Source organism: Enterobacter adelaidei (assembly GCF_041937165.1).
GTDB lineage: Bacteria > Pseudomonadota > Gammaproteobacteria > Enterobacterales > Enterobacteriaceae > Enterobacter > Enterobacter adelaidei.
In genome coordinates this window covers 1,833,469-1,945,601 of sequence record NZ_CP154353.1, presented here as the reverse complement: position 1 = coordinate 1,945,601, position 112,133 = coordinate 1,833,469, and the positions used below count along the sequence as shown (strand labels likewise).

General features: G+C 54.4%; 112 protein-coding genes, 2 tRNA genes, 1 other RNA gene and 1 other annotated feature (2 of these 116 only partly in view). Of the genes, 53 read left to right on the top strand and 62 right to left on the bottom strand.

Features of this window, described 5'->3' with window-relative positions; genetic code table 11:
- The 4 genes from mdtK to AAHF05_RS09530 form a co-directional block, all read left to right on the top strand.
- Window positions 1-1,245 carry the 3' portion of an MdtK family multidrug efflux MATE transporter gene (mdtK, locus tag AAHF05_RS09545; RefSeq protein WP_028017280.1) on the top strand. The gene continues 129 nt to the left of window position 1, outside the view, so 1,245 of the gene's 1,374 nt are visible here — the last part of the coding sequence; its start codon lies beyond the left edge, outside the window; it ends in the stop codon at window positions 1,243-1,245.
- Window positions 1,246-1,398: 153 nt separating this feature from the next.
- Window positions 1,399-1,475: transfer RNA gene (locus AAHF05_RS09540), tRNA-Val, on the top strand.
- A gap of 4 nt (window positions 1,476-1,479) precedes the next feature.
- Window positions 1,480-1,556 (top strand) — tRNA-Val (locus AAHF05_RS09535).
- A 117-nt stretch (window positions 1,557-1,673) separates the two neighbouring features.
- A complete protein-coding gene (locus AAHF05_RS09530; RefSeq protein WP_129324547.1) occupies window positions 1,674-3,269 on the top strand; it encodes an FAD-NAD(P)-binding protein in 1,596 nt (531 codons plus the stop codon).
- A gap of 28 nt (window positions 3,270-3,297) precedes the next feature.
- On the opposite strand, the gene AAHF05_RS09525 is transcribed toward AAHF05_RS09530, so the two are convergent.
- Window positions 3,298-3,933: a carbonic anhydrase gene (locus AAHF05_RS09525; RefSeq protein WP_028017278.1), complete on the bottom strand. Its 636-nt coding sequence runs from the start codon at window positions 3,931-3,933 to the stop codon at window positions 3,298-3,300.
- Between the two features lie 72 nt (window positions 3,934-4,005).
- Window positions 4,006-4,788 (bottom strand): MBL fold metallo-hydrolase, encoded by a 783-nt coding sequence (locus tag AAHF05_RS09520; protein ID WP_129324546.1) that lies wholly within the window; start codon window positions 4,786-4,788, stop codon window positions 4,006-4,008.
- A 125-nt stretch (window positions 4,789-4,913) separates the two neighbouring features.
- Here AAHF05_RS09520 and AAHF05_RS09515 point away from each other — a divergent pair, with 125 nt between their 5' ends.
- Window positions 4,914-5,054 carry a hypothetical protein gene (locus tag AAHF05_RS09515; protein ID WP_003857665.1) on the top strand — a complete coding sequence of 47 codons (141 nt, stop codon included), beginning with the start codon at window positions 4,914-4,916 and terminating at the stop codon, window positions 5,052-5,054.
- A gap of 92 nt (window positions 5,055-5,146) precedes the next feature.
- Here AAHF05_RS09515 and AAHF05_RS09510 read toward each other — a convergent pair whose 3' ends face one another.
- Complete coding sequence (locus AAHF05_RS09510) at window positions 5,147-5,314, bottom strand: hypothetical protein (protein ID WP_164989106.1); 168 nt, start codon at window positions 5,312-5,314, stop codon at window positions 5,147-5,149.
- Between the two features lie 245 nt (window positions 5,315-5,559).
- Here AAHF05_RS09510 and AAHF05_RS09505 point away from each other — a divergent pair, with 245 nt between their 5' ends.
- The 4 genes from AAHF05_RS09505 to AAHF05_RS09490 are packed head-to-tail and all read left to right on the top strand — an operon-like array spanning window position 5,560 to window position 8,653.
- Window positions 5,560-6,390: an ABC transporter substrate-binding protein gene (locus AAHF05_RS09505; RefSeq protein WP_028017276.1), complete on the top strand. Its 831-nt coding sequence runs from the start codon at window positions 5,560-5,562 to the stop codon at window positions 6,388-6,390.
- 1 nt (window position 6,391) lies between these two features.
- Window positions 6,392-7,207, top strand: coding sequence for an amino acid ABC transporter ATP-binding protein (locus tag AAHF05_RS09500; protein WP_108090116.1), 816 nt, complete (start codon window positions 6,392-6,394; stop codon window positions 7,205-7,207).
- Window positions 7,207-7,983: an amino acid ABC transporter permease gene (locus AAHF05_RS09495; protein ID WP_129324545.1), complete on the top strand. Its 777-nt coding sequence runs from the start codon at window positions 7,207-7,209 to the stop codon at window positions 7,981-7,983. The genes AAHF05_RS09500 and AAHF05_RS09495 overlap by 1 nt, the downstream gene beginning before the upstream one ends.
- Window positions 7,967-8,653: an amino acid ABC transporter permease gene (locus AAHF05_RS09490; protein ID WP_129324544.1), complete on the top strand. Its 687-nt coding sequence runs from the start codon at window positions 7,967-7,969 to the stop codon at window positions 8,651-8,653. The genes AAHF05_RS09495 and AAHF05_RS09490 overlap by 17 nt, the downstream gene beginning before the upstream one ends.
- Here AAHF05_RS09490 and fumD read toward each other — a convergent pair.
- The 4 genes from fumD to AAHF05_RS09470 all read right to left on the bottom strand — a co-directional run bounded on the left by fumD (window position 8,634) and on the right by AAHF05_RS09470 (window position 11,473).
- Window positions 8,634-8,843 carry a fumarate hydratase FumD gene (gene fumD / locus AAHF05_RS09485; RefSeq protein ID WP_008500615.1) on the bottom strand — a complete coding sequence of 70 codons (210 nt, stop codon included), beginning with the start codon at window positions 8,841-8,843 and terminating at the stop codon, window positions 8,634-8,636. The two genes, AAHF05_RS09490 and fumD, sit on opposite strands and share 20 nt — an antisense overlap.
- 110 nt (window positions 8,844-8,953) lie before the next feature.
- On the bottom strand, window positions 8,954-9,766 hold the full coding sequence (locus AAHF05_RS09480; RefSeq protein ID WP_008500616.1) for a MetQ/NlpA family ABC transporter substrate-binding protein: 813 nt from the start codon (window positions 9,764-9,766) through the stop codon (window positions 8,954-8,956).
- 23 nt (window positions 9,767-9,789) lie between these two features.
- The gene (locus AAHF05_RS09475; RefSeq protein ID WP_049006353.1) at window positions 9,790-10,458 is read right to left on the bottom strand and encodes a methionine ABC transporter permease; all 669 of its coding nucleotides are present in this window, start codon (window positions 10,456-10,458) and stop codon (window positions 9,790-9,792) included.
- Entirely contained in the window at window positions 10,451-11,473 is a 1,023-nt protein-coding gene (locus AAHF05_RS09470; RefSeq protein ID WP_028017270.1) for a methionine ABC transporter ATP-binding protein, read from the bottom strand. The genes AAHF05_RS09475 and AAHF05_RS09470 overlap by 8 nt, the downstream gene beginning before the upstream one ends.
- 400 nt (window positions 11,474-11,873) lie before the next feature.
- Here AAHF05_RS09470 and AAHF05_RS09465 point away from each other — a divergent pair, with 400 nt between their 5' ends.
- From AAHF05_RS09465 to lpp, 4 genes are all read left to right on the top strand, one after another.
- On the top strand, window positions 11,874-13,244 hold the full coding sequence (locus AAHF05_RS09465) for a pyridoxal-phosphate dependent enzyme (RefSeq protein ID WP_129324543.1): 1,371 nt from the start codon (window positions 11,874-11,876) through the stop codon (window positions 13,242-13,244).
- Window positions 13,245-13,255: 11 nt separating this feature from the next.
- On the top strand, window positions 13,256-14,401 hold the full coding sequence (locus tag AAHF05_RS09460) for a PLP-dependent aspartate aminotransferase family protein (RefSeq protein WP_129324557.1): 1,146 nt from the start codon (window positions 13,256-13,258) through the stop codon (window positions 14,399-14,401).
- A 377-nt stretch (window positions 14,402-14,778) separates the two neighbouring features.
- On the top strand, window positions 14,779-16,200 hold the full coding sequence (gene pykF, locus AAHF05_RS09455; RefSeq protein WP_028017267.1) for a pyruvate kinase PykF: 1,422 nt from the start codon (window positions 14,779-14,781) through the stop codon (window positions 16,198-16,200).
- A gap of 310 nt (window positions 16,201-16,510) precedes the next feature.
- Window positions 16,511-16,747, top strand: a complete 237-nt coding sequence (gene lpp / locus AAHF05_RS09450) for a murein lipoprotein Lpp (protein ID WP_001082307.1) — start codon at window positions 16,511-16,513, stop codon at window positions 16,745-16,747.
- A gap of 60 nt (window positions 16,748-16,807) precedes the next feature.
- Here lpp and AAHF05_RS09445 read toward each other — a convergent pair whose 3' ends face one another.
- The 9 genes from AAHF05_RS09445 to AAHF05_RS09405 form a co-directional block, all read right to left on the bottom strand.
- A complete protein-coding gene (locus AAHF05_RS09445) occupies window positions 16,808-17,821 on the bottom strand; it encodes a L,D-transpeptidase family protein (protein WP_129324542.1) in 1,014 nt (337 codons plus the stop codon).
- A 97-nt stretch (window positions 17,822-17,918) separates the two neighbouring features.
- Entirely contained in the window at window positions 17,919-18,335 is a 417-nt protein-coding gene (gene sufE / locus AAHF05_RS09440; protein ID WP_028017265.1) for a cysteine desulfuration protein SufE, read from the bottom strand.
- Between the two features lie 14 nt (window positions 18,336-18,349).
- Window positions 18,350-19,570, bottom strand: a complete 1,221-nt coding sequence (gene sufS / locus AAHF05_RS09435; RefSeq protein WP_028017264.1) for a cysteine desulfurase SufS — start codon at window positions 19,568-19,570, stop codon at window positions 18,350-18,352.
- Entirely contained in the window at window positions 19,567-20,838 is a 1,272-nt protein-coding gene (sufD, locus tag AAHF05_RS09430) for a Fe-S cluster assembly protein SufD (protein ID WP_049006365.1), read from the bottom strand. The genes sufS and sufD overlap by 4 nt, the downstream gene beginning before the upstream one ends.
- Entirely contained in the window at window positions 20,813-21,559 is a 747-nt protein-coding gene (sufC, locus tag AAHF05_RS09425) for a Fe-S cluster assembly ATPase SufC (RefSeq protein WP_028017262.1), read from the bottom strand. The genes sufD and sufC overlap by 26 nt, the downstream gene beginning before the upstream one ends.
- 9 nt (window positions 21,560-21,568) lie before the next feature.
- A complete protein-coding gene (gene sufB, locus AAHF05_RS09420) occupies window positions 21,569-23,059 on the bottom strand; it encodes a Fe-S cluster assembly protein SufB (RefSeq protein WP_114979423.1) in 1,491 nt (496 codons plus the stop codon).
- 8 nt (window positions 23,060-23,067) lie between these two features.
- The gene (gene sufA, locus AAHF05_RS09415; protein WP_129324541.1) at window positions 23,068-23,436 is read right to left on the bottom strand and encodes a Fe-S cluster assembly scaffold SufA; all 369 of its coding nucleotides are present in this window, start codon (window positions 23,434-23,436) and stop codon (window positions 23,068-23,070) included.
- 313 nt (window positions 23,437-23,749) lie between these two features.
- Window positions 23,750-24,478 (bottom strand): MerR family transcriptional regulator, encoded by a 729-nt coding sequence (locus tag AAHF05_RS09410; RefSeq protein WP_028017259.1) that lies wholly within the window; start codon window positions 24,476-24,478, stop codon window positions 23,750-23,752.
- Window positions 24,479-24,665: 187 nt separating this feature from the next.
- Window positions 24,666-25,886, bottom strand: a complete 1,221-nt coding sequence (locus AAHF05_RS09405) for a diguanylate phosphodiesterase (RefSeq protein WP_129324540.1) — start codon at window positions 25,884-25,886, stop codon at window positions 24,666-24,668.
- Between the two features lie 340 nt (window positions 25,887-26,226).
- Between AAHF05_RS09405 and ycgZ the strand changes: the two genes are divergently transcribed.
- The 4 genes from ycgZ (at window position 26,227) to fdhF (ending at window position 29,441) form a co-directional block, all read left to right on the top strand.
- The gene (gene ycgZ / locus AAHF05_RS09400) at window positions 26,227-26,466 is read left to right on the top strand and encodes a regulatory protein YcgZ (RefSeq protein ID WP_129324539.1); all 240 of its coding nucleotides are present in this window, start codon (window positions 26,227-26,229) and stop codon (window positions 26,464-26,466) included.
- A 4-nt stretch (window positions 26,467-26,470) separates the two neighbouring features.
- Window positions 26,471-26,791 carry a hypothetical protein gene (locus AAHF05_RS09395; RefSeq protein WP_129324538.1) on the top strand — a complete coding sequence of 107 codons (321 nt, stop codon included), beginning with the start codon at window positions 26,471-26,473 and terminating at the stop codon, window positions 26,789-26,791.
- A gap of 29 nt (window positions 26,792-26,820) precedes the next feature.
- Complete coding sequence (locus AAHF05_RS09390) at window positions 26,821-27,099, top strand: biofilm development regulator YmgB/AriR family protein (protein WP_129324537.1); 279 nt, start codon at window positions 26,821-26,823, stop codon at window positions 27,097-27,099.
- 191 nt (window positions 27,100-27,290) lie between these two features.
- Window positions 27,291-29,441: a formate dehydrogenase subunit alpha gene (gene fdhF / locus AAHF05_RS09385; RefSeq protein WP_129324536.1), complete on the top strand. Its 2,151-nt coding sequence runs from the start codon at window positions 27,291-27,293 to the stop codon at window positions 29,439-29,441.
- Window positions 29,442-29,859: 418 nt separating this feature from the next.
- Here fdhF and AAHF05_RS09380 read toward each other — a convergent pair whose 3' ends face one another.
- The 3 genes from AAHF05_RS09380 to AAHF05_RS09370 all read right to left on the bottom strand — a co-directional run bounded on the left by AAHF05_RS09380 (window position 29,860) and on the right by AAHF05_RS09370 (window position 33,603).
- Window positions 29,860-30,054, bottom strand: coding sequence for a YdiH family protein (locus AAHF05_RS09380; protein ID WP_010430192.1), 195 nt, complete (start codon window positions 30,052-30,054; stop codon window positions 29,860-29,862).
- A gap of 85 nt (window positions 30,055-30,139) precedes the next feature.
- The gene (gene menI, locus AAHF05_RS09375) at window positions 30,140-30,550 is read right to left on the bottom strand and encodes a 1,4-dihydroxy-2-naphthoyl-CoA hydrolase (RefSeq protein ID WP_129324535.1); all 411 of its coding nucleotides are present in this window, start codon (window positions 30,548-30,550) and stop codon (window positions 30,140-30,142) included.
- Window positions 30,547-33,603 (bottom strand): FAD-binding and (Fe-S)-binding domain-containing protein, encoded by a 3,057-nt coding sequence (locus AAHF05_RS09370; RefSeq protein WP_129324534.1) that lies wholly within the window; start codon window positions 33,601-33,603, stop codon window positions 30,547-30,549. Before AAHF05_RS09370 ends, menI begins: the two co-directional genes overlap by 4 nt.
- A gap of 199 nt (window positions 33,604-33,802) precedes the next feature.
- On the opposite strand from AAHF05_RS09370, the gene ydiK reads away from it, so the two are divergent.
- Together ydiK and rprA are read left to right on the top strand one after the other, a co-directional pair.
- Window positions 33,803-34,918: an AI-2E family transporter YdiK gene (gene ydiK / locus AAHF05_RS09365; RefSeq protein ID WP_049006386.1), complete on the top strand. Its 1,116-nt coding sequence runs from the start codon at window positions 33,803-33,805 to the stop codon at window positions 34,916-34,918.
- Window positions 34,919-35,112: 194 nt separating this feature from the next.
- Window positions 35,113-35,220, top strand: an RNA gene (gene rprA, locus AAHF05_RS09360) — antisense sRNA RprA.
- A 191-nt stretch (window positions 35,221-35,411) separates the two neighbouring features.
- On the opposite strand, the gene AAHF05_RS09355 is transcribed toward rprA, so the two are convergent.
- From AAHF05_RS09355 to ppsA, 5 genes are all read right to left on the bottom strand, one after another.
- Complete coding sequence (locus AAHF05_RS09355; RefSeq protein ID WP_129324533.1) at window positions 35,412-35,723, bottom strand: hypothetical protein; 312 nt, start codon at window positions 35,721-35,723, stop codon at window positions 35,412-35,414.
- A 466-nt stretch (window positions 35,724-36,189) separates the two neighbouring features.
- Window positions 36,190-36,414, bottom strand: a complete 225-nt coding sequence (locus AAHF05_RS09350; RefSeq protein ID WP_129324532.1) for a hypothetical protein — start codon at window positions 36,412-36,414, stop codon at window positions 36,190-36,192.
- A 255-nt stretch (window positions 36,415-36,669) separates the two neighbouring features.
- Window positions 36,670-39,045, bottom strand: coding sequence for a glycoside hydrolase family 3 N-terminal domain-containing protein (locus AAHF05_RS09345; RefSeq protein WP_129324531.1), 2,376 nt, complete (start codon window positions 39,043-39,045; stop codon window positions 36,670-36,672).
- Between the two features lie 3 nt (window positions 39,046-39,048).
- Window positions 39,049-40,449: an MFS transporter gene (locus tag AAHF05_RS09340; protein WP_129324530.1), complete on the bottom strand. Its 1,401-nt coding sequence runs from the start codon at window positions 40,447-40,449 to the stop codon at window positions 39,049-39,051.
- A 233-nt stretch (window positions 40,450-40,682) separates the two neighbouring features.
- Entirely contained in the window at window positions 40,683-43,061 is a 2,379-nt protein-coding gene (ppsA, locus tag AAHF05_RS09335) for a phosphoenolpyruvate synthase (protein WP_028017245.1), read from the bottom strand.
- A 335-nt stretch (window positions 43,062-43,396) separates the two neighbouring features.
- Between ppsA and ppsR the strand changes: the two genes are divergently transcribed.
- From ppsR to AAHF05_RS09295, 8 genes are all read left to right on the top strand, one after another.
- Window positions 43,397-44,230 (top strand): posphoenolpyruvate synthetase regulatory kinase/phosphorylase PpsR, encoded by an 834-nt coding sequence (ppsR, locus tag AAHF05_RS09330; protein ID WP_028017244.1) that lies wholly within the window; start codon window positions 43,397-43,399, stop codon window positions 44,228-44,230.
- A 152-nt stretch (window positions 44,231-44,382) separates the two neighbouring features.
- The gene (aroH, locus tag AAHF05_RS09325; protein ID WP_129324529.1) at window positions 44,383-45,429 is read left to right on the top strand and encodes a 3-deoxy-7-phosphoheptulonate synthase AroH; all 1,047 of its coding nucleotides are present in this window, start codon (window positions 44,383-44,385) and stop codon (window positions 45,427-45,429) included.
- A 178-nt stretch (window positions 45,430-45,607) separates the two neighbouring features.
- On the top strand, window positions 45,608-45,790 hold the full coding sequence (gene hemP / locus AAHF05_RS09320; RefSeq protein WP_028017242.1) for a hemin uptake protein HemP: 183 nt from the start codon (window positions 45,608-45,610) through the stop codon (window positions 45,788-45,790).
- 76 nt (window positions 45,791-45,866) lie between these two features.
- Entirely contained in the window at window positions 45,867-47,852 is a 1,986-nt protein-coding gene (locus AAHF05_RS09315; RefSeq protein WP_129324528.1) for a TonB-dependent hemoglobin/transferrin/lactoferrin family receptor, read from the top strand.
- Window positions 47,853-47,899: 47 nt separating this feature from the next.
- On the top strand, window positions 47,900-48,928 hold the full coding sequence (gene chuS, locus AAHF05_RS09310; RefSeq protein ID WP_129324527.1) for a hematinate-forming heme oxygenase ChuS: 1,029 nt from the start codon (window positions 47,900-47,902) through the stop codon (window positions 48,926-48,928).
- The gene (locus tag AAHF05_RS09305; RefSeq protein WP_129324526.1) at window positions 48,925-49,746 is read left to right on the top strand and encodes a hemin ABC transporter substrate-binding protein; all 822 of its coding nucleotides are present in this window, start codon (window positions 48,925-48,927) and stop codon (window positions 49,744-49,746) included. Before chuS ends, AAHF05_RS09305 begins: the two co-directional genes overlap by 4 nt.
- Entirely contained in the window at window positions 49,746-50,738 is a 993-nt protein-coding gene (locus AAHF05_RS09300) for an iron ABC transporter permease (protein WP_129324525.1), read from the top strand. The genes AAHF05_RS09305 and AAHF05_RS09300 overlap by 1 nt, the downstream gene beginning before the upstream one ends.
- The gene (locus AAHF05_RS09295; protein WP_129324524.1) at window positions 50,731-51,510 is read left to right on the top strand and encodes a heme ABC transporter ATP-binding protein; all 780 of its coding nucleotides are present in this window, start codon (window positions 50,731-50,733) and stop codon (window positions 51,508-51,510) included. The genes AAHF05_RS09300 and AAHF05_RS09295 overlap by 8 nt, the downstream gene beginning before the upstream one ends.
- Here AAHF05_RS09295 and AAHF05_RS09290 read toward each other — a convergent pair.
- The gene (locus AAHF05_RS09290) at window positions 51,477-52,400 is read right to left on the bottom strand and encodes a LysR family transcriptional regulator (protein WP_032666815.1); all 924 of its coding nucleotides are present in this window, start codon (window positions 52,398-52,400) and stop codon (window positions 51,477-51,479) included. The two genes, AAHF05_RS09295 and AAHF05_RS09290, sit on opposite strands and share 34 nt — an antisense overlap.
- A 140-nt stretch (window positions 52,401-52,540) precedes the next feature.
- Between AAHF05_RS09290 and AAHF05_RS09285 the strand changes: the two genes are divergently transcribed.
- Genes AAHF05_RS09285 through AAHF05_RS09265 form a run of 5 tightly spaced genes read left to right on the top strand, consistent with a single transcriptional unit; the run spans window position 52,541 to window position 57,317 of the window.
- Window positions 52,541-53,248 (top strand): CoA transferase subunit A, encoded by a 708-nt coding sequence (locus AAHF05_RS09285; protein WP_129324523.1) that lies wholly within the window; start codon window positions 52,541-52,543, stop codon window positions 53,246-53,248.
- 2 nt (window positions 53,249-53,250) lie between these two features.
- On the top strand, window positions 53,251-53,907 hold the full coding sequence (locus AAHF05_RS09280; protein WP_129324522.1) for a CoA transferase subunit B: 657 nt from the start codon (window positions 53,251-53,253) through the stop codon (window positions 53,905-53,907).
- A gap of 9 nt (window positions 53,908-53,916) precedes the next feature.
- A complete protein-coding gene (locus AAHF05_RS09275) occupies window positions 53,917-55,098 on the top strand; it encodes an acetyl-CoA C-acetyltransferase (RefSeq protein WP_129324521.1) in 1,182 nt (393 codons plus the stop codon).
- Window positions 55,099-55,144: 46 nt separating this feature from the next.
- A complete protein-coding gene (locus AAHF05_RS09270) occupies window positions 55,145-56,536 on the top strand; it encodes a GntP family permease (protein WP_129324520.1) in 1,392 nt (463 codons plus the stop codon).
- A gap of 10 nt (window positions 56,537-56,546) precedes the next feature.
- The gene (locus tag AAHF05_RS09265) at window positions 56,547-57,317 is read left to right on the top strand and encodes a 3-hydroxybutyrate dehydrogenase (RefSeq protein WP_129324519.1); all 771 of its coding nucleotides are present in this window, start codon (window positions 56,547-56,549) and stop codon (window positions 57,315-57,317) included.
- Window positions 57,318-57,357: 40 nt separating this feature from the next.
- Here AAHF05_RS09265 and selO read toward each other — a convergent pair whose 3' ends face one another.
- The 14 genes from selO to thrS form a co-directional block, all read right to left on the bottom strand.
- The gene (gene selO / locus AAHF05_RS09260; protein ID WP_028017231.1) at window positions 57,358-58,800 is read right to left on the bottom strand and encodes a protein adenylyltransferase SelO; all 1,443 of its coding nucleotides are present in this window, start codon (window positions 58,798-58,800) and stop codon (window positions 57,358-57,360) included.
- Between the two features lie 61 nt (window positions 58,801-58,861).
- A complete protein-coding gene (locus AAHF05_RS09255) occupies window positions 58,862-59,575 on the bottom strand; it encodes an EAL domain-containing protein (RefSeq protein ID WP_028017230.1) in 714 nt (237 codons plus the stop codon).
- Window positions 59,576-59,868: 293 nt separating this feature from the next.
- Window positions 59,869-60,333: an NlpC/P60 family protein gene (locus AAHF05_RS09250; protein WP_028017229.1), complete on the bottom strand. Its 465-nt coding sequence runs from the start codon at window positions 60,331-60,333 to the stop codon at window positions 59,869-59,871.
- Between the two features lie 74 nt (window positions 60,334-60,407).
- Entirely contained in the window at window positions 60,408-61,163 is a 756-nt protein-coding gene (gene btuD / locus AAHF05_RS09245; RefSeq protein ID WP_108090153.1) for a vitamin B12 ABC transporter ATP-binding protein BtuD, read from the bottom strand.
- The gene (locus AAHF05_RS09240; RefSeq protein ID WP_028017227.1) at window positions 61,163-61,714 is read right to left on the bottom strand and encodes a glutathione peroxidase; all 552 of its coding nucleotides are present in this window, start codon (window positions 61,712-61,714) and stop codon (window positions 61,163-61,165) included. The genes btuD and AAHF05_RS09240 overlap by 1 nt, the downstream gene beginning before the upstream one ends.
- A 33-nt stretch (window positions 61,715-61,747) precedes the next feature.
- The gene (btuC, locus tag AAHF05_RS09235; protein WP_028017226.1) at window positions 61,748-62,728 is read right to left on the bottom strand and encodes a vitamin B12 ABC transporter permease BtuC; all 981 of its coding nucleotides are present in this window, start codon (window positions 62,726-62,728) and stop codon (window positions 61,748-61,750) included.
- Window positions 62,729-62,831: 103 nt separating this feature from the next.
- Window positions 62,832-63,131, bottom strand: coding sequence for an integration host factor subunit alpha (ihfA, locus tag AAHF05_RS09230; protein ID WP_003857805.1), 300 nt, complete (start codon window positions 63,129-63,131; stop codon window positions 62,832-62,834).
- A 4-nt stretch (window positions 63,132-63,135) separates the two neighbouring features.
- Window positions 63,136-65,523, bottom strand: coding sequence for a phenylalanine--tRNA ligase subunit beta (gene pheT / locus AAHF05_RS09225; RefSeq protein WP_129324518.1), 2,388 nt, complete (start codon window positions 65,521-65,523; stop codon window positions 63,136-63,138).
- Between the two features lie 15 nt (window positions 65,524-65,538).
- Window positions 65,539-66,522, bottom strand: a complete 984-nt coding sequence (pheS, locus tag AAHF05_RS09220; protein WP_010426091.1) for a phenylalanine--tRNA ligase subunit alpha — start codon at window positions 66,520-66,522, stop codon at window positions 65,539-65,541.
- Between the two features lie 62 nt (window positions 66,523-66,584).
- Window positions 66,585-66,709: a sequence feature (Phe leader region), on the bottom strand.
- Window positions 66,660-66,704: a pheST operon leader peptide PheM gene (gene pheM, locus AAHF05_RS09215; protein ID WP_001386830.1), complete on the bottom strand. Its 45-nt coding sequence runs from the start codon at window positions 66,702-66,704 to the stop codon at window positions 66,660-66,662. Its footprint overlaps the feature before it by 45 nt.
- Window positions 66,710-66,826: 117 nt before the next feature.
- A complete protein-coding gene (gene rplT, locus AAHF05_RS09210; protein WP_000124850.1) occupies window positions 66,827-67,183 on the bottom strand; it encodes a 50S ribosomal protein L20 in 357 nt (118 codons plus the stop codon).
- Window positions 67,184-67,233: 50 nt separating this feature from the next.
- The gene (gene rpmI, locus AAHF05_RS09205; RefSeq protein WP_001124225.1) at window positions 67,234-67,431 is read right to left on the bottom strand and encodes a 50S ribosomal protein L35; all 198 of its coding nucleotides are present in this window, start codon (window positions 67,429-67,431) and stop codon (window positions 67,234-67,236) included.
- A 97-nt stretch (window positions 67,432-67,528) separates the two neighbouring features.
- Entirely contained in the window at window positions 67,529-68,071 is a 543-nt protein-coding gene (gene infC, locus AAHF05_RS09200) for a translation initiation factor IF-3 (RefSeq protein ID WP_023616141.1), read from the bottom strand.
- A 3-nt stretch (window positions 68,072-68,074) separates the two neighbouring features.
- A complete protein-coding gene (gene thrS, locus AAHF05_RS09195; protein WP_129324517.1) occupies window positions 68,075-70,003 on the bottom strand; it encodes a threonine--tRNA ligase in 1,929 nt (642 codons plus the stop codon).
- Window positions 70,004-70,219: 216 nt separating this feature from the next.
- Here thrS and yncL point away from each other — a divergent pair, with 216 nt between their 5' ends.
- Window positions 70,220-70,420 carry a stress response membrane protein YncL gene (gene yncL / locus AAHF05_RS09190; protein ID WP_317615653.1) on the top strand — a complete coding sequence of 67 codons (201 nt, stop codon included), beginning with the start codon at window positions 70,220-70,222 and terminating at the stop codon, window positions 70,418-70,420.
- Between the two features lie 98 nt (window positions 70,421-70,518).
- Window positions 70,519-70,626 carry a small membrane protein YniD gene (gene yniD, locus AAHF05_RS09185; protein WP_008500658.1) on the top strand — a complete coding sequence of 36 codons (108 nt, stop codon included), beginning with the start codon at window positions 70,519-70,521 and terminating at the stop codon, window positions 70,624-70,626.
- 80 nt (window positions 70,627-70,706) lie between these two features.
- Here yniD and AAHF05_RS09180 read toward each other — a convergent pair whose 3' ends face one another.
- Window positions 70,707-71,465, bottom strand: coding sequence for a YdiY family protein (locus AAHF05_RS09180; protein WP_028017222.1), 759 nt, complete (start codon window positions 71,463-71,465; stop codon window positions 70,707-70,709).
- Window positions 71,466-71,760: 295 nt separating this feature from the next.
- Between AAHF05_RS09180 and pfkB the strand changes: the two genes are divergently transcribed.
- The 3 genes from pfkB to AAHF05_RS09165 all read left to right on the top strand — a co-directional run bounded on the left by pfkB (window position 71,761) and on the right by AAHF05_RS09165 (window position 74,053).
- Window positions 71,761-72,693 carry a 6-phosphofructokinase II gene (pfkB, locus tag AAHF05_RS09175; protein WP_374936469.1) on the top strand — a complete coding sequence of 311 codons (933 nt, stop codon included), beginning with the start codon at window positions 71,761-71,763 and terminating at the stop codon, window positions 72,691-72,693.
- Between the two features lie 103 nt (window positions 72,694-72,796).
- Complete coding sequence (gene ghoS, locus AAHF05_RS09170) at window positions 72,797-73,087, top strand: type V toxin-antitoxin system endoribonuclease antitoxin GhoS (protein ID WP_129324516.1); 291 nt, start codon at window positions 72,797-72,799, stop codon at window positions 73,085-73,087.
- Between the two features lie 105 nt (window positions 73,088-73,192).
- Window positions 73,193-74,053: a fructosamine kinase family protein gene (locus AAHF05_RS09165; RefSeq protein WP_129324515.1), complete on the top strand. Its 861-nt coding sequence runs from the start codon at window positions 73,193-73,195 to the stop codon at window positions 74,051-74,053.
- 37 nt (window positions 74,054-74,090) lie between these two features.
- Here the strand turns inward: AAHF05_RS09165 and AAHF05_RS09160 are convergent, their stop codons facing one another.
- Entirely contained in the window at window positions 74,091-74,627 is a 537-nt protein-coding gene (locus AAHF05_RS09160; protein WP_129324514.1) for a YniB family protein, read from the bottom strand.
- Window positions 74,628-74,775: 148 nt separating this feature from the next.
- Here AAHF05_RS09160 and hxpB point away from each other — a divergent pair, with 148 nt between their 5' ends.
- The 3 genes from hxpB (at window position 74,776) to AAHF05_RS09145 (ending at window position 77,658) form a co-directional block, all read left to right on the top strand.
- Window positions 74,776-75,447, top strand: coding sequence for a hexitol phosphatase HxpB (gene hxpB / locus AAHF05_RS09155; protein WP_129324513.1), 672 nt, complete (start codon window positions 74,776-74,778; stop codon window positions 75,445-75,447).
- A gap of 101 nt (window positions 75,448-75,548) precedes the next feature.
- Window positions 75,549-76,139, top strand: a complete 591-nt coding sequence (locus tag AAHF05_RS09150; protein ID WP_129324512.1) for a metal-dependent hydrolase — start codon at window positions 75,549-75,551, stop codon at window positions 76,137-76,139.
- Between the two features lie 127 nt (window positions 76,140-76,266).
- On the top strand, window positions 76,267-77,658 hold the full coding sequence (locus AAHF05_RS09145) for an L-cystine transporter (RefSeq protein WP_028017216.1): 1,392 nt from the start codon (window positions 76,267-76,269) through the stop codon (window positions 77,656-77,658).
- Window positions 77,659-77,705: 47 nt separating this feature from the next.
- On the opposite strand, the gene cedA is transcribed toward AAHF05_RS09145, so the two are convergent.
- Complete coding sequence (gene cedA / locus AAHF05_RS09140) at window positions 77,706-77,945, bottom strand: cell division activator CedA (protein ID WP_024909438.1); 240 nt, start codon at window positions 77,943-77,945, stop codon at window positions 77,706-77,708.
- A gap of 203 nt (window positions 77,946-78,148) precedes the next feature.
- Between cedA and katE the strand changes: the two genes are divergently transcribed.
- Window positions 78,149-80,398, top strand: a complete 2,250-nt coding sequence (gene katE, locus AAHF05_RS09135) for a catalase HPII (protein ID WP_129324511.1) — start codon at window positions 78,149-78,151, stop codon at window positions 80,396-80,398.
- Between the two features lie 39 nt (window positions 80,399-80,437).
- Here katE and chbG read toward each other — a convergent pair whose 3' ends face one another.
- The 7 genes from chbG to osmE form a co-directional block, all read right to left on the bottom strand.
- Window positions 80,438-81,196, bottom strand: coding sequence for a chitin disaccharide deacetylase (gene chbG / locus AAHF05_RS09130; protein ID WP_129324510.1), 759 nt, complete (start codon window positions 81,194-81,196; stop codon window positions 80,438-80,440).
- An 11-nt stretch (window positions 81,197-81,207) separates the two neighbouring features.
- Entirely contained in the window at window positions 81,208-82,563 is a 1,356-nt protein-coding gene (locus AAHF05_RS09125; protein WP_028017213.1) for a 6-phospho-beta-glucosidase, read from the bottom strand.
- Between the two features lie 110 nt (window positions 82,564-82,673).
- Complete coding sequence (chbR, locus tag AAHF05_RS09120; RefSeq protein WP_028017212.1) at window positions 82,674-83,492, bottom strand: transcriptional regulator ChbR; 819 nt, start codon at window positions 83,490-83,492, stop codon at window positions 82,674-82,676.
- 29 nt (window positions 83,493-83,521) lie between these two features.
- A complete protein-coding gene (gene chbA / locus AAHF05_RS09115; protein WP_028017211.1) occupies window positions 83,522-83,869 on the bottom strand; it encodes a PTS N,N'-diacetylchitobiose transporter subunit IIA in 348 nt (115 codons plus the stop codon).
- Window positions 83,870-83,915: 46 nt separating this feature from the next.
- Window positions 83,916-85,274 (bottom strand): PTS N,N'-diacetylchitobiose transporter subunit IIC, encoded by a 1,359-nt coding sequence (gene chbC / locus AAHF05_RS09110; protein WP_028017210.1) that lies wholly within the window; start codon window positions 85,272-85,274, stop codon window positions 83,916-83,918.
- Window positions 85,275-85,353: 79 nt separating this feature from the next.
- A complete protein-coding gene (chbB, locus tag AAHF05_RS09105) occupies window positions 85,354-85,671 on the bottom strand; it encodes a PTS N,N'-diacetylchitobiose transporter subunit IIB (RefSeq protein WP_014883474.1) in 318 nt (105 codons plus the stop codon).
- A gap of 284 nt (window positions 85,672-85,955) precedes the next feature.
- Window positions 85,956-86,297 (bottom strand): osmotically-inducible lipoprotein OsmE, encoded by a 342-nt coding sequence (gene osmE / locus AAHF05_RS09100; protein WP_008500677.1) that lies wholly within the window; start codon window positions 86,295-86,297, stop codon window positions 85,956-85,958.
- A 232-nt stretch (window positions 86,298-86,529) separates the two neighbouring features.
- On the opposite strand from osmE, the gene nadE reads away from it, so the two are divergent.
- Window positions 86,530-87,354, top strand: coding sequence for an ammonia-dependent NAD(+) synthetase (gene nadE, locus AAHF05_RS09095; protein ID WP_129324556.1), 825 nt, complete (start codon window positions 86,530-86,532; stop codon window positions 87,352-87,354).
- Window positions 87,355-87,523: 169 nt separating this feature from the next.
- Complete coding sequence (gene cho / locus AAHF05_RS09090; RefSeq protein ID WP_374936454.1) at window positions 87,524-88,414, top strand: excinuclease Cho; 891 nt, start codon at window positions 87,524-87,526, stop codon at window positions 88,412-88,414.
- Here cho and ves read toward each other — a convergent pair.
- The 7 genes from ves to AAHF05_RS09055 all read right to left on the bottom strand — a co-directional run bounded on the left by ves (window position 88,383) and on the right by AAHF05_RS09055 (window position 96,102).
- Window positions 88,383-88,949 (bottom strand): environmental stress-induced protein Ves, encoded by a 567-nt coding sequence (gene ves, locus AAHF05_RS09085; protein WP_028017207.1) that lies wholly within the window; start codon window positions 88,947-88,949, stop codon window positions 88,383-88,385. The genes cho and ves overlap by 32 nt on opposite strands.
- A 297-nt stretch (window positions 88,950-89,246) precedes the next feature.
- The gene (spy, locus tag AAHF05_RS09080; RefSeq protein WP_028017206.1) at window positions 89,247-89,741 is read right to left on the bottom strand and encodes an ATP-independent periplasmic protein-refolding chaperone Spy; all 495 of its coding nucleotides are present in this window, start codon (window positions 89,739-89,741) and stop codon (window positions 89,247-89,249) included.
- A 337-nt stretch (window positions 89,742-90,078) separates the two neighbouring features.
- On the bottom strand, window positions 90,079-91,044 hold the full coding sequence (astE, locus tag AAHF05_RS09075) for a succinylglutamate desuccinylase (RefSeq protein WP_129324508.1): 966 nt from the start codon (window positions 91,042-91,044) through the stop codon (window positions 90,079-90,081).
- Window positions 91,045-91,054: 10 nt separating this feature from the next.
- On the bottom strand, window positions 91,055-92,380 hold the full coding sequence (gene astB, locus AAHF05_RS09070; RefSeq protein ID WP_129324507.1) for an N-succinylarginine dihydrolase: 1,326 nt from the start codon (window positions 92,378-92,380) through the stop codon (window positions 91,055-91,057).
- The gene (gene astD / locus AAHF05_RS09065) at window positions 92,367-93,854 is read right to left on the bottom strand and encodes a succinylglutamate-semialdehyde dehydrogenase (RefSeq protein WP_129324506.1); all 1,488 of its coding nucleotides are present in this window, start codon (window positions 93,852-93,854) and stop codon (window positions 92,367-92,369) included. Before astD ends, astB begins: the two co-directional genes overlap by 14 nt.
- Window positions 93,851-94,885, bottom strand: a complete 1,035-nt coding sequence (gene astA / locus AAHF05_RS09060) for an arginine N-succinyltransferase (protein ID WP_028017202.1) — start codon at window positions 94,883-94,885, stop codon at window positions 93,851-93,853. Before astA ends, astD begins: the two co-directional genes overlap by 4 nt.
- The gene (locus AAHF05_RS09055) at window positions 94,882-96,102 is read right to left on the bottom strand and encodes an aspartate aminotransferase family protein (protein ID WP_049007831.1); all 1,221 of its coding nucleotides are present in this window, start codon (window positions 96,100-96,102) and stop codon (window positions 94,882-94,884) included. Before AAHF05_RS09055 ends, astA begins: the two co-directional genes overlap by 4 nt.
- A 433-nt stretch (window positions 96,103-96,535) precedes the next feature.
- Here AAHF05_RS09055 and xthA point away from each other — a divergent pair, with 433 nt between their 5' ends.
- From xthA to AAHF05_RS09025, 6 genes are all read left to right on the top strand, one after another.
- On the top strand, window positions 96,536-97,342 hold the full coding sequence (gene xthA / locus AAHF05_RS09050) for an exodeoxyribonuclease III (protein ID WP_129324505.1): 807 nt from the start codon (window positions 96,536-96,538) through the stop codon (window positions 97,340-97,342).
- A gap of 6 nt (window positions 97,343-97,348) precedes the next feature.
- Window positions 97,349-98,032, top strand: coding sequence for a TVP38/TMEM64 family protein (locus AAHF05_RS09045; protein ID WP_129324504.1), 684 nt, complete (start codon window positions 97,349-97,351; stop codon window positions 98,030-98,032).
- Between the two features lie 6 nt (window positions 98,033-98,038).
- Window positions 98,039-99,208, top strand: coding sequence for an ABC transporter substrate-binding protein (locus tag AAHF05_RS09040; RefSeq protein WP_129324503.1), 1,170 nt, complete (start codon window positions 98,039-98,041; stop codon window positions 99,206-99,208).
- Window positions 99,181-100,710 carry a thiamine ABC transporter permease gene (locus tag AAHF05_RS09035; protein ID WP_129324502.1) on the top strand — a complete coding sequence of 510 codons (1,530 nt, stop codon included), beginning with the start codon at window positions 99,181-99,183 and terminating at the stop codon, window positions 100,708-100,710. The genes AAHF05_RS09040 and AAHF05_RS09035 overlap by 28 nt, the downstream gene beginning before the upstream one ends.
- Window positions 100,710-101,330: an ATP-binding cassette domain-containing protein gene (locus tag AAHF05_RS09030; RefSeq protein WP_129324501.1), complete on the top strand. Its 621-nt coding sequence runs from the start codon at window positions 100,710-100,712 to the stop codon at window positions 101,328-101,330. Before AAHF05_RS09035 ends, AAHF05_RS09030 begins: the two co-directional genes overlap by 1 nt.
- Before the next feature lie 73 nt (window positions 101,331-101,403).
- The gene (locus AAHF05_RS09025) at window positions 101,404-102,711 is read left to right on the top strand and encodes a sulfurtransferase (RefSeq protein ID WP_129324500.1); all 1,308 of its coding nucleotides are present in this window, start codon (window positions 101,404-101,406) and stop codon (window positions 102,709-102,711) included.
- Here the strand turns inward: AAHF05_RS09025 and AAHF05_RS09020 are convergent.
- Both AAHF05_RS09020 and AAHF05_RS09015 read right to left on the bottom strand, forming a co-directional pair.
- Entirely contained in the window at window positions 102,708-103,325 is a 618-nt protein-coding gene (locus AAHF05_RS09020) for a CDP-alcohol phosphatidyltransferase family protein (protein WP_129324499.1), read from the bottom strand. The genes AAHF05_RS09025 and AAHF05_RS09020 overlap by 4 nt on opposite strands.
- A complete protein-coding gene (locus AAHF05_RS09015) occupies window positions 103,318-103,887 on the bottom strand; it encodes a carboxymuconolactone decarboxylase family protein (protein WP_028017193.1) in 570 nt (189 codons plus the stop codon). Before AAHF05_RS09015 ends, AAHF05_RS09020 begins: the two co-directional genes overlap by 8 nt.
- Before the next feature lie 75 nt (window positions 103,888-103,962).
- Here AAHF05_RS09015 and AAHF05_RS09010 point away from each other — a divergent pair, with 75 nt between their 5' ends.
- The gene (locus AAHF05_RS09010; RefSeq protein ID WP_129324498.1) at window positions 103,963-104,379 is read left to right on the top strand and encodes a pyrimidine (deoxy)nucleoside triphosphate diphosphatase; all 417 of its coding nucleotides are present in this window, start codon (window positions 103,963-103,965) and stop codon (window positions 104,377-104,379) included.
- Here the strand turns inward: AAHF05_RS09010 and AAHF05_RS09005 are convergent.
- Entirely contained in the window at window positions 104,339-104,611 is a 273-nt protein-coding gene (locus AAHF05_RS09005; RefSeq protein WP_129324497.1) for a YnjH family protein, read from the bottom strand. The two genes, AAHF05_RS09010 and AAHF05_RS09005, sit on opposite strands and share 41 nt — an antisense overlap.
- 228 nt (window positions 104,612-104,839) lie before the next feature.
- Between AAHF05_RS09005 and gdhA the strand changes: the two genes are divergently transcribed.
- Window positions 104,840-106,183 carry an NADP-specific glutamate dehydrogenase gene (gdhA, locus tag AAHF05_RS09000; protein WP_028017190.1) on the top strand — a complete coding sequence of 448 codons (1,344 nt, stop codon included), beginning with the start codon at window positions 104,840-104,842 and terminating at the stop codon, window positions 106,181-106,183.
- Window positions 106,184-106,226: 43 nt separating this feature from the next.
- Here gdhA and AAHF05_RS08995 read toward each other — a convergent pair whose 3' ends face one another.
- The 3 genes from AAHF05_RS08995 to AAHF05_RS08985 all read right to left on the bottom strand — a co-directional run bounded on the left by AAHF05_RS08995 (window position 106,227) and on the right by AAHF05_RS08985 (window position 109,850).
- Window positions 106,227-108,134 carry a DNA topoisomerase III gene (locus AAHF05_RS08995; protein ID WP_129324496.1) on the bottom strand — a complete coding sequence of 636 codons (1,908 nt, stop codon included), beginning with the start codon at window positions 108,132-108,134 and terminating at the stop codon, window positions 106,227-106,229.
- Between the two features lie 4 nt (window positions 108,135-108,138).
- Window positions 108,139-109,182, bottom strand: a complete 1,044-nt coding sequence (gene selD, locus AAHF05_RS08990) for a selenide, water dikinase SelD (RefSeq protein WP_028017188.1) — start codon at window positions 109,180-109,182, stop codon at window positions 108,139-108,141.
- Between the two features lie 116 nt (window positions 109,183-109,298).
- Window positions 109,299-109,850 carry an NAD(P)H nitroreductase gene (locus AAHF05_RS08985; RefSeq protein ID WP_129324495.1) on the bottom strand — a complete coding sequence of 184 codons (552 nt, stop codon included), beginning with the start codon at window positions 109,848-109,850 and terminating at the stop codon, window positions 109,299-109,301.
- 167 nt (window positions 109,851-110,017) lie between these two features.
- Between AAHF05_RS08985 and sppA the strand changes: the two genes are divergently transcribed.
- Together sppA and ansA are read left to right on the top strand one after the other, a co-directional pair.
- Window positions 110,018-111,874 carry a signal peptide peptidase SppA gene (sppA, locus tag AAHF05_RS08980; RefSeq protein WP_129324494.1) on the top strand — a complete coding sequence of 619 codons (1,857 nt, stop codon included), beginning with the start codon at window positions 110,018-110,020 and terminating at the stop codon, window positions 111,872-111,874.
- 63 nt (window positions 111,875-111,937) lie between these two features.
- Window positions 111,938-112,133, top strand: partial view of an asparaginase gene (gene ansA / locus AAHF05_RS08975; protein WP_008500705.1) — the start only. 821 nt of this gene lie beyond the right edge of the window; only the first 196 of its 1,017 coding nucleotides appear in the window; its start codon is at window positions 111,938-111,940; its stop codon lies beyond the right edge, outside the window.

Below are 112,133 nucleotides of genomic sequence, written 5' to 3'. Positions count from 1 at the left end.
ATGGCGGCCGTTGCTATCGGCACGTCAATCTGGCTTCCGGCCATCCTGTTCGGCCACGGTCTGCTGCTCGCGCTCACGCCTGTTATCGCCCAGCTCAATGGCTCGGGTCGTCGCGAGCGCATTGCCCATCAGGTCCGTCAGGGTTTCTGGCTGGCGGGGTTTGTCTCCGTGCTGATTATGGTGGTGCTCTGGAACGCGGGCCATATTATTCGCGCCATGCATAACATTGACCCGGCACTGGCTGACAAAGCCGTGGGTTATCTGCGCGCCCTGCTCTGGGGGACTCCAGGCTACCTCTTTTTCCAGGTGGCGCGTAACCAGTGTGAAGGTCTGGCGAAAACGAAACCTGGGATGGTGATGGGCTTTATTGGTTTGCTGGTCAATATTCCGGTGAACTATGTCTTTATTTACGGTCATTTCGGAATGCCGGAACTGGGTGGCGTCGGCTGCGGCGTGGCGACGGCGGCCGTTTACTGGGTGATGTTCTTCTCGATGATCGCCTTTGTAAAACGCGCCCGTTCCATGCGCGATATCCGCAACGAGAACAGATTTAGCACGCCAGACTGGAGCATCATGACGCGTCTGGTGCAGCTAGGTTTGCCGATTGCCCTCGCGCTGTTCTTCGAGGTGACGCTTTTCGCCGTGGTCGCCCTGCTGGTCTCCCCGTTGGGCATTGTGAACGTAGCCGGGCACCAGATTGCGCTGAACTTCAGCTCGCTGATGTTCGTCCTGCCGTTGTCGCTGGCGGCGTCGGTGACTATCCGTGTCGGCTTCCGTTTGGGGCAAGGTTCGACGATAGACGCGCAAACCGCCGCGCGAACCGGGCTGGGTGTCGGTGTCTGCATGGCTGTCTGTACGGCGCTCTTTACCGTCACGCTACGCGAACAAATCGCCCTGCTCTACAATGACAACCCCGAAGTCGTGGCTCTGGCGTCACATCTGATGCTGCTGGCAGCGGTCTACCAGATATCTGATTCCATTCAGGTGATTGGCAGCGGTGTGCTGCGTGGATATAAAGACACGCGTTCCATCTTCTTTATCACCTTCATCGCCTACTGGGTATTGGGTCTGCCGTGTGGTTACATTCTGGCCCTGACCGACCTGGTGGTTGACCGCATGGGTCCGGCCGGATTCTGGATGGGCTTTATCATCGGTCTTACCTCTGCGGCAATTATGATGATGATGCGAATGCGCTTCCTGCAACGTCAGCCATCAACGGTCATTTTGCAACGCGCAGCACGTTAATTACGCAGTAGCCGCCAGCTGGCGGCTACTTTATCTTCACTTTGCGCGGTAATACAGCAATCGCGTGAAATCAGAGAGAAAAATGCATTTTCCCTCTTGCCTCATTGGTGCTGTGCCGCTAATATTCGTCCCCGTTGTCACCGACAACACGTTGCGTTCATAGCTCAGTTGGTTAGAGCACCACCTTGACATGGTGGGGGTCGTTGGTTCGAGTCCAATTGAACGCACCATTCTGCGTCCGTAGCTCAGTTGGTTAGAGCACCACCTTGACATGGTGGGGGTCGGTGGTTCGAGTCCACTCGGACGCACCATTTCAGTCCTGAAATGGTGCAAATTCTCCTCTGATTTCCTGAATTATCCTAATCCCTTATTTTCATCACTGTTCTCCTGCTACGCTTTCCTCATGGAAAAAAAGAGGAATACCGTCGATGAAGAAAATCGCCATTATCGGTTCCGGCCCTACAGGGATTTATACCTTTTACGCACTTCTTAATAATCCGCAGCCGCTTTCGGTTTACGTCTTTGAGCAAGCTGATAACGCGGGCGTGGGTATGCCCTATAACGACGACGATAATTCTCGTCTGATGCTGGCGAACATTGCGAGCATTGAAATCCCGCCACTGTTCATGTCCTACCTCGACTGGCTTAAGGGCCAGAGCGAAACCCATCTGGCACGCTTTAAGGTGGATAAATCCCGTTTGCATGACCGGCAGTTCCTGCCCCGACTCCTGCTTGGTGAGTATTTCCGCGACAGCTTTTGGTCAATCGTAAAAGAGGCGAAAAAACGCGGGTTCCATGTTGAAATCCATGAGTCTGCCCGGGTCACCGACATCGTGCCCACGAATGACGGCGTCACGCTTTCCGTCAACGACAGCAGTTTTCCTGAACGCTTTGACCTTGCGGTTATCGCCACCGGCCACGTCTGGCCTGCAGACGACGAAGCCTCTCGCACGTACTTCCCAAGCCCGTGGTCCGGTCTGATGGATGCCAAAATTCCGCCCTGCCGTGTTGGTGTTATGGGAACATCGTTAAGCGGTCTTGACGCGGCAATGGCGGTAGTGATGCAGCACGGCGCGTTTCGCGACGATACATTCGTTCTGGATACAGGCAGCGAGGCGTTAAAGATTGTCCTGATGTCCCGAACAGGCATTCTCCCGGAAGCCGATTTTTACTGCCCTATTCCCTACGAGCCGTTATCAGTGTTGACCGAGCTTGCGGCTGAACGCGAAATAGCTAAAGGGCCGGATGGCCTGCTCGATCGCATTTTTGCCCTGATGGTCAAAGAGCTTGAACACGATGACCCGGCGTGGTGCGCGAAAGTTTCGTTACGTAAGCAGACAGCGGACAGCCTTCGTGAGGCCTGGTTTGAAGATCGTAAACGACACGACCCGTTCACCTGGGCCGAAGAAAACCTCGACGAGGTTGAGAGAAACAAACAGGAACACCGCACCGTGGCCTGGCGCTACACCGTGCTTCGGCTGCATGAAGTGGTTCAGACGATCGTACCGCATCTCGACGATCGCGACAGTAAGCGCTTCAAACAAGGGCTGGCCCGGGTCTTTATCGACAACTATGCGGCCATCCCTCCACAGTCTATTCGCAGGCTGCTCGCGCTTCGCGAAGCCGGCATTATTAGCGTGGCTGCTCTCGGTGATAATTACACGCTGGATATTGGCAGCGATAGCGCAGCAATCGCCATAAAAGAGACCGTCTACCGTTTCGACGTTTTTATTGATGCGCGCGGGCAAAAGCCGCTCAAAACGAAAGATCTGCCCTTCCCGACGCTGCGCAAGCAGCTGGAAGCAACGGGTGAAGAGATACCCGACATCGGCGAAGATTACACCTTAAAAGCGCCTGACACCGTTCGCGGACGCATCGCCTTCGGCGCGATACCGTGGCTAATGCACGATCGTCCCTTCGTTCAGGGGCTGGCGGAGTGTGCAGAGATTGCAGAGGCGATGGCGAAAGCGGCAGAAAAAACCGCGTCTGGGTTACGGCGGAAATTACCGTATAGTGAGGACTGACAGGGCATCCATGCCCAGCTGTAATGGATTACTCGAAATACACTTCCGGGTTTTCAGACAGCGAAACGAAGGTTTTCGTTGCTTTATCCAGCGCGCGAATTTCGCCGCTTTCAATGTCATACACCCAGCCGTGCAGTCGGATAGAGTTGTTACGAAGGCCCACCGCCACGGACGGATGGGTCTTAATGTTGCTCAGCTGCGCAAATACGTTTTCCTGCACCATCGCGTTGACTTTATCGATCGGCTTATCCCAGGTTTTCTTCTCAACCACCGCTTTTGCCGCATCGGAATAGCGCAGCCAGTGCGACACAGCAGGCATCGGCTCCAGGTTCGCGTTATCTGCGATCGCCTTCATCGCACCACAGTTGGAGTGACCGCAAATCACGATATCCGTCACACCCAGCGCCACAACAGCGTATTCGATGGTTGCGGACACACCGCCAGGCTCAGGTCCGAACGGCGGCACGATGTTGCCAGCATTACGAATGACAAAGAGTTGTCCTGGCTCCTGCTGGGTGACCAGTTCCGGGACCAGACGGCTGTCGGAGCATGAGATGAACAGCGCTTTGGGATTCTGGCTGGACGCTAAACTGCGGAAGAGTTCTTTACGTTGCGGGAAAATCTCTTTTTGAAAGCTGAGAAAACCTTCAATGATATGTTGCATAGCAATGTCTCTTTTATCTGTTTTAGTTTAGGTATGATCGAGATCACACTCGTAAAGTTTACCCATCGTGGTTTACTTCAGACAAGCAATATATTTCTGGCCCGACCGCCGCACGATCTCGTCAGCAAAGGCAAGAATGTTCTGCCCTTCGAATGCGCCGTACAGCCGTGCAAACGTTCTGCCTTTCAGATGACTCACTACCGATGCTACGGTCCGGGCCGGCAGCGGAAGATAATTTGGGTAACTCCACATAAACGAGACAGCGTCTTTCCCCGGCGTGACCTGCAGAATATCGCCCACCAGCAATACCCCCGCACCTTCCTGCCAGTGCAGCACTGTCCCGCCAGCAAAATGGCCGCCGAGGCGCAGCAATGTGACCGACGGGAAAATTTCCAGCGCATCGTCCTGCCAGAAGTGGATTGCCGGGCTATCGCGCATGACCCATTCTCTGTCGCTGGCGTGCAGATACAATGGTGCATCAAACGCCGCAGCCCATTCCTGCATCGTGGTGTAATAGTGCGGGTGTGAAATCGCAATTGCGCTGATGCCGCCGAGCGCAGTGATGAGTGTTTTAGTTGCCAGGTCGAGATTAGCGATACAGTCCCAGAGAATATTGCCGTGCGGGGTACGCAGGAGCAGTGCCCGCTGATTGATAGCAAATGCGGGCACCGTTTTGATACTAAACAATTGCGGCTCCAGCTGCTGCCATTTGTTGCTGTGTGTGGCGGTTACGGTATCGAAATCTGTCCACACCTGGCCCGTGACGGGCACATACTGACGGTCATCCTCGCAGATCGGGCATCTGTCAGGCTGTGCATCATAGGCGGTTCCGCAGGTTTTACAGAGGGTAATCATGTGTTCTCCTCAGCGATAAAGCACTGAGTATGGCAGGGATTATCCTTATGTGCTGCGAGGTACATTGCTGGCTTTTTTTGCCCTATACTGTGCCAGTATCAAAAACTGAACAGAGCAGGTGCAACATGGAAATTGATCTCGATAACTTAGTGTTTAACGGTCTGGATGAAGCAGAAGAGCGTAATGCGGAACGTCTGGACGACGCGGATAAAAAAGCGCAGGCGATTGTCGCCGACGACGACTGCGGCGACGCCTGCAAGATCTAATAAAAAAGCACCGGGAAACCGGTGCTTTTTTATTTCACTCGTTAAACGTCGCGCACACCTCGTTCCAGTACGTTTCGCGCGTGCGGCGCAGTTCAGCGTGGCGTTTTATCATGGAACCACTCCGGGTCAATGTTGGCAACGTCTACGCCATACAGGCTGGCGACAGGCAGTATCGACTCAAGAACACGTTGCGCGCTGTTCTCCGCATTCGCTGGCCGGGCCACAAAAAACCGCCGTAACGTGCTGATCCATTTTTTCATCGTCTTACCCTCTCTCGCCGTATCTGCCTTCAGTTAAGCACCCAAATCCCGTGGAGGGGAAATACCAAAATCCACTGTCGATGTGCAGGATCTGCAAATAGCCCCCCGGCCTTTTCACTCTTCATTAACACCTTGTTCACTAATGCTTTTTTGCTCATAGCAAAGAACGATTTCTTATTTGGCGATAGCTTTCCCTTATGGGAGCGTAACGGGGTAAAACAAAAACAACGGGATGGCGTATGACTATGGCAGCAAAAATGAAAGGGTTTAAAAAACGGACGCTGGTTCTGGGATTAGTGGCAGCCTGGGGCCTGTTTTCAGCGCAGGCGCAGGCCGATCAGCTGGCGGATATCAAGGCAGCAGGGGTGGTGAAAGTAGCCACATTTGATGCCAACCCGCCGTTTGGCTCGATTGATGCCAAAACGCATGAGATCGTGGGTTACGACGTGGACTTCGCCAAAGCGCTGGCTAAATCACTCGGCGTAAAGCTTGAACTGGTTGCCACCAATCCGGCCAACCGCATTCCGCTGCTGCAGTCCGGCAAAGCCGACCTGATCGTGGCGGATATCACCATCACCCCGGAACGCGCACAGGTCATTGATTTCTCGACGCCTTACTTCGTCACCGGCCAGCAGTTCCTGGTTCCGGCGAAATCACCGGACAAGCTTGATGACTACAGCCGGGCGCGTATTGGCGCGGTCAAAGGAACCACGGGCGAACAGGCGCTGCACCAGCGTTTCCCGCAGTCCCGCGTGCTCTCTTATGACGATATTCCACTGGCGCTGACGGCACTGCGCAATGGCAACGTGCAGGCAATCACCCAGGACAGCACTATTCTGGCCGGTCTGCTGGCGCAGGCGCCGGATAAAGCCAACTTCAAAATCCTGCCCGATCTGCTCAGTAAAGAAGAGATTGGCGTGGGGGTGAAGAAAGGTGAAACCGCGCTGCTGAAGGCCGTTAACGACGAGCTGGTTAATCTCGAGAAGAACGGCCAGGCGGCAAAAATCTACGACGTCTGGTTTGGTCCAGGCACTCCAGCTCCACAGCCTCGCGCCTTTAAAATAGAAGCTAAGTAATATGCTCTCAGGTTTATTTTCACACTCCGCGGTCGGTGCCGCGGATTTTTCACATCTGGAACAGGCCAGCGTCGAGTTTCGTCATGTGGACAAACGCTACGGTGACCATCAGGTTTTAAACGACATTAACCTCACCATCACGCCCGGAGAAGTGGTCGCCATCCTCGGCCCTTCGGGTTCCGGTAAATCCACCCTGATTCGTCTCATCAACCAGCTTGAAACCCTGAGCGGCGGGGAGATCCTTGTCGACAACAAACCGACCGGCAAGCTGTCTGGTATCGGGCTGCGTCAACTGCGCAGCCGCGTGGGGTTTGTGTTCCAGCAATTCAATCTTTATGCCCATCTCACCGCCAGCCAGAACATCACCCTGGCGCTGGAGCAGGTTCACGGCTGGAAGCCGCAACCTGCCCAGGAGCGCGCGCTGTCCCTGCTGGAGAAAGTCGGAATGCTGGAAAAAGCCCACCATTTCCCGGCAGAGCTTTCTGGTGGTCAACAGCAGCGCGTGGCGATAGCCCGTGCTCTGGCCTCTTCGCCGCAAATCATTCTCTTCGACGAGCCGACATCGGCTCTCGATCCTGAGATGATTGGCGAAGTGCTGTTTGTGATGAAAGCCCTCGCCCACAGCGGGATCACCATGATCGTCGTGACCCACGAGATGCAGTTTGCCCGGGAGATTGCCGACCGGATCGTCTTTATCGACGGCGGGCAAATTCTCGAGATTGCGCCGCCGGCGCAGTTTTTTAGTCAGCCCTCACATCCGCGCGCGCAGCGTTTCCTGCAAAAGGTGCTTAACCCACTGCATCAGGAGCATCTGTAATGCCCGCGCTCGACTGGCACGGGGTACTGACCGGACAGCCCCTGCAGTGGATATTCTCCGGATTTCTCACCACCCTGTGGGTCACGATTATGGGGGTCATGCTGGCAAGCCTGCTGGCATTACTTTTTATGCTCCTGCGCCTTTCCGGCGGACGCCTCGGGAGCGCCATCGTCAGTGGCTGGGTATCGCTGTTTCGCAATACGCCGCTGCTGGTGCAGTTGCTGTTCTGGTATTTTGCCGCCTGGAACGGATTACCACAGGCGTTTCGCGACGTGGTTAACGCGGATCACAGCTGGTCAATTCTGCCCGGCGATGTCTGGTGGTTTACACCCGAGTTTTTATGTTCCGCCTGGGGGTTGGGCGTCTTTACCTCGGCGTTTTTAATCGAAGAGGTGGAGTCAGGGTTACGTTCTGTGCCTGCCGGACAACGGGAGGCCGCGCTGGCTCAGGGTTTCTCTTCGTGGCGTTTGTTTCGTCACATCCTTCTGCCGCAGGGCCTGGCCAACGCCTGGCAGCCCGTTGTGGGGCAGTACCTTAATCTGATGAAGCTCTCCTCGCTCGCCAGCGGGATTGGCTTTGCCGAACTCACCTACCAGGTCAGGCAGATTGAAAGCTACAACGCGCATGCGCTGGAAGCATTTACTGTCGGTACCGCACTCTATCTCCTGACCGGTCTGGTCATGGGAATGGTGCTGGTTCGTATTGGACCTCAGGCGAAACGTAAACGCCCCATCGCTGTCACCGCAGGGAGTGAAAAACATGATTGCCGGACTTAATGTCATCACCGATAACCTCGATTATCTGCTGTGGGGACGCGCGGCAGCGGGTGAACCGGGCGGCGTATTGCTCTCGTTGATGATGGCGGCTGGAGCCGCCGCCATCGCTCTGCCCGGTGGGATAGTGCTCGCGTGTCTGGCCTGGCGCTTTACCGGGCTCCTACGCAAGCTGCTCTTCTTGTGGGCAGAGCTGATCCGCGGTATCCCGCTCATCTTCGTGATTTTCTGGATGTGGTATCTGCTGCCGCTCATTACCGGGGGCGATCTGCCGGGGGCTCTTACCGTCACGCTGGCCCTGGCCTGGTTTACGGCGGCAACCGTGATGCACTCGGTGCTGGCCGGACTTAACGCGCTACCCTCCGGGCAATATGAGGCTGCACTGTCTCAGGGATTCAGCACGCAACAAACGTTGTTGCGCGTGCTGCTGCCGCAGGCGCTGAGGAATATTCTGCCGTCACTGGTGGGGATTTTTATCAGCCTGCTGAAGGATACGTCGCTGGCGTTTATCGTGAACGTACCGGAACTGACCACAGTCGCGGGACAGGTCAACAACCGGGTGCAAATCTACCCGGCGGCCATTTTTATCTTTACGGGTGTGGTCTACTACCTGCTCTGCTGCTCGCTGGAGCAGCTTGCGAAACGCTGGCGTATCACCCGGCCAGCGCTTTAACCACCGTTTCCATCGCTTCGGTTGTTAATTCACTGCGTTTAACGCGCTGGTTCGCCAGCGCGGTACGTAGTACTCCGGCAATGACAATATGCTTTGGCTCCTGCCCTAAATCACGCATCTCAAGCACCACCTTACCGACTACCCGGCACATCTCCTGATACAGCGCTTCATCTTTAGTCACATTACCCATCGTCATCACTCCATTGCCTGTTAAACGTTGAGCTTAAATGATTCTCCTGCCGGATACAAAAAAGAAGCCCGGCGAGAAACTCGCCGGGCTTCATCTGTAAAATCAGCTAATTAGTTGTTTACTGGAATGACCGCGCCTTTGTACTTGGTGCGGATCCAGTCCTGAATCTCTTTCGAGTGCAGCACGTTCACCAGCGCAACGATATCTTTCTTCTTCTCGTCACCGCGATGAACGGTAATGATGTTGGCGTACGGGTTGTTTTCACCGCTTTCTACCGCAATCGGGTCGTGAACCGGATCCAGTCCGGCGTCAATCGCGTAGTTGGCGTTGATCACCACCGCATCGCCTTCGTTGTTGTTGTACATCTGCGGCAGCAGAGACGCTTCCACGTTAGGGGTAAACTTCAGCTTTTTCGGGTTTTCTACGATGTCGCTGATGCGCGCGGTCACTTTGTCGATGCCTGGTTTCAGCTTGATCACGCCCTCTTTTTCAAAGATAGAGAGGATACGGCCCTCTTCAGAAACAGCGTCACGCATGATGATCTTGCCGCCTTCCGGCAGATCTTTCAGCGACTTATATTTTTTAGAGTAAATGCCGATTGGCTCAATGTGGATCGCGCCTGCACTGACAAAATCATAATCCTTGTCGCCCGCATGATCTTTCAGAACGCTGTTCAGGTAAGGGATGTGCTGGAAATAGTTCGCGTCGATATCATGACCCGCCAGCGCGGTGTTGGGCAGAATGTAGTCCTGGAACGGTTTAATCTCCAGGTCGATACCCTGCTTCGCCAGAATCGGTTTTGCCTGCTCCAGAATTTCAGCGTGTGGCGTGTTTGATGCCCCCACGGTCAGGGTATCTGCCCAGGAGGCAAAGCTCAGGGCACTCAGGGTTGCTGCAGCAATCAATGTCAGTGTCTTTTTCATGATGTGGTTCCTGTGTGTATTTATTAGCGTTTATCTAACAGTGAAGTAATGATGTCGCCGCAGAACTGGATGATGAAAACGATGATTAAAATAGTCACCGTTGCCACCAGCGTGACGTCACCATGGTTGCGCTGGAATCCTTCCAGATAAGCCAGATTTCCCAAACCACCGGCGCCAATCACCCCCGCCATCGCGCTGTAACTCACCAGCGCAATCAGCGTCACCGTAATACCTGATACCAGTGCAGGTGATGATTCCGGCAGTAAAACCCGAAACACTAACGTGCTCAGTCGTGCGCCCATCGAGCGAGTTGCTTCGATGACGCCTTTATCCACTTCACGCAGGGCGATCTCCACCAGGCGTGCGTAGAACGGTGCGGCGCCGACAATCAGTGCCGGCAGTGCCGCGTTGGCGCCAAGGATGGTGCCAACAATGGTCTTGGTGAACGGGATCAGCAACACAATCAAAATGATGAACGGAATAGAACGGAACACGTTCACCACAATCGAAATGACGCTATACACCGTGCGATTGTGAAACAACCCACCGCGTGCGGTTAAAAACAGCGCCAGACCCAGCACGATGCCCAGCACAAACGTCGCCACGCCTGAAAGCGCCGTCATGTACAGCGTCTCCAGCGTCGCCGCCCAGAGCTGATCCCATTTGAGATGCGGAAAGAGATTCTCAGCCATGTTTAATCACCTCGCCTTCAATATCGCTGTGCTGCAGGTCGGCGAGGATATTGTTCAGTTGTTCGTCAGATGCCACGACGTGCACCCAGAGCTGGCCAAACACGCCATGGGCGGTTTGCGTCATTTTCCCGTGCAGGATGTTAAACGGCAGGCCGTAGCGGAGGGTCAACTCACCTACGATCGGCTTATGCGTGCTGTGCCCGGTAAACGTCAGTTTGATGACCGTGCCTTCCAGATCGTTTGCCAGCTCGCTATTAAAGGTTTCCTCCTCCGCGTACTGACTCACCTGGCGGACAAACTGCTGCGTAATGGGCTGTTGTGGATGGGTAAAGACGCTCAGCACATCCCCTTCTTCCACCACTTTACCGTTCTCCATTACCGCCACGCGGTCGCAGATTTTGCGCACCACGTGCATCTCGTGCGTGATCAACACGATGGTCAGTTTGAAGCGGCGGTTAATATCCAGCAGCAGATCGAGGATTTGATCGGTGGTCTGCGGGTCGAGCGCTGACGTAGCTTCATCACAGAGCAGCACGTCGGGGTTATTCGCTAGCGCACGCGCAATGCCGACACGTTGCTTTTGCCCGCCGCTCAACTGCGACGGGTAGGCATTCTCACGCCCTTTCAGCCCAACGAGCTCGACAAGCTCGGCCACGCGCGCCTTGATTCTCGCTTTCGGCACACCTGCAATTTGCATTGAAAACGCGATGTTTTCTGAAACCGTGCGCGACCACAGCAGGTTGAAATGCTGGAACACCATACTGATTTTCAGGCGTGCCTGGCGCAGCGCCTCGCCACTGGCGGCAGAAATGTTCTGCCCATTAATGGTGACACTTCCGGTGCTGGGTTTTTCCAGACCGTTCAGCAGACGAATCAGCGTGCTTTTCCCGGCCCCACTGTAACCAATAATTCCGTAAATCTGTCCCTGCTCTACCGTCAAGTTGACGTCATCAACGGCAGTCAGTGCCACTTTTCCGTTGTCAAAAACCTTCGAAATATTACTCAGTACAATCATTCTTATTCGTTATCCGTCCCGCGCATGGCGGTTTAGAAGTATGGATGTCCAAATGAGTGTAAACAGGCGTTATCAGCTTTTAAATGAATAAAAAGGCATGTGTTATAACCGTGGGAAATAAACAGCGGATTTACCGGGAGGGAAGCATTTAGACCAATTTCAGCAATGATTATCTGCCAGATGTATATCTGCTGGCTGACACCCTTAAAAATCGGTCATTTTTGCAGCATTTATCACTAGTATAGCCATCCTCACATCCAGACAACTTTACGTCTTGCTATCCTGACATCCAAAAACGGCATTTATATTCCTTTCAGTTCTAAACGGCAGTGAATGGTTCTTTATTGCGAAAATTACACCGCCCTATCATCCCGTCATGACATCCAGAAAGGAAAACATCATGGCGATTTATCACTCCGTCACCGAACTCATTGGTCGTACCCCGCTTATCCAGTTGCATAAGCTTGATACTGGTCCCTGCTCGCTGTTCCTGAAGCTGGAAAACCAGAACCCGGGCGGTTCTATTAAGGATCGCGTTGCGCTGTCGATGATTAATGAAGCGGAGCGTACCGGGCAGCTGCAGCCGGGCGGTACGATCATTGAGGCGACGGCGGGAAATACCGGTCTCGGCCTGGCTCTGATCGCCGCTCAGAAAGGCTACTCGCTGATCCTGGTGGTACCGGACAAAATGAGCCGCGAGAAAATTTTCCACCTGCGCGCGCTGGGTGCCCAGGTGGTACTGACCCGCTCCGACGTTAATAAGGGCCATCCCGCCTATTACCAGGACTACGCCCAGCGCCTGGCTAATGAACTACCCGGCGCGTTTTACATCGACCAGTTCAATAACGAAGCCAATCCGCTGGCACACCGCACCACCACAGCCCCGGAACTGTATGAGCAGTTGGACGCCAAGATCGACGCTATCGTAGTGGGTGTGGGTTCAGGCGGGACGCTGGGCGGCCTGCAGGCGTGGTTCGCCGAGCACTCTCCGCACACGGAGTTTGTGCTGGCAGACCCGGCAGGATCCGTTCTGGCAGACCAGGTAGAAACCGGGAAATATCACGATGCCGGCTCCTGGCTGGTTGAGGGAATTGGCGAAGACTTTATTCCGCCGCTGGCCCACATCGAAGGCGTGAATCGCGCCTGGCGCATCACCGACCGGGAAGCCTTCACCACCGCGCGCGAGCTGCTGAAAACGGAAGGTATTCTGGCAGGCTCCTCCAGCGGCACGCTGCTGGCGGCGGCGCTGAAATACTGCCAGGCGCAGACCACGCAGAAGCGCGTGGTGACTTTCGCCTGCGACAGCGGCAATAAATACCTCTCGAAGATGTTCAACGATGACTGGATGCGTCAGCAAGGCCTGATCACGCGCCCGCAGGCAGGCGATCTCTCCGACTATATCGCCCTGCGCCACGATGAAGGGGCTACCGTCACCGCCGCCCCGGACGACACGCTTTCCACCGTCCTGGCACGCATGCGTCTGTATGACATCTCCCAGCTGCCGGTACTGGAGAACGGCAAGGTCGTCGGCATTATCGACGAATGGGATCTCCTGCGGAATATCGACGGCGATGGCGATCGCTTCGCACTTCCCGTAACTGAGGCCATGACCCGTCAGGTGGAGTTCCTCGATAAACGCGCACCAGAGAGCGACCTGAATACCATTTTCGACCGCGGTCTGGTGGCCGTGATCAATGACAACGACCGTTTTCTCGGTCTGATTACGCGCAGCGACGTTCTGACCGCCTGGCGCAACCGTCTTCAGCAATAAAGGAATAGATGATGAAAAACCTGGCTACCTTGAGCGTCCACAGCGGCGAGTTTAACGATCAACATGGCGCCGTTATGCCACCGATTTACGCCACCTCGACGTTTGCGCAACCCTCCCCCGGGGAGCATACCGGCTATGAATATTCCCGGAGCGGCAACCCCACCCGCCATGCGCTGGAAACGGCGATTGCCGAACTGGAGGGCGGTACACGCGGCTACGCGTTTGCCTCCGGTCTGGCTGCCATCTCCACGGTGCTCGAACTGCTGGATAAAGACAGCCATATTGTCGCCATCGATGACGTTTACGGTGGGACGTATCGCCTGATCGAGAACGTGCGCAAGCACAGCACCGGCCTGCAGGTCAGTTGGGTTAAACCGGACGACTTAGCCGGGCTGGAGGCCGCCATTCGCCCGGATACGCGTATGGTCTGGGTCGAAACGCCCACCAACCCGCTACTGAAGCTGGCGGACCTGGCGGCCATTGCAGCTATCGCCCGTCGTCATAACGTCATCAGCGTGGCGGATAACACCTTCGCGTCGCCGGTGATCCACCGTCCGCTGGAATCGGGTTTCGATATCGTGGTGCACTCCGCCACCAAATACCTTAACGGCCACTCTGACGTCGTCGCCGGACTGGCGGTGGTAGGAGATAACCAGGCGCTGGCGGACAAACTTGGCTACCTGCAAAACGCGGTCGGTGGCGTACTGGATCCGTTCAGCAGCTTCCTGACGCTGCGCGGTATTCGCACGCTGGCTTTGAGGGTAGAAAAGCACAGCACCAACGCGCTGGCGATTGCGCAATGGCTGGAGCAACATCCGCAGGTTGAAAAAGTGTTCTATCCAGGACTGGAATCGCACCCACAATATTCGCTTGCCCGAACGCAGATGGCATTGCCCGGCGGAATGATTTCTGTTGTCGTAAAAGGCGATGCGCAACGTGCAGCAGAAGTGATTCGCAACCTGAAGTTGTTCACCCTTGCGGAAAGCCTGGGCGGCGTTGAGAGCCTTGTGAGCCAGCCTTACAGCATGACGCACGCCTCGATTCCGCTGGAGCAACGCCTGGCAAACGGCATTGTGCCGCAGCTGATCCGCCTGTCAGTGGGAATTGAAGATCCAAAAGACCTGATTGCCGACCTCAGCCAGGCGCTGAAAAAATAAGCAAAATGCGGCAGGTTAATCCCCTGCCGCCATAAGTTGTCATTATGGCTTAACGCCTTGATAACAATATTATGTGAAACTTCACAGATTATTTCTGAAACACCGTTTCCATTTTCCTTTTAGCTAAAAATCAGCGTATAATGCGCGCCTAATCCCTGGTGAATGGTTTCAGCGCTTGGAATACAAAAAACAACGTACAACTTCTCCTCTCCTTCGTTGGGCTGTCACTCAGGCACACTTTCTTCTGCACGCTCATTTGATGTCTCCTATCCTTAGTGCGTGTCATATACTCTTTTGCAACACAGGTTTGACTCCGCGGCGGTGCGCCCCAGGAGCGAGATTTCCATATCCTTCCCAACTTAAAGACTAAGACTGTCATGAAAAAGACGAAAATTGTTTGTACTATCGGCCCGAAAACCGAATCTGAAGAGATGCTGAGCAAAATGCTGGATGCCGGCATGAACGTGATGCGTCTGAACTTCTCCCATGGTGACTACGCAGAACACGGTCAGCGTATCCAGAATTTGCGCAACGTGATGAGCAAGACCGGTAAAAAAGCCGCGATCCTGCTGGATACTAAAGGTCCTGAAATCCGCACCATCAAACTGGAAGGCGGTAACGACGTCTCTCTGAAAGCGGGCCAGACTTTCACCTTCACTACTGACAAATCCGTTGTCGGCAACAGCGAAATCGTTGCTGTGACCTATGAAGGCTTCACCAGCGACCTGTCCGTCGGTAACACCGTACTGGTAGACGATGGTCTGATCGGTATGGAAGTCACCGCTATCGAAGGTAACAAAGTTATCTGTAAAGTGCTGAACAACGGCGACCTGGGTGAAAACAAAGGCGTTAACCTGCCGGGCGTTTCCATCGCGCTGCCAGCACTGGCTGAAAAAGACAAACAAGACCTGATCTTCGGTTGCGAGCAAGGCGTTGACTTCGTTGCAGCCTCTTTCATCCGCAAACGTTCCGACGTGGTTGAAATCCGTGAGCACCTGAAAGCGCACGGCGGCGAGAAGATCCAGATCATCTCCAAAATTGAAAACCAGGAAGGCCTGAACAACTTCGACGAAATCCTCGAAGCCTCTGACGGCATCATGGTTGCACGTGGCGACCTGGGCGTTGAAATCCCGGTTGAAGAAGTGATCTTCGCGCAGAAGATGATGATCGAGAAATGTGTTCGCGCGCGTAAAGTGGTTATCACTGCAACGCAGATGCTGGACTCCATGATCAAAAACCCACGCCCAACCCGCGCAGAAGCAGGCGACGTGGCAAACGCCATCCTCGACGGTACTGATGCAGTTATGCTGTCTGGCGAATCCGCGAAGGGTAAATATCCGCTGGAAGCAGTGACCATCATGGCCACCATCTGCGAACGCACCGACCGCGTGATGAAAAGCCGTCTGGATTACAATAACGACAGCCGTAAACTGCGCATCACTGAAGCCGTGTGCCGTGGTGCAGTTGAAACTGCAGAGAAACTGGAAGCGCCACTGATCGTCGTAGCCACTCAGGGCGGTAAATCTGCTCGCGCTGTGCGTAAATACTTCCCGGATGCGACCATCCTTGCACTGACCACCAACGAAACCACTGCTCGTCAGCTGGTACTGAGCAAAGGTGTTGTGCCTCACCTGGTAAAAGAAATTGCCTCTACCGATGATTTCTATCGCCTGGGTAAAGAAGTGGCTCTGGAGCTGGTTGATCGTGGCCTGGCTCAGAAAGGTGACGTTGTGGTTATGGTTTCTGGTGCACTGGTACCAAGCGGAACTACCAATACAGCATCTGTTCACGTGCTGTAATAATTCCCGAACGAATTAATTTTGGTAAAAAGCGCCCCTCGGGGCGCTTTTTTTATTCCTGGCATTAGCCAAAGTCATTCAAAATGCAAATCGGGTTTTTCTATTTAATTGCGAATTATCTAAGATGAATCCGATGATAAATGCCTTTTTTTACATAGATTTTTGCCCGAAAAGGGCTGATTCGATGCTTCTTTGAGCGAACGATCAAAAATAGGGGTATTCCCATCAAAAAAATATTCTCAACCCAAAAAACTTTGTGTAATACTTGTAACGCTACATGGAGATTAACTCAATCTAGAGGGTATTAATAATGAATCGTACTAAACTGGTACTGGGCGCGGTAATCCTGGGTTCTACTCTGCTGGCTGGTTGCTCCAGCAACGCTAAAATCGATCAGCTGTCTTCTGACGTTCAGACTCTGAACGCTAAAGTTGACCAGCTGAGCAACGACGTGAACGCAATGCGTTCCGACGTTCAGGCTGCTAAAGACGACGCAGCTCGCGCTAACCAGCGTCTGGACAACCAGGCTACTAAATACCGTAAGTAATAGTACCTGTTAATAAAATGGCGCACATTGTGCGCCATTTTTTTTGCCTCCATCAAACTGCTACTGCGTCACCTTCTCCCCTTCATCTTCCGCTACGGCAGCAGACGCCTGACTGTTCTGCACCGACAACACGTTATTACTGGCTGATGGCGCGCTACCCGACGATACAACAACCGGGATCCCGGCACGGCGTGACAGGGCCTTATTGATAAGCGCTTTATCACTTCCCGCCTGAGAAACAAATGTCGCAAAGTCTGCGGAGTGCGTGATTGGCGAAACCTGCGGGTTTTCCCCCTCAACCTGCGCCAGCGGACGGTGGACTTCAATATAGCGTTTACCATCCGGTTCGACGGAAAACTTCACGGGCTCATTGATAATCTGTACCCGCGTGCCAACCCGTACCTGTTCAAACAGAGCTTTAATATCCGGGGCGTTCATCCGCATACAGCCAGAGCTGACCCGAAGGCCGACGCTGTCCGGCGCACTGGTGCCGTGGATCAGGTATTCCCCATTACCCACGCCTAAACGCAGTGCAAAGCGTCCTAGCGGGTTATTCGGCCCGGCGGGTACAACCGGAGGTAATTTAATCCCCTGCTCCAGAGAGCGTGCTCTGATGCCCGGTGTTGGTGTCCAGGTAGGATTAGGGATTTTCTGACTCACCCGCGTGGTCGTGACGGGTGTTTCCAGCCCCAGTTGTCCGATGCCGAGCGGAAAGACCTGAACAATGTTTTCTCCCGGCGGGAAGTAGTAGAGCCGTAGCTCAGCGAGATTCACCACAATCCCCTCGCGGGGCGTATCCGGCAACAGCATTTGCGACGGAATGGTAATAACGGTTCCCGGGGCAGGGTTTATCGGCGCAATAGAATTGTTGGTTTCCAGGATCACCTGGGCTGCAGTATTAAACCGGCGGGCAATGGTCTGCAGCTTATTATCCCCTTCCTGTATCGTGTAGGTTTGATTTTGCCCAATCAGACGACTGCCTGCGGGCGGCAATGGGTAGTCCATCGCGCGGGCCGAATTAAGAGCACCGAGCGAACCAAGAAGTAATAGAGTTATGAGAGACGCGCGCTTCATGCTGAGATTCCTTATTCACTGACAGAACGTCAGAAAGCTGAAAAACCAGCGAGGCGGGAACCACCTCGCGAAACAGAATGAATGCTGTTTTATAAGTCTAGCTAAGGATTGCAGCTTTAGCGCGAATGGCGCGAATCATCGCTTCGAGTCCCTGGGAACGGGAGGGGGTGAGGTGTTGAGTCAGAGCCATTTTTTCAAACCACGGGCGGACATCAAACGCAACAATGTCCTGCGCCGACATCTGGTGATAAAGAATAAACACCACGGCGATAAGCCCTTTTACAATCGCTGCATCGCTGTCGCCGTGCAACTGGATTGTGCCGTCGTGAGTTTGCTCCATCACAATCCACACCTGGCTCTGGCAGCCCTGAATAGTATTCTCCGGGTTATGCGCCTCTTCACTGAGCGGGGGTAAACGCTGTCCCAGCTCAATAATATAGAGATACTTCTCTTCCCAGTTCGCGCAACGCCCGAAGTTACGCAGCAATTTATCTTTATCCGGCAACTCTGCCATATTTTGCCTCTCCGTTAGCCCAGCAGCTGGTGAATACGTTTTAGCCCTGCCACCAGTCTGTCGACCTCTTCCATTGTGTTGTACATCACCAGCGACGCGCGGCACATTGCCGGCACCTGGTAAAACGCCATCAGCGGCATGGCGCAGTGGTGTCCGGTACGGACCGCCACGCCGTAGTTATCGAGAAAACTGCCCACGTCATAGGCATGGTGTTTCCCGAGATTAAACGCGATCACCCCTTGCCGGTCGGCAGGTCCATATAGGGTCAGATCCGGCACGCTGGCAAGCTCCGCAAGCGCATAGTGCATCAGCAGCTGTTCGTACTCCTGAATACTATCAAGGCCGATCGCGGAGACATAAGAGACCGCCGCCCCCAGTCCGATAATCCCGCCTGTGTTAGGTGTCCCCGCCTCAAAACGCCACGGCGCACGGGCGTAGGTAGTCCCTTCCGACAGGCTGACGGTGGCAATCATCGACCCGCCGCCTTCCCACGGCGGCATCGCCTGCAGGATGTCCTCTTTCACATACAACACGCCAATCCCCGTTGGGCCATACAGCTTATGCCCGGAGAAGACGTAGAAATCACAGTCCAGCGCCTGAACATCAACCGCGTGGTGCATTACCGCCTGGGCACCGTCAATCAGCACCTTCGCGCCGGCCTGATGGGCTTTCCCGACAATCTCTGCGACCGGGTTTTCCGTCCCCAGTACGTTGGAGACCTGAGTGACCGCCACCAGCCGGGTTTTATCGTCGAGTAATGCGTCAAGCTGCTCGAGCTGCAGCGTCCCGTCTTCATTCAACGGAATGACCCGCAATTGCGCCCCCACACGCTCACAGAGCATCTGCCACGGCACAATATTGGCGTGATGCTCCATCTGGGTGATGATGATGTTGTCACCTGCGTGGACCTGCGCGTTGCCCCAGCTGTTGGCTACAAGGTTGATCCCCTCCGTGGTACCCCGCACAAACACCAGCTCTTCCGGTGACCGTGCATTGAGAAAGGCGGCTATTTGCGTACGCACATTCTCCATGCGTTGAGTCGCTTCAGCACTCAGCGTGTGGATCCCCCGATGCACGGCGGCGTAGCCATGACGGTAGAACTCGGCTTCCGCATCCACCACCTGATTCGGCTTCTGTGCGCTGGCCGCACTGTCCAGGTAGGCCAAAGGAAGACCGTTCACTTCACGGGTCAGAACCGGAAAATCTGCCCGCACTTTCTCTACGGGAAAACTCATACTTCGCCTCCAGGCAGACGCTGACCAATACGGGCCAGCACCTGCTGTTTTAACAGGCCATCGTGCAACGCTTCCGTCAGTTCGGCGGCAAACGCATAGATAATCATTTTCTGCGCCGCCTGCTGGTCGATACCGCGGGAACGCAGGTAGAACATCTGCTCATCATCAATCCGCCCGACCGTCGCACCATGGCTGCATTTCACGTCGTCGGCATAGATCTCCAGTTGCGGTTTGGTATCCACTTCTGCCAGTCGTCCCAGCAGCAGATTGTTATTGGTCATCTGCCCGTCAGTTTTAATCGCGTGTTGCGCCACGTTAATCAGGCCATTAAACACCGCACGCCCTTTGTCGCTGACAATGGTTTTGTGCAACTGACGGCTGTTGCAGTAGCCCTTGTTGTGTTCAAGCCAGGTGCGCGTGTCGCACACTTCCGCTTTGACCGGCATCGCCAGGCTGTTGATGCGCAGCGTGGTGTTTTCACCGTTAAGCTGCGTGCTGGTGTTATGGCGCAGCACGGCGCCACCGAGTAGAAAACTGTGGCTGTAGGCTGCGGCATCCTGACCGAGCAAAATATCGTTATGGGCGAAGTGGTGACTCTGCGCATTCTCAAACGCCAGCTTGATATGGTGAAGATGGGCATTGGCGGCAACGTTCATCGTCAGACGCGATCCGGTAAAGTGTCGGATATCGTTGAGACTGACGTAATGCTCAATCACCGTGGCTTCCGCCCCCTCAGCCAGTTCAAGATGATGGCGGTAGTGAGCCGTGTTGATCTCGTCGCCGTCCAGCCCCTGGGTGATATGCATCAGCAACAGCGGTTTGGCCGGGCGCTGGTTACGCTTCACATGAATATGCGTCACCGACTGCGCCAGACTTTCAGTGAGATGCAGAAACACTTCCGGCTGAACTGCTGTCGTCAGGCTCTGACGATCGTCGTTAATCGCGATGCCGAACCCGCTCTCCTGCGTGTCATCGCTCAGTTCCGGGCGGAACTGACCATCGACAAACACCAGACGCACGGCATCCACACTCAGAGCCAGCGCATCGCGCTGCACCGGGGTGATATCCGCCAGACGGGTGACAAACTCGCCGTTCATCAGGCCATCAAGCGGGGTGTATTTCCAGTTCTCATGCTTTCGCGAAGGCAGGCCGAGACGCAGCATCTGCTGTAAATGTTGCTGCGCTTGCTCAGATCGTGTCTCACCCTGGGCTTCAAACAGTCTGTGCCACTGCTGGAGCACATTACTGCTGTTCGGTAAGCCAGCCATAACCCTGCTCCTCCAGTTGTTTAACCAGCGTAAAATCGCCCGATTTCACAATGCGCCCCTGGTAAAGCACGTGGACGTAGTCCGGCTTGATGTAGTCGAGAATACGCTGATAGTGGGTGACGATAATGAACGAACGCTTACCATCGCGCAGCGAGTTAACGCCGTCAGCGACAATCTTCAGGGCGTCAATATCCAGACCGGAGTCGGTCTCATCCAGAATGCACAGCGCGGGTTCCAGAACCGCCATCTGCAGGATGTCGTTGCGTTTTTTCTCACCCCCAGAGAAACCAACGTTAACCGAGCGGGTGAGCAGATCCTCCGGCATTTTCAGCAGTTTGATCTTCTCTTCCATCAAATCCTGGAAATCGAAGCGGTCCAGCGCCTCCAGGCCGCGATACTTGCGCACCGCATTCAGCGCCGTTTGCAGGAAGAACTGGTTACTGACGCCAGGGATTTCTACCGGGTACTGGAAGGCCATAAAGATGCCCTCTCCCGCACGATCTTCCGGGGACATTTCCAGCAGATCTTTGCCGTTAAATTCGACCGAGCCGTGGGTCACTTCATAATCTTCACGGCCTGCCAGCGTCGCTGAAAGCGTACTTTTCCCGGAACCATTCGGCCCCATGATGGCGTGAACTTCACCCGGTTTGACATCAAAATTGAGGCCACGCAGGATCGCTTTGTCTTCCACGCTAACCTGTAAATCTTTAATACGTAACATGTGCTTTCCTTAACCGACGCTGTGTTCAAGACTAATGGCGAGGAGTTTCTGTGCTTCAACGGCAAATTCCAGCGGCAGTTCAGAGAACACGTCCTTACAGAAGCCGTTCACAATCATCGAAATAGCATCTTCTTCGCTGATCCCGCGTTGCAGGCAGTAGAAGAGCTGATCTTCCCCAATACGCGACGTCGTCGCCTCGTGCTCAAGCTGGGCGGTATTGTTACGACACTCAACGTACGGGAAGGTATGCGCCCCGCAGTCCGCGCCAATCAACATCGAGTCACACTGGGTAAAGTTGCGCGCATTGGTGGCCGTCGGCATGATTTTCACCAGACCACGATAGCTGTTCTGGCTGTGTCCGGCTGAGATGCCTTTCGAGATGATGGTCGACCGGGTATTTTTCCCGATGTGGATCATCTTGGTCCCGGTATCGGCCTGCTGATGGCCACTGGTCAGCGCCACCGAATAGAACTCACCGATGGAATTATCCCCACGCAGAATACAGCTCGGGTATTTCCAGGTGATAGCCGAGCCCGTTTCTGACTGGGTCCACGACATCTTGCTGTTTTCACCTTCGCACAGCGCACGTTTGGTCACGAAGTTCAGGATGCCACCGGTATTGCCGTCACCCGGAAACCAGTTTTGTACCGTCGAGTATTTCACCTCGGCATCTTTATGGATGATGACCTCCACTACCGCCGCGTGCAGCTGGTAGCTGTCACGCACCGGGGCGGAACACCCTTCGATGTAACTGACATAGCTGCCCTCATCGGCCACCAAAATGGTCCGTTCAAACTGACCGGTTTTTTCGGCGTTGATGCGGAAATATGTCGAGAGTTCCATCGGACAGCGCACGCCTTTCGGCACATAGATAAAGGTACCGTCAGAGGCCACCGCCGCGTTGAGCGCCGCAAAGAAGTTGTCGTTAGAGGGCACCACGGTCCCAATGTACTTTTTCACCAGGTCCGGGTGCTCGTGAATGGCTTCGCCGAAGGAGCAGAAAATGATCCCCTGCTCTGCCAGCTTTTCACGGTAGGTGGTTGCCACTGAGACGGAGTCAAAAATGGCGTCTACCGCCACCTCTTTGCCCTCACGTACGGGCACGCCCAGCTGGTTGAAGGCTTCTTCCACCTCTTTGCTGAGGAAGCTGTTTTCAGCGCCAGTCTGCTGTACTGCGCCAGGCTGAGAGGCACAGGTATCGTCGCAACTGCCGCAGGATGGCGCTGAGTAGTAGCTGTAGTCCTGATAATTCAGCTTGTCATAATGCGCTTTCAGCCAGTGCGGCTCTTCCATCTCCAGCCACGCGCGGTAAGCGCTCAGGCGAAACTCCAGCATCCACTCTGGCTCATTACGTTTCGCCGAGATCGCCCGCACGACATCTTCGTTAATGCCTTTCGCCAGCTCGTCGGTCTGCAGCTGGGTGAAGAACCCCTCTTTATAGTTGAGGTGCCCCCCGCTCCAGGTATTTACTTCACTCGTTGCTTCAGTATTACGAGACATAGTTCCGCCTATACCCCAAAGCTTTCGCCACAGCCGCATTCGTTCTGGGCTTTCGGGTTGTGAAATTTGAACAGCTGGTTTAAACCTTCCCGTACGTAGTCCACTTCTGTACCGTCGATAAAGGGCATGGCCTGCAGCGCGACGAACAATTTTGCGCCGTCGGTCTCGAAGACCAGATCATCTTTCTCGGGTTCGGTGACGGTATCAAGCACGTAGCCGAAGCCTGCGCATCCCGTCTGTTTGACTCCAAGGCGCACGCCGAGGATCTCGGGCTTTTTCGCCACCAGCTCGTGAATATGTGCCGCCGCCGCTGGCGTGAGCGTTAAACCACGCCAGGTAAAATCGGCAGGATTGAAGGTTTCTGAATGCAGTTCCATAGGTCCACCTCATCTGATTTGCCATCAGGGCATAACACCATGTTAGTGATAACGATTATCACTTCAACCCTCTGGCAGCAGGGGCATTCGGCTAAACCGCCCTTTTTGGCTACTTTTATTAAGCATAGACCCTGTTGCGACAGGCCGGAGGGATGGATTTAATTGTTCAATGCATTGATAAATAATGCATTATTCATCCAAAAACACGAAGGAAGAGGAAAAAATAAAATATGCATCGGAAATGCCTATTTTTAAGATAGACGATGCCCGGAAAGTGACACTGATAAAAAAAGGCCTTCAAGGCCTCTTACACTCAGTGATGAAATGAGACAGCAAACCCCTGTTCACGCCAGTGATCGAGCTGTTCCTGCTGGCGAGGCGTTGGAGATTTCCCCGTCCAGACGAAGATTTTTTGCCCCGGGAAAAGTTCCGGACGCGGTGAGTCAATAGGTTCCGCCAGCACATCAATATGCCAGCCTTTCTGCGATAAGCGTGCGGCCTCAAGCCACAAATGAGTACGGTCCTCGCATTCCCAGCCAATAAGCAGCGCGTCTTTACCCGCTTTCTTGCGGGACTCCGCCAGGCTTGCAATCGCGAATTCAATCAGGACGCCGTCAAGCAGGCTTGCCATGTGACGCACGGTGTTCTGGTCCTGATTCATTCGCTGGCGGACGGGAGAGATGATGTTATCAATCAGTGCATCCAGCGCGTGATCGCGGCGAAACTCACCAATTTTGGCGCGCAGCTTTGCCGGGCTGGCATAACGCAGAACGGTCATCATCTCTTCCTGGAATGAAACCCAGTTACCCTGAGTCAGTACGTCCTTGTTTTCCAGTAAGGCTTTGACTTTTCCGACCGAGACGCCGCTTTTCATCAGGCGCTTGATCTCTTCAATACGCAGGATATCTTCATCGTCAAACTGACGATGACCCCCTTCGCTGCGCTGCGGCTTCAACAATCCATAACGGCGCTGCCAGGCACGCAGCGTAACGGGGTTGATACCGCATCGTTCGGCCACTTCGCCGATACTGTAATAGGCCATTAACTCCCTCACGCACAGTACTTCCATACCCAACTACACCAACCTTATCAGATTGTACAAACCATTTGTATAACTAAGACCTCGTTTTAAGCAGGTGATTGCGTTACAAGCCATTTACCTGTTCATACATTGTTGTATAAATTTTACCGTTCGTACAGTCACGTCAGTCGAACTGTGTACAGCTTTTTCAGAACTCGGACTTTTTCTCTGGCCACGCAATAGCCGGAATTCCGCCATGCCGGGGGCTGGCAAAAAGGTGTCCCTGAAACTGAGAAATTCCTGCAGACTCCAGCCACATCCACTCTTCCGCCTTCTCCACGCCGACCGCACAGAACTGAATTTCAAGGGAGGTACAGCACTTGATGATCGCCTGAATGATGGCCTGTCTGGGGCCGCTTTTGTGCACGTTTGCGACCAGGTCGCGATTAATTTTAATTCTGTCCGGCTGGAACTGTGCCAGTAACTGTAGCCCGGCAAAACCGGCACCAAAATGATCGATCGTCACACTGATACCCGCACTTTTTAACTGCCTGACCGAATGGGTAAATTCATCGAAACGGGAAATGGCTTCGCTCTCCGTGAATTCCACCACAATTTGCTCGGGCACAAAGCCATTTGCATCAATCGTGGTGAGCAGGAAGTCCACGGCGTTCGGAACATTCACCAGCGTCATAGGTAGCAGGTTGAGGGATAATGTCTGGTCCTGTAGCCCCAGCGCGCTGGCCATTGAGAGCGCAACCTGCTTGCTGTGCAAATCAGACGCGTACACGTCATCACGTGGGCGGTTGGCGAAGTACACACCTGGTGAATCCCCGGATGGTGTGCGGAGAAGCGCCTCCCAGGAGACGACCTGCTGCATGAACGGATCGACGATGGGTTGAAACGCAAAACTGCAGTCCGCTCCTTTTGCCACCACCTCAGGTTGCGCAGATAGCGGTGTTTCTTCGGGGATAAAATCCCATGAATCCGCCGGAGGCAATTCAAAATAGTTGGCTTTCTCAGTGGCCTCGACAAAGGTGCGGAAAAACTGCAAAGGACGGTCATTGTATGTCAACTGATAACGTGTGGTGCCTTTGTTAAGCACCTGCTGAAGTACCTCCTCCCTGTCGAACTGGCGCAAATCAAACAGCTCCATACCCACGTTGCCAAAACGTCGGGTCGGCCCGTGATCGCGCATCAACTCCACCACGTTATGGTGACGTGCGTCCTTACAGATCTGCTCATAGATTGACGAAACGTGTTCCACTGGCCCTTCGAGCAATTGAAAAAAATGTGTGCCGTTAAACAGCAAGATCCCCGTGACATTGGATTGCCGATTTTTACTATTTGCAGCAGCGACCATTTTTTCCAGCGCTTTCACTGGAACGTCCTCGCAGATATGACTGCGGTAAATGATGGTTGTAAGCATGCTATTCCTGGGGGGTTAGGGTTCTGACCACAAAAACATGTGGATAAGGATCTGTTATAGCACATTAATTGCCTGACAAATAATTTACATCTCAATCATTTACGCCATTTAATGATTTCTATTTTTGCGCTGTACAACTTAACAGTGCCGCTCTGATTTGTACAATATATCTTGTAAAGTTACCATTTCGTGACATGCAAACAACCCATTGAAATAATTATAATTAATAAAAAATATCACAAATAAATCCAAAATCTGTACATTTTTAATGTACAGATTTGAGAATTGTGTATACCTTAAATGTAACGTTACTGATTACGAATTTTTACAGGAGTGAAACATGCAACAGAACGGTTATGTCGTAGATTCGGCAGCAGCGATTGCACAGTACTTCGAAAAAGCAGCACTTCCTACTCAGCAGGAAACATTGGGGCAGGTCGTGGTTGAGATTCTTAGCGACGGGCGAAACCTCAATCGCAAATCGCTCTGTACCAAACTGTTAAGCCGCCTCGAAAGGGCCGATGGCCCGGAAGAGGAACAACATTATCACATGCTGCTTGGTCTCCTCTTCGAGCGGTAATGCCATGAACAGCAGTGACGCAGATCGACTGATAGACCAGCTTATCGGTGAAGCCGTCCTTTCTCTTCTGAAAGAGCGGGGGCCAGTGACAACCGAAGGATTGCTACAGCGTCTGCGGGCCATGAAAAAACATGAAAAGGATCCCTGGCGGCGGGAGACACTTGCGGTGGTGATTGCCGAGATCGGCTCAAACAGCATCGCCTTTACACGTCGCAGAACCGCGCAAGGACGAACGAACAGAGAGGGATCTCTCAACGATAACAAAGACAATGTTGTGCCGTTATTTGGAAGTGGAAAACCGTCCAACCCAAAAAAAATACATTGACTGTCATTTAACAGCTACGGTGAGAACAAATGAGACAAAATATTCAGCTTCAACCCGAATACCATTCTGCTTTTTTAGACAGTGCGCTGTCGGAATATTTCCGTCACGCAGGCGATCGTTTTGCTGAAGAGTCCACTGTTTTTTCTACTGCAGTACGCTGTGTTCTGGCCTCCGAAGGGCATCTCTCCAACAAAGCGATCATCCTCTGGCTCATTCAGACGCTGGAATCGACCAACGACGTTGTCCAGGCGGATGTTATTCGCAAGACCCTGGAAATTGTCGTGGGCTACACCATGGACGACCTGTAATATCACGGCCACTCATCCTGCTCTCGTGTCATCGTCAAAACTGACGAATGTTCTGACGATGACACGCGCCTTCCTCGCTTAACCCCCTGTAAAACCAGCAAAGCCAACCTGGCACGGTTCCTGCTTACTTCCGATTACGGGGCTGGGTTTTCCAGCCAACTTTGCTTCATTTCTTAACAGGTCTGTTATTGATGAAAAAGATCGCTAGCGTCTGCCCCTACTGCGGTGCAGGCTGTAAATTAAACCTTGTCGTTGAAAATAACCGTATTATCCGTGCCGAAGCGGCAGAGGGCGTCACAAACCAGGGCACCCTGTGTCTGAAAGGCTTTTACGGCTGGGATTTCCTCAACGATACCCGTCTCCTCACCCCACGCCTGACCCAACCGATGATCCGCTACCACAAAGGAGAGGCATTTACTCCCGTCACCTGGGAAGAGGCAATCCGCTATACCGCCCACAAACTCAGCAGCATTAAAGAGCAGTACGGCCCACGGTCGATCATGACCACCGGCTCCTCCCGTGGTACCGGGAATGAAACCAACTATGTGATGCAGAAATTTGCCCGTGCTGTGCTGAACACCAACAACGTCGACTGCTGCGCACGCGTCTGTCACGGTCCTTCCGTTGCCGGCTTACAGGAAACGTTGGGCAACGGGGCAATGAGTAACTCCATCAACGACATCGAAAACTCAAAATGTCTGCTGGTTTTTGGCTACAACTGCGCAGACTCTCACCCTATCGTCGCCAGACGTGTGCTGAAGGCCCGGGAAAACGGTGCAAAAATCATCGTCTGCGATCCGCGTCGCATTGAAACGGCACGCATTGCCGATCAGCATCTGCAACTAAAAAACGGCAGTAACATGGCGCTGGTTAACGCCTTTGGTTATGTGCTGCTGGAAGAAGAACTCTATGACAAAAACTACGTTGCGCGTTTTACAGAAGGGCTTGAGTCCTATCGTCAGACGGTAAAAGACTATGCACCAGAGAATGTCGAACATCTTACCGGCATTCCCGCCCGCGATGTTCGCCAGGCGATGCGCACTTTTGCGGCGGCACCTTCAGCCACCGTGATGTGGGGCATGGGTGTAACGCAGTTTGGTCAGGCTGTTGATGTGGTTAAAGGACTTTCCAGCCTGGCGCTGCTGACCGGCAACCTTGGACGACCTGCCGTCGGCGTTGGCCCTGTACGCGGCCAAAATAACGTACAGGGTGCCTGCGATATGGGGGTTCTGCCCAATATGTTCCCGGGTTACCAGGACGTCACGGACCCGGCAATCAGGCAGAAGTTCGCTGATGCGTGGGGGATTGACGTCAACAAAATGGACGATCGTGTCGGAACACGCATAACTGAAGTGCCACACCTGGCACTGGAAGGTAAGGTCAAAGCCTATTACATCATGGGGGAAGATCCGCTTCAGACCGAGGCCGATCTCGGCCTGGTTCGCAGCGGTTTTGGGGCCCTCGACTTTGTGGTGGTTCAGGACATCTTTATGACCAAAACAGCGGAAGTAGCGGATGTTCTTCTCCCCGCCACCTCCTGGGGTGAACACGGCGGTGTATTTACCTGTGCCGACCGGGGGTTCCAGCGTTTTGGCAAAGCCATCGAAGCCAGCGGCAACGTGAAGCGCGACTGGGAGATCATCAGCCTGCTCGCAAGCGAAATGGGCTACCCGATGCATTACGAGTCTAACCAGCAGATCTGGGACGAGATGCGCGAGCTGTGCCCGCTGTTCTTCGGCGTGACATATGAAAAAATGGGTGAGATGGGTCATGTCCAGTGGCCGTGCCCGACGCTGGATCATCCGGGAACCCCGTACCTGTACAAAGGCAATCAGTTCGACACCGCATCCGGTAAAGGGCAGCTCTTTGCCGCCCCGTGGCGCGCGCCGGCGGAAACCCCGGATGCGAATTTCCCACTGGTGCTCTGTACGGTACGCGAGGTGGGGCACTACTCCTGCCGCTCCATGACCGGGAACTGCGCCGCGCTGCAAAGCCTGGCCGACGAGCCTGGCCGCGTGCAAATGAACCCTGCCGATGCAGCTAAGCTGGGCATTACAGACGGGCAACTGGTCTGGGTGCGTTCGCGTCGTGGTAAAGTGATTACCCGCGCCAACATTAGCGAGCGTATCAACGCCGGGGCGGTCTATATGACCTATCAGTGGTGGATTGGGACCTGTAACGAACTGACGCAGGACAACCTCGATCCCGTCTCCAAAACGCCGGAGACGAAATACTGCGCGGTGCAGCTGGAGGCGATTGAGGATCAGCGCTGGGCGGAGGATTTTGCGGCTTCATCTTACCAGACGATGAAAACGCGGTTGATAAACGCAGTGAATGTCTGATAATGAATGAGGCTCGCAACGGCGAGCCTCATTTCCCTTACCCAATCATCAGCAGGCAAGACAGGTCGTCCCCGTCATTTATTTTATCAATCGCATGATTCTGGCGGGCATCAATGATTTGATTATGCCGCGTCTTCTCCGAAAAGCTGGTGATGGTTCTCATCATCACTTATCGACTCATCTCTCCATGTATTGATTTCACGCTCAGGAATACCTTGATATAGAAAAACTCGAGAACAATGCGATAAAACTGGCGCATGATAGTCGCAGTATTTTCCCTGGAAAGTAGCTATGGTAAACCTTGTAAAGAAGGAAGTTGCGCAAAACATGGGGCTCTGACAAACATGAACTTTCACAGACGTTTTGCCACTGCTGGTTTATTAAAGGCCGCAATCGCGGCCCTTTCATTTACATACACTCAATGGACGTGAACGCCCAACCGCCAGGCAAAGTAGATCTCTTCTTTCAGTTCATTCGAAGAGAGCGCCAGCAAATCTGCAAATTCCAGCTCAAGTTGTTTCAGCTTTTTCAGGTACTGCGCCGGAGACAGGTTGCTTTTATCGCGACGTAAATATTCAATTGCCAGCTGTGTTGGGGTTATTTCAGTATCCATGATGTCCTCGCTTATGTACAAAACCTGACCACTATATCACAACGCAGTGGCTAACTTTTGACCAAAGGCAAAACATCTGAAATCTTTACACAACTGCCGTCGTCAGCCGCGACGAACAGCACAAACGATCCTGCTCATCGAGAATGTCAATTTGCCATACCTGATGGCGGCTTCCGGCGTGCAGGGCGCGACAAATACCGCGCACGCGCCCGCTGCGCACCGAGCGAATATGGTTAGCATTCACCTCAAGCCCGACAACCTTCTGCTCCCCTTCAGTGCAGAGATACCCTGCTACCGAGCCCAGCGTTTCAGCCAGCACGACGGACGCGCCACCGTGCAATAAACCAAACGGCTGGTGCGTGCGACGATCGACGGGCATGGTCGCCTCGATATCATCGTCGCCAATGCGGGTGAACTGGATATCCAGCAGTCCCACCATATTGCCCTCGCCCATAGCGTTCAGCGCCTGCAGCGTCACAGCACGTTTCCAGATCATCCAATTATCTCCAGTAAAGCCTGCAATGGGTGGCGTACCCCGTTACCTTCTACCCGTTTCACCTGACTACGACAGGAGTAGCCTGTCGCCAGACAGCGGTTTCGCGGCAAACGCTGCATCGCCTGATGCCAGGACAACTCGTAGATACCGAGCGAGTTCGCGTGATTTTTCACTTCGTGTCCGTAGGTTCCGGCCATGCCGCAGCAGCCCACATTGACGCTCTCCAGCTTCGCGCCGAAGCGGGCAAAGACAGAGGCCCACTGGGCAGGAGCGCCCGGCAGCGCGGTAACTTCCGTACAGTGACCGAACAGATACCACGGTTCACCGCTGACATCCTGAACAGCCTTATCCTCCAGGGCCATCGGCAGCCACTCGTGCACCAGCATGACGTGGAAATCACCACGTTTATTGCCCAGCGTCTGCTTGTATTCATCGCGATAGCAGAGCACCAGCGCCGGATCGACGCCAACCATCGGTATACCCAGTTGCGCCACACGGTTTAAGAAATCAGAGGTTTTCTGCGCGGTTTTCGCAAAGCGCGTCAGGAAGCCTTTAATGTGCTGCGCCTTACCATTCGGAGAGAACGGCAGAACCACTGGCTGATAACCCAGCTTCTCTGACAAGCGGATGAAATCCGCGACCACTTGCGCATCGTAGTAACTGGTGAACGGATCCTGCACCACCAGCACCACATTTGCTTTTTGCTCGGGGGCTAACGTCTCAAGCTGTTCAAGGGTCATGTTCGCTGAGCTGTGCCCGACGAGCTGTCGTTGCAGCGACGGTACCGACAGCAGCGGCAGATCGACCATTCCGATATGTTTTTCGGAGAGCTTGCGCACCAGTGGTTGGTTAATAAAGAAGTTAAAGGTCTTTGGCGCACGCGCCATCAGCGGCGCATAACTTTCAACTGTCGCCACCAGATGGTCACGTACCGGACGCAGGTATCGGGTGTGATAAAGCTGCAGAAAACGCGAACGGAACTCCGGCACATCTATCTTAATCGGGCATTGGGTTGAGCAGGCTTTGCAGGCCAGACAGCCAGACATCGCCTCTTTCACCTCATGGGAGAAATCATACTCGCCTTTATTTGCATGCCAGCTATTCCGTGTGCGCTCAATCAGCGAACGCAGGCTGGCGCGTTTTTCCGGTAGCTCCTGCTCAAGCTTGAGCGGATCCACTCCGCGGTCGGCCAGCAGACGCAGCCATTCGCGCACCAGCGTTGCACGCCCTTTCGGAGAATGGATACGGTTACTGGTGATTTTCATCGACGGACACATCGGGCTTTTCACATCAAAGTTAAAGCACAGGCCGTTGCCGTTGCACTCCATCGCGCCGCGCCATGAGGAGCGTACCGCGATAGGGATCTGTCGGTCATAGGTGCCGCGTTTAACGGCATCCACCCGCAGCATCGGCGCATCCACACCTTCAGGCGGACAGATTTTCCCCGGGTTGAGACGGTTATCCGGGTCAAACGCCGCTTTAACTTTGCGCAACTCCGCATAGAGCTGCTCGCCGAAAAATGCCGGACTGTATTCAGCGCGGAAGCCTTTACCGTGCTCGCCCCACAGCAGGCCGCCATATTTCGCGGTTAACGCAACGACGTCATCGGAGATCTGTTTCATCAGGATCTCCTGCTGCGGGTCGCACATATCCAGCGCCGGACGCACGTGCAACACCCCGGCGTCAACGTGGCCAAACATGCCATAGCTCAGGCCGTGGCTGTCCAGCAGAGCACGAAACTCAACGATATAATCCGCCAGATGCTCAGGCGGAACGCAGGTATCTTCGGCAAACGGAATGGGCTTGGCCGCCCCTTTCGCGTTGCCAAGTAGCCCCACGGCTTTTTTCCGCATCGCGTAGATACGTTCAATGCCGGCCAGATCGTTACAGAGCTGCCAGCCAATCACCCCAGCTTCACCCTGCGCAATAAGTTCATCCAGCCGCTGACAGAGCGTCGTCACCTGGTTTTCAATAAGCGCCGCGTCATCGCCGGCAAATTCAACGATATTAAGGCCAAGCATTTCTTTATCTGGCACATCGGTAATCAGCTCACTGACGGAGTGCCAGACGATATCTTCCCGGGCCAGATTCAATACTTTGGAGTCAACGGTTTCAACCGACAGCGCTTGCGCTTCCACCATAAAAGGTGCATTACGCAGCGCAGAGTCGAAAGAGTCATATTTGACGTTCACCAGGCGACGCACCTTTGGCAACCGGGTGATATCAAGCCGCGCCTCGGTAATAAACGCCAGCGTTCCCTCGGAGCCGGTCAGTATGCGGGTTAAATCGAACTGGGTCAGATCATCGTTAAACACATGACGCAGATCGTACCCGGTCAGAAAACGGTTCAGTTTGGGGAATTTGTCGAGGATCAGCTGACGGTTTTCGCGGCAGCGCTCCAGCACGGTACGATAGATCCGTCCGCTGGCGGTGTTATCTTTACCCAGGGTTTCCGCCAGTGCAACCGGCATCGGCTGCGTATCAAGAATATCACCGCCCAGCAGAACGGCACGCACGCCCAGCACGTGATCGGAGGTTTTACCGTACACCAGCGAGCCCTGACCGGAGGCATCCGTGTTGATCATCCCGCCGAGGGTCGCGCGGTTGCTGGTGGAGAGCTCAGGGGCAAAAAAGTAGCCGTAAGGCTTGAGATACTGATTCAACTGATCTTTGATAACGCCCGCCTCGACCCGCACCCATCCCTCTTCAGGGTTGATTTCAATAATGCGGTTCATATAGCGGGACATATCAACAATGATGCCCTGGTTCAGCGCCTGGCCATTGGTTCCGGTGCCACCGCCACGTGGGGTAAAGACCAGAGAAGCAAACCGCTCCTGCGTTGCCAGCCGGGCGATAAGCGCGACATCGGCCGTTGAACGAGGGAAAACAACGGCATCGGGAAGAAGCTGGTAGATACTGTTATCAGTCGCCATCGTCAGCCTGTCGGCATAATTCGTGGCGGTATCACCTGTAAAACCCTGTTGCTCCAGTGCCTGCAAAAAATTAAGCACCAGCTGAACGACGCCAGGTGCCTGAGAAATCTGTGGGATCATGACTGTCGACCCTAATTAGAGTAATTTGAAATCGTTTGCGTTGTGTCTGGAAAGTTTTATCACATTTTTTTCTTATGTGCTTCGTAGAATTACGGGCAAAATCCGCCTGTCAAAAATCGCCGAAATCACTAATGATTAGAGAGACGCGGTTTTCCGTTCCCGCCAGCCACGCTGGTGTTCATTAAAGGAAGTTTCAAATATGGTCAATCTTCGCCAGCCCAGGGATGTTGCGCAAATCTTGCTGTCGGTGCTGTTCCTGGCTCTCATGATTATTGCGTGTCTGTGGATTGTTCAACCCTTTATTCTCGGCTTCGCCTGGGCTGCGACCGTTGTCGTTGCCACGTGGCCTTTACTGTTGCGTTTGCAGAAGCTGCTGTTTGGCCGCCGCGGGTTAGCGGTGCTGGTTATGACACTCTTGTTGTTCCTGCTGTTTATTATTCCCATTGCTTTACTGGTGAATAGCCTGGTGGATTCCAGTGGTCCGATAATTCGAGCCATTACCAGTGGTGAGCTGACGCTACCGGATCTCGCCTGGCTAAACAGTATTCCAGTGGTGGGTGCCAAACTCTATAGCGGCTGGCATAGCCTGCTGGAGATGGGCGGCAGCGCGTTGATGGCGAAAGTGCGTCCTTATATTGGTACCACCACCACCTGGTTTGTGGGACAGGCGGCGCATATTGGTCGCTTTATGATGCACTGTACCCTGATGCTGGTCTTCAGTGCCCTGCTCTACTGGCGTGGTGAGCAAGTTGCTTTGGGTGTTCGTCATTTTGCTACCCGTCTGGCTGGCAAACGGGGTGACGCAGCGGTACTGCTGGCTGCACAGGCTGTGCGCGCGGTTGCGCTTGGCGTTGTGGTAACGGCGCTGGTGCAGGCGATACTGGGCGGTATCGGTCTGGCAATTTCCGGTGTGCCGTACGCCACCGTCTTTACCGTTGTGATGTTGATGACCTGTCTTGCGCAACTGGGACCGTTGCTGGTGCTGATACCCAGCATCATCTGGCTTTACTGGACAGGTGATACCACGTGGGGAACGGTTCTGCTGGTGTGGAGCTGCGTGGTTGGTACGATGGACAACGTCATTCGTCCAATACTCATCCGCATGGGTGCTGACCTGCCGCTGATCCTGATCCTCTCAGGCGTTATTGGTGGATTGATTGCCTTTGGCATGATTGGCCTGTTTATTGGCCCGGTGCTTCTCGCCGTGACATGGCGTCTGTTCTCCGCCTGGGTGCATGAAGTGCCGCCACCGGGTACTGACCCGGACCTCATCCTGAATGAGCTGGAAGAGCTCGAAGATAAGAACAGTCAGTAACCGCAGTGCCGGGTAAGATATGCTTACCCGGCCCTTAATACTTAAGCAATACTTAACTATTTATTCATTGAGCACTGGTCAGACCCACCTTCCCTGCACTAAATCTGCTGCTAACCTCAAGAAATCTTTACGTCTCTTTAACTATTGAGACGAATCTGATCGACGCTAAATAACACAATGCCTAGTATTAGCACACGGTTATAAATCAACACCTTGGTTTATAAGCATGGAAATCCCCTGAGTGAAACAACGAATTGCTGTGTGTAGTCTTTGCCCATCTCCCACGATGGGCTTTTTTTTCAGTAAATTACGGCGCTCTAAAGACCTTCAGTGCCCAAACCGTGTAAAGTGCAAAAAAGTACCAAACTGCATACCACCCTTGAAATATCAATAAATTAAACTACATGCATGCTATTTCTAGATGTGTGACAAACACAAAAAGGGCCAAAAAATGGAGGTTCCGGAATCTCTTTAATCTCCTGCTCTTCATCGTCTAGAAAGTTCCCCTGCATTCAAATTCATTAATCTTAGGCATAACAGGACTAAATACAGAGATGATAGTTAAATTATCATTCACCCAATGAACATAAAGCCTATTCTGATCATCAAAGGTAAAGACACTACTACCATCCTCAGCAGTTCCCGAGTGATAGTACTGCTTGCCAGCGTACCCCATAAATTCACCCTGCCTAACAACACCATTTTCAATAGTGACTTTCTTCCCGTTCATATCCTTACAGACATAACTAGAAGCATTAGCACTGCAAGAAGCAAGCACAAGAACAGCTATCAATAGTTTTCTCATTACAGGCTACCCACCATCTGATTTATCCCGCCGCGAATCATACACTGGCTAATCATGTAAAGGTGTGTAGCTTCACACAGCCTTTTATAGTTACGCGCGCTCTGCTCGCTATCATTCTTAGCTGTGAGTGCGGTAGCTAAGCCTTAAGGGTATTCTGCTCCTGCCCTGTTCTCTTCTTGTCCCGCAGTTGCTCTAGCTCTAGTGTTAAGTATTAAGCCTTGCGGCTGTGCTTCTGCCTAAGCCACCGCTAAATCCTGCTCATGATTTGCTTTCTGTTCATTCGGTGACGTTCACCCACACTCTGTCGTAATTAGGGCATCATCAAACGTTTCATGTTCTATCTGTTATTAATAAGAGCAATAACCATATTTATGATGCGAGCCATAGTTGCCGTGTGAATACAGCCCTTTAGGGCAAGCAAAGGCGGTGAACGTTAAACGGATTCATATCACTGCAAATAATGTTTTCACTGGACAACTTCGGTTACTTCCCCTGTCTCATTATCCTGTACTTCACCATTACCAACCCATTCACCTTGATGTTCATCACCACTTTCTACCGTAATAGTTACTTCTTGCTCACCTGCGGTGGCACAAATATCAGAGCCGTTAGAATCTGTATATTCATAATCGCAAGCAAGCACTGAAAAACTAGCAGAGACTAACGATACAGCAATAATTAACTTTTTCATTTATTCACCTTTAATTTTTTTCTTAGCGGAACGAATAGCTACCACGTCACAGGCCTAACCATATCAGCGGAACAAACGACAGGAAAGCAACTATGTAAGCAATGATGAATGCAATGAAATGCGCTTCAGTATCCATGCAGAGAATAACCATTTCTTTAAAGGTCACAGGCATTTTAAGTTCACTCTGCTTCACATCTGCATTATGTGCAATTGGAAGCTTTGCCCATCTCCCATGATGGGCTTTTTTTGTCCTGACTACGCGCGCTTAACCTGACAGCTACTGAGCATCTGCCACTCCGCAGACAGCAACCGCGTTTCACCTGTCACATTAACCGTCACCACCTCGCGGATATCCGTCGACGATGCGCCAATCTGCAACTCAAACTCACCCGGCTCAACAATGCGTTTTCCGTCCCGACGGGTGAAGTTGAACATCTCAACTGGCAGCATAAAAGTGAGCGTGGCGGTTTCGCCCGGCGAGAGCGTGACCCGCTGGAATGCCTTTAGCTCCTGAAGTGGCCGTACCTGCGTGGCAACCTTATCCCTGACGTAAACCTGCACCACCTCGCTGCCACTGCGTTCTCCGGTATTGGTAATTTCCACACTCAGCGTCACCTCACCGTCAACCGGCACGCTGGATGCCACCACTTTCGCCGTTCCCCAGTTAAACTGCGTCCAGCCAAGGCCGAAACCAAACGGATAACGAGATCCGAAATGGAACGCAAACGGCGTACCGCCACTTTTGAGCTTGTGATTGTAGTAATACGGCATTGCCCCGGCACTTTTCGGTACACTCACTACCAGACGCCCTTGCGGTTCCGCACGCCCTGTCAGTACGTCCGCAATCGCCCAGCCCCCTTCCTGCCCTGGAGCCCAGGCCATCATGAGCGCCGCTACTTTGTCTTCCAGTCCCTGAAGGTTGTATGGCCGCCCTCCGGTCATCACGACAATCACCGGTTTGCCGGTGGCTACCAGCGCCTCCAGAAGTTGCTGCTGCACACCCGGCAGATTCAGAGAATCGGTATCAGACCCTTCCCCTACCGTGCCGCTCTGGAACAATCCGGCGAGGTCGCCAACGAAAGCCACTACCACATCACTCTCTTGCGCAGCGTTAACAGCCTCGGAGATCAAATCAGTACATTGAGAAACCGGCGACTGCTGCATCGGTTTGCCGCCGCTGTCGCCCGGGAAGACCGGCGCGCCCGCCATCCGTTTTTCGATAATGTGACACCCTTTGGCGTAGCGGACCTGTGAGGCACCAAGATAATGCTCCAGCGCCGCACGCGGGGTCGTGACCTGCGAGGTCTCTTCCACCATATCGCTGATGATCAAATGCACCGGGAAGCTGTAGCCGCTGAGCAGCGCGAGCGGGTCGTCCGCCGTCGGCCCCACCACCGCCACGCGGGGTTTACCCCCGAGCGGTAAAATGCCGTTGTTTTCCAGCAGCGTGAGCGATTTCGTCGCCACTTCCCTAGCGGCCCGGCGGGCCATATCGTTTTGCAGATCGATACCATTTTCATCCGCGTACGGGTTTTCAAACAGGCCAAGGCGGAATTTTTCCGTCAGCGTACGCGCCACAATCTCATCGACCTTCGCCATAGAGATTAGCCCGCGCTCTACCGCTTCCGCCAGATGCCGCGCGCAGTCATCTTTCGGCAGCTCAACGTCCAGCCCGGCGTTGAACGCCAGCGCAGCGGATTCGGCCGCGTCGTGGGAAATCCCGTGGTGCTGGTGCAGCAGGCTGACGCCGCCGTAGTCCGCGACAATAATCCCGTCGAACCCCCACTGCTCGCGCAGGACGGTGGTCAGCAGGAAGCTGTCGCTGTGCCCCGGCTGGTTATCAATATCGTGGTACGCGGGCATAACCGAACCGGCGTTTGCCAGCTTGACCGCCATTTCAAACGGCAGCAGGAAGGTGTCGTTCAGCTCGCTGAATCCGAGGTGGACCGGCGCATGGTTGCGCGCGCCTTCGCTGAACGAGTGACCCACGTAATGTTTCAGGGTCGCCAGCAGATCGCGTTTATCGCCCTGTAAGCCCTTCACGTAGGCGGTGGCCATCACCCCCACCAGCCACGGATCTTCACCAAAGGTCTCTTCGGTACGCCCCCAGCGGACATCGCGAGAGACATCCAGCACGGGCGCCAGCCCCTGCTGACAGCCAACGGACCGCGCCTCTTTACCGATCTGCTCTGCCACGCGCTGTACCAGTTCAGGATCCCAGGTAGAGCCGTAGTTCAGCGACGACGGGAACAGCGTGGCGTCTTTGCACAGCAGCCCCACCAGGCACTCTTCATGGAACAGCGCCGGTATGCCGAGACGCGTCTCCTCCATCATCATGCGCTGCAGGCGGTTAGCGGCACGCACCCCAGTTTTCGCGTCGACGATATGGGTACCCAGTGGACGGGTGATCTGCCCGACGCCCAGCTTTAGCCGTTCGCTCAGCGCAGCCTGCTCGCTCACGCCGGAGAATTCGTCACTCAGATCGCTGCGCTCACGATGGTTACCGTTTTCATCGAGGATCAGCCAGTACGCATGCATCTGGGCAAACTTCTCTTCCGGGGTCATACGTGCCAGTAAGTCGGCGACGCGCTCGTGCACGGGACGTCCCGCGTCCTTATAGATAGCTGTCATGTTTTACTCCTGTAGTGCGGAAGGGGTTGCCGGGCTGAGCTGCCCCGGGTCAGGTCTCACCTCACGTTTGCTGGCCAGCTCCCGGGCAATGGAATCCACCAGCCGGCTGTTAAGTTTGTAGATAGCAAGCAGCGCGACCATGCAGAGGAACAACGCGCAAGGGATAAGGGTGAACAGTGCATTAATGGTAGAGAGAACATGCGGTGCCTGAGTTGCCTGTCCCGGGGCGTAATCCACCATACCAAGGACCCAGCCGACGACCGCCCCACCCAGCGCCAGGCCAAATTTGATGGCAAACAGCGCGGTGGAAAAAACCAGCCCGTCCAGGCGACGACCGCTGCGGTGCTCTTCGTAGTCGACCACATCGGAGAACATGGTCCACTGGAGCGGTGTGGTGAGGTTTTGCACAAAGCTAAAGACAATATTGAGGCCAAAGATCAGCCAGACCTGCGAAGGGGGAAGGAAGAAAATCAGCGCGCCGAAGATGACGAAGGAAATAATGGTCCACTGGTAGGCCCGGACGCGGTCAAATTTGCCCAGCAACCGTTCGGATAATAATGCGCCGCTTAAGGAGGCCACCATTCCGGAAACAATAAAGGCAAAAACCAGCTCCGGACGCAACAGCACATAGTTGACGTAATACATGGTGGCGGAACCGCGCGTCACCACCGCCGTTAACAGCAAAATATTAAACACGAACACAATACGCCACTGGCTGTTTCCGGCCAGCAGTTTTAAATCGGTGAGCATGGAGCCGGAGGTATCATTGCGCGGAGAATAACGCTCGCGAGTCATCAGGAAGCAGCAGAAGAACAGTACAATCCCGAGTAGTCCCATCAGGCTCATGGCATAGAAATAGCCTTTCTGCACGTTGCCCTGTCCTAACAATGAGACCAGCGGCAGGGCAATAACCGTAACAATCAACCCACCGATAAACGACAGGCCAAAGCGCCATGACTGCAGAGAGTGACGCTCGCGCGGATCCAGCGTCAGCGCGCCGGGCATGGCGCAGTAAGGTACGTTAATCGCGGAATAAATCAGGCTTAAGATCGCGTAGGTCACGCAGGCATACGCAATTTTCGCCGTAGGTCCCACGTCCGGAACATAGAAGGTGATGAGGCAGCTCACGCCAAACGGAATGGCGAACCACAGCAACCATGGACGGAAACGGCCATGACGCGTTTGCGTACGGTCGACCAGTGCACCAATGCACGGGTCGACAAACGCATCGACCACGCGTACCACTAAAAACATGGTGCCCATAATCGCGGCGGGCAACCCAAAAACGTCCGTATAGAAATAAGCAAGAAATAACGTAGCCGTTTGCCAGACCAGCGCGCTGGCCATATCACCTAAGCCGTAACCTATTTTATCTTTGGTACGCAATACAGAGGAAAGTGTCATTGTTATTTGCCTTTTTATCAGGTTAAAACGTATTTCAACCAGTTGCGCATCATCGGTAGGGAAATGCGCAGTAAGGCTCAAGTATTAGCAACGGTTTGCGCGCTAACAATTGTCTAAATTAACAGACAAATTATGATATTTGGTTTTTTACTTTATTTGTGATGGGGAGCAAATAAGAAGAGAAATAAAAAAGGCGAGGAATAATCTCCTCGCCTTTTCGGGTTATGATGGTGTTACTTGTTCAGTTCTGCCAGGCTCAGCCAGGTTTGCACCACGGTGTCCGGGTTCAGGGACAGACTATCAATCCCCTCTTCCATCAGCCATGCGGCAAAGTCTTCATGGTCGGATGGGCCCTGACCACAAATCCCAACGTATTTACCCTGTTTCTTCGCCGCACGAATGGACATCGACAGCAGTGCTTTCACCGCCTCGTTACGCTCATCGAACAGCTCAGAGACCACACCGGAGTCACGGTCCAGGCCCAGCGTCAGCTGCGTCATGTCGTTCGAGCCGATCGAGAAGCCGTCGAAGTGTTCCAGGAACTGCTCGGCCAGCAGGGCGTTGGACGGGATTTCACACATCATGATGATCTTCAGCCCGTTCTCGCCGCGCTTCAGCCCCTGACGCGCCAGCTCGTCCACAACGGCTTTCGCCTGATCCACCGTACGCACAAACGGGATCATGATTTCGACGTTGGTCAGTCCCATGTCGTTGCGCACGCGTTTCACCGCTTCACACTCCAGCGCGAAGCAGTCGCGGAAGCTTTCGGACACATAACGTCCAGCCCCACGGAAGCCCAGCATTGGGTTCTCTTCTTCCGGCTCATAGCGCTCGCCGCCCACCAGGTTGGCGTATTCGTTAGACTTAAAGTCAGACAGACGCACAATCACGCGTTTCGGGTAGAAGGCGGCACCCAGGGTGGCAATCCCTTCCGTCAGACGGCCGACGTAGAACTCTTTCGGTGAGTCGTAGCCTTTCATCATCTCGCGGATTTCGTTCTGCAGTTTCGGGTCCTGATCATCAAACTCCAGCAGTGCACGCGGGTGAACGCCGATCATACGGTTGATGATAAATTCGAGACGTGCCAGGCCCACACCTTCGTTCGGAAGGCAGGCGAAGTCAAACGCGCGGTCCGGGTTGCCAACGTTCATCATGATCTTCAGCGGCAGGTCCGGCATGGTTTCAACACTGGAACTTTTCACGCTGAAGTCGAGGATATCGGCATACACATAGCCGGTATCGCCTTCGGCGCAGGAGACAGTTACATTCTGTCCGTCTTTCATGCGCTCAGTGGCATCACCGCAGCCGACAACCGCAGGAATACCCAGCTCGCGGGCAATGATCGCCGCGTGACAGGTACGACCGCCACGGTTGGTGACGATAGCCGCCGCTTTCTTCATGATCGGTTCCCAGTCCGGGTCGGTCATGTCGGTCACCAGCACGTCGCCTGGCTCAATACGGTTCATCTCGCTGATGTCGTGGATCACTTTGACCGGACCAGCACCGATGCGGTGGCCGATAGCACGACCTTCCGCAACGATTTTACCCTGCGCGTGCAGCGTATAACGCTCCATGACCTGGCCGCGAGAGCGGACGGTTTCCGGACGCGCCTGCACGATAAACAGCTTGCCGGTGTTCCCGTCTTTCGCCCATTCGATGTCCATTGGACGACCGTAGTGTTTTTCAATCTGTACCGCCTGCTTCGCCAGTTCCTGTACTTCAGCGTCAGTCAGGGAGAAGCGGTCACGCTGCTCCTGCGGTACATCTTCAATTTTAACCTGCTTGCCATGCTCCTGGGTTGGGGCATAGATCATGCGGATTTTTTTCGAGCCCATGGTGCGGCGCACCACCGCCGGGCGGCCAGCAGCCAGCGTTGGTTTGTGGACATAGAATTCATCAGGGTTGACCGCCCCCTGAACCACCATCTCACCCAGACCCCACGCGGAAGTGATAAACACCACCTGGTCGAAGCCGGATTCGGTATCAATGGAGAACATCACGCCGGATGAGCCCACGTCCGAGCGCACCATGCGCTGTACACCTGCGGAAAGTGCTACGCCGCGATGGTCATAGCCCTGGTGCACGCGATAAGAGATGGCACGGTCGTTGAACAGGGAAGCAAACACGTGCTTCACCGCCACCAGCACGGCATCGTATCCCTGCACGTTCAGGAAGGTTTCCTGCTGCCCGGCAAACGAGGCGTCTGGCATATCTTCTGCGGTTGCAGAAGAACGCACGGCAAAGGAGGCTTGCGCATCGTCAGCAGAGAGCTGGTTGTACGCATCGTGAATGGCTTTTTCCAGTTCCGGCTGGAAAGGTGTGTCGATAATCCACTGGCGGATTTGTGACCCGGCTTTGGCAAGCTCGGTAACGTCATCAATATCCGTTTTATCCAGCAGGTCGTAAATGCGCTGGTTCACGCCGCTCTGGTCTAAAAACAGGTTAAACGCATCGGCAGTTGTGGCAAACCCGTTTGGTACGGAGACACCCATACCCGACAGATTTGTAATCATTTCACCCAGGGAGGCATTTTTGCCCCCAACTCTGTCTACATCATTCATGCCGAGTTGGTTATACCAAAGCACCAGCGGTGACGAGCCATTGTTGGACATCGAAACAATCCTTTTGTGATATTTGATCGGAGTAAGTAACACCTGACTACGTATTTATAGTGGCATATTTATTAGCGCTAAAAAAACGGTGAATCGTGTAAGCAATTTAAATTTTCAACTTTTCGGATACTTTCCCATCACCCACGAACCCGATGATTCCTATATATTCAGCCAGAAACCACAAAAATAAAGTCGCTATTTGAAAAATGAAATCCACTTTTCAGGAAAATCAAAAACATCGTTTCATTTATAATTAAGATAAGTTCTTTGCTGTGTAATTTACTTTTTTAATTTATGCTTTCAGGCAATTAGGTATGATATTCAGGGTGAGTAAAATGGATAATGCTGTCGATCGCCACGTTTTTTATATTTCTGATGGTACGGCGATCACCGCCGAGGTGCTGGGCCATGCGGTGATGTCGCAGTTTCCCGTTTCGATTAACAGCATCACGCTGCCGTTTGTCGAAAATGAGAGCCGCGCCAAAGCGGTGAAGGACCAGATTGATGCCATCTACCAGCAGACCGGCGTCCGCCCGCTGGTATTCTACTCGATCGTGATCCCCGAGATTCGCTCCATCATTCTGCAAAGTGAAGGCTTCTGTCAGGATATCGTCCAGGCGCTGGTGGCTCCGCTGCAAAGCGAGCTTAAGCTTGACCCGACCCCGATCGCTCATCGTACCCACGGGCTAAACCCCGGCAATCTGACCAAGTACGATGCGCGTATCGCTGCCATTGATTACACCCTGGCACATGACGACGGTATCTCGCTGCGTAATCTTGACCAGGCGCAGGTGATCCTGCTTGGCGTATCGCGCTGCGGCAAAACGCCAACCAGCCTCTATCTGGCGATGCAGTTTGGTATTCGTGCCGCAAACTACCCCTTTATTGCTGACGACATGGATAACCTGGTGCTACCTGCCGCCCTTAAGCCTCTGCAACATAAGTTGTTCGGCCTGACGATCAACCCGGAACGCCTTGCCGCCATCCGCGAAGAACGCCGCGAGAACAGCCGCTACGCCTCCATGCGCCAGTGCCGGATGGAGGTCTCCGAAGTGGAAGCGCTGTACCGCAAAAACCAGATCCCGTGGCTGAACAGCACCAACTATTCGGTTGAAGAAATTGCCACCAAAATTCTCGACATCATGGGGCTTAATCGCCGCATGTACTAATATGCTAGTACATTAGCTCGGATTCAGGTATCATCATCGGCAACCACGGGGCGGTGTCGCCCCGAACTTGAAATCAGCAGGGATTGGTTTAAGGTGATGCCCATCACTTCCCGGTAGTCTGCCGATGAAGCAAAAATTTTCTGAGACATTCCATGAATAAAACCGACGAACTCCGCACTGCGCGCATCGACAGCCTGGTTACCCCGGCTGAACTGGCACTGCGGCATCCTGTTTCCGCCACCGTTGCGGAACATGTCACGGCTTCCCGCCGGCGCATTGAAAAAATCCTGAATGGTGAAGACAAACGTCTTCTGGTAGTGATTGGGCCTTGCTCCATCCACGATCTGGATGCCGCAATGGATTATGCCAAACGACTTCAGGGGCTGCGGGACAAATACCAGCATCGCCTTGAGATCGTGATGCGAACCTACTTTGAAAAACCGCGGACCGTAGTGGGCTGGAAAGGCCTGATTTCCGATCCTGATCTGAACGGTAGCTACCGCGTGAACCACGGTATTGAGCTGGCGCGCAAACTGCTCCTGCAGGTCAATGAACTGGGCGTACCAACGGCGACCGAATTTCTCGATATGGTGACCGGGCAGTTTATCGCCGATCTCATCAGCTGGGGCGCAATTGGCGCACGTACCACCGAAAGCCAAATCCACCGCGAGATGGCCTCCGCCCTCTCCTGTCCGGTCGGCTTTAAAAACGGAACTGACGGTAACACCCGTATCGCGGTAGATGCGATCCGCGCTGCCCGTGCCAGCCATATGTTCCTGTCGCCGGATAAGAGCGGTCACATGACCATCTACCAGACCAGCGGTAACCCGTACGGGCATATCATTATGCGCGGCGGGAAGAAACCCAATTACCATGCACAAGATATTGCGGCCGCCTGTGAAACGCTGGCAGAGTTCGACCTGCCGGAACATCTGGTGGTGGATTTCAGCCACGGTAACTGTCAGAAACAGCATCGCCGCCAGCTGGATGTGTGCGATGAAATTTGCCAGCAGATCCGCAGCGGCTCAACCGCCATCGCGGGGATTATGGCCGAAAGTTTCATCAAGGAAGGCACGCAGAAGATCGTTGCCGGACAGCAGATGGTGTACGGACAGTCGATCACCGACCCATGCCTGAGCTGGGAAGACAGCGAACTGCTGCTGGAGAAACTGGCTTCTGCGGTAGATACGCGCTTCTAAAATCCAGCCCTTCTCCTTCTCCCTCTCCCAAAGGGAGAGGGGCGGGGTGAGGGCATCAAGCCGCACTTCACCCCCAAATTTGATCCTCTCACCCTTTTTTCACAAAAACGCTTGCTGTGAATTTACAGTTTATTGATAATGATTATCATTGTTACATTGATTGTCATTTATAAACATTATGTCACGTACGGATAACAACGCGGCAACGCCAGAAAAAACACACACAGCCCCTGCCTCCACCGAGCGTCGGATTGACAGCAAAGCCCTGCTCGGCGATGAGGGGCGGGTGATTATCGAGCATGACGGTCAGCACTACCTGCTACGCCAGACCCATGCCGGAAAACTGATCCTGACTAAATAAACAACACGATAACTTCGCCAGCCACCCAGGTGTTCCCCAGGCAGCCAGCGCTTTCGATTCTTAATGGAGAGTTGCTATGCCATACCTGCATTCCGCGTCTTTACGCCCGTCAATTCTGGCTCTGGCAGTCGTCAGTACCCTGCCGGGCGTCGCGTTTGCTGCCGCAGATGATATTACCGTCACCGCCACGGGCAACGCCCGCAGCGCCTTTGAAGCTCCGATGATGGTGAGCGTGATCGACGCCAGCGCGCCGGAGAAACAAACCGCCAGCTCTGCTGCCGACCTGCTGCGTAACGTTCCTGGTCTCACACTGGACGGCACCGGGCGCACCAACGGGCAGGACGTGAACCTGCGCGGCTATGACCGCCGCGGCGTGCTGGTGCTGGTTGACGGCGTGCGCCAGGGAACCGATACCGGCCACCTGAACAGCACCTTCCTCGATCCGTCGCTGATTAAACGTGTTGAAGTGGTTCGCGGACCATCCGCCCTGCTCTACGGAAGTGGCGCGCTGGGCGGCGTGATCTCCTATGATACTGCCGACGCCAAAGACCTACTGGAGCCGGGAAAAAACAGCGGCTACCGCGTATTTGCTACGGGTGCAACGGGCGATCATAGCCTCGGAATGGGGGCCAGCGCGTATGGCCGCACCGACACGCTGGACGGTCTGGTCTCCTGGTCGAGCCGTGACCGGGGTGACATTCGTCAGAGTAACGGGACAGCAGCGCCAAATGATGAATCCATTAACAACATGCTGGCAAAAGGTCGATGGAAAATCGACCCGGCGCAGACCCTGAGCGGCTCCCTGCGCTACTATAACAACGACGCACAGGAACCCAAAAATCCGCAAACCATTAAAGCGGATGCCTCCAGCAACCCCATGACTGACCGTTCCACCATCCAGCGTGACGCTCAGCTGGGCTACAACATCGCGCCGGAAGGCAATGACTGGCTGAACGCCGATGCCAAAATCTACTGGTCTGAAGCGCGCATTAACGCCCAGAACATCAACGGCAGCGGTGAATTCCGCAAGCAAACCACGAAAGGTGGGAAGGTGGAAAACCGCACCCGACTGTTTAGCGACTCCTTTGCCTCACACCTCCTGACCTACGGCGGAGAATATTACCGCCAGGAGCAAAGCCCGGGCGGTGCGACGACCGGTTTCCCGGACGCAAAAATCGACTTCAGCTCCGGTTGGCTGCAGGATGAAATTACCCTGCGCGATCTGCCCATCACCCTTCTGGGGGGGACGCGCTATGACAACTATCGCGGCAGCAGTGATGGTTATGACGATGTGGATGCCGATAAGTGGTCATCCCGCGCCGGCTTAACCGTCAGCCCAGCCGACTGGCTAATGCTGTTCGGCTCTTACGCGCAGGCCTTCCGCGCGCCGACCATGGGTGAAATGTATAACGATGCGAAGCACTTCTCGATCGGCCGCTTCTATACCAACTACTGGGTGCCAAACCCGAACCTGCGTCCGGAGACCAATGAAACTCAGGAGTTCGGTTTTGGTCTGCGCTTTGACGATCTGATGCTGGCGAACGATGCCCTGGAGTTCAAAGCGAGCTATTTCGATACGAAAGCCAAAGACTACATCTCCACTACCGTCGATTTCGCAGCGGCGACCACCATGTCCTATAACGTTCCCAATGCCAAAATCTGGGGCTGGGACGTAATGGCGAAATACTCCGCCGAGATCTTCAACCTTGACCTGGCCTATAACCGCACGCGCGGGAAAGATACCGACACGGGAGAGTACATCTCCAGCATTAACCCGGACACCGTCACCAGCAAGCTGGATATCCCGGTAGCGCAAAGCGGTTTCTCCGTGGGCTGGATAGGTACCTTTGTTGACCGTTCAACGCACATCAGCAGCAGTTACAAAAAGCAGCCTGGCTACGCGGTCAACGATTTCTACGTCAGCTATCAGGGTCAGGCACAACTGAAAGGCATCACAACGACGGTGGTGCTGGGTAACGCCTTCGACAAAGAATACTGGTCACCGCAGGGTATTCCGCAGGACGGTCGCAACGGCAAGATTTTCGTAAGCTATCAGTGGTAACCCCCTCGCCCCGGTTCACCGGGGCATCCATGAAGAAGGACGAAACAATGAATCACTACACACGCTGGCTTGAGCTAAAAGAAGAAAACCCGGGTAAGTACGCGCGTGACATCGCAGGTTTAATGAACATCAGTGAAGCTGAACTGACCTTTGCCCGCGTCGGCCACGATGCCTGGCGCCTGAACGGTGAGATCCGCGATATCCTTGGCGCGCTGGAAGCCGTGGGCGAAACCAAATGCATTTGCCGCAATGACCATGCCGTTCACGAGCAGGTAGGTACCTTCACCAATCAGCATCTCCACGGTCACGCCGGGCTGGTACTGAACCCACGCGGACTGGATCTGCGTCTGTTCCTCAATCAGTGGGCGAGCGTTTTTCACATCAGTGAAGCTACCGCGCGCGGCGAGCGTCAAAGCATCCAGTTCTTCGACCATCAGGGTGATGCGCTGCTGAAGGTCTACGCCACCGATAGCACCGACGAATCCGCCTGGAGCGACGTACTGAGCCGCTTTATCTTTGCCGATAATCCACCGCTGGCGTTAAAGGTGGCCGATGTCCCGGTTCACGCAGAAAACGCGCAAGCCGCGCTCGTGGACACAGAGTGGCGCGCCATGACCGACGTGCACCAGTTCTTCGGCCTGCTGAAGCGCCACAATCTCAGCCGCCAGCAGGCGTTTAACCTGGTGGGTGACGATCTGGCCTGCAGGGTAGAGAACTCCGCGCTGGCGCAGCTGCTGGAGACGGCGCGCCAGGACGGCAACGAAATTATGGTGTTTGTCGGCAACCGCGGCTGCGTGCAGATCTTCACCGGCGCGGTGGAAAAGCTGGTGCCGATGAAAGGCTGGCTCAACATCTTTAACCCGACCTTTACCCTGCATCTGCTTGAAGAAGCCATTGCGGAAACGTGGGTCACGCGCAAACCGACGGCTGACGGGCATGTCACTAGCCTGGAGCTGTTTGCCGCCGACGGCACGCAAATCGCTCAGCTGTATGGTCAGCGTACCGAAGGCGAGCCGGAACAGAGCCAATGGCGTAGCCAGATTGACGCCTTAACGGCGAAAGGGTTGGCCGCATGAAAAAATGGCTCGCCGTTCTCAGCGCCCTGCCCCTGATGGCGTTTGCCGCCACGCAGGAGAAAATCGTTACGCTTGGCGGCGACGTGACGGAAATTGTCTTTGCCCTTGGCGCACAGTCGTCTCTGGTGGCTCGCGACAGTACCAGTCAGTGGCCACAGGCAGCAAACGATCTGCCTGACGTGGGATATTTGCGCCAGCTGAATGCGGAAGGCATTTTGTCCATGCGTCCCACCCTGGTGCTGGCAAGCGCCCAGGCGCAACCGTCTCTGGCATTAAAACAGGTCGAGCAAAGCCATATCAGGGTCATCACCGTTCCGGCAAGTAACGCGCTGGGCGTCATTGATGAAAAGGTGCGGGTCATCGCGCAAGCGACACATCGCGAGGTTGAGGGTGAAATCCTGCGTAACACGTTACGTCAGGCCCTGACCGCCCTGCCCGCCTCGCCACTCAACAAGCGGGTGCTGTTTATCCTCAACCATGGAGGGATGACCGCAATGGCTGCCGGACAACAGACCGCAGCGGATGCCGCCATTCAGGCGGCGGGGCTTAGAAATGCGATGCAAGGTTTTACCCGCTATCAACCGCTGTCACAGGAGGGCGTGATTGCCAGCCAGCCCGACCTGGTGGTGATTTCTCAGGAGGGTATCAACGCGCTGGGCGGTGAAGACAATCTCTGGAAACTGCCGGGTCTGGCGCAAACGCCGGCGGGACGCAACAAGCAGCTGCTGGCAATTGATGATATGGCGCTTCTGGGCTTTGGCGTGCGAACGCCGCAGGCAATTCAACATTTGCGCGTCAGAGCGGAGCAACTACCCTGATGTCCCGACGGATCACCTTGTCACTGTGGATACTGACCGCACTCCTCACGACGATGACGATCGTGGCGACCGGTTTTGGCGCGTTGCATTTACCGGTCAGCCTGCTGTGGAACGGCAGCGATGATGCGCTGCGTCAGATCTGGCTGACCATACGCCTGCCCCGAGTGCTGTTGGCGCTGGCTATTGGGGGTTCACTGGCGCTGGCAGGCTGTGTAATGCAGGGGTTATTTCGTAACCCGCTGGCAGATCCGGGCCTGCTCGGGATCAGCAGCGGTGCGGCGCTTGCCGTTGCGTTATGGGTGGTTATTCCGCTCTCGTTACCTGCACTGATCATGCTTTATGCCCCGATGATCGCGGCCTTTTTCGGCGCGCTGTCTGCCACTTTCGTGATTTTCCTTCTCAGCCAGCAGCGTAACAGCTCGCTCTCCCGGTTGTTGCTAGTAGGTATCGCCATTAATGCCCTGTGCGGGGCAGCCGTCGGTGTGCTGTCATGGCTCAGTAATGATGCACAGCTTCGCCAGCTTTCACTTTGGGGTATGGGCAGCCTCGGCCAGGCGCAATGGTCAACATTGCTGGCCGTCACCTCGCTGATGATGCCCACTCTTCTGGTGATATGGCGTCTTGCCAGCGCGCTCAATTTACTGCAATTGGGTGAAGAAGAAGCGCACTATCTCGGCGTGGAGGTTGCGGTTGTGCAGCGGATCCTGCTGCTGTGTAGCGCCTTGCTGGTCGCCGCTGCGGTAGCGGTCAGTGGCGTTATCGGTTTTGTCGGTCTTGTGGTCCCCCACCTGATGCGCATGTGGCTCGGGGCAGATCACCGGGCGGTGATCCCCGGATCTGTACTCGCCGGCGCGGCGCTGCTGCTGATTGCGGATACGGTGGCTCGTACCCTGGTCGCCCCGGCGGAAATGCCGGTTGGTTTGCTGACCAGCCTTCTCGGCGCGCCGTGGTTTCTGTGGCTGATTTTTCGTCGTGGAGGCGAGCATGGCTGAACGCTATTGTGCAGAAAAAATAGATTTCCACACCGGACACCGGACGCTTATAAACGAAGTATCCCTGGATTTATCCCTGGGTGAAATGGTGGCGTTGATTGGCCCGAATGGCGCCGGAAAATCGACGTTACTGAGGGTGCTCACGGGGTATTTAAACCCTACTGGCGGGCAGTGCAACCTGGCAGATATCCCCCTCAATGCCTGGCAGCCGGAAAGACTCGCTCGCCGCCGGGCGGTGATGTGCCAGAACACGCAGCTCGGCTTCGGCTGGCCTGTGGAGGCGGTAGTCGGCATGGGCCGCGCTCCCTGGACTCGCTACCCCGAACCCGCAGTTGTTCAGGAGGTGATGCAGATTACCGGATGTTTACCGCTGGCGGGCAGGCAGTTTGCCGCACTCTCCGGTGGGGAACAGCAGCGGATCCAGCTTGCGCGGGCGCTGGCGCAGCTGTGGCATGAGGGTGCGCCGCGCGGCTGGCTGTTCCTTGATGAACCCACGTCTGCGCTGGATCTCTATCACCAGCAACATCTGCTGCGCCTGCTGAAATCCCTGACCCATCAGGGAGATCTCCACGTCTGCGTCGTGCTGCACGATCTTAATCTGGCGGCGCTGTGGGCGGATCGGATCCTGCTGTTACACAATGGCAGATTGGTCTGCGAAGGCGCACCTGAAGCCGTTTTGCAGGCTGATGCGCTGGCACACTGGTACGGGGCAGAAGTGCTCGTCGGCAGACATCCAGTTTACGCCACGCCGCAGGTGTTTCTCGCCCCCTGACCAGGCTGATAAAAATCCTTCAGTGTTTCCAGCAGGGCACGCGCCGCTTTTGAAAGCTGCGTGTGCCCTGGATGGATCACGCCAATGCATTTCTCAATAAGCGGGTTATCCAGTGGAATACAGACCGCGCCTAACGCCGCCATCTGCGTTTCGCACAATGCCGGAACAGCGCTGCCTCCCAGTCCACTGGCGACCATCCGCCCCACCGTCACCAGTTGATGACTCTCCAGCGCCACATCCAGTTTTCTGCCGCTTCGGGCCAGCTCCTCTTCCATCATCAGACGTACCGCTGAGGGTCGCTGCAGGGTGATGAAATCCAGCGTCAGCAGCTCTTCCCATGACAAGCGTTTTTTACCGGCAAGAGAGGAATCTTTCGGCACAATGGCGACAAATCTGTCGAGACCCAGGGGCGTAAACAGCAGGTTATGCGTGGGTGCCGGCTCAAACGCGATCCCCATCTCCACCCGCCCTTCCCGAACCATCTCGATCACGTGTTCGTTGATGACATCATGCACGGTGACGTTGATCCCGGCGTGGCGATCGCGAAAGGCCTTGAGTACCTCCGGTAAGACATTCGCGGCAAACGACGGCATGGCCGCGACCGAGATTTTGCCACGCTGTAGCGTAAAACACTGATGCATCGCCTCTTCGACGTTATCCCAGTCGGCAAGCAGTTGCCGCGCCATGGGCAAAAACGTCTCCCCTTCCTGTGTCAAGGCCACTTTACGCGTGCTCCGCTGCAGCAGCGGCCCTCCCAGCACATCCTCAAGCCCTTTAATCGTCAGGCTCAGTGCCGGCTGGGAGAGATTTAATCGTTCGCTGGCGTGCGCGAAATTCAGAGTGTGAGCTACCGCTAAAAACGCGCGTAACTGTTTGACACTCATTCTCATTTTTCATCCTGTTAACTAATTGAAAAAATTTAGTTAACAGTAAATTAATAAAAAAACCAAATGAGTGAGTCACAAATTCAAAATTAACAAATGAGTCACCGCCCCTAATGATACCGGCACGGACAACGGGAGAGATGACGATGGCGGGACTGGATAAACGCGTCAGCAGCTATGCGCAAGCGCTGGAAGGGCTGACGGACGGGATGACATTGCTGGCAGGCGGTTTCGGCTTGTGCGGGATCCCTGAGAACCTGATTGCAGAAGTCAGACGCCGTCAGGTGAACGATCTGACGGTGGTTTCAAACAACTGCGGCGTGGATGGTTTCGGCCTCGGAATACTGCTTGAGACGCGGCAGGTACGCAAGGTGGTGGCGTCTTACGTGGGTGAGAACGCGCTATTCGAGCAACAGGTATTGAGCGGTGAGCTGGAGATTGAACTCACCCCTCAGGGGACGCTGGCAGAAAAAGTGCGCGCGGGCGGCGCGGGCATTCCGGCATTTTACACCGCCACCGGCTATGGCACTCCCGTGGCGACTGGCAAGGAAATTCGTCAGTTTGCGGGGAAGCACTACGTCCTCGAAGAGGCCATTACGGGTGATTTCGCGCTTATCAAAGGCTGGAAAGCAGACTGGTACGGCAACGTTATCTATCGCCATACCGCGCAAAACTTTAATCCGCTGATGGCCACGGCGGGCCGGATAACCGTTGTGGAGGTGGAAGAAATTGTTCCTCCGGGCGAACTGCCTCCGTCCGCTATTCACACCCCGGGAATTTACGTCGACAGAGTGATTGTCGGCCAGTTTGAAAAACGCATTGAACAGCGCACGCTGCGCGCGGAAGGAGTCTGACAATGTTGACCCGTGAACAGATGGCAATGCGCGTCGCTCGCGAGTTGCGCGACGGTTACTACGTCAACCTGGGGATCGGCATCCCTACCCTGGTGGCGAACTACATTCCGCCGGGGATGGATGTGATGCTCCAGTCGGAAAACGGTCTGCTGGGAATGGGGGAATTCCCGGATGAGCAGAACCTCGATGCCGACATGATTAACGCCGGTAAACAGACGGTGACCGCGCGGATCGGTGCTGCCATTTTCGACTCGGCTCAGTCATTCGCCATGATCCGTGGCGGTCATGTCGATCTGACCGTATTAGGTGCGTTTGAAGTGGATGTCGAAGGAAATATCGCCTCATGGATGATCCCCGGGAAGATGGTGAAAGGGATGGGGGGAGCAATGGATCTCGTTGCCGGGGCACAGAACATCATAGTGGTGATGACCCACGCGTCAAAAAGCGGTAAGTCAAAGCTACTCCCCCGCTGCACGCTGCCACTCACGGGCGTGGGCTGCATCCGTCGGGTCTTAACCGACCTCGCGTTACTGGAGATCAAGGACGGTACGTTCATTCTTCGGGAATACGCTCCGGGGGTGAGTATCGACGAGATCGTGGCGAAAACGGCCGGGAAAATAACAGTGGCGGACGACGTGCGCGAGATGCGCTTCAACTGAGGACTCAACATGAAAAACGTCATGATTGTCGGGGCAGCGCGAACCCCTGTGGGTGGTTTTCGCGGCTCGCTCGCCTCCCTTTCTGCGGTTGAACTGGGTGCAGTAGCGGTACAACACCTGCTGGCGACCAGCGGTTTGCATGCAGATCAAATAGACGAGTTGCTCTTCGGTCAAGTGCTGACGGCAGGTTGTGGACAAAACCCCGCGCGCCAGACGGCAATCCGCGCCGGGTTACCTGTCAAAACGCCCGCGACAACGGTCAATCTGGTGTGTGGTGCGGGCTTAAAAGCGGTGCAACTGGCCGCGCAGGCGATCCGCTGTGGCGATGCCGACGTGGTTATCGCGGGCGGTCAGGAGAGCATGAGCAACGCGCCTTATCTGCTGGACGGTGCGCGCTCAGGGTTGCGTTTTGGTCATACGGGCCTGCAGGACAGCATGATTACCGACGGGCTATGGGATGCGTTCAACGATTACCACATGGGGATCACCGCAGAAAACATCGCCCGGCAGTACGGCATTTCTCGTGAGCAGCAGGACGCTTTTGCCGCCCGGTCGCAGCAAAAAGCTGCATCCGCGGCTGAATCCGGTCGATTCGACGCCGAGATAGTGCCAGTGACGGTGAAACAGGGTAAAAAGCCGCCCCTGATCATCAGCCGTGATGAACAGCCCCGGCCGGGAACCACCGCAGAACAGCTCGCGCAACTACGCCCCGCGTTTTTACACGAGGAAGGCACGGTCACGGCGGGTAATGCCTCAAAGCTCAATGATGGTGCCGCCGCGGTGCTGTTGATGAGCGAGGAAAAAGCGCGGGAAAGCGGTTTGCCGATCCTGGGCCGCATCGCGAGTTACGCCGTGACGGGCGTCGACCCATCCGTGATGGGAATTGGTCCGGTCAGTGCCTGTCAGACGGCTCTGGCGCGGGCTGGCTGGACGCTCGATGACGTGGATCTCATTGAAGCCAATGAAGCCTTTGCGGCGCAAGCGCTGGCGGTGGGCAAGCTGCTCGGCTGGGATGAGTCCAGGGTGAACGTCAACGGTGGCGCGATTGCGCTGGGTCATCCGATTGGTGCTTCCGGCTGCCGCATTCTCGTCACGCTGCTGTACGAAATGCAGCGTCGGGAGGTTAAAAAAGGGCTCGTCACCCTGTGCGTAGGCGGCGGACAAGGTATCGCTCTGACCGTCGAGCGTTAAACATCTCGTTGGTACCCGAATATAACAATGATAGTGAGGAGTCGTAATGAGTGTGTTAATTGCCCTGGCGGCACTGGCATTGCTGATGCTGGCGGCCTATCGCGGATATAGCGTTATTTTGTTTGCGCCGATTGCGGCACTGGGTGCAGTGTTGCTGACCGACCCGGGTGCCGTAGGCCCGACGTTTACCGGTCTGTTTATGGAAAAAATGGTGGGCTTCGTCAAGCTCTACTTCCCGGTGTTTCTGCTGGGTGCCGTTTTTGGCAAGCTGATTGAGCTTTCCGGTTTCTCACGATCGATCGTCGCCTCCGCCATTCGGATCCTCGGTCGTCGCCACGCGATACCGGTCATTGTTCTGGTCTGTGCGCTGTTAACCTATGGCGGCGTTTCGCTGTTCGTGGTGGCGTTTGCGGTCTATCCGTTTGCCGCCGAACTGTTCCGCCAGAGCGGCATCCCCAAACGACTGATCCCGGCCACCGTGGCGCTGGGGGCATTTTCGTTTACCATGGACGCCCTGCCCGGCACGCCTCAAATCCAGAACATTCTCCCCACCAGCTTCTTTGGTACTAACGCCTGGGCCGCGCCGTGGCTTGGGGTGATCGGTTCCCTGTTTATTATCTGTTTTGGCCTGCTCTGGCTGGAGCGTCAGCGCCGTAAAGCACTCAATAACAATGAAGGTTACGGCTCGGACCTCAAAAATGAACCAGAAACGCCGGACAACATAAATCTGCCACATCCGCTGATTGCTATCTCCCCTTTGCTGCTGGTGGGTATCCTCAACCTGCTGTTTACCCGCTGGATCCCTGGCTGGTACGGTACGAGCCATGAGCTCACCCTGCCAGGTCTGGCGAAACCGATTGTGACCGAGGTGAGTAAAATCACCGCCATCTGGGCCGTGGAGGCGGCGCTGATCTCCGGCATCATGCTGGTGCTGATTTTTGGTTTTCGCAATATCCGCGGGCGTCTGGCTGAAGGCAGCCGGACGGCGGTCAGCGGCGCCATTCTGGCAGCGATGAATACGGCCTCTGAATATGGTTTCGGGGCCGTTATTGCTGCACTGCCTGGTTTTCTGGTGCTGTCAAAAGGGCTGGCCGCGATCCCAAACCCGCTGTTAAACGAAGCGATCAGCGTGACCGTCCTCGCCGGGATCACCGGTTCCGCCTCCGGGGGGATGAGCATTGCACTCGCGGCAATGTCTGACAGCTTTATTGCCGCTGCGCACGCCGCCAATATTCCTCTGGAAGTACTGCACCGCGTGGCCTCGATGGCAAGCGGTGGTATGGACACGCTTCCCCACAATGGCGCGGTGATTACCTTGCTGGCAATCACCGGCCTGAGTCATCGTCAGGCCTATGGCGGTATTTTCGCCATCACCCTCATAAAAAGTCTGGCAGTGCTTTTTGTCATTGCCGTGTTCTATCTGACCGGCATTGTTTAAGGAGAGAAAAATGAATCTGAAGGGTAAAACCGCTCTGGTGACCGGTTCGACAAGCGGTATTGGACTTGGGATCGCCCGCGTGCTGGCGAAGGCCGGGGCGCAACTGATCCTCAACGGTTTCGGCGACAGCGAATCAGCAAGAGAAGAGATTGCGCAACTCGGCCAAAAGCCGGGCTATCACGATGCAGACCTGCGTGACATACTGCAAATTGAAGCCATGATGCGCTACGCCGAATCGCAGTTTGGTAGTGTGGATATTCTGATTAACAATGCCGGAATACAGCATGTGGCCCCGGTTGAGGTATTTCCGGTAGAGAAATGGAACGACATTATCGCGCTGAATCTCTCTTCCGTGTTTCACACCAGCCGGCTGGCACTGCCTGCCATGCGTGAGAAAAACTGGGGCCGTATCATTAACATTGCCTCCGTTCATGGGCTAGTCGCGTCAAAAGAAAAGTCAGCCTATGTCGCCGCCAAGCATGGCGTGGTGGGCTTTACGAAATCCCTGGCGCTCGAAACCGCCCGCACGGGGATTACCGCCAACACGATCTGCCCGGGCTGGGTACTGACTCCCCTGGTACAACAGCAAATCGACAAACGCATTGCCGATGGCGTCGCACCAGACCAGGCACGAGACCAGCTTCTGGCGGAGAAACAGCCTTCAGGTGAGTTTGTCACCCCGGAACAGTTGGGCGAACTGGCGCTATTTTTGTGCAGCGACAGCGCCGTAAATGTCCGGGGCGTCGCATGGAACATGGATGGTGGGTGGGTCGCACAGTGACGGGTAAGCCGGGTGAGCGTCGCATCACCCGGCAAAATGACTAACTTGAGCAGCTTACCTCCAGCCGCTTGCCCCAGTCAGGCGGGCGGCTGACGTAATCGTCATCCCTGTCGGCAAACGGCGTGCGTAACGCCACATGCAGACGGTGTAACTCGTCATACTCACCCTGCTCTGCCTGCTCAATCGCCCGTTGGGCCAGCCAGTTGCGTAACACCATCGCCGGGTTCGCCGCGTTCATCTGCGCGTGCCGGGTGGTATCGTCAACCTGCTCTTGCTGCAACCGCGTGCGGTACCGGGCAAACCAGTCGTCAAACGCCTGCCTGTCGATAAACTCGTCCCGCAACGGTGAGGCGGCACTGTGCTGCTCCGTCTGGCCCAGCATCCGGAAAGTGCGGGTGTAATCGCTGCCTTCACGCGCCATCAGGGCAAACAGGTCATTGAGGATCTCGTTATCTCCCCTTTCCTGGGTCATCAGCCCCAGCTTGTTGCGCATCAACATACCGTATTCACGCAGCAAAATATCCTGATAGCTATCGAGCGCGTCATTCAGGGCATCAACGTCGATAAACGGTGACAGCGTTTGCGCAAGACGTTGCAGGTTCCACAATCCAACCGCAGGCTGATTGTCAAAGCTGTAACGGCCCTGATAATCGGAGTGATTACAGATATATCCCGGCTGATAATCATCAAGGAACCCAAACGGACCGTAATCAAAGGTCAACCCCAGGAGCGACATGTTGTCCGTATTCATGACGCCGTGGGCAAATCCTACCGTTTGCCAGCGCGCGATCATTGATGCAGTACGGGCAATCACATCCCGGAACCAGAGAACGTATTTATCATCCTCATCCTGCAAATGTGGCCAGTGATGAGCGATAGCGTAGTCTGCAAGCTGACGCACCTTTTCCGTCTCGCGGCGATAGTAAAAGTGCTCAAAATGGCCAAAGCGCAAATGACTTTGCGCAATGCGCATCAGCATCGCCCCTTTTTCCATCGTTTCGCGCGCAACCGGCGTGTCGCTGGTGACAATCGACAGCGCACGGGTGGTCGGGATCCCCAGCGCATGCATCGCTTCAGATGCCAGGCATTCACGAATCGTTGAACGTAATACCGCACGCCCATCCCCCATCCGCGAGTAAGGGGTAAGGCCTGCGCCTTTCAGGTGCCAGTCAACCGTCTCCCCGTTGGGAAGCTGTTGTTCACCAAGCAGGATCCCCCTGCCGTCGCCCAGTTGCCCCGCCCAGACGCCAAACTGGTGTCCACTATAGACCTGAGCCAGGGGTTGCATGCCTGCGAGGAGCTTTTCGCCCCCCCAGACGCCAGCGCCGTCTGAAGGCTGAAACATGGCAGGTGGAATCGCCAGTTCCTCTGCCAGCCGATCGTTGTGCCAGATAAGACGCGAATTTTGTAAGGGTGTTGGTTTGAGTGCTGTGTAAAAACCAGGCAACTCGTCATGCCAGTGAGCAGTAAAAGACAGGGTCATAAGTCCTCCTGCTTTTAGTGTAGAGGGTTTACCCGCACTTAAACACGGGTGAAAGAAAGGGTTATCGCTGAACCAGCGTGGTGACGTGCTCTGCACTGACCGCTGGCCAGAGCGCTCCCTGCATCGCACCGACGTTAAAGGACAAGACACGTTGCAACAGGTTGTGATCGTCGATTCCGGCTACGATGACAGACTGGCAATGGGGTGTTATCTGCCAGAGAATTGCACGCATAAAAGGTTCAAAAGAGAGCTCCGATGCACGCTGCTGAATGAACCCTTTGTCGATGATCACCCGTTTAAATAATCCATCATAGACGGCTTTGAGGGATGCTGCGCCTGCACCAAAGTTTGCCAGAACCAACGGGAAATGAATCGCCATTCTTGCCAACTGGAGATCGTCTTTTCCGTTATTTAAACCTGGATAGTTCTCATTAACAGTAAACTCAATAAACGGATAACGCTCAAGGATTGAAACAGCGTTTCCATTGCTTAATAAAAACTCAACAATAACAGGTGTAATATTGATCCATGCAATTAACTGATGCTGAATAAAAAACAGTTTGCAGGTATCAAGCAATTGCAGTTTCTCGTTAAACAACGCTAACTCTTCTGTCGCTGTAAGACGAGGGATAACGAGGTCAGTGGGGATCCTTACATCAGTGCCGACGCCAGTAAAGTTAACCAGAACCTCTAAACCTTTAAGCTCACCTGCACTATTACGGGCAGGCATGAACAATAGTTCAGACTGGTAAGCATTATCTAGCGTAATTATCATTGCACTCGCCCCGCATTAAAGATGAGAGAGGACATCCTGGAGCAATTGCCGACACAATTCCACTGTCTTGATTTTAATAAGATTAATTTCATTAGTTCCGTATTAATTTTCAGATTTATCCCTGAATCTAAAATAATCTTATCCTGGTTACTGAATAATAGCCAGTTTTAGATAAAACAGACACATGCGGGCTTAGCTAATTTTAGGTAAATTTAACTTTAATCATCTTATTTGCGAAAAAACGGCATGATTTATTCGCTACCATGCCGTCATAAAGACACATCCGGGGCAGACTAAATACGTCGTGCTTGCCAGAAGTTTTTACGCCAGTACACATTATCGAGAGAAGATCGCATCACTCCGCGGCTGGTCGAGGCGTGAATAAACTGATTGTCTGTATCATAAATTCCAACGTGAAGACCGCTTTCACCCGACCCGGTTTTGAAAAACACCAGGTCTCCAGGCAGAAGCTCATCTTTATCAATTTCAGTCCCTATTTCTGCCTGCTTGCGCGTTTCGCGCGGAAGCTGTAAGTCAAACTTGTCGCGGAACGTCATCAGGACAAAACCAGAACAATCTACACCGCCACGGCTCATGCCGCCATAGCGATAAGGCGTACCGCGCCAGTTGCTCAGCTGATCGTTGAGGCTGGCAATGACGGTGATAGAATCTGAAAGCCGCGGGTTAGGCGGCGGCGCACGATGGCTACTGCATCCCGCGAGAAATAACGCTGCCATCAGGAGAAACCAGAATCGCATTTTCAGACGAATCCTCTGCTTTTTTTGTTCTTTTCGTAATTTAGCGTGCAATTGTGCTAACAGGCAAGAAACGGTTACTCCTGCCCGGTAGAAATCAGCATCTTATGTCCCTCTATATCCAGCCTGCGGAAAGACATATTGTACGCAAGGGCAAGATTTGGCGGCGTAAGAACCTGATCCCGCGTCCCGCTGGCGATCATCTTTCCACGTGACAGCAACCACACCCGGTGGGCATGCCGCAAGGTATGGTTGAGGTCATGACTGCTCATTACCACGGCGATACCCTTTCGGCTCAGACTACTTAACAGCGAATCCAGCGCCGCCTGCTGCGCCACATCCAGACCGCTCATCGGCTCATCCAGAAGCAGCATCCGCCCGTGAGGGTTACCTGCCGGGTGAATCTGAACAATGACCGCCGCCAGGCGCACCCGCTGCCATTCTCCGCCGGAAAGCTGGCTGGCGTGCCGGGACAGTTTATCTTCTAGCCCCAGGGCCGCAGCCACTTCAGTCAGCAGTGCCGTATGTTGTTTGTCGTGCAAATGCAGCATCAGATAATGCCAGACAGGCATCGCAAAAGGGGGCATTTGTTGCTGCACAAGGTAACTGCGCCGGTGCGCCAGCGAGACCGGCGACCAGTCGGTTAGAGTATGCTCCAGCAGCGATATCTGCCCTTGCCCGGAGGTTAGCCCCGCCATACGGGCCAACAACGTGCTCTTCCCTGCGCCGTTGGGCCCAACAAGATGCAGGATCTCTCCCGCATTGAGGGTACCGGTTATCGGCTCCAGACGTCCCTTCTCGGCAACGTCCGTGAGCTGCATCAGCAACGACATTATTTCGCCAGCGCCAGCTTGATAGATTCCATGACAATCGGATCTTCAGGCGTCATATCCGGCGAAAAACGCTGAACCACCTGGCCATCACGACCAATCAGGAATTTTTCAAAGTTCCACAGAATATCATCCGGGTAGAGCGGTGCCCGACCTTTGCTCGCCATACGTTCATAAAAGCCGCTGCCTTCTGGCGCAACGGCTGTCGGCGCGGCAGCAATCAGCTTCGCATACAGTGGATGGCGATCTTCGCCGTTAACATCAATTTTGCTGAACAGCGGGAACGTCACACCGTAGGTCGTACTACAAAACGTTTTGATCTCTTCTTCGCTTCCCGGCTCCTGGCCCAGGAACTGGTTGCAGGGGAAACCCAGCACGGTGAAACCGTCTTTCTCCCACGCTTTCTGAATGTTCTCCAGCTGCTCGTACTGTGGCGTCAGGCCACATTTGGATGCCACGTTGACGATCAGCAATACATTGCCTTTGTAGCCTTCCAGCGTGGTGTTATCGCCATCAATGGTGGTCACTTTGGTGTTCAGGATATCTGACTGCATAGCATTCCCTCTGGTTGTCTTACGGATCGTGATTTAACGTCCGGCTTTTAATAGTAGCCAGATAAATACCGGCGCGCCCAGCGTGGCGGTCACTACACCAATGGGCAGTTCCGCGGCTGTCAGGGCAAGCCGGGCGATGATATCGGCCACCAGCAGTGTTACCGCCCCGGCGACTGCCGAGGCCGGAAGTAAGGTTCGATGGTCGGTGAGGCCACACAGGCGAAGCATATGCGGAATAACCAACCCGATAAAACCAATCGCCCCCGCCAGCGCCACGCTGACCCCCACCAGCCAGCCAATGGCAATAACCAGCACATTACGCCAGAACACCAGTGGCATCCCGAGCTGGCGAGCGGATGTTTCACCCAGCGCGAGCATGTTGAGTGGTTGTGCCTGCATGGTCGCCCACAATATGACCGGGATCAGAAGAACCATCAGCCAGCCCTGGTGCCAGTCCACGCCCCCAAAACCGCCCATCATCCAGTACATCAGCTGACGCAGGTCAAAAGAGGTCGAGAAGTAGACCGCCCAGGTCATCAGCGCGCTACAGATGATACCCAGCGCTACCCCGGCAAGCAGCAGACGGCTGGTCGACAAGTGCCGTCTGGCGAAACGCAGGAGAATGAGCGTTATCAGCAATGCGCCAGTAATGGCGCTCAGGCTGATACTCCACCCGGAAAGTGCTCCCCCGCCAAGCATGACGGCCGCTATCAGCCCCACGCCTGCGCCGTTCGATACGCCGAGCAGCCCGGGTTCCGCCAGCGGGTTGTCGAACAATGCCTGCATAATGGTGCCGCAGAGCGCCAGTGCAGCCCCCACCAGGATCACCGCCACGGTGCGCGGCAGACGTATTTGCCAGATGAAGATCTGCCCGTCAGGGCTCATCCAGCTTTCAGGCCCTATCCATCTGTCGCCCGCACACAGGCTTATGCCGGCGGCGACAACAAGAAGCAGCACCAGCAAAAACAGGCGACGTTGATCGGAACGGTGCTGGCGATAGGCGTAATCAAGCATGTGTACAGTTTTATTGACGTAAGATGTAATTGATTTTACGGCGGGTTTGCCAAAGAGCGCAAAGAAAAAAGGCCGCGTGAGCGGCCTTTTTAGTTAGTTCATATTACTCTGCTTTGGGCGTTGCGTTTTCGACACGGCTTTTTAACTTCTGGCCGGGTCTGAAGGTCACCACGCGGCGAGCTGTAATGGGAATATCTTCCCCCGTCTTCGGGTTGCGGCCCGGACGTTGGTTTTTGTCTCGCAAATCAAAATTGCCAAAACCGGAGAGTTTTACCTGTTCACCATTTTCCAGAGCACGACGGATCTCTTCGAAAAACAGCTCTACCAGCTCTTTGGCATCCCGTTTGCTAAGCCCAAGCTTATCAAACAGATATTCTGACATTTCAGCTTTTGTAAGCGCCATAGGTTCAATCCCTCAATGATGCCTGGAATCGCTCTTTTAATGCCTCTACACATTTGGCGACGGTAGCGGCAATCTCCTCTTCTTCGAGTGTACGGCTGGTATCCTGAAGGATAAGGCTGATAGCAAGGCTCTTGAAACCTTCTGCTACGCCCTTGCCGCGGTACACGTCAAATAAGTTTACGCCAACTACCTGATTTACGCCAACTTTCTTACATTCGGCCAAAATATCTGCTGCGGGCACATTTTCCGCGACCACAACCGCGATATCACGGCGGTTCGCCGGGAAGCGTGACACGTCCTGCGCCTGAGGAATGACGCGGTCTGCAACCGGGTTCCACTCCAGCTCGAACACGATGGTACGGCCATTCAGATCCAGTTTACGCTCCAGCTCAGGGTGAACAACACCAATGAAACCAACACGTTTGCCGTCTAAATAAATGGCTGCACTTTGCCCCGGATGCAGTGCCGGAATGGCTTCTGCACGGAATTCAATTTCAGATAATTTACCGGTCAGATCGAGAATTGCTTCCAGATCGCCCTTCATATCGTAGAAATCAACCGTCCCTTTCGCCAGATCCCAATGCTCTTCATAGCGGTTACCGCTGATGGCACCAGCCAGCATAAGATCCTGACGGATGCCTAAATTTGCCTGATTATCCGGTACAAAGCGCAAACCGCTTTCGAAAATTCGCACACGGTTTTGCTGGCGATTCTGGTTGTAAACAATCGTACCCAGCAGCCCCGTCCACAGAGACAGACGCATCGCGGACATTTCGCTGGAGATTGGGCTTGGCAGGATCAGCGCTTCCTGGCCCGGATGGATCAACTGCTGCAGCTTCGGATCAACAAAGCTGTAGGTGATCACTTCCTGGTAACCTTTATCATTGAGCATGGTTTTCACACGCTTCAGAGACAGGTCAGCTTCACGGTGGGTGCCCATCACCAGACCCGCCTGTACAGGCTCATCAGGGATGTTGTTGTAGCCGTATACGCGAGCCACTTCTTCCACCAGGTCTTCTTCGATCTCCATGTCGAAACGCCATGATGGCGCAACGGCCTTCCATTCGTCCTGACCTTCGGTGACTTCACAGCCCAGGCGCTTCAGAATGTCGGTGACCTGCGCATCGGCAACGTGGTGCCCAATCAAACGATCCAGCTTGCTGCGACGCAGAGTGATGGTTGCGCGTTTTGGCAGAGTGGCTTCGTTTGTCACATCAATAACCGGGCCAGCTTCGCCGCCGCAGATATCGATCAGCAGGCGGGTCGCGCGTTCCATCGCTTTGTACTGCAGCGCCGGGTCAACGCCGCGCTCGTAGCGGTGGGAGGCATCGGTATGCAGGCCGTGACGGCGTGCGCGACCGGTGATGGAGAGCGGGCTGAAGAAGGCGCATTCCAGCAGGACGTTTTGCGTCTCGTCGTTCACGCCTGAGTGCTCGCCCCCGAAGATACCGCCCATCGCCAGCGCTTTGCCATGATCTGCAATCACCAGGGTATCAGCGTTCAGTTTTGCTTCGCTGCCGTCCAGCAGAACCAGGGTTTCACCCTCTTTCGCCATACGTACAACAATTCCGCCTTCGATACGATCTTTATCGAACGCGTGCATTGGCTGGCCAAGCTCCAGCAGAACGTAGTTAGTGACGTCAACAACCGCATCAATGGAGCGAATACCACAGCGACGCAGTTTCTCTTTCATCCACAGAGGGGTTGGCGCTTTAACGTTAATGCCTTTCACAACACGCCCCAGGTAACGCGGGCACGCATCGGCGGCTTCAACCTGAATTGGCAGAGTGTCGGTAATGGTTGCAGCTACTGGCGTGATGTCTGGTACGTTCAGCTCAACCTGGTTCAGCACCGCAACATCGCGCGCTACGCCGATGATACCTAAGCAATCAGCACGGTTTGGCGTGACGCTGATTTCAATGGTGTTGTCATCAAGCTTCAGGTATTCACGGATATCGGTGCCAATTGGCGCATCCAGCGGCAGCTCAATGATGCCATTGTGATCGTCGGAAATACCCAGTTCGGAGAACGAGCACAGCATGCCTTCAGACGGCTCACCGCGCAGCTTAGCCGCTTTAATTTTGAAATCGCCCGGCAATACCGCACCAACAGTTGCCACAGCAACTTTCAGCCCCTGACGGCAGTTTGGCGCACCGCAGACGATATCCAGCAGGCGCTCGCCGCCCACGTTCACTTTTGTTACGCGCAGTTTGTCTGCATTAGGATGCTGGCCGCATTCAACTACTTCACCTACGACCACGCCATTAAAGGCACCTGAAACCGGCTCAACGCCGTCAACTTCCAGGCCAGCCATGGTGATCTGGTTAGAAAGCGCTTCGCTGTCCAGCGTGGTGTTCACCCATTCGCGTAACCACAGTTCACTGAATTTCATTGTTCTGTCCTGCCCTTATTTAAACTGTTTGAGGAAACGCAGATCGTTTTCGAAGAATGCACGCAGATCGGTCACGCCGTAACGCAGCATGGTCAGACGCTCCATGCCCATACCGAACGCAAAGCCGGAGTAAACTTCCGGATCGATGCCTACGTTGCGCAGTACGTTTGGATGCACCATGCCGCAACCCAGCACTTCCAGCCATTTGCCGTTTTTACCCATCACGTCAACTTCCGCAGACGGTTCAGTGAACGGGAAGTAGGACGGACGGAAACGAACCTGCAGATCTTCTTCAAAGAAGTTATTCAGGAAATCGTGCAGCGTGCCTTTCAGGTTGGTGAAGCTGATGTTTTTATCAACAATCAGGCCTTCCATCTGGTGGAACATTGGCGTATGGGTCTGATCGTAATCGTTACGATATACACGGCCCGGCGCGATAATACGGATTGGCGGTTCCTGATCCTTCATGGTACGGATCTGAACGCCGGAAGTTTGGGTGCGCAGCAGACGCGTGGCGTCGAACCAGAAAGTGTCGTGGTCAGCGCGTGCCGGATGATGGCCAGGAATGTTCAGGGCATCGAAGTTGTGATAATCATCTTCAATTTCCGGGCCAGTCGCCACGGTAAAGCCGAGCTCACCGAAGAAACTTTCAATGCGATCGATGGTGCGGGTAACCGGGTGCAGACCGCCGTTTTCGATGCGGCGACCCGGCAGAGAAACGTCGATAGTCTCTGCAGCCAGACGCGCATTCAGCACTGCACTTTCCAGCTCAGCTTTGCGTGCATTCAGCGCCTGCTGTACCTGCTCTTTGGCTTCGTTAATTACCGCCCCCGCTGCCGGGCGTTCTTCTGGCGGCAGTTCACGCAGGGTTGTCATTTGAAGGGTCAGGTGCCCTTTCTTACCAAGATATTCGACGCGGACATTGTCTAACGCGGCAACATCTGAGGCCTGATTAATGGCGGCTGTTGCACTGGCAACCAGCTCTGCGAGATGTGACATGATTTTCCTCATTATGTCGGTGCAGACACCGATTTGGTGGAGTTATTCTCTCAAATTCAGGCACAAAAAAAGCCTCCATCGGGAGGCTTATCTGGCGCTGTTTTTCGTTTCATCTTTCACGCGCTAGCCTCCTGAATTCAGGTGCTAAAGTAAAAGAAGAAGCGGAAAATAGCAGCATTCATGCTTGCGTTACCTTGTGTGGTAAATACCGTTAAGACCTTATTGAAAAGGTTGCACCGGTAAAAGTCAATCTTCTGATGGTGTTAAATGAAAAGAGGGAGCTAAGCCCCCTCTCTCAACTGGCTTATGCCAGTGCTGCTTTCGCTTTTTCGACCAGAGCGGTGAACGCTACTTTGTCGAATACTGCGATGTCAGCCAGGATCTTACGGTCGATTTCAACAGAGGCTTTTTTCAGGCCGTTGATGAATTTGCTGTAAGAAATACCGTTCTGACGTGCTGCTGCGTTGATACGCGCAATCCACAGTTGACGGAACTGACGCTTACGCTGACGACGGTCACGGTAAGCGTACTGACCTGCTTTGATAACAGCCTGGAAGGCAACGCGGTATACGCGTGAACGCGCACCGTAGTAGCCTTTAGCTTGTTTCAAAATTTTCTTGTGACGTGCACGTGCAATTACACCACGTTTTACGCGAGCCATGTGTGCTCTCCTGTATCTATTCTAAGTTAAAAAAGTTAAACGTTAACGACTTATGCGTACGGCAGGCACGCGATTACCAGGCCCAGATCGCCTTTAGAAACCATGGCTTTTGGACGCAGGTGACGTTTACGCTTGGTAGCTTTCTTAGTCAGAATGTGACGCAGGTTAGCGTGCTTGTGCTTAAAACCACCTTTACCGGTTTTTTTGAAGCGCTTAGCAGCACCGCGTACGGTCTTAATTTTTGGCATCTTAATAACTTCCACTTCGCATTGTTAAATAAACGAAACATAGGCGAACAAAACCTATGAAACCCGAAGGCTCCACAGATTTTGCTGCTTGAAGGCCTTACTGTTTCTTCTTAGGAGCGAGCACCATGATCATCTGGCGGCCTTCGATCTTCGTAGGGAAGGATTCGACTACTGCCAGTTCACTCAGATCGTCACGGACGCGGTTAAGCACTTCCATACCAATCTGTTGGTGGGCCATCTCACGACCGCGGAAACGCAGCGTGATCTTGGCCTTATCGCCATCTTCCAGAAAGCGAATCAGGCTGCGGAGTTTTACCTGATAATCGCCATCGTCGGTACCAGGACGGAATTTGATTTCCTTAACCTGGATAACTTTTTGCTTTTTCTTCTGTTCCTTAGAAGACTTACTCTTTTCATAAAGGAACTTGCCGTAGTCCATGATACGACAAACTGGCGGTTCGGCGTTAGGGCTGATTTCAACTAAATCTACTCCAGCTTCTTCAGCCTTTTCGATTGCTTCTCTCAGACTCACAATCCCCAGCTGCTCGCCTTCCAGACCTGTTAAGCGAACTTCCTGGGCGCGAATCTCGCCATTGATACGATTCGGACGTGCCGTTTGAACTCGTTTTCCGCCTTTAATACCTTATTCCTCCAGTTGTTGAAGACTGCGGCTGCGAATCTCTTGTTGCAGCTTCTCAATCACTTCACTTACGTCCAGGCTGCCCAGGTCTTTACCACGGCGGGTGCGAACGGCAACTTTGCCTGCTTCCACCTCTTTATCACCACAGACCAACATATACGGGACACGACGTAAAGTGTGCTCGCGGATTTTAAAGCCAATCTTCTCATTTCTCAAGTCTGCTTTTACGCGAATGCCCGCATTTTGTAGTTTCTGCGTCAATTCTTTAACGTAATCCGCCTGAGAATCGGTAATGTTCATCACCACGACCTGCACTGGCGCAAGCCAGGTTGGGAAGAAGCCGGCGAACTCTTCAGTCAGGATGCCGATGAAGCGCTCCAGAGAACCGAGAATTGCACGGTGAATCATTACCGGTACCTGACGCTCGTTGTCTTCGCCAACATAAGAGGCGCTTAAACGCTGCGGCAGGGAGAAGTCCAGCTGTACAGTACCGCACTGCCATGCGCGATCGAGGCAGTCATACAGGGTAAATTCAATTTTCGGACCGTAGAATGCGCCCTCGCCCAACTGGTATTCGAACGGAATGCCGTTCTCTTCCAGCGCCACGGCGAGATCCGCTTCTGCGCGATCCCAGGTCTCATCGCTGCCGATACGTTTTTCCGGACGCGTTGAGAGTTTGACCACGATCTTCTCGAAGCCAAAGGTGCTGTACATATCGTAGACCATACGAATACAGGCGTTAACTTCGTCACGTACCTGATCTTCCGTACAGAAGATATGCGCATCATCCTGAGTAAAACCACGAACACGCATCAGACCATGCAGCGCACCTGATGGCTCGTTACGGTGGCAGCTACCGAACTCTGCCATACGCAGCGGCAGGTCGCGGTAGGACTTCAGACCCTGGTTGAAGATCTGAACGTGCCCCGGGCAGTTCATTGGCTTAATGCAGTATTCACGGTTCTCGGAAGAGGTAGTGAACATCGCATCTTTGTAGTTGTCCCAGTGGCCGGTTTTTTCCCACAGCACACGGTCCATCATGAACGGGCCTTTTACTTCCTGGTACTGGTATTCTTTCAGCTTGGAACGAACGAAGGTTTCCAGTTCACGGAAAATGGTCCAGCCGTCGTTGTGCCAGAACACCATACCCGGCGCTTCTTCCTGCATGTGGTACAGGTCAAGTTGCTTACCAATTTTACGGTGGTCACGCTTCGCGGCTTCTTCCAGACGCTGCAGATAAGCATTCAGCGCTTTTTTATCGGCCCATGCGGTCCCATAGATACGCTGCAACATCTTGTTGTTGCTGTCGCCACGCCAGTAGGCGCCTGCGATTTTCATCAGTTTGAAGTGATGACAGAAGCGCATATTCGGCACGTGCGGTCCACGACACATGTCGACGTATTCTTCGTGATGGTACAAGCCTGGCTTGTCATCATGGGAGATGTTTTCATCAAGAATAGAGACTTTATAGTTCTCGCCACGCTTCACGAAGGTTTCACGCGCTTCGTGCCAGCTGACTTTCTTCTTGATGACGTCATAGTTCGTTTCGGCGAGCTCGTGCATACGTTTTTCGAGCGCGTCGATATCTTCCTGAGTCAGGGTGTGATCAAGGTCAACGTCGTAGTAAAAACCGTTGTCGATAACCGGACCGATCGCCATTTTAGTATTTGGCCACAGCTGTTTGATGGCATGACCTAACAGGTGTGCGCAGGAGTGGCGAATGATCTCCAGACCGTCTTCGTCTTTCGCTGTAATGATGGCAAGCGTTGCATCATTTTCGATCAGATCGGAAGCATCAACCAGCTCACCGTTAACACGGCCAGCGATGGTCGCTTTCGCGAGTCCAGGGCCGATGTCCAGAGCAACATCCATTGGGCTAACAGCATGGTCGTAATGGCGTTGGCTGCCATCAGGAAGAGTAATTACAGGCATTTTATATCCTTATTTGCAGTGATGCCCCACACATAAGAGCATATACAAAGAAAATAATCGTGATTTGACAATAGATTACGACACCATCTGACCAACAATCGTCAAATTGGTTCGTCATCATTCACCCGCAGAAAAATCAGATAACGTCCGATTTACGGCAAGCCTTGCAATGTTAACACTAACAAAAGGGAGATTGCACCCTCTGCTGGCAGATTGATGTGCTGGCACTTTCGCATGAATTTGCAGGTTGCATACCCCTGGTGCTCGCATTCCAGAGATGCTGGGCTACTCTTGAACAGGTCATTAAACCCAAAGGTGCATACCATGAACGTATCCAGTAGAACGGTTGTGATATTGAACATCCTTTCAGCCACAGGTTTATTGTTAATTCTCGCCGAACGATTCCACTGGTTCTGAGCCTCACCTAAGCGGGTATAACCTAATCGCGCCCTGCGATGGGGCATTTTTCTGCCCTGTTTGATAGACTATGCGTATCAAGGAACAAGGATTAGGTTATGCCAACAAAACGATTTGCCGTAAAACACTGGAAAATGGTGCTGGTGCTGATAGCCATCTGCGGCGCTATGCTGTTACTGCGTTGGGCGGCAATGATTTGGGGCTAGAGGCGAATAGTCGTCATCAGAAAGTACGTCAACAGGCCTTAGATGTAAAACGGGCCGACATCTTCATCGGCCCGCCATTATTACATTCTATAACCCAGTGAAACTGTGGTTCTGCGATCGGTATGATCCGGTGCAGTTTCTGGCGGTGAAGAGTTCCAGGTCACGTTGTAAGCCACTTTCAGACCAAAGTGTTCGTTGATAGCCACGTTCAGTGCTGTCTCGGAGTTCAGCGTCGTATCGTCGGCACCAAATACTGAAACACCCTGGGTAAATTTGGTGTTGTCGGTCATCTGCCAGGCATAGGTACCGGAAGCGTAACCGAGCGGTTGAGTTTTGGTATCGCCATCGGTGTACTCGTCATAACGTACACCAGGACCGAATTCAAAACGGAAGCTATGTACCGGGCCATTCAGGAACTGACGACCATAACCCGCGGTGAATACATCACGCTGACGATAACCGTTGTAACGGTCAGTCAACCAGCTTGCCTGACCAAACAGGTAGTCATAGTCAGTCATGTTGTAGCGGCTACGTCCGCCTACCGCATATTTCTCGGAAGAGCGTTCATCATTAGCGGAAGTGTTGCTGGCATTTCCCCACAGAGACCATGCGGTGGTGTTACCGTACCAGGTGAGCGTACTGTCCGCTGTCAGAGAGGAGCTTTTCGTGTTACCGGATTGTGCCAGGTACCCGGCGTTCAGGTTACCTTCAAACGGTTTTTTCGCGGTGGTGGGATCGTCCATGACAGTAAAAACGGTATCATCGGCGCTCGCGTTCATTGCCACAAACACGCCACCCGCCAGCATCAGTGCAGCGGGTACTGTCTTCAAAAGCTTCATTTTATTAAGGAGTCCGTACAACAAAAAAAGAGACCACACGGTCCCGGAATCTTTCTTGAGGATCAATGACAAGGCGTCCAGAGAAAGGTAACAAATTATAAAAAGCCGCAAATAACATAGCAATGTTTTCTTATTTCATTTTTTGAATAAGAACGATCTCAAATTGCGTTTTATTTTATATATCCCCAAAATGTTATTTCATCCCTATTCATATTTAAAATCATACTGTTATTTACATTGCCTTCCTGATAAATGGTGCCAGACTAATAAGAACCCATACTAAAAGGAGGTAATGATGGTTTCTATCTACACTCTGACGCTCTCCCCTTCCCTTGATTCCGCCACCCTGACGCCCCAGATTTACCCGGAAGGTAAATTGCGTTGCACGCCCCCTGTCTTTGAGCCAGGCGGCGGCGGTATCAACGTGGCGCGCGCGATTACGCACCTCGGCGGTAAAGCGACAGCAATATTCCCCGCAGGGGGAGCCACCGGTGAACACCTGATCTCTTTGCTGGCAGATGAGCATGTTGCCGTAGAGACAGTCGATGCCAAAGACTGGACACGACAAAACCTGCATGTACACGTGGAGTCAAGCGGAGAGCAATACCGTTTTGTCATGCCAGGCGCAAAGCTCAGTGATGATGAATTTCGTCAACTGGAAGAGAAAGTGCTGGCGATAGAAAGCGGTGCACTGCTGGTAGTGAGCGGCAGCCTGCCACCCGGCGCGAGCACGGAAAAATTAACAGCGCTCATCCGGGCTGCACAACAACGCGGGATCCGCTGCATTGTCGACAGCAGCGGCGATGCCCTGCAGGCTGCATTAGTGCCAGGCAATCTTGAGCTGGTTAAACCCAACCAGAAAGAGTTAAGTGCACTGGTCAACCGCGAACTGACACAACCAGATGATGTTCGCACCGCCGCACAGGAGTTGGTGCGCAGCGGTAAAGCGCGACGCGTCGTGGTTTCACTTGGTCCTCAGGGGGCGCTGGCAGTCGATGAATCGTCGTCCGTTCAGGTTGTGCCACCCCCAATGAAAAGTCAGAGTACAGTGGGTGCCGGTGACAGCATGGTCGGTGCAATGACGCTGAAACTGGCGCAGGGCGCATCACTGCTGGAAATGACACGCTACGGTGTGGCGGCGGGGAGTGCTGCAACCATCAACCAGGGCACGCGTCTCTGTTCACTGGCCGATACGCAAAAAATCGTTGATTACCTGTCACGCAATTAACACCCGTTCCCCTTCTTTATGGAGGGGAAATTCACATCGTAGTCGCCAAACACAGACTATCGACTATGCTAAGAAAACTTTCATGATAACAATGAGGTGAATTATGAGCAGTGGTGACATCACCCGCTACGTTGTAACCGTCAACCTTCATGAAGCATCGCTCACCGAGCTGAATGAGCTCAACAACGCGTTCACCCGGGCTAATTTTCTCCTCACGCTCACGGATGACGAGGGCAATGTTCATGATTTAGGCACGCTGACATTCGGCATAATCAGTCCCCTGAGCCAGGAAGAGGTACATGCGCTGGGCACCAGTCTGGTGGAAAGCGTGACTGACAAGCCTGCCGAAATTGACGTGGAAACCTGGGAAAGCTGGGAGAAAAAAGAACAATAAGTGCCCTGCATGAATTTAAACCGCTCAGGTGTGCGTTAGTTCGTATTTTTTTACCGCAATTATGCGCTAACTTTATGATCTGGCAGACAACATGGGAGAGACAACATGTGGCAGGCTATCAGTCATCTTTTAAGTGAACAACTGGGTGAAGGTGAAATTGAACTGCGTAACGAACTGCCAGGCGGAGAGATCCACGCCGCGTGGCATTTACGCTACGCTGGACGCGACCTTTTCGTTAAATGTGATGAGCGGGAACTGCTTCCGATCTTTACCGCCGAAGCTGACCAGCTGGAACTGTTGTCGCGCAGTAAAACGGTGACGGTCCCACAAGTTCTGGCCGTGGGGAGTGACCGAGACTACAGCTTTCTGGTGATGGAATATCTCCCAGCCCGTCCGTTAGATGCCCATAATGCTTTCATTCTCGGCCAACAGTTAGCGCGCCTGCATCAATGGAGCGACCAGCCGCAGTTTGGTCTCGATTTCGACAACGATCTCTCCACTACCCCACAACCTAATTCCTGGCAGCGTCGCTGGTCGACGTTTTTTGCTGAGCAACGCATTGGCTGGCAACTTGAGCTGGCCGCAGAAAAAGGGCTGGAATTTGGCAATATAGATGCCATCGTTGAGCACGTTCAGCAGCGTCTGGCATCCCACCAGCCTCAGCCTTCTTTGCTACACGGCGATTTATGGTCAAATAATTGCGCGCTAGGCCCTAACGGCCCCTATATTTTTGACCCGGCCTGCTACTGGGGTGACAGAGAATGCGATCTGGCCATGTTGCCGCTGCATCCGGAACAGCCACCGCAAATATACGATGGGTACCAGTCGGTTTCCCCCCTGCCGCCCGGTTTCCTCGATCGCCAGCCGGTGTATCAGCTTTATACGCTGATGAACCGAGCCATCCTGTTTGGCGGGGAGCACCTGGTCAACGCGCAGCGGGCCCTTGAACGTATACTTGCCGCGTGAAGGCAGATAAGGGTGGCTCTTTCGCCACCCTTATCTGTTACAGAAAACCGAGCAGCGAGAAGAAGAAGTATCCCGCCACAATGATGATCACCGGGAGGATATAGAGCGGGAAAATTTGCAGAAAAATGGTATGACGCGGCACAACAATGCGGGATTCAATCTGCTCCCGACTCATCCCTTCCGGGCCTTTAGCCTGCTCCAGAATTAACTGATCCTCAACCCCTTCGCGTAGAAAGCGCGTCTGACGACTCATTCGTGCGCCAGAGGCCTGCAATGCGAGGGCGATAAAGATCAGTGCGTAAATGCCCCAAAAGCCGATATTCAGTTGCTGATGAAAATCCGGGGTGGGTGAGTTGAACCAGAAGACATTCAAGAATGGTGTGTTAAAACGCATCATCTCAATCATGACATGCGCAAAATCAAGCATTACCGCATTAATACCCGGCTGTTTTTCGCTGTGATCGTACATAAATTTCAGTACAGAGATCAGCGTAGAAATGACAGCTGGAATAAAAATCGCCCAGCCAGCAATACGTTTTAAGACCGCGATGCGTCCAGCTTGTTGATACGTCATCAGTTCCTCTTCATAAAGACGCGTTATTTGTGCCTAAGTCTACCTGCTGGTCATCAATTTCGCCCGATCTTTAAAGGCAATATGCTAAATTGCAGGTTGTGCTTAGCACTTATCGTCTGTCGAACACCCTGGATAAGGAGACGTTGTGATGTCGACACCGCGCCAAATTCTTGCCGCAATTTTTGACATGGATGGATTACTGATCGATTCCGAACCGTTGTGGGATCGCGCCGAACTGGACGTCATCGCCAGCCTTGGCGTAGATATCAGCCGCCGTAATGAACTTCCAGACACGCTTGGCCTGCGCATTGATATGGTCGTCGATCTGTGGTTTGCCCAACAACCGTGGGTTGGCCCGGATCGTGATGAAGTGACCGCACGCATTATCAGCCGCGCCATCTCGCTGGTCGAAGAGAACATGCCGTTGCTGCCTGGCGCACGTGAAGCCGTCGCGCTGTGTAAAGCTCAGGGGCTGAAAGTCGGTCTGGCCTCTGCTTCACCGCTGCATATGCTGGAAAAAGTGCTCATCATGTTTGAACTGCGCGACAGTTTCGACGCGCTGGCATCAGCGGAAAAATTGCCTTACAGCAAGCCGCACCCGCAGGTCTATCTGGACTGTGCCGCTAAGCTGGGTATTGATCCGCTCAACTGCGTTGCGCTTGAAGACTCCGTAAACGGTATGGTGGCATCGAAAGCCGCACGTATGCGCTCCATTGTGGTGCCCGCTGAAGAAACCCGCCACGATCCCCGGTTTGCCCTTGCCGATGTGAAGCTTACTTCACTGGTCGGGTTGACGACGCATCACCTGCAGGGCGGTTAATGCCTGCGTTGGGTTTGTGACAAACAGTTACACCGTCACCTCTTCCGCCTACTGTATAAAAACCCTATACTGTATGAATTGACAGTTTTGTGGGTTTTATCATGACGGCGGAAGGCCACCTGCTTTTTTCTATTGCGTGCGCAGTATTTGCCAAAAACGCTGAACTTACCCCCGTGCTGGCGCAGGGGGACTGGTGGCATATTGTCCCTTCCGCCGTATTGACCTGTTTGCTGCCCGACATTGACCACCCCAAATCCTTTCTTGGGCAACGCCTTAAGTGGGTATCAAAACCTATCGCTCGCGCGTTTGGTCACCGGGGATTTACGCATAGTCTGCTGGCCGTGTTCGGCCTGCTGACGTTCTTCTACTTAAAAGTGCCCGAAAGCTGGATTGTCCCTGCGGATGCCATCCAGGGGATGGTGCTGGGCTATTTAAGCCATATTGTCGCCGATATGCTAACGCCTGCGGGCGTGCCGCTGCTTTGGCCCTGCCGCTGGCGTTTCCGTTTTCCCATCCTTGCACCGCAGAAAGGTAACCAGCTTGAGCGCGTATTGTGCATGGCACTGTTTGCCTATGCTGTCTGGATGCCGCAAACATTGCCCGAAAACAGTGCAGTCCGCTGGTCTTCCCAGATGATTAATTCGCTGCAATTTCAGTTCAATCGTTTTATTCATCACCAGATTGAACAGTAAACAGACAAAACTATCTCATTTGTCATAACCCATTCCATTTGGATATAAGCGCTACATCACACTTCTGCTAACCTTCCGCCAACAGGATCGGTAAAAACCGACCCCATAATAAATCAGGAGAACGGGGATGAATTTTCCACTCATCGCGAACGTCATTGTGTTCGTTGTATTGCTATTGCTTCTCGCGCAGGCGCGCCACAAACAGTGGAGTCTGGCGAAAAAAGTACTGGTTGGTCTGGTCATGGGTGTTGTATTTGGTCTGGCATTACAGGCAATTTATGGCTCCGACAATCCAGTTCTGAAAGATTCCATTCAGTGGTTCAACATTGTTGGTAACGGCTATGTTCAGCTGCTGCAGATGATCGTTATGCCACTGGTGTTTGCCTCTATTCTGAGTGCCGTTGCCCGACTGCATAACGCGACCCAACTGGGGAAAATCAGCTTCCTGACCATTGGTACGCTGCTGTTTACCACGCTGATTGCGGCGCTGGTAGGTGTACTGGTCACCAACCTGTTCGGCCTGACTGCCGAAGGGCTGGTTCAGGGCAGTGCTGAAACAGCGCGTCTGACCGCGATTCAAACCAACTACGTGGGTAAAGTGGCGGACCTGACCGTTCCGCAAATGGTGCTCTCCTTCATTCCGAAGAACCCGTTTGCTGACCTGACCGGCGCCAACCCAACCTCCATCATCAGCGTGGTCATTTTCGCCGCGTTCCTGGGTGTGGCGGCACTTAAACTGCTGAAAGACGATGCACCAAAAGGTGAACGCGTGCTGACCGCTATCGATACCCTGCAAAGCTGGGTGATGAAGCTGGTTCGTCTGGTGATGCAGTTAACCCCTTATGGTGTTCTGGCGCTGATGACCAAAGTGGTTGCGGGCTCTAACCTGCAGGACATCATCAAGCTGGGTAGTTTTGTGATTGCCTCTTATCTGGGCCTGGGCATTATGTTTGTGGTGCACGGTATCCTGCTGGGTGTGAACGGCGTTAGCCCGCTGAAATACTTCCGCAAAGTCTGGCCGGTGCTGACCTTCGCCTTCACCAGTCGTTCCAGCGCCGCGTCTATACCGCTGAACGTTGAAGCACAGACCCGCCGTCTGGGCGTGCCTGAGTCTATCGCCAGCTTCTCTGCCTCTTTTGGTGCCACCATCGGTCAGAACGGTTGTGCAGGTCTTTACCCGGCGATGCTGGCGGTGATGGTTGCACCAACCGTGGGTATCAACCCGCTTGACCCAGTCTGGATTGCTACACTGGTAGGGATTGTGACCATAAGTTCCGCAGGCGTTGCAGGTGTCGGTGGTGGCGCAACCTTCGCCGCGCTGATCGTGCTGCCGGCTCTGGGTCTGCCGGTGACGCTGGTTGCACTGCTGATCTCCGTTGAACCGCTGATCGACATGGGGCGTACCGCGCTGAACGTAAGCGGCTCAATGACGGCCGGTACGCTGACCAGCCAGTGGCTGAAGCAGACTGACAAAGCGATTCTGGAAAGTGAAGACGACGTCGAACTGGCGCACCGTTAAACACTGATAATTAAAAAAACCGCCTGATGGCGGTTTTTTTATGGCTGTTACTCTTCAACCTCTTCATCCTGGCGGATCTGCATCGCCCACCGTTGCGCGGATTCCGGTACTGTAAAAGTCGGGGAACGACGGAAATGTTCACCGATCAGCACAAACGCCACATATTTACCGCGTAACAGCCAGACATCACGAAAACCCTCCACTTTCAGGGCATGATCCGGCGGCGCGGGTTCAACGCGGGGCACATAGCTAATAACCTGGCGGTTTTGTTGGCGAAGAGGTTTCATAAGCGACTGGTTCACTAAAGCAAATTCTTGAAGCAGGAAAATTCTATGATAGCCGATCCTGCTACCTTCCGTCGCGCCCCGAGTGGGTGAGATGGCTTCTTTCGCTAATGACGGCATGTGAAAACTCTTAGTTAGCAAACCATCTTGCGACATTGTCCTATCCTTAAAAGGTTTTTTAACAATGAATCAAGGAGCATCGTGCAATGTCGAACAAAGATAAAACACATCAATCGCCGATTCATGGCACTGAAGAGTCTCAACCGGGAATGGACTCCCTCGCCCCTGCTGACGGCTCTCACCACCCCTCTCCCGGCCCTTCAGCCCCAGGCGAACAACCTACCGCACCGGGAAGCGTGAAATCACCGGACACGGGAAATGAAAAACTGAAATCTCTAGCGCCACACCGTAAAGGCGGCGAAGGTTTTGCGCTCACCACCAATCAGGGCGTGCGCATTGCTGACGATCAGAACTCCCTTCGCGCGGGCGCGCGCGGGCCGACCCTGCTGGAAGATTTTATCCTGCGGGAAAAAATCACCCATTTTGACCACGAACGGATACCGGAACGCATCGTCCACGCCCGCGGTTCCGCGGCCCACGGCTACTTTCAGCCCTATAAGAGTCTGAAAGCGATCACCAAAGCGGATTTCCTCTCCGACCCGGATAAAATCACACCGGTGTTTGTGCGTTTCTCCACCGTGCAGGGCGGCGCTGGTTCGGCAGACACCGTCCGGGATATCCGCGGCTTTGCCACCAAATTTTATACCGAAGAGGGAATTTTCGATCTGGTGGGCAACAACACTCCCGTGTTTTTCATTCAGGATGCGCATAAATTTCCTGACTTTGTCCATGCGGTAAAACCAGAGCCTCACTGGGCCATACCGCAGGGACAAAGTGCGCACGACACCTTCTGGGACTATGTCTCCCTGCAGCCTGAAACCTTACACAACGTGATGTGGGCGATGTCAGACAGGGGCATTCCGCGCAGTTATCGTACAATGGAAGGATTTGGCATCCATACCTTCCGTCTGATCAATGCCGAGGGAAAAGCCACGTTTGTCCGCTTCCACTGGAAGCCTGTGGCGGGTAAAGCCTCGCTGGTGTGGGACGAAGCGCAGAAGCTCACCGGACGCGATCCAGACTTCCATCGCCGCGAGCTGTGGGAGTCCATTGAAGCGGGCGATTTCCCGGAATACGAACTGGGCCTGCAGCTCATTCCGGAAGAGAACGAATGCAAGTTCGATTTCGATCTCCTTGACCCGACCAAACTGATCCCGGAGGAGCTGGTGCCGGTTCAGCTGGTGGGTAAAATGGTGCTCAACCGTAACCCGGATAATTTCTTCGCCGAAAACGAACAGGTCGCGTTCCACCCGGGGCATATCGTGCCGGGGCTGGATTTCACCAACGATCCTCTCTTACAGGGACGTTTATTCTCGTATACCGATACGCAGATCAGCCGTCTAGGTGGGCCGAATTTCCACGAAATCCCGATTAACCGTCCAACCTGTCCGTACCACAACTTCCAGCGGGACGGGATGCACCGTCAGGATATTGATACCAACCCGGCGAACTATGAACCGAACTCCATCAACGATAACTGGCCGCGCGAAACCCCACCCGGGCCGAAACGCGGTGGATTCGAATCGTATCAGGAGCGTATTGATGGCAACAAAATTCGCGAGCGCAGCCCGTCATTTGGCGAGTATTACGCCCACCCTCGCCTGTTCTGGAACAGCCAGACGCCGATTGAGCAGCAGCACATTATCGGCGGCTTCAGCTTTGAGCTCAGCAAAGTGGTGCGCACCTATATCCGCGAGCGCGTGGTCGATCAGCTGGCGCATATTGATATTCAGCTTGCTCAGAGCGTAGCCGATAACCTGGGTATTACGCTCACCGATGAGCAACGCAACCTGGCGCCGCCAAAAGCGGTTAATGGTGTGAAAAAAGATCCGTCACTGAGTCTGTACGCAGTGCCGGGTGGCTCAATTAAAGGCCGCGTGGTCGCCATTCTGCTAAATGATAAAACCCGCGCCAGTGATGTGCTGGGAATTATGCAGGCGCTGAAAAAGCAAGGCGTGCACGCCAAACTGCTTTATTCCCGCATGGGCGAAGTGACCGCCGATGACGGCTCCGTGCTGCCGGTGGCGGCGACTTTTGCCGGCGCGCCATCGCTAACCGTCGATGCGGTGATTGTGCCGTGCGGGGATATTAACAGCCTGCTGACCAACGGTGACGCCGTCTATTACTTGCTGGAAGCCTATAAACACCTTAAACCGATCGCGCTATCCGGCGATGCACGACAGTTTAAAGCGCAGTTGAAGGTGGCGGATCAGGGTGAGGATGGCATTGTGGAGGGCGATAACGTCAATGACGCGTTTATGACGAAACTGTTTGATTTGCTCGCTGTTCATCGCGTCTGGTCGCGCAGCAGTAAGATTGACCAGATACCGGCGTAAAAAAATGCCGGGTAAGGCAAAACTGCCCCCCGGCACTTCTTACAGATCCCTGAACGTTCCCAACCGATATCCGCGCTCGGCAATCGCATACTTCAGCGATGCCGACGTCAGCACATCCAGTTCCGCCAGTCGAGGCCAGCAGTAGGCGCTCTTGCGTACCGTGTTATCAACAAAAGCGGGGTGCGCCATCACTTCCACCGACCGTTCGCCTCGGGCGGCGGAATCATCCAGCACTTTCAGGAACAGTGCTTCATCGATCCCTTCGCCATAAAACGCGCTGCTGAATCCGTCCGTTGTGGGCACAGAGAAGAATGACAGACCGTGCAGCGCCTGCACGTCACGATCCACGCGCATTGCAACCCCTTTACGTCGCGCAAATTCCGCAACAAGCGGGAAAATCGCCGGAATCATATGGACGTGATGGTGACTGTCAATGTGCGTCGGCTCCTTGCCAAACACAGCAACAAAGCGGTTGAACTGACAGTCCAGCTCACGGGTAATATCTTCGAGCGGCAGAGCATCCTGCTCCGCCAGTTCCCAAATCCACTTACCCAGCTGTCCGTCGCGAGTCAGACCTGGCATCGGCGAAAGCGGCATCCCAAGCGTCAACACAAAGTGCATGCCGACGCCCAGCGCCGGAACGTCGCGGCTCAACTGCGCCGCGTGTTCAACCGCTTCACCATTAACCAGTGCCGTTGTAGAGGTCACGATCCCCCGACGGCAGGCTTCAATAATGCCGTAGTTTTGACCTCTGGAGAGACCAAAATCATCAGCATTGACGATCAGCAGGTTTTCCATTGCGCATCCCCTTAACGGTGTTTGAACTTCAGCTTCTCTATTGTTGCAGCAAAGTTCGGCAACCATTTTTCATGTGCCAGAATCATTTCACTGGCCAGTTGCTCCGCATCGCGATCAGAATGGACCAGCGGGCTGAGGTTCAGCGCCAGCAGCACGTCATTAAGCTCACCGCTTAACGCCGCATGGCTGGCAGCCACTTCAAATCCTTTGATGGTGTGAATCAGGCCCATGACTTTGTCATCAAAATGGGTGATGCGTGGATGTGGTTTCGCCCCATCACGCCCCAGAATACAGGTCATCTCGATGGCCCAGTCAGCCGGAATGTTGTCGATATGACCATGATGCGGCACATTAACGTAATGCTCCGCTTGCTTATCGTTGTAAATGGCATTGATAACTTCACATGCTGCATCGGAGTAATATGCCCCGCCGCGCTGCTCCAGCTCTTTCGGTTTGACGTTCAGGTTCGGATCTTTATACAAATCGAACAGCTGCTTCTCAACCTTCTGAACGATCTGCGCACGCGCGCCGCCCTTATAGTACTCGCCCATTTCGATAGCCAGCATCTCTTTCTGCTTAAAGTAGTAAAGCAGGTACGAGCATGGCAGCAGATTCAGCGAGCGGATCAGCCCTTCGCTGAACGGCAGGTCAAAGATGTTTTTCACTGACGCCGCGGTCAGGCGGCCGGAAGCCACGCCGTCGAGCAGTTCGGCAAAGCGTGATTTTCCGTTCACAATGACATCTTTGATAAACACCATGTGGTTCAGGCCGAACAGATCGATGGAGAGATCGTCGTTGTCGGTCAGTTCCAGAACGTCGCGGATAAACATCTTCATGCCAATCGGAATATTACAGACGCCGATAAAGCGTTTGAAACCCGTATGGCGGTAGACCGCCTCGGTCACCATCCCGGCCGGGTTAGTAAAGTTAATCACCCATGCGTTCGGGCAAATCTCTTCGACATCTTTGATAATGTCGAAAATGACTGGGATGGTACGCAAACCTTTGAACAGGCCGCCCGCGCCGTTGGTCTCTTGTCCCAGATAACCGTGACTCAGTGGAATGCGTTCGTCCAGTTCACGTGCCTTTAACTGACCCACGCGTAGCTGGGTGGTAACGAAATCCGCATCTTTCAGCGCCAGTCGACGATCCAGGGTTTTATGCACGGTTAAAGGCACACCGGCTTTCTCAACCATGCGCTTGCAAAGGTCGAAAATAATATTCAGTTTCTCCTGGCCTTCCTCAACGTCAACCAGCCATAACTCGCTAACCGGTAATTCATGATAACGTTTCAGGAAACCTTCAAGTAATTCCGGGGTATAACTGCTGCCGCCACCAATGGTTACGACTTTTAATTTCTTTTGCATAATATCTCCCTTAGCGTATCAGGTTAATCGCCTGCAAGGTATAGCGTACTCTTCCCGCTATTTGGGCAAGCAATCAAGGCAATATTCGCGGCGGGTAAATCCGCCGAAATTTAATTAATTACCGTCAAGTTTTTCCGGTAACTGTTCGGGGTGAACGATGTCAATTTCTTAAAGGTTTTAATAAACAGACTGGGGCTACTGTATCCGGACTCGTAAGCAATATCGGTGACAGAATAGTTGGTAATTTCCAGCTGTTTTTTGGCAAAATTAATGCGGATTTCATTAATAATTTGCACAGGTGTTTTACGATAATAACGCTGTGTCGCGCGAGTCAGATATTCCTGCGATTTTCCCGACAGTGAAACCATATTCTCCAGCGCATTTTCACTGAACTGCCCTTTATCGTGCATCAGTTCAACAGTACCGCGCAGCCATTGCGGAACATCATCCGTCACCTGCTGCTCTTCGCGATGATGGCGCAACCGGTTCATCACATAGAATGTCACCGTTTCAATAAACTCATCAAATTCATTGTCGCGGAAGTTAAGCGAGGCGATAACCGTTTCAATCCAGGTCATAAACTCGTTTTTGACACGATAGACCTGCGATGCCACAAAGCAGAAAGGTACCAGCGGCAGATAGTGCTTCTCAAAGAAGCGTCTGCTGACGCCCACATTCAGAATGCGTGTGGCGCCAAATTCGTAAAAGCTCTGGTGATAGGATCCCATCGGTAAGAAGACAAAATCGCCCCGTTCAAGCAGAACGCGCTTACCGTTAATTTCCTGGTAGTAGCGGCCGGTCAGAACAATCGTGAACTCATAGTAGTCATGCTGGTGCAGACCGCTGGCGCTCTCCGTTTTGTTGTAAATGACCACGTGAAAATTCTTGCCATTAAACAGTTGCTGCTCAAGTGCGGTTTTAATTTCCATCGTGCTGACCTCCTGCTGCCTGACCTGACTTATTGCATTTTCTCGTGAAGCTCAATTAACTCCGCCACCAGCTCGCGTGCCAGCATCGACGTCATCAGGTGATCCTGCGCGTGTACCAGCACCAGGCTAACCTTCATCTTCCCTTCCCCCTGGTCACCTTCGATGAGCTTCGTCTGCACCAGGTGTGCTTCATTCAGCGCCGTACGGGACTGATCCATCATGGTTTTCGCGGCGGCGAAATCCCCCTGCTTGGCCTGCTTGAGGGCGGCATAGGCCAGGCTACGGGCTTGTCCGGAATTGATGATGAGCCCCATCACCACTTCTTCGAGATCGTTCTCTGCGCTTTCTTCTGCAACAATACTATCCAAATCTAACATTTTAAGCTCCTTGTGGCTGGCGCGGGTTTCCCCGCGCCGGTCAATCTTAGAATTTCAGTGAGAGGGCAATATCCTCTTCGCTCTCTTCTTCATCAATGATGGTTGCTGCTTTGTTCGCAATAGCCACGAATGGCATGTAAAGCAGTGTTGCAATCCCGAGGTTGAATATCGCCAGCAGGAAGGCCGCCACGCTGCCGTTGGTGTTGAAGAACGCGCCCAGACCCGCCGGCATTGTCCATGGTGCAATGTTGGTGATTGGTGGAATGATCCCCATGTAATAGGCCGTCAGGGTAATGGCTGCCAGCAGCGGCTGAATCAGAATGAACGGGATGAACATCACCGGGTTCATGATGATTGGCAGACCAAACAGGATCGGTTCGTTAATCTGGAAGATACCTGAAGGCAGCGCCAGTTTCGCCACCTGACGATAGTCAGCACGACGAGAGACAATAAAGACCGCGATGATCAGACCCAAGGTCGCCCCGGTACCGCCCAGGAAGATATAGGAGTCAAGCATCGGCTTCGCCCACACATGGAAGGTTTTACCCGCTGCCAGCGCCGCGTCAACAGAGCCGTACTGCTGGTAAAGTGCTACGTTTTCCAGTGCCCATGGGGTCATAATCCCGCTGTCCAGCGCTGCCAGTGCCAGTGAACCATGCACGCCGAAGAACCACAGCAGAGAAGTGAAAATCACATACGCCCAACCGACCACTCCACCCATTGACGCCAGCGGCGTAGAGATAGAGTCCATGATGATCTGGTGGAAGTTAGTGCCCCAGTGAGAAAGCGCCCAGGCGATAATCCCCATGATGGAAAGAATAATGAAGCCTGGAATCAACGCGGAAAATGAACGAGAAACCGAAGCCGGAACGCTATCTGGCAAACGGATAACCCAGTTTCGACGAATAATAAAGGTGAACATCTCCGCCACCACCAGCCCGATAACAATACCGGAAATGATGTTAGCTCCGCCCAGCCAGTTGGCGCCTACTGCATACGCTTCACCGACACTGTAAGGAGTCACGGTCATAAATGCGGCAACGGATAATAAACCAGCGGCCAGTGGATCCACTTTCCGCTCTTCTGCCAGCGCCATCCCTATAAAGAAAGGCGCCATCAGCGACATAATACCTAACGTCCCGTTATAGACGTTGCCGCCGATGGCTTTAAAACCGTTAAGGGTTTCAATAGTCGAAGCGTCTAACCGAATTCCTAATGAATAAAAGAAGGAACCTTCACCAAAGCTCAGAAAAACGTTGTTAATTAAAACGAACATTGCCCCGGCCAGCGTCAACGGCATTAATTTAATAAAACCGTTTTTGATGGCATTAACGTGAGGCTGCTTTCCTATTTTAACAGCAAAAGGAAGGAGTACCTTTTCAAGTGAAGCGATGACTTTACTCATAGGAAAATACCCTTAAATGCCGCAACACAAGTTACGGCGTATTGTGTGTGAAATAACTCTTTGACGGGAAAAATAAAAATTAATTAGCAGCTTTTTTAATGGCTGCCACAGCAGCTTTCAGTACACCTAAACCATCAATCTTGCCGTACAGCCCTGAGTCGATCACTTCGACCGGTTTATTCGGTAACAGTCGTTGAATTTCGGGTAACATATAGGCGATTTGCGGCCCCAGTAAAACGACGTCGGCTTTCTGGCCTTTTTCGCCCGCCAGCGTCTCAGGAAACGCTTCAATCACCACAGGGACTTCATACTTTTCAGCTTGTGCACGCATCTTTGACACCAGAAGCGAGGTTGACATGCCCGCTGAGCAGAACAGGTAAATATGTTTCTTTTCCATCATAATTTCCCTCTTGTATGACTACCTGCCATCTTGCTATCACTCGACTCGCTGTCCCGGCAGGCAGGTAGCTTGTGTATTGTTGTTTGTCGTTGGAGTGAGTATACGCAATGGTACAGACAGGGGATAATTCTGAACAGACTCAAATTGTCTCTCATTGACCTGGCTTGTTGACTCCCTTCACATTTCGGGCAAATAATTCGCGCAAAGAAATAAGATTTTTGTATGCATAAAAAAACCGACCCACTGGTCGGTTTGTTAACATCCTCAGATACGCAGGGTTACTACGCCTTAGGTGCCTGCGGATCGGTGTCGTATTCAGCACAGGTCTGATAGCCGGAGTTAATAACATGGCCGGTATCATCCAGGGCGACAAAGTAGGTCTCTGCCTTACCATCACGTTGACCCAGGATATAGGTCTGGCAGGTTCCTTTCGCATGGATCATGGTCACTTCAGAAGAAGGTTTACCGGCAATCGCAGCCACCTGCGAACGGGTCATGCCTTTTTTGACATCTTTAACCACTGGCTGTGTGAACTGATCTTTGGTGCGATCGTAAGCTGTACACCCTGCCAGCATAGTCAGTACTGCCGCTGCGCTAAGAATTCCTGCTACGTTCTTGTTCATATTCCGTCCTCTTGTTTATCAGCGTGTTATCTAAGCATGGAATAAAAAGTACGATTGTTCAACTTTGTGAATTACGCCAGACGAATTTCGGAAAATTCTAATAAAACAATGATAACCTGCTAAATCGCCGCAAATTAGCGCACTCAAAACTGTGATCCTTGTCGTTTCTCGCCCAAAGGGTTAGTTTTAGCAGTAAATACATTCGGTTTATGTTCTGCATATGGAGGGCATGATGGCTCTGCAACAAGAGATTATTCAGGCGCTGGGCGCGAAGCCTGCGGTAGATGCACATGAAGAGATCCGCCGCAGCGTGGATTTTTTAAAATCTTATTTAAAAACGAACCCTTTCCTGAAATCCCTGGTGCTGGGTATCAGCGGGGGCCAGGACTCGACGCTGACCGGTAAACTCTGCCAGATGGCCATTTCAGAGCTTCGCGAAGAGACCGGTGATGAGACACTGCAGTTTATCGCCGTGCGTCTTCCGTATGGCGTGCAGGCCGACGAGCAGGATTGCCAGGATGCCATTTCGTTCATTCAGCCTGACCGCGTACTGACCGTCAATATTAAAGGTTCGGTCCTGGCAAGCGAGCAGGCGCTCCGCGAAGCCGGCATAGAATTGAGTGATTTTGTCCGTGGGAACGAGAAAGCCCGTGAGCGCATGAAAGCGCAGTACAGCATCGCCGGGATGACCAAAGGTGTAGTTGTTGGAACCGACCATGCAGCAGAAGCGATCACCGGTTTCTTCACCAAATATGGCGACGGCGGCACCGACATCAACCCCATTTTCCGTTTGAACAAGCGTCAGGGTAAGCAGCTGCTTGCTGCGCTGGGTTGCCCTGAGCATCTGTATAAAAAAGCGCCAACGGCGGATCTGGAAGACGATCGCCCTTCCCTGCCGGATGAAGCGGCGCTGGGCGTCACCTATGACAACATTGATGATTACCTGGAAGGCAAAAAACTGGATGAAGGGACCGCGAAAATCATCGAAGGCTGGTATCTGAAAACCGAGCACAAGCGCCATACCCCTATCACGGTGTTTGACGACTTCTGGAAATAAACGCAAAACGGTAACCCAGGTTACCGTTTTTTGTGTTTGCGCCCTCTCCCGTGGGAGAGGGTTGGGGTGAGGGCATCAGGCCGCACGTCCTGGCCGGGTAAGGCGTAACCGCCCCCCCGGCTCTTTTTTAACCACCACACTCCTGCTACACTGTATACCTGAACAGTATATGGAGGAGTATGTGAGCAGGCGTCAATCCGCCCCGCGTCTTGAGTTTGAAGCGGCGGCTATCTACGAATATCCCGAACATCTTCGCCCCTGGCTAGAGGCGCTGCCTAAACAGCCTGGCGTGTACATCTTTCACGGTGAGAGTGACACCCTGCCACTCTATATCGGTAAAAGCGTCAATATTCGCAGCCGGGTATTATCCCATCTCCGTACGCCGGACGAGGCCGCCATGCTGCGCCAGTCACGACGCATTACCTGGGTTCAGACCGCAGGAGAAATGGGCGCGCTGTTGCTTGAAGCCCGACTTATCAAAGAGCAACAACCGCTGTTCAATAAGCGTTTGCGCCGCAATCGTCAGCTTTGCTCCCTGCAGATAACCGCGGGCAAACCGCAGATTGTCTACGCACGTGAAGTCGATTTTTCACATGCCCCAAATCTGTATGGGTTATTCGCGAATAAACGTGCGGCACTTCAGGCCCTGCAAACGCTGGCGGATGATTTACAGCTTTGTTACAGCCTGTTGGGTCTGGAGGCAACCACCCGTGGGCGCGCCTGTTTCCGATCCGCTCTGAAGCGCTGCGCAGGTGCTTGTTGTGGGAAAGAAAGTGTTGAGGAACATCATGCCCGGCTTCTCAACGGGCTGGCGGCCATCAGTGTCGCCTGCTGGCCGTGGGAAAATGCCGTTGCCCTAAAGGAAGTGGGTGAAGCGATGACCCAGTATCACATCATCAATAACTGGCTTTGGCTGGGCGCCGTTGACAATGTAAACGACGCGGCAACCTTGCTACGCACACCCGCCGGATTCGATCATGACGGCTACAAAATACTCTGTAAGCCGGTATTAACCGGCAAATATGAGATCATTGTGCTGAGTGACCCGCCAGCCAGTTAATTTCACTGAACAATAAGGTGCCTTCAGACTCCAGCAGACGGAGAGTGTGGGTACCCTCTTCCCAGAATGCCCCCTGATCGGCGGTCAACAATTTATCCCCCAACTGCCACGCGCCGCCTAACACGAACACCACGCCGCCCCGGGAACCAAAGGTGGTAAAGGTACGATCGGCAACGCGTACTTTTGCCTGGCAGCAATCGCGCCGGGTCATGATGTTGAAATCCATTGCCATCCTTCCATCCGCCAGCAGTGCTTTTACCGGTAGATCGCCAGAAAAACTGTAAGGCTGATGCTGTTTCAGGGTATGACAGAATGCCTGACCGGCATCCAGCGTCACCTCTCCTCCCTCCAGTAACGTTATGACCCGATCAACACCGGGAAAAGAGGAGAATTCACCGTTACTGGCAATAGTCGCAATACTGGCACGCCAGTAAAAATCCCGCGTCGCGGGAGGAAAACAACAAATCTCTCGCGTTTCGCCAGCACCATTGCGCCAGAGACTGACCGGCATCTTACGGATATCAAAGAACTCCATCACCACTCCTGAATGGCACAACCTGTGCCAGGGCAAGGATATTGCTATCGTTGCTGTCTTGTTTGTTATCGTTAGGGTTTCACAGACACAGTATCGGCAGCAGAGCGGGCAGGCATTAACTGAACGTTAATAAAAATTCTAACGCCATGACTCTACGAACATTCTCTGAAGCGACTACAGGAGCATACCGCGCTCGCGGTGGCAGACAAGAGGGAAGGAAAGAAAAACCGCCGGTCCTGTCCACAGCGATAGCGCTTTTGTGGACAGGATCCCGGCGGTCTTAAGATGTTGAACCGATTATTCGGTTGGTGCTGGCATTTTACCTTCCATCGCCGGACGTTCTGTCAGACGCTTCTCAAAATTCGCATTAAATTGTTTTTTCTGTTCCGGAGTCAGAATGTTGTAGATCTTATTCTGGGTTTCCATGTGAGCCAGCATGCGGGCTTTGTGCTGCTCAGCCATTTTGTCGATCTGCGCTTCAGCTTTCGCCTTATCGAAACTATCGCTGGCGATGATGTCATGCATTGCGCGACGCTCTTCAAGCGGAGGACGTTTCATCTGGTCGCGTTCGCCTTTCCTGATATCGCGGATCTGCTGCTTCTGCGCATCCGTCAGATTCAGATCTTTAAACATCATCATCTCGTTGTGCATACCCGGCTTGCCTTTATGATGCATCATCATTTTGCCTTCAGTTGGCGCGGCAGCGGTGGTGGTCGTATCTGCGGCGAACGCCATGCTGGTAGCGCCCAGAGCTAGGGTAGAAGCAACAAACAGTGCAGTAAGTTTACGCATAATTTATTTCCTTTCTTTCAGTTATTCTTCGGCGCTATGCCGTGTTGACGAGATTAACTTTACGGGCTTTATCGTCAATTAGTCAGAGCAACGGTAAAACAATGAAAGTGTAAAAAACAAATTTTCGCCAAATGTGGAGGAAATAAGGATAAAGCGTGGAGAGTTGCAACAAAAAATAAACAACACGATGATTTTAAAGAAATTGAGCATGAGTATAGCGAAGTGAAGATTAATAATAAAGCAATTCACCAGGAATATTCTGCAAAAGAAGTGCGAACGCTTTAATCGTTAAGAAAAGGTTTTTGCTTCCCCCCTCAGAGGATGAGAGGGGAAATACTCAGGAGATTTTTTCCAGCATCAATCCGGCTCGCAAACCAAACGCCACCGACGGGTTAGGAAACAACACATATTCGGTTGTCTTCTGCACTTCATAACGATCCTCACCATCTTCGGCCAACAGGACGCCTTTACGGAACGGGGTAAAGTTGAGCGTATGTGCAGCCATATGAAGCAGGAAGGCATCGCTGCGGCGAGTGATCTGCTGCACGACCCGATACCGTTCAACGGGCTGATGCGCGTGCTCAGGAACCGTTCCTCCCAGCAGCGCCCGAAGAGCGAGATGCGTAGGCGCAAAGCGAGTCAGATCGTTCTGGCCGAACGGTAGTGCTTTTCCCAGCTCCAGGGTACACGCCAGCGCAGCGAAACGTTCGCAGGTAAAGTGAGTAAACGTTCCCCCCGGTGACTGATGAAAGACCAGCGCCTCCAGCCCGGCATCGCCCAGCCAGCTCAGGAACGCTTCATCCCACGGCTGATGACGCTGCGGCAGAACGCCAAAGCGAACATGATAAGACGCCCGGATCGCCGTATGCAGATCCAGATGCCAGCGCGCAGGCCCCGCAGCCGCAAAAAACGCGCTCACGACGTTCTCCAGCCACTGTGCCCGCGCCGTTTCGTCACTCTGCGGGAACTGCGACCAGCGCCCACCGAACATGCGGTTAATATCGCTCACCAGATACCGTTTGTTTTGTGCCAGCGCAGGCGGGTTGCCGAGCACCACCAGCACACGACACTTAAGGGTGATATCTCCGCGATACAAAGCGCGCAACAGCAGATCGACAATCTCAACGGGTGCCGTTTCATTCCCATGAATCCCCGTTGAAAGCAGCAGCGACAGATCGCTTTTTGCGGTCGGCGTCAGCTCAAGCACTCCGCGCCCCAACCAGCGCCAGTGGAATGAGGGCCCCTCCCCCTCACTCTGCTCAGGTGTTTCATCAGCCAGGGTCAGCGCCAGTAGATTTTCCATACTCACTCCTTTAGCGCTGGAACGGATAAACCGATCCCAGCTGCAGGATGGATGTCAACGCGTCCAGCGCCTCACGACCTTCGCGCAGCAGTTGAGGGTCGACCAGGTCTGCCTGCGTTAACCGGTCACGATAGTAACGATCCACCCAGTCGTTCAGGGTGTTAAACAGCGTTTCGTTCATCATCACTGCCGGGTTAACGGCCTGCATTTCATTCTGCGTCAGTACCACGCGCAGGCGCAGACAGGCTGGACCACCGCCGTTGGCCATACTTTCACGCAGGTCAAAGACGCGCAGTTCGTCAATTGGGTTATCGGCCTTAACCAGGTCTGACAGATAACGCCACACCCCTTTATGATCCCGGGACTCTTGCGGCAGCACCAGTATCATGCTGCCATCGTCACGGCTCAACAGCTGGCTGTTGAAGAGATAGGTTTCCACTGCATCCTGCACGCTGACCGCCTGCGTCGGCACCTGAATCGGCATAAAACCCGGCACGCGTTCATGTAACGTAGCGAGCAGCTTCTCCTGATGGGCAAACGCCTGCTCATGGCAGAACAGTACCTGGCGGTTGGAGACGGCAATCACGTCGTTGTGAAACACGCCCTGGTCAATCACCTGTGGATTCTGCTGGGCAAAAATCACCTGGGAAGGATTGACCTGATTCAGGCGGGCAACGGCCTGACTCGCCGCTAGCGTCTGACGGGCAGGATAGCGGACGGGTTCGGAATGACCGCCCTCTTCACGCCCGTAGATAAACAACTGCACACCAGGGTCGCCATAATCACCTCCCAGCCGGTTATGGTTGGCAGCCCCTTCGTCGCCAAACATCGCCACCTGTGGCAAAGCCTGATGCACCGCAAAATGAGCGTCATGACTGAAAATGGCGCGCAACACGCGCTCGGTGGTTTCCGCTTCAGTGGCACGGTGGAATTTGTTATTCAGGTTCGCCACCGTTAAATGGACTTTTCCATCCAGCGTATCGGCAGACGGTGCGACGGTTGCTGCATTCGCCACCCACATTGATGAGGCAGAACTTGCCGCAGAGAGCAGATGCGGTGTCTGTGTACCCGCTTTTTCAACCACCTGCTCATCGCTGCCGGTGAAGCCAAGTTGACGTAACACTGCCACATTTGGACGCTCTTGCGGCGGAATAACCGCCTGCGGGAAACCGGCATCCGCCAGCGCTTTCATTTTTAGCAGCCCCTGTTTCGCCGCCAGTTTCGGGTTGGAGACCTGAAAACGATGCTTCGTCGAGGCTTCATTACCAAAAGAGAGACCCGCATAGTGGTGCGTCAGCCCCACCAGCCCGTCAAAGTTGACTTCACGCGCTTTCATGACGATCCCCTCCGGTAAAGTCCAGACCCGGATTGAGCGTTTCCGGCAGCGTCAGCGCCGGGGTTTCCAGGCTTGCCATCGGCCACGCGCAGTAATCCGCGGCGTACCACGCGCTGGCGCGATGGTTGCCCGATGCCCCCACGCCACCAAACGGTGCGGTGCTCGCTGCACCGGTCAGCGGTTTATTCCAGTTCACAATCCCGGCGCGCGCTTCAAGCAGCAGTTGGTCAAACTTCTCGCGATGAGGCGAAATCAGCCCGCTCGACAGGCCGTAACGGGTGTTATTGGCCATTGCAATCGCCGCATCAAAATCGTCATAACGCCAGACGCACAGCAGCGGGCCAAAGACCTCTTCGTCCGGCACGTTGCTCGCACCGCTCATCTCAATAATGCCCGGCGTCAGCAGCGAGGTGCCAGGCTGGACCAGCTTCGGTTCCAGCAAGGTTTTTGCACCACGCGCGACATGATCCTGCCAGGCCTTCAGCACATTCAACGCCGCCTGCTCGGAAATCAGACCGCCCATAAACGGCTGCGGGTCGGCATCCCACGTTGCGGGTACCAGACGCGCGCTCACTTCAACCAGCCGTTTCAGGAAGGCATCCCCCTGCGCACCACGTTTTACCAGTAAGCGACGGGAACAGGTACAGCGCTGTCCGGCGGTAATAAAGGCGGACTGAATGGTCAGATGCACGGCAGCGTCAATATCGTCAGGATCTTCCACGATCAGTGGATTGTTACCGCCCATCTCCAGCGCCAGAATTTTTTCCGGCTGCCCCGCCAGCTGGCGATGCAACTGATAGCCCGTTCCGGCGCTGCCGGTAAACAGCAGGCCGTCAATATCGCTCAACGCACTCAGCGCCTGACCGGTTTCACGCCCACCCTGTACCAGATTCAGCACGCCAGGCGGCAGGCCAGCCTGTTCCCAGAGTTTCACCACCGCCTCGCCGGTTAATGGCGTTAACTCGCTCGGTTTGAAAATCACGGTATTGCCCGCCAGCAGTGCGGGCACAATGTGACCATTCGGCAGATGCCCCGGGAAGTTGTACGGACCAAACACCGCCAGCACGCCGTGCGGACGGTGGCGCAGCGTGGCCGCACCGTCCGGCATGTCGGTGTGCTGTTCACCGGTACGGGTGTGGTAAGCCTTCACCGAAATGGCAATTTTGTTGATCATCGCCGTCACTTCGGTTGTTGCTTCCCAACGCGGTTTACTGGTCTCAGAGGCGATGATGCGCGTCAGTTCGGCTTTGTTCGCCTCCAGCAAACCGGCAAACTTTTCAACAATGGCCTGACGCACGGCGAAAGGCTGTTTTGCCCACGCAGGAAACGCGCGGCGCGCGGCATGACAGGCTTGTTCAACCTGCGCGGCGCTGGCGTCATTCCCTTTCCAGAGCACCTCTTTTCCTACCGGATTGGTCTTTACGCGCTGTTCGCCTTCGCCCGTGACCCAGTCACCGTTAATCCATAATGTCATGCTGTTTTCTCCTCAGGGCAGAGACGCACCAGGCGAACCGTATCGCCGGCGTTACATTTCAGGGCATCCAGTTCTGCAGCCGTCAGCACCAGACGTTCACATTTCGGGTTGGTACGCACCAGCATGGCGCGGAAGTTGGTGTAATTTTCGTTCGACACCAGACATGCCGGCCAGTCACCCGGCGCAGGCTGACCTTCAGCGACCTCAACCAGCCGGCTTTTACGAATCGCACGCACGCGGTCGATATCGCACTCAAGCGTTGGCCCGCCGTCAAAGATGTCGACATAGTTACGGTAGCGGAAGCCCTCTTTCTCCAGCACCGCGCGGGCGGGAGCGGTTTGCGGATGCACTTCACCAATCACCGCCTGCGCTTCCGGGGTTAAGAAATGGGTATAGATAGGATGCTTCGGCATCAGTTCGGCAATAAACGCTTTCTGACCGGTACCGCAGAGATAGTCCGCCCGGCTGAACTCCATCGAGAAGAAGCGCTCGCCCAGGCTCTCCCAGAACGGTGAGTAGCCTGTGTCGTCGATCACGCCGCGCATCTCGGCCACTACCTTTTCGTTAAAGCGATCGCGGAAGGCGGCCATAAACATAAAGCGTGATTTAGAAAGCAGGTAACCGTTGCCCTCTTTGCGCCACGCCGGGTCGAGGAACAGCGTGCAGAGCTCGCTGGCGCCCGTGTGGTCATTACAAAGAAACAGCGTCGGCAGCGCGTTATAGACGTTCAGCTCTTTCGAAGCATGAACCATCGTGCCGACGCGGTAGTTGTACCACGGGTCGTTTAACCCAACAGCCACCTCGATGGCGCAAATCCCGGCAACAGCACCGGTGTCGGTATCTTCAAGAACGAACACATAACCCTGTTCGCTTTTTGGCAACGTCCCCTGCCAGGTGTGCAGGGCGCGCTCAATGCGCGCCGACAGTGTTTTTTCGTCGGCGGGAAGTGAGGTCAACCCACCTCCCGTCTTACCGGCAAGCTGCATGAGCCCGGCGAGATCGCCGCGCTCAACGGGACGGATGACCATCATGATGACACCCCGGATTTCACATGTTCGCAGGCCAGCGCAAAGCGATCTAAACCAGTTTGCACCTCTTCCTGGCTGACAATCAGCGCAGGAGCAAAACGCACCACGTTGGCACCGGCAATCAGCACCATTACGCCCACTTTTGCCGCTTCTTGTGAAATAAGTTTAGCTTTTCCGGCAAACTCGGCGGTGAGCTCGCAGCCGATTAACAGCCCCAGACCGCGAATTTCTTTAAACAGGCCGGTCTTACTGTTGATGGCATTCAGGCGTTCAACAAACCAGTCGTGACGCTGCTTAACGCCTTTCAACACCTCAGGGGTGTTAATGATGTCGAGAACCTGTCCGGCAACGGCGGTTGCCAGCGGGTTGCCGCCATAGGTGGTGCCATGGGTCCCCACGGTCATCACGCTGGCGAATTTATCGGTGGTCAGCATTGCCCCAATCGGGAAGCCACCGCCCAGCGCTTTGGCTGTCGAAAGAACGTCCGGCGTCACACCGTAGTGCATGTAGGCATACAGTTCACCGGTACGGCCCACACCTGTTTGAACTTCATCAAAAATCAGTACCGCATTATGACGATCGCACAGTTCGCGCAGCCCCTGCAGGAACGCTTTTTGCGCCGGAAGCACGCCACCCTCGCCCTGCATCGGCTCAACAATTACCGCGCAGGTGGTGTCGTTGATCAGCTCGCTGGCTGACTGGAGATCGTTATAGATACCGTGACGAATATCGGGTGGCAGCGGTGCAAAATCCTGCGAATAAGAAGGCTGACCGCCCGCGCTGACGGTAAAGAGCGTGCGACCGTGGAAGGCGTTCTTAAACGCGACAATACCGCTTTTGTGCGTGCCAAACTTGTCGTGTGCATATTTGCGCGCCAGCTTCAGCGCCGCTTCGTTCGCTTCCGCCCCCGAGTTACAGAAAAAGACCTTTTCGGCAAATGTCGCGTCGATCAGTTTTTTCGCCAGACGCAGAGCGGGCTCGTTGGTAAACCCGTTACCGGTATGCCAGAACTTCGCCGCCTGGTCATTCAGTGCCTGACGCAGTGCCGGATGAGCATGGCCCAGCGCGTTCACCGCAATCCCACCTGCAAAGTCGATATACTCTTTACCCTGCTGGTCCCACAGGCGTGAGCCTTCCCCACGAACCGGAATAAAAGCCGCCGGAGCGTATACTGGCATCATCCATTCATCGAAATTTTCACGCGTAATTGACAGAGACATAGCGACCTCATCCGGTAAATAAAAAGTTATTTGAATGTTAAATAATTGAGTGTTTGCACTGTGAATGTAGATTGCAGCCTTCGTGCCAGCCAGCGATAAAAATGCATAAACGGGTTGAGCCAACAGAATATCAATAAGTTACAATATGGAGTTATTCACTGTTAGTGCATAAAAAGTGAATATTTTTACGACAAGCGGCGCTTTGCCGCATGAAAATAAGAAAGAGTATGCAGAGGCCAAATATAATTCTGGAATTGTGATCGCTCGCGAAATTTATCTGTCATTTATGCCCTGTTTGAGGGCGAGACGCGTCAGAATGGTGCAAATATTGCACCACTGGCATTATCTGTCGCAGTTATTGGTCAATCCCCGTAACAGTTGACGCAAATTCTGCTACCATCCATGCACTATTCACCTTGCACTGGCAGCGACTATGAAATTTGTCTCTTTTAATATCAACGGCCTGCGTGCCCGTCCTCATCAGCTTGAAGCTATCGTTGAGCAACATCAGCCAGATGTGATCGGCCTGCAGGAGACAAAAGTTCACGACGACATGTTCCCCCTCGAAGAGGTGGCGAAACTCGGCTACAACGTCTTCTATCACGGACAGAAAGGCCACTATGGCGTTGCGCTGCTCACTAAAGCGCCACCGGTATCCGTCCGCCGCGGCTTCCCTGGCGATGATGAAGAAGCACAGCGTCGCATTATCATGGCGGAAGTGCCTTCTGCACTCGGGAATATTACGGTCATTAACGGTTACTTCCCGCAGGGTGAGAGCCGTGACCACGAGACAAAATTCCCGGCTAAAGCAAAGTTCTACCAGGATCTGCAGGACTACCTGACCACCGAACTGAAAAAAGAGAATCCGGTGCTGATCATGGGCGATATGAATATCAGCCCGACGGATCTCGATATCGGTATTGGCGAAGACAACCGCAAGCGCTGGCTGCGTACCGGCAAATGCTCCTTCCTGCCGGAAGAGCGTGAGTGGATGGCGCGTCTGCTTGACTGGGGTCTGGTGGATACGTTCCGCAGTGCCAACCCGGAAACACAGGACCGCTTCTCCTGGTTTGACTACCGCTCAAAAGGCTTTGATGACAACCGCGGCCTGCGTATCGATCTGCTGCTGGCCAGCTCGCCGCTGGCAGAACGCTGCATTGAAACCGGTATCGACTACGATATCCGCAGCATGGAAAAACCGTCCGATCACGCGCCGGTCTGGGCAAAATTCAAGCTGTAATCACGTGTGAACATTCGAAAAAGACTCTTCCTGTGCGCTCTTCTGGGCGCATTTATTCTGACATTTATCGCGCTTCCTCCGGGCACACTCTCCCTGGATGAGATTAAAATTCACCAGCAGGCGTTACTCTCTCATGTTGAACACGCGCCGCTACAAAGTGCGCTGATCTTTTTTGCGCTCTATGTGGTGGTTTCCGCCCTGTCGATACCCGGCGCGGCGATACTGACCCTGCTGGGTGGTGCGCTGTTTCCTCTGTGGGAAGGCACCATACTGGTCTCGTTTGCCTCCACGCTCGGTGCCACGCTGGCGATGCTCGCCAGCCGTTATCTGCTGCGCGACTGGGTCCAGCGGCGGTTTGCTCAGCAGATGAAAACGGTGAACGCCGGGATGGCGCATGACGGCGCGGGCTATCTTTTTGCTCTGCGTCTGATGCCGCTGTTCCCGTTTTTTCTGGTGAATTTGCTGATGGGGCTTACCCGCATTGGGCTACGTCGTTACTGGTGGGTCAGCCAGCTCGCCATGCTGCCCGCCACGGTTGTCTTTCTGAACGCCGGGCGCGAGCTGGGAAAAGTGTCAACGCTGCGCGATATTTTGTCGCCGGGTATGGTATTCGCCTTTACACTACTGGGGTTATTACCGCTGGTCACACGCCGGCTATTTACCCGTTATACCCCTTCGTCTAAAAAGTGAGGCATTATGCGCCGTGTGCGTTTTTGCACGTTTCTGACCAGCCTGCTGCTGGCAACCCCTTTGTATGCCGCAGACAGCTGGCAATCCATCCAACAACAAGCCAAAGGCCAGACGGTCTGGTTTAACGCCTGGGGCGGCGATCCGGCGGTAAACCGCTACCTTGAGTGGGTAAGCGGTGAGATGAAAACGCACTACGCCATTACCCTCAAAATTGTCCCACTGGCAGATGCCGCCGATGCGGTAAAACGTATTCAGACGGAAGCCAGCGCTGGACGTAAGACCAACGGCTCAGTCGACCTGCTGTGGGTTAATGGCGAAAATTTCCGCACATTAAAAGAGGCTAACCTGCTGCAAACCGGATGGGCACAGTTGCTGCCAAACTGGCGCTATGTCGATACCCGCAAACCCGTAACGGAAGATTTTGCTGTTCCCACTGACGGGGCGGAATCGCCGTGGGGCGGCGCGCAGCTGACCTTTATCTCACGCACAAAGAGCATGCCGACGCCGCCGGAGGATCCGCAGGCGTTGCTGGCTTACGCGCGGCAGCATCCGGGTAAAGTCAGCTATCCTCGCCCGCCCGATTTTACCGGGACGGCGTTTCTTGAGCAGTTGCTCCTGACACTTACCACACAGCCGGATGCGCTGCAAAAGGCACCCGATAACACCTTTGCCCAGGTAACAGCCCCGCTTTGGGATTACCTCGACAAACTCCACCCACTCCTGTGGCGCGAAGGCAAAGACTTTCCCCCTTCGCCAGCACGTATGGATGCCCTGCTTGCCAGCGGCAGTCTGAACCTGTCGCTGACCTTTAACCCGGCACATGCGCAACAAAAAGTCGCCAGTGGTGAACTGCCAGCCGACAGCTACAGCTTTGGTTTTCACACCGGGATGATCGGTAACGTCCATTTTGTCGCCATTCCGGCTAATGCCAGCGCGAGCGCAGGTGCGAAAGTGGTCGCCAATTTCCTGCTTTCACCGCAGGCGCAAATTCGCAAGGCTGACCCGGCTGTCTGGGGAGACCCGAGCGTACTGGATGTCAAATTACTCCCTGAAGGTGAAGCGAAACATTTGCAAGCCCGCACCCCTGAAGGGCTGCCGAAGATACTGGCTGAGCCGCAATCGGCCTGGGTTAACGCGCTGGAGCAGGAATGGCTGCGTCGTTACGGCACCCGTTGAGTTGGCTTGCCTGGCTGGCAATGGCGGCCATCTATCTGCCGATCCTGCCCGCTGGTGCGATGCTGCTCGCCCCGGCATTTTCGGTGACTCACTGGCAGTCGCTGCTTAACGACCCGCAACTGCCTCAGGCGACCGTCGCCACGCTGGTCTCAACGCTCATTGCGACGCTGGGTTCCTTGCTAATCGCCCTTTCCCTGCTGGCGCTTCTCTGGCCCGGCAAACGCTGGCGGCGTCTCAACACGCGCCTGCCGTGGCTGTTAGCCATTCCCCACGTGGCGTTCGCCACCAGCGCTTTACTGCTGTTTGCGGAAGGCGGTCTTTTTTACCAGGTCTGTACCGTCTGTACGCCTGCACTGGACCGATACGGTGCAGGGCTGGGCCTGACGCTCGCCGTCAAAGAGAGTGCGTTTGTGCTGTGGGCCATCTACGCCGTACTGCCGGAAAAACGTCTTGCACAGCAAAAAGTTGTGCTGCAAACCTTCGGTTATGGACGTTTTCAGATACTCAACTGGCTGCTCCTTCCGGCTATCGCCCCAGTCCTCGGGGCGGTGATGCTGGCCGTTCTTGCATGGTCAATTTCGGTCGTGGATGTGGCAATCGTTCTTGGGCCAGGCAACCCTCCCACGCTGGCCGTGCTGGCCTGGCAGTGGCTCAGCCAGGGCGACGCACAGCAACAAACAAAAGGGATGCTGCTATGCCTGCTCATCCTCCTGCTGTTGGCTGCACTTGCCGCGCTGGGTTACGGAGCCTGGAAGGCATGGCGTCGCACGCTTTCGGATCTGCCGGGGACGCGTCGCACGTCTCCTGTCCCACTGCCCGAGCGGTCGATAAGCAGGCTGTTACCCGCGTGCGGCGTACTTTGCGTAGCAGTACTGCTGATGCTGGCACAGCGGGACGAGATGGGCTCCCTGGGTACCAGCCTTTCCTTCGGCCTGCTTTCCAGCCTGATTGCCCTGGTCCTCATTTTTCTCTGGCTTGAATGGGGGCCGCAGCGAGGTACGTTGTGGGTGTGGTTACCCCTCGCCCTTCCGGCGCTACCGCTCGTCACCGGGCAATATTTTATTGCGTTGCGACTGGGTATCGACGGGCAGTATGTCGCCGTGCTCTGGAGCCATCTGCTGTGGGTGTTACCGTGGATGCTGCTGGTGCTGCAACCCGCCTGGCACAGGATCGATCCCCGGCTTATCCTTACCGCCAGAACGCTCGGCTGGCGACGGGTAAAAATCTTCTGCCTGCTGAAATGTCCCCTGCTGGTGCGCCCGGCTCTGCTGGCTTTTGCCACCGGTTTTTCCGTCAGCATGGCGCAATATATGCCAACGCTCTGGCTGGGCGCGGGCCGTTTCACCACGCTCACCACGGAGACCGTCGCACTCAGCAGCGGGGGCAGTATCCCGGTTCTGGCTAACCGGGCGCTGGGGTTATTGCTGGTCACGGGCATGGTGTTCGGCCTTGCCGCACTGCTATCACGGCTCGCGGGCCGCTATCGTCAGGGATTACGTTAATGCTGAAGGTAAAAGATCTCACCATCGAACCGCTTTTCCGCGAGGTCAATTTCTGTGTGCCTCGCGGAGAGATTGTCACCCTGATGGGACCATCTGGTAGTGGGAAATCGACCCTTTTTGCCTGGATGGTGGGCGCGCTGTCCGACGATTTCCAGGCCCAGGGCGAGTTATGGTTAGACGAGCGCCGCTGCGACAGGCTTCCTGTAGAATCCCGCGGGCTGGGTATTCTCTTTCAGGATGCCCTGCTGTTTGACCACTTCACTGTTGGTCAAAATTTGTTGCTGGCATTACCCGAGCGGATTGTCGGACGCGCACGGCGGGATGCGGTCGAGCAGGCACTGAGTTCCGCCGGGCTTAAAAACCACTACGCCAGCGATCCGGCGACTCTCTCCGGCGGGGAGCGTGCCAGGGTCAGTCTGCTGCGGGCCCTGCTCGCTGAGCCACAGGCGTTACTGCTCGATGAACCGTTCGGGCGCCTCGACAAAACGCTACGTGCGACGTTTCGGACATGGGTGTTTGACGTTGTCCGGGCACGCGGCATACCGGTTATTCTGGTCACGCATGATGAGGAAGACATTCCACCCAACGGTGAAGTGATTGCGATTTCTCGCTGGCAATAATGTGCTAACGCAATGTTCTACATTTCGGGAGAGACGACAATGCCCCCCTCTTTTACTGACGTCAGGTTATACGATGAAACGTGTTTCTCAACTGACCGCGCTGGCTCTGTTTTGCAGCCTCGCTTCCCTTTCCTCTCTGGCGGCTGAAATGCCTGACACAATGACGCTGTCTCAGCTTCAGGAACAGCACGGTGCGGTGATCGACACCCGTGCCAGCGCCTTTTATAACGGCTGGCCACAGTCTCTAAGCGGCACCTCCGGCCATGAACCTGCCGCGCTCAATCTTTCAGCCTCCTGGCTTGACGCAATGAGCGACGAGCAGATTGCTATCTGGGCAAAACAGCATCACCTTACGCCCGCAACCTCCCTCGCACTCTACGGCGGCGATAAAACAAACCAGGCCGTGAAAGCCCGTCTGGAGAAAGCCGGATACACTCATGTTTCGCTTCTCAGCGATGCCCTGCAAACGCCTGCTCGTCTACAGCGCCTGCCTCACTTCGAGCAACTCGTCTACCCACAGTGGATCCACCAGCTCCAGCAGGGTAACCCCGTCACTGCCGCTCCGGCGGGGAACTGGAAAGTGATCGAAGCTGCCTGGGGTGCGCCGAAATTTTATCTGCTGAATCACATTCCCGGTGCGGGCTACATCGACACCAACGAAGTGGAAAGCGAGCCGCTGTGGAATAAAGTCTCTGACGACAAGCTGAAAGCGATGCTGGCAAAGCACGGTATCCGTCATGACACCACGGTCATTTTGTATGGCCGTGATGTGTATGCTGCCGCGCGCGTGGCGCAGATTATGCTGTATGCAGGTGTGAAGGATGTCCGTATTCTCGATGGTGGCTGGAAAGCGTGGTCAGATGCGGGTCTGCCCGTCGAACGCGGTATGCCTGCAGAGGTGAAACCTGCCGCTGATTTTGGTGCGCCGATCCCCGGTCAGCCGCAGCTGATGGTGGATATGGAGCAGGCGCGCGGGATGTTACATCGCAAGGATGCCTCGCTGGTCAGCATTCGCTCGTGGCCGGAGTTTATTGGCGAAACCAGCGGCTATAGCTACATCAAACCGAAAGGTGAAATTGCCGGTGCCCGCTGGGGTCATGGCGGAAGCGACGCCACTCACATGGAGGATTTCCATAACCCGGATGGCACCATGCGTAGCGCCGACGACATCGCCAGCATGTGGAAAAGCTGGAATATCCTGCCGGAACAGCATGTCGCATTTTACTGCGGTACCGGCTGGCGAGCCTCTGAGACCTTTATGTACGCCCGGGCGATGGGCTGGAAGAACGTCGCCGTCTATGACGGCGGCTGGTACGAATGGAGCAGCCACCCGCAAAACCCGGTCTCAACCGGCGAGCGCGGGCCCGAGAGCTCCCTCTAAGAATTGAGTGACTTCAACGTCACATAACCGCTCCAGATGCGCGTTGTGGTGGTCAGCCAGCACAACGCGCCGAATACCCACGCGAAAAGCGTAAAGTGCGCCGGAAACAGGCAGCACAGTGCAAACAGCGCAATGGTCTCTGTCCCTTCTGTTAAACCACCGATGTAATAAAACGATTTGTGCGCGTAGCCCGGGTTGTCGATATCGTGTTTCGCCGCCAGCGCGGCAAAGGCCAGAAAGCTGCTGCCGGTGCCGATAAAGGCGAACAGCAGCCAGGCGGCGGCCAGCGCATTCTCTTCGGGAGCTGCCAGTGCAAAGCCAAACGGCACCAGGGCATAGATCAGAAAATCGAGAGCGATATCGAGAAAGCCTCCAGAATCCGTCAGCCCTCTCCTCCGTGCCAGCGCGCCGTCCAGACCATCCAGCAGGCGGTTAAATACGATGGCGACAAGCGCGGCAAGATACCAACCGAGGGCCAGAAACGGTAGCGCCAGCACGCCCACGGTAAACCCGGCCACGGTTAATCCGTCGGGCGTAATACCGGGTTTATCCAGCCAGGCCGCCAGCCGGTTAAGGGCGGGCTTTACCCGTGGATGGATATGTCGATCAAGCATGCGGCTTTCCTTTTAGCGTGTCGCACAGTCCCTGCGCCGGGATATCGAGAGCGGCGTTGAAGCGGGCGGAGAGATTTTGAAACGCAACCAGAGCCGTCATTTCGGTAATCGTCTCATCGGTGAAAAGACGTTTGAGGTCGCGTTTGAGCGCCTCATCCACCTGCGGCGGCGTGGCGGTAACGGCCTCCGCGTAGGCCAGCGCCGCGCGCTCCTGCTCATTGAAAAGCGCGGAGTCACGCCAGTGGCTGACGGCCTGGACTTTATCCAGCGCGCCCACGCGTTCAGCAAGGCGCAGACTGTTGGCATCAATACAAAAAGCACAGTGGCATATCTGCGACACCCGCGTCATCAGCAGCGAGCGCAGCACGGGCGTCAGGCGTGCATGACGCCGTTCGAGGAAACCGACAAACAGCGCCACCAGCCAAAAAAGACGCGGCATACGCCCCCACCATCGCGTGGGGTTAAGCACGACACCGAAGTGTTTTTTCTGCATGGCGGCAATCGGTTTTAAACTCGCCGGAAGGGTTGAGATGGGCGCTACCCAGGTGGAGGTTTCTTTCACCTGATTCTCCTGATGACTGGACTCTGACAAAGGGCAAGATAATATGGTGGTTTTCGCTTTCAAGTATTGACGACCATGCTTAAAACAGTCGATGTCGTTGCGGCAATCATCGAAAAAGACCATAAAATTTTACTCGCGCAGCGCCCGGCACATGCTGACCAACCCGGTATGTGGGAATTCGCTGGTGGAAAAGTTGAAGCCGGAGAGACACAACCCGAGGCGCTTGTCCGTGAGTTGTGGGAGGAGCTCGGTATTCAGGCCCAGCCGGGGCAGTATGTGGCAAGCCATCAGCGGGAAGTTTCGCAGCGGTTAATCAACCTTCATGCCTGGCACGTTCCCGCGTTTAGCGGTGATCTGACGGCGCACTACCACAGTGCGCTGGTGTGGTGTACGCCTGAAGAGGCGTTCGGCTACGCCCTGGCCCCCGCGGATATTCCCCTGCTGGAAGCCTTTATTGTTTTACGCGACGCCAGACCAGCGGGTTCGTGCTGATCGTGCGCTCATCGCGCTGGCACTGCAACAGGACGCCATCCGCCTTCACCACAGCCCCTTCCGAATAGTTCTGATCCTGATAGATGCAGCACTGATTACAGGGCTGAGAACTTTGGCCGCTGGAGCTAAAGACCTCCGGCGGCACATTCACTTGAACATCCGGGCGAATGCGGTCAGCCTGAGCGCCTGCGGTAAACATCAAACATAACGCGGTCATCACGTAACGGTTCATAGACTTGCCTTCCTGTTGTGTTCTGTTAACCACTATAACGGTTAACCGAAGCAGAACCTTTAATTTATCTCGTCATCGCTTTTTGTTATGACGCGCTGCGTATGATTAATTTCCCTTTCCGCATGAATTTCTGCTTGCCTGACAAAGCGGTGCGGGTGGTATAGTCAAAAAAACAACACAAATCGCATAAGCAATAATCATAAAATACCATAAGGGGTTCTTATATCTATGGATCAGACACGTTCTCTGGAAAGTTTCCTTACCCATGTTCAACAGCGCGACCCGCATCAGAGTGAGTTTGCGCAGGCCGTACGTGAAGTGATGACCACTCTGTGGCCCTTCCTTGAAGAAAACCCGCGTTATCGTCAGATGTCTCTGCTTGAGCGCCTCGTAGAGCCAGAGCGCGTGATCCAGTTCCGCGTGACCTGGGTGGATGACCGCAATCAGGTCCAGGTCAACCGCGCGTGGCGCGTGCAGTTCAACTCTGCCATCGGCCCGTTCAAAGGTGGGATGCGCTTCCATCCTTCGGTGAACCTGTCGATCCTGAAATTCCTTGGCTTTGAGCAGACGTTTAAAAATGCGCTGACCACCCTGCCAATGGGCGGAGGTAAAGGCGGAAGTGATTTCGACCCGAAAGGCAAAAGCGAAGGCGAAGTGATGCGTTTCTGTCAGGCGCTGATGACCGAACTCTATCGCCATCTTGGTCCGGACACCGACGTCCCGGCGGGAGATATCGGCGTGGGTGGCCGAGAAGTGGGCTTTATGGCCGGAATGATGAAAAAACTCTCCAACAACAGCGCCTGCGTCTTTACCGGCAAAGGTCTGTCGTTTGGCGGAAGTCTGATCCGCCCGGAAGCGACCGGGTACGGCCTGGTTTACTTCACTGAAGCCATGCTCAAGCGTCACGGCTTAGGCTTCGAAGGCATGCGCGTCGCGGTATCGGGCTCCGGCAACGTGGCGCAGTACGCGATTGAGAAAGCAATGCAGTTTGGCGCTCGCGTGGTGACCGCCTCTGACTCCGGCGGTACGGTGGTGGATGAAGCGGGCTTTACGGCTGAGAAGCTGGCGCGCCTGTGTGAGATCAAAGCCAGCCGCGACGGGCGCGTGGCGGACTATGCCCGGGAATTTGGCCTGACCTGGCTGGAAGGCAAGCAGCCGTGGGGCGTGCCGGTGGATATCGCCCTGCCGTGTGCCACGCAAAACGAACTGGACGTCGACGCCGCACGCACGCTGATTAGCAACGGCGTGAAGGCGGTGGCTGAAGGCGCTAATATGCCGACCACCATCGAAGCGACCGATCTGTTCCTGGAAGCAGGCGTTCTGTTTGCACCGGGTAAAGCGGCGAACGCGGGCGGCGTGGCGACATCAGGCCTTGAGATGGCGCAAAACGCCGCACGTCTCGGCTGGAAAGCAGAGAAAGTGGATGCGCGTCTGCACCATATCATGCTGGATATTCACCATGCGTGTGTGGAGTACGGCGGTGAGGCATCGCAAACCAACTACGTGCGCGGCGCGAATATTGCCGGATTCGTTAAGGTGGCGGATGCAATGATTGGGCAGGGTGTGATTTAAGTTTTTCGCCGGGTGGCGGCTACGCCTTACCCGGCCTATAAACTCATGCCGCGCTCTTCTTCTTTTTAAAGGGTTTCTTCGCGCCAGCACCTGGCGCAACCATCCCTCGGAACCGCTTCACCGGCGTGCTGCGCGCCTGATCGATCAGCTGATAAAGCGTCCCCACCAGCGGCTGCATAAAGTCCTGATAGCGGCACTGCTTTTCGCTGATTTGCGTCAGCACGGACTCCCAGTGCGCCGTCATGTCTGGCCTTGCCGCCAGCTCAGGCAGCGAATGAATCAGTGCGCGTCCGGGCTCCGTTGAATGGATGTAACGCCCTTTTTTCTCCAGAAAACCGCGCTTAAACAGCAGTTCTATAATACCTGCACGCGTTGCTTCGGTACCCAATCCGTCGGTTGCGCGCAGGATCTTCTTCAGATCTTTATCCTGCACAAAACGGGCTATTCCCGTCATGGCTGAAAGCAGCGTCGCATCCGTGAAATGGCGTGGCGGCTGGGTTTGACGTTCAACCACTTCGCCCTTCTCACACAGCAGTTCGTCATCTTTGGCGACGACAGGCAGCGGCGTGCCGTCGTTCTCTTCATCACGCTCTTTGTTCCCCAGCAGCGTACGCCAGCCTGCTTCTGCAAGGAAACGCGCTTTGGCGACAAACTTGCCTTTGGCAATCTCCAGCTCAATAACGCACTTGCGGAACACCGCATCCGGGCAGAACTGCATCAGGTACTGACGGGCAATCAGGTTATAAACCTTCGCTTCGTTATCGGTCAGATTGACGTTGCTGGCGCGCGCCGTCGGGATAATCGCATGGTGAGCATCCACCTTTTTATCGTCCCAGCAGCGGTTATGGGTATCCGGGTTCACCGCCGGTTGCGGCAGCAGATCCGGCGCGTGGACGCTAATGGCGTTCATCACCGAATGACGTCCGGCAAAGTGCTCTTCCGGCAGATAACGGCTATCTGAACGCGGATAAGTGATCAGCTTGTGGGTTTCGTAGAGCTTCTGGCAGATGTCCAATACGTTCTGTGCGCTGAGACCAAAGCGCTTCGCGGCCTCAATCTGCAGGGCTGATAGCGAGAACGGCAACGGTGCCGGTTCTGATTCCCGTTTATCGTTATAGCTGGTAACGATAGCCGGCTGACCTGTAATGCGGTTAACCACATGATCCGCCAGCGGACGGTGCAGCAGTCGCCCCTCTTCGTCCTGATACGACTCACAGGCATCGCTCGGCTGCCAGACAGCGGTAAAGCGTTCGTCTTTAGGCGTGACGATATGCGCTTTCACTTCAAAGAAATCTTTGGCGACAAAGTTCTCAATCTCCTCGTCGCGACGCACAACAAGCCCCAACACCGGCGTTTGCACACGGCCCACAGAGAGCACGCCCTGATAACCCGCGTTACGCCCAAGAATGGTATACGCACGGGTCATGTTAATCCCGTACAGCCAGTCCGCACGGGCGCGGGCCAGCGCGGAGACGCACAGTGGGATAAACTCGCTGTTGGCGCGCAGACGGGAGATCGCTCGTTCAACGGCCTGCGGGTTGAGGTCGTTAATCAGGCAACGCTGCACCTGCTGACGCTTTTCCGGTGCCAGTTCCAGATAGTCCAGCACTTCATCGACCAACAGTTGCCCTTCTCTGTCCGGGTCACCCGCGTGGACGATTTCAGCGGCCTCATGCAGGAAGCGCTTGATCACGTTGAGCTGTTTGGTGACCGAAGGCCGGGGTTGCAGGCGCCATTTCTCTGGCACAATGGGCAGATCGTTCAGATTCCAGCGGGCATAGCGGCTGTCGTAGACATCCGGCTGCGCCTGCTCAAGCAGGTGACCAATACACCAGGTGACCACCTGCCCGTTGCCACATTCGATAAAGCCATCGCCTTTGCGATGCGGTTTAGGTAGCACATCGGCGATGGCTCTCGCCAGACTCGGCTTTTCGGCAATAAACAACCGCATCGAATTAACGGATCTCGATCATCGGTCGGCCACCGCGCGCGGTCACCAGCTCACCGATCGCCGTCAGGGTAATACCAAACTCGGCGGCAGTGGCCTGTACCTCTGCTTCGGATTCCGGTGTGACCGCCAGCAGCAGGCCGCCAGAGGTTTGCGGATCGCACAGCAGGTTACGCCATTCTTCAGGCATCTCGCCCATCAAATGACCGTAGCTGGCGAAGTTGCGCTGCGTACCGCCCGGAACCGCGCCCTGAGCAATATACTCTTCCACGCCCGGCAGCTTCGGCACATCCTGATACCAGACCTGCGCCTGCACGCCCGCCCCCTGACAGACCTCGGAAAGATGTCCCAACAGACCAAAGCCGGTCACGTCAGTCATCGCCTTCACGCCGTCAATGTTGGCGAAAGCCGCACCGGCGAGGTTCATCTGGCACATGACTTCCGTTGCCAGCCCTTTGTGCTCCGGTTTGAGCAGGGATTTTTTCTCAGCGGTAGTGAGTACGCCAATGCCCAGCGGCTTGGTAAGGAACAGTTTGCAGCCTGCCTGCGCGGTGCTGTTGCGCTTCACGCGTTCAGTAGGAACCACGCCAGTGACGGCGAGGCCAAAAATAGGCTCAGGCGCATCAATCGAGTGACCGCCGGCCAGCGCAATCCCCGCCTGCTGGCAGGCAAAACGCCCACCCTCGATCACCTCGCGGGCAACTTCCGGTGGGATGGTGTTGATCGGCCAGCCCAGAATGGCAATCGCCATAATCGGCTTACCGCCCATGGCGAAAATATCGCTGATGGCGTTGGTGGCCGCAATGCGCCCAAAATCGAACGGATTGTCGACAATCGGCATAAAAAAGTCGGTGGTACTGATAATGCTGGTGCCGTTACCTAAGTCATAAACTGCAGCATCGTCGCGCGTTTCATTGCCGACAAGCAGGTTCGGGTCGACAAACTTCGCCTGTTCACTGTGCAGAATGGTCTCCAGCACTTTCGGGGAAATTTTACAACCGCAACCGGCTCCGTGGCTGTACTGCGTTAAACGAATGGTTTGCTCGCTCATGGACGTCTCCTGTCATCTCAATCGCGCTATGGTAGCGCTCATTCCATAAAGAGGTAAGTATGACTGTCTGAATTCTGCGGCAGATGCTCAGAATCCAGACAGTTTAGCGTGCGTTATCAGAAACGGCTGACGAAAGGCGTGGTGTCCGGCACGCTGATGGTGCTGGAGGCTTTAAGCTGCGGGGTGCCGAGATAGAGGAAACCGACAATTTTGTCATGCTCACCGCACTCAAAACCGTCACGAACCACCGGGCTTTCGGTTAATGCACCGGTGCGCCAGATACCGTTAAATCCTTGTGCGACGGCAGCCATTTGCATCGCCATCACCGCACAGCCTGCGGACATTTCCTGTTCCCAGACCGGCACTTTATGGTCTGGCTGGCATTTTGCCACGACGGCGATGATCATCGGTGCGCGGAACGGGGCGCTGCGCGCCTTGTCGATACCTTTCTCATCCTGTCCGGCGGCAATCGCGCCCTGCTCCAGCAGCTGACTGAAACGATCGCGACCTTCGCCTTCAATCACAAAGAAGTGCCACGGCTGCAGCGTGCCATGATCCGGGGCACGCATGCCGGCACGCAAAATGTTCTCCAGCTGCTCGCCTGCCGGGGCAGGTTCGGCCAGACGGGAAGCGCTACGGCGGTTAACAAGCAGTTCGAGTGCGTCCATTGGTTAACTCCTTTCTTGAAATTTACTCACAAAATTAACACGACGGCAGATTTTGTTACAGCCTGGCAGGCGATTCCTGCTGACAAGTGGCGGTTGGGTCATTACGATAACCCAACATTACCGTCCAGTGGCGACGGAAACAGTCATTTTCTGGTTAGGGAGAATACATGCGAACCCTTTGGCGAATCTTTGCCGGTTTCTTTAAATGGACGTGGAGACTGCTCAACTTCGTCCGCAACCTGGTGATGAATATCTTCTTCATCTTCCTGGTTCTGGTTTGCGCGGGCATCTGGATGCACATCAGTAGTGCAAATCAGGCTCAGCATTCAACGCGCGGCGCGCTATTACTCGATATCACCGGTGTGATTGTTGATAAGCCGTCCACAAGCAGTCGCCTGAGCGTGATTGGTCGCCAGCTGTTTGGCGCAACCTCAGACCGCCTGCAGGAAAACTCCCTGTTTGATATTGTCGATACCATTCGTCAGGCGAAAGACGACCGTAACATCACGGGGATCGTGCTGGATCTGAAAGATTTTGCCGGAGGCGATCAGCCATCCATGCAGTACATCGGTAAAGCCCTCCGCGAATTCCGCGACAGCGGCAAGCCGGTGATTGCCGTAGGGGACAGCTACAGCCAGGGGCAGTATTACCTGGCGAGCTTTGCTAATAAAATCTGGCTCTCCCCGCAGGGCACGGTGGATCTGCACGGCTTTGCCACCAATGGTCTGTACTACAAATCCCTTCTCGACAAGCTGAAAGTCACCACCCACGTCTTCCGCGTCGGTACCTATAAATCTGCCGTTGAGCCATTTATTCGCGATGATATGTCCCCTGCCGCCCGTGAAGCCGACAGCCGCTGGATTGGCGAGCTGTGGCAGAACTATCTGGGCACCGTTGCCGCGAACCGCCAGATTACACCGGAGCAGGTGTTCCCTGGCGCGCAGGGCGTGCTGGACGGCCTGCGCAAGGTTGACGGTGATACCGCGAAATATGCGCTTGATAACAAACTGGTTGATGCTCTGGGCACGAGTGCCGAGATTGAAAAATCCCTGAGCAAGCAGTTTGGCTGGAGCAAAGAGGATAAAAATTACAGCGCCATCAGCATGTATGATTACTCAACGAAAAAGCCGGATGACAGCGGTGACAGCGTCGCCGTGGTGTTTGCCAACGGCGCCATCATGGACGGTCAGGAGACCCCGGGTAACGTGGGCGGTGATACTACCGCGTCACAAATCCGCGATGCTCGCCTGGATCCGAAAGTGAAAGCGATCGTCCTGCGGGTGAACAGCCCTGGGGGCAGCGTCAGTGCTTCAGAGGTGATCCGCGCTGAACTGGCAGCAGCGCGTGCCGCTGGCAAGCCGGTCGTCGTATCAATGGGTGGAATGGCCGCCTCTGGCGGTTACTGGATCTCAACGCCAGCCAACTACATCGTGGCCAACCCAAGCACGCTGACCGGCTCGATTGGCATCTTCGGGGTGATCAACACCGTGGAAAACAGTCTGGATTCGCTGGGTGTGCACACCGATGGCGTTGCCACCTCTCCGCTGGCGGATGTATCGGTGACCAAATCCCTGCCGCCGGAAGTTTCTGAGATGATGCAGCTCAGTATTGAGAATGGCTACAAACGCTTTATCACTCTGGTGGCAGATTCCCGTAAAAAGACGCCGGACCAGATAGACCAGATTGCACAGGGTCACGTCTGGACCGGTCAGGATGCGAAGAGCAACGGCCTGGTCGACAGCCTGGGCGACTTCGATGACGCGGTGAAGAAAGCCGCTGAGCTGGCGAAGCTCAAGCAGTGGCATGTTGAGTATTACCAGGATGAACCGTCGTTCTTTGATCTGGTGATGAACAGTATGTCCGGCTCGGTTCGCGCCATGTTGCCTGAGGCATTGCAGGCGTACCTGCCTGCGCCAGTGGTGACTGCCGCCAAAGCGATGAAAGCAGAGAGCGATAAGCTCGCGGCCTTTAACGATCCACAGAGTCGTTACGCGTTTTGCCTGACCTGCGCGAACGTCCGTTAAAAACCGTCCCCTCTTCCTGCGAAGAGGGGATTTTTTTCTTTTGAAGAACAAGAACTCACTACCATGCAGAAGAAATCGATTTATGTAGCCTACACTGGCGGTACCATCGGTATGCAGCGCTCTGAAAACGGCTATATCCCTGTCTCCGGCCACCTTCAGCGTCAGCTTGCGTTGATGCCAGAATTCCACCGTCCGGAAATGCCTGACTTTACTATCCACGAATACGAGCCGCTGATGGACTCCTCCGACATGACGCCGG

Excerpts from the sequence above, each read along its gene's own strand:
- AAHF05_RS09530 (WP_129324547.1), top strand. The coding sequence starts at position 1,674 with ATGAAGAAAATCGCCATTATCGGTTCCGGCCCTACAGGGATTTATACC.
- AAHF05_RS09525 (WP_028017278.1), bottom strand. The coding sequence starts at position 3,933 with ATGCAACATATCATTGAAGGTTTTCTCAGCTTTCAAAAAGAGATTTTC.
- AAHF05_RS09520 (WP_129324546.1), bottom strand. The coding sequence starts at position 4,788 with ATGATTACCCTCTGTAAAACCTGCGGAACCGCCTATGATGCACAGCCT.
- AAHF05_RS09515 (WP_003857665.1), top strand. The coding sequence starts at position 4,914 with ATGGAAATTGATCTCGATAACTTAGTGTTTAACGGTCTGGATGAAGCA.
- AAHF05_RS09510 (WP_164989106.1), bottom strand. The coding sequence starts at position 5,314 with ATGAAAAAATGGATCAGCACGTTACGGCGGTTTTTTGTGGCCCGGCCA.
- AAHF05_RS09505 (WP_028017276.1), top strand. The coding sequence starts at position 5,560 with ATGGCAGCAAAAATGAAAGGGTTTAAAAAACGGACGCTGGTTCTGGGA.
- AAHF05_RS09500 (WP_108090116.1), top strand. The coding sequence starts at position 6,392 with ATGCTCTCAGGTTTATTTTCACACTCCGCGGTCGGTGCCGCGGATTTT.
- AAHF05_RS09495 (WP_129324545.1), top strand. The coding sequence starts at position 7,207 with ATGCCCGCGCTCGACTGGCACGGGGTACTGACCGGACAGCCCCTGCAG.
- AAHF05_RS09490 (WP_129324544.1), top strand. The coding sequence starts at position 7,967 with ATGATTGCCGGACTTAATGTCATCACCGATAACCTCGATTATCTGCTG.
- fumD (WP_008500615.1), bottom strand. The coding sequence starts at position 8,843 with ATGGGTAATGTGACTAAAGATGAAGCGCTGTATCAGGAGATGTGCCGG.
- AAHF05_RS09480 (WP_008500616.1), bottom strand. The coding sequence starts at position 9,766 with ATGAAAAAGACACTGACATTGATTGCTGCAGCAACCCTGAGTGCCCTG.
- AAHF05_RS09475 (WP_049006353.1), bottom strand. The coding sequence starts at position 10,458 with ATGGCTGAGAATCTCTTTCCGCATCTCAAATGGGATCAGCTCTGGGCG.
- AAHF05_RS09470 (WP_028017270.1), bottom strand. The coding sequence starts at position 11,473 with ATGATTGTACTGAGTAATATTTCGAAGGTTTTTGACAACGGAAAAGTG.
- AAHF05_RS09465 (WP_129324543.1), top strand. The coding sequence starts at position 11,874 with ATGGCGATTTATCACTCCGTCACCGAACTCATTGGTCGTACCCCGCTT.
- AAHF05_RS09460 (WP_129324557.1), top strand. The coding sequence starts at position 13,256 with ATGAAAAACCTGGCTACCTTGAGCGTCCACAGCGGCGAGTTTAACGAT.
- pykF (WP_028017267.1), top strand. The coding sequence starts at position 14,779 with ATGAAAAAGACGAAAATTGTTTGTACTATCGGCCCGAAAACCGAATCT.
- lpp (WP_001082307.1), top strand. The coding sequence starts at position 16,511 with ATGAATCGTACTAAACTGGTACTGGGCGCGGTAATCCTGGGTTCTACT.
- AAHF05_RS09445 (WP_129324542.1), bottom strand. The coding sequence starts at position 17,821 with ATGAAGCGCGCGTCTCTCATAACTCTATTACTTCTTGGTTCGCTCGGT.
- sufE (WP_028017265.1), bottom strand. The coding sequence starts at position 18,335 with ATGGCAGAGTTGCCGGATAAAGATAAATTGCTGCGTAACTTCGGGCGT.
- sufS (WP_028017264.1), bottom strand. The coding sequence starts at position 19,570 with ATGAGTTTTCCCGTAGAGAAAGTGCGGGCAGATTTTCCGGTTCTGACC.
- sufD (WP_049006365.1), bottom strand. The coding sequence starts at position 20,838 with ATGGCTGGCTTACCGAACAGCAGTAATGTGCTCCAGCAGTGGCACAGA.
- sufC (WP_028017262.1), bottom strand. The coding sequence starts at position 21,559 with ATGTTACGTATTAAAGATTTACAGGTTAGCGTGGAAGACAAAGCGATC.
- sufB (WP_114979423.1), bottom strand. The coding sequence starts at position 23,059 with ATGTCTCGTAATACTGAAGCAACGAGTGAAGTAAATACCTGGAGCGGG.
- sufA (WP_129324541.1), bottom strand. The coding sequence starts at position 23,436 with ATGGAACTGCATTCAGAAACCTTCAATCCTGCCGATTTTACCTGGCGT.
- AAHF05_RS09410 (WP_028017259.1), bottom strand. The coding sequence starts at position 24,478 with ATGGCCTATTACAGTATCGGCGAAGTGGCCGAACGATGCGGTATCAAC.
- AAHF05_RS09405 (WP_129324540.1), bottom strand. The coding sequence starts at position 25,886 with ATGCTTACAACCATCATTTACCGCAGTCATATCTGCGAGGACGTTCCA.
- ycgZ (WP_129324539.1), top strand. The coding sequence starts at position 26,227 with ATGCAACAGAACGGTTATGTCGTAGATTCGGCAGCAGCGATTGCACAG.
- AAHF05_RS09395 (WP_129324538.1), top strand. The coding sequence starts at position 26,471 with ATGAACAGCAGTGACGCAGATCGACTGATAGACCAGCTTATCGGTGAA.
- AAHF05_RS09390 (WP_129324537.1), top strand. The coding sequence starts at position 26,821 with ATGAGACAAAATATTCAGCTTCAACCCGAATACCATTCTGCTTTTTTA.
- fdhF (WP_129324536.1), top strand. The coding sequence starts at position 27,291 with ATGAAAAAGATCGCTAGCGTCTGCCCCTACTGCGGTGCAGGCTGTAAA.
- AAHF05_RS09380 (WP_010430192.1), bottom strand. The coding sequence starts at position 30,054 with ATGGATACTGAAATAACCCCAACACAGCTGGCAATTGAATATTTACGT.
- menI (WP_129324535.1), bottom strand. The coding sequence starts at position 30,550 with ATGATCTGGAAACGTGCTGTGACGCTGCAGGCGCTGAACGCTATGGGC.
- AAHF05_RS09370 (WP_129324534.1), bottom strand. The coding sequence starts at position 33,603 with ATGATCCCACAGATTTCTCAGGCACCTGGCGTCGTTCAGCTGGTGCTT.
- ydiK (WP_049006386.1), top strand. The coding sequence starts at position 33,803 with ATGGTCAATCTTCGCCAGCCCAGGGATGTTGCGCAAATCTTGCTGTCG.
- AAHF05_RS09355 (WP_129324533.1), bottom strand. The coding sequence starts at position 35,723 with ATGAGAAAACTATTGATAGCTGTTCTTGTGCTTGCTTCTTGCAGTGCT.
- AAHF05_RS09350 (WP_129324532.1), bottom strand. The coding sequence starts at position 36,414 with ATGAAAAAGTTAATTATTGCTGTATCGTTAGTCTCTGCTAGTTTTTCA.
- AAHF05_RS09345 (WP_129324531.1), bottom strand. The coding sequence starts at position 39,045 with ATGACAGCTATCTATAAGGACGCGGGACGTCCCGTGCACGAGCGCGTC.
- AAHF05_RS09340 (WP_129324530.1), bottom strand. The coding sequence starts at position 40,449 with ATGACACTTTCCTCTGTATTGCGTACCAAAGATAAAATAGGTTACGGC.
- ppsA (WP_028017245.1), bottom strand. The coding sequence starts at position 43,061 with ATGTCCAACAATGGCTCGTCACCGCTGGTGCTTTGGTATAACCAACTC.
- ppsR (WP_028017244.1), top strand. The coding sequence starts at position 43,397 with ATGGATAATGCTGTCGATCGCCACGTTTTTTATATTTCTGATGGTACG.
- aroH (WP_129324529.1), top strand. The coding sequence starts at position 44,383 with ATGAATAAAACCGACGAACTCCGCACTGCGCGCATCGACAGCCTGGTT.
- hemP (WP_028017242.1), top strand. The coding sequence starts at position 45,608 with ATGTCACGTACGGATAACAACGCGGCAACGCCAGAAAAAACACACACA.
- AAHF05_RS09315 (WP_129324528.1), top strand. The coding sequence starts at position 45,867 with ATGCCATACCTGCATTCCGCGTCTTTACGCCCGTCAATTCTGGCTCTG.
- chuS (WP_129324527.1), top strand. The coding sequence starts at position 47,900 with ATGAATCACTACACACGCTGGCTTGAGCTAAAAGAAGAAAACCCGGGT.
- AAHF05_RS09305 (WP_129324526.1), top strand. The coding sequence starts at position 48,925 with ATGAAAAAATGGCTCGCCGTTCTCAGCGCCCTGCCCCTGATGGCGTTT.
- AAHF05_RS09300 (WP_129324525.1), top strand. The coding sequence starts at position 49,746 with ATGTCCCGACGGATCACCTTGTCACTGTGGATACTGACCGCACTCCTC.
- AAHF05_RS09295 (WP_129324524.1), top strand. The coding sequence starts at position 50,731 with ATGGCTGAACGCTATTGTGCAGAAAAAATAGATTTCCACACCGGACAC.
- AAHF05_RS09290 (WP_032666815.1), bottom strand. The coding sequence starts at position 52,400 with ATGAGAATGAGTGTCAAACAGTTACGCGCGTTTTTAGCGGTAGCTCAC.
- AAHF05_RS09285 (WP_129324523.1), top strand. The coding sequence starts at position 52,541 with ATGGCGGGACTGGATAAACGCGTCAGCAGCTATGCGCAAGCGCTGGAA.
- AAHF05_RS09280 (WP_129324522.1), top strand. The coding sequence starts at position 53,251 with ATGTTGACCCGTGAACAGATGGCAATGCGCGTCGCTCGCGAGTTGCGC.
- AAHF05_RS09275 (WP_129324521.1), top strand. The coding sequence starts at position 53,917 with ATGAAAAACGTCATGATTGTCGGGGCAGCGCGAACCCCTGTGGGTGGT.
- AAHF05_RS09270 (WP_129324520.1), top strand. The coding sequence starts at position 55,145 with ATGAGTGTGTTAATTGCCCTGGCGGCACTGGCATTGCTGATGCTGGCG.
- AAHF05_RS09265 (WP_129324519.1), top strand. The coding sequence starts at position 56,547 with ATGAATCTGAAGGGTAAAACCGCTCTGGTGACCGGTTCGACAAGCGGT.
- selO (WP_028017231.1), bottom strand. The coding sequence starts at position 58,800 with ATGACCCTGTCTTTTACTGCTCACTGGCATGACGAGTTGCCTGGTTTT.
- AAHF05_RS09255 (WP_028017230.1), bottom strand. The coding sequence starts at position 59,575 with ATGATAATTACGCTAGATAATGCTTACCAGTCTGAACTATTGTTCATG.
- AAHF05_RS09250 (WP_028017229.1), bottom strand. The coding sequence starts at position 60,333 with ATGCGATTCTGGTTTCTCCTGATGGCAGCGTTATTTCTCGCGGGATGC.
- btuD (WP_108090153.1), bottom strand. The coding sequence starts at position 61,163 with ATGTCGTTGCTGATGCAGCTCACGGACGTTGCCGAGAAGGGACGTCTG.
- AAHF05_RS09240 (WP_028017227.1), bottom strand. The coding sequence starts at position 61,714 with ATGCAGTCAGATATCCTGAACACCAAAGTGACCACCATTGATGGCGAT.
- btuC (WP_028017226.1), bottom strand. The coding sequence starts at position 62,728 with ATGCTTGATTACGCCTATCGCCAGCACCGTTCCGATCAACGTCGCCTG.
- ihfA (WP_003857805.1), bottom strand. The coding sequence starts at position 63,131 with ATGGCGCTTACAAAAGCTGAAATGTCAGAATATCTGTTTGATAAGCTT.
- pheT (WP_129324518.1), bottom strand. The coding sequence starts at position 65,523 with ATGAAATTCAGTGAACTGTGGTTACGCGAATGGGTGAACACCACGCTG.
- pheS (WP_010426091.1), bottom strand. The coding sequence starts at position 66,522 with ATGTCACATCTCGCAGAGCTGGTTGCCAGTGCAACAGCCGCCATTAAT.
- rplT (WP_000124850.1), bottom strand. The coding sequence starts at position 67,183 with ATGGCTCGCGTAAAACGTGGTGTAATTGCACGTGCACGTCACAAGAAA.
- rpmI (WP_001124225.1), bottom strand. The coding sequence starts at position 67,431 with ATGCCAAAAATTAAGACCGTACGCGGTGCTGCTAAGCGCTTCAAAAAA.
- thrS (WP_129324517.1), bottom strand. The coding sequence starts at position 70,003 with ATGCCTGTAATTACTCTTCCTGATGGCAGCCAACGCCATTACGACCAT.
- yncL (WP_317615653.1), top strand. The coding sequence starts at position 70,220 with ATGTGCTGGCACTTTCGCATGAATTTGCAGGTTGCATACCCCTGGTGC.
- yniD (WP_008500658.1), top strand. The coding sequence starts at position 70,519 with ATGCCAACAAAACGATTTGCCGTAAAACACTGGAAAATGGTGCTGGTG.
- AAHF05_RS09180 (WP_028017222.1), bottom strand. The coding sequence starts at position 71,465 with ATGAAGCTTTTGAAGACAGTACCCGCTGCACTGATGCTGGCGGGTGGC.
- pfkB (WP_374936469.1), top strand. The coding sequence starts at position 71,761 with ATGGTTTCTATCTACACTCTGACGCTCTCCCCTTCCCTTGATTCCGCC.
- ghoS (WP_129324516.1), top strand. The coding sequence starts at position 72,797 with ATGAGCAGTGGTGACATCACCCGCTACGTTGTAACCGTCAACCTTCAT.
- AAHF05_RS09165 (WP_129324515.1), top strand. The coding sequence starts at position 73,193 with ATGTGGCAGGCTATCAGTCATCTTTTAAGTGAACAACTGGGTGAAGGT.
- AAHF05_RS09160 (WP_129324514.1), bottom strand. The coding sequence starts at position 74,627 with ATGACGTATCAACAAGCTGGACGCATCGCGGTCTTAAAACGTATTGCT.
- hxpB (WP_129324513.1), top strand. The coding sequence starts at position 74,776 with ATGTCGACACCGCGCCAAATTCTTGCCGCAATTTTTGACATGGATGGA.
- AAHF05_RS09150 (WP_129324512.1), top strand. The coding sequence starts at position 75,549 with ATGACGGCGGAAGGCCACCTGCTTTTTTCTATTGCGTGCGCAGTATTT.
- AAHF05_RS09145 (WP_028017216.1), top strand. The coding sequence starts at position 76,267 with ATGAATTTTCCACTCATCGCGAACGTCATTGTGTTCGTTGTATTGCTA.
- cedA (WP_024909438.1), bottom strand. The coding sequence starts at position 77,945 with ATGAAACCTCTTCGCCAACAAAACCGCCAGGTTATTAGCTATGTGCCC.
- katE (WP_129324511.1), top strand. The coding sequence starts at position 78,149 with ATGTCGAACAAAGATAAAACACATCAATCGCCGATTCATGGCACTGAA.
- chbG (WP_129324510.1), bottom strand. The coding sequence starts at position 81,196 with ATGGAAAACCTGCTGATCGTCAATGCTGATGATTTTGGTCTCTCCAGA.
- AAHF05_RS09125 (WP_028017213.1), bottom strand. The coding sequence starts at position 82,563 with ATGCAAAAGAAATTAAAAGTCGTAACCATTGGTGGCGGCAGCAGTTAT.
- chbR (WP_028017212.1), bottom strand. The coding sequence starts at position 83,492 with ATGGAAATTAAAACCGCACTTGAGCAGCAACTGTTTAATGGCAAGAAT.
- chbA (WP_028017211.1), bottom strand. The coding sequence starts at position 83,869 with ATGTTAGATTTGGATAGTATTGTTGCAGAAGAAAGCGCAGAGAACGAT.
- chbC (WP_028017210.1), bottom strand. The coding sequence starts at position 85,274 with ATGAGTAAAGTCATCGCTTCACTTGAAAAGGTACTCCTTCCTTTTGCT.
- chbB (WP_014883474.1), bottom strand. The coding sequence starts at position 85,671 with ATGGAAAAGAAACATATTTACCTGTTCTGCTCAGCGGGCATGTCAACC.
- osmE (WP_008500677.1), bottom strand. The coding sequence starts at position 86,297 with ATGAACAAGAACGTAGCAGGAATTCTTAGCGCAGCGGCAGTACTGACT.
- nadE (WP_129324556.1), top strand. The coding sequence starts at position 86,530 with ATGGCTCTGCAACAAGAGATTATTCAGGCGCTGGGCGCGAAGCCTGCG.
- cho (WP_374936454.1), top strand. The coding sequence starts at position 87,524 with ATGGAGGAGTATGTGAGCAGGCGTCAATCCGCCCCGCGTCTTGAGTTT.
- ves (WP_028017207.1), bottom strand. The coding sequence starts at position 88,949 with ATGGAGTTCTTTGATATCCGTAAGATGCCGGTCAGTCTCTGGCGCAAT.
- spy (WP_028017206.1), bottom strand. The coding sequence starts at position 89,741 with ATGCGTAAACTTACTGCACTGTTTGTTGCTTCTACCCTAGCTCTGGGC.
- astE (WP_129324508.1), bottom strand. The coding sequence starts at position 91,044 with ATGGAAAATCTACTGGCGCTGACCCTGGCTGATGAAACACCTGAGCAG.
- astB (WP_129324507.1), bottom strand. The coding sequence starts at position 92,380 with ATGAAAGCGCGTGAAGTCAACTTTGACGGGCTGGTGGGGCTGACGCAC.
- astD (WP_129324506.1), bottom strand. The coding sequence starts at position 93,854 with ATGACATTATGGATTAACGGTGACTGGGTCACGGGCGAAGGCGAACAG.
- astA (WP_028017202.1), bottom strand. The coding sequence starts at position 94,885 with ATGATGGTCATCCGTCCCGTTGAGCGCGGCGATCTCGCCGGGCTCATG.
- AAHF05_RS09055 (WP_049007831.1), bottom strand. The coding sequence starts at position 96,102 with ATGTCTCTGTCAATTACGCGTGAAAATTTCGATGAATGGATGATGCCA.
- xthA (WP_129324505.1), top strand. The coding sequence starts at position 96,536 with ATGAAATTTGTCTCTTTTAATATCAACGGCCTGCGTGCCCGTCCTCAT.
- AAHF05_RS09040 (WP_129324503.1), top strand. The coding sequence starts at position 98,039 with ATGCGCCGTGTGCGTTTTTGCACGTTTCTGACCAGCCTGCTGCTGGCA.
- AAHF05_RS09035 (WP_129324502.1), top strand. The coding sequence starts at position 99,181 with ATGGCTGCGTCGTTACGGCACCCGTTGAGTTGGCTTGCCTGGCTGGCA.
- AAHF05_RS09030 (WP_129324501.1), top strand. The coding sequence starts at position 100,710 with ATGCTGAAGGTAAAAGATCTCACCATCGAACCGCTTTTCCGCGAGGTC.
- AAHF05_RS09025 (WP_129324500.1), top strand. The coding sequence starts at position 101,404 with ATGAAACGTGTTTCTCAACTGACCGCGCTGGCTCTGTTTTGCAGCCTC.
- AAHF05_RS09020 (WP_129324499.1), bottom strand. The coding sequence starts at position 103,325 with ATGCTTGATCGACATATCCATCCACGGGTAAAGCCCGCCCTTAACCGG.
- AAHF05_RS09010 (WP_129324498.1), top strand. The coding sequence starts at position 103,963 with ATGCTTAAAACAGTCGATGTCGTTGCGGCAATCATCGAAAAAGACCAT.
- AAHF05_RS09005 (WP_129324497.1), bottom strand. The coding sequence starts at position 104,611 with ATGAACCGTTACGTGATGACCGCGTTATGTTTGATGTTTACCGCAGGC.
- gdhA (WP_028017190.1), top strand. The coding sequence starts at position 104,840 with ATGGATCAGACACGTTCTCTGGAAAGTTTCCTTACCCATGTTCAACAG.
- AAHF05_RS08995 (WP_129324496.1), bottom strand. The coding sequence starts at position 108,134 with ATGCGGTTGTTTATTGCCGAAAAGCCGAGTCTGGCGAGAGCCATCGCC.
- selD (WP_028017188.1), bottom strand. The coding sequence starts at position 109,182 with ATGAGCGAGCAAACCATTCGTTTAACGCAGTACAGCCACGGAGCCGGT.
- AAHF05_RS08985 (WP_129324495.1), bottom strand. The coding sequence starts at position 109,850 with ATGGACGCACTCGAACTGCTTGTTAACCGCCGTAGCGCTTCCCGTCTG.
- sppA (WP_129324494.1), top strand. The coding sequence starts at position 110,018 with ATGCGAACCCTTTGGCGAATCTTTGCCGGTTTCTTTAAATGGACGTGG.